General features: G+C 36.1%; 112 protein-coding genes, 1 tRNA gene and 1 other RNA gene (2 of these 114 only partly in view). 55 read left to right on the top strand and 59 right to left on the bottom strand.

All coding sequences use genetic code 11. The features are described from left to right. From FLUTA_RS17635 to FLUTA_RS17595, 10 genes are all read left to right on the top strand, one after another. Positions 1–2313, top strand: the 3' portion of a protein-coding gene (locus FLUTA_RS17635; protein WP_013688267.1) for a serine hydrolase domain-containing protein. 645 nt of this gene lie to the left of the window's left edge; 2313 of the gene's 2958 nt are visible here — the last part of the coding sequence; its start codon lies beyond the left edge, outside the window; it ends in the stop codon at positions 2311–2313. A gap of 11 nt (positions 2314–2324) precedes the next feature. Continuing rightward, a complete protein-coding gene (gene bshA / locus FLUTA_RS17630; protein WP_013688266.1) occupies positions 2325–3470 on the top strand; it encodes an N-acetyl-alpha-D-glucosaminyl L-malate synthase BshA in 1146 nt (381 codons plus the stop codon). Positions 3471–3894: 424 nt separating this feature from the next. Continuing rightward, complete coding sequence (locus FLUTA_RS17620; protein WP_013688265.1) at positions 3895–4368, top strand: hypothetical protein; 474 nt, start codon at positions 3895–3897, stop codon at positions 4366–4368. Between the two features lie 208 nt (positions 4369–4576). Continuing rightward, positions 4577–6295, top strand: a complete 1719-nt coding sequence (locus FLUTA_RS17615) for a phytoene desaturase family protein (RefSeq protein ID WP_013688264.1) — start codon at positions 4577–4579, stop codon at positions 6293–6295. A 45-nt stretch (positions 6296–6340) separates the two neighbouring features. Continuing rightward, on the top strand, positions 6341–6970 hold the full coding sequence (locus tag FLUTA_RS17610) for a Crp/Fnr family transcriptional regulator (protein ID WP_013688263.1): 630 nt from the start codon (positions 6341–6343) through the stop codon (positions 6968–6970). A 56-nt stretch (positions 6971–7026) separates the two neighbouring features. Further along, positions 7027–7233, top strand: a complete 207-nt coding sequence (locus tag FLUTA_RS21240; protein ID WP_013688262.1) for a YgaP family membrane protein — start codon at positions 7027–7029, stop codon at positions 7231–7233. After that, positions 7230–7421 carry a DUF6132 family protein gene (locus FLUTA_RS21235; protein ID WP_013688261.1) on the top strand — a complete coding sequence of 64 codons (192 nt, stop codon included), beginning with the start codon at positions 7230–7232 and terminating at the stop codon, positions 7419–7421. The genes FLUTA_RS21240 and FLUTA_RS21235 overlap by 4 nt, the downstream gene beginning before the upstream one ends. 19 nt (positions 7422–7440) lie before the next feature. After that, positions 7441–7758, top strand: coding sequence for a rhodanese-like domain-containing protein (locus tag FLUTA_RS17605; RefSeq protein WP_013688260.1), 318 nt, complete (start codon positions 7441–7443; stop codon positions 7756–7758). 84 nt (positions 7759–7842) lie between these two features. Next, on the top strand, positions 7843–8139 hold the full coding sequence (trxA, locus tag FLUTA_RS17600; RefSeq protein WP_013688259.1) for a thioredoxin: 297 nt from the start codon (positions 7843–7845) through the stop codon (positions 8137–8139). A gap of 27 nt (positions 8140–8166) precedes the next feature. After that, positions 8167–9066 (top strand): retropepsin-like aspartic protease, encoded by a 900-nt coding sequence (locus FLUTA_RS17595; RefSeq protein ID WP_013688258.1) that lies wholly within the window; start codon positions 8167–8169, stop codon positions 9064–9066. A gap of 52 nt (positions 9067–9118) precedes the next feature. Here the strand turns inward: FLUTA_RS17595 and FLUTA_RS17590 are convergent, their stop codons facing one another. Beyond that, positions 9119–9745, bottom strand: coding sequence for an NAD(P)H-dependent oxidoreductase (locus tag FLUTA_RS17590; protein ID WP_013688257.1), 627 nt, complete (start codon positions 9743–9745; stop codon positions 9119–9121). A gap of 175 nt (positions 9746–9920) precedes the next feature. Here FLUTA_RS17590 and FLUTA_RS17585 point away from each other — a divergent pair, with 175 nt between their 5' ends. Continuing rightward, a complete protein-coding gene (locus FLUTA_RS17585; RefSeq protein WP_013688256.1) occupies positions 9921–10496 on the top strand; it encodes a pentapeptide repeat-containing protein in 576 nt (191 codons plus the stop codon). A 464-nt stretch (positions 10497–10960) separates the two neighbouring features. On the opposite strand, the gene FLUTA_RS17580 is transcribed toward FLUTA_RS17585, so the two are convergent. Continuing rightward, positions 10961–11034, bottom strand: a tRNA-Met gene (locus FLUTA_RS17580). Positions 11035–11097: 63 nt separating this feature from the next. Continuing rightward, entirely contained in the window at positions 11098–11847 is a 750-nt protein-coding gene (locus FLUTA_RS17575) for a methyltransferase family protein (protein ID WP_013688255.1), read from the bottom strand. A gap of 64 nt (positions 11848–11911) precedes the next feature. On the opposite strand from FLUTA_RS17575, the gene FLUTA_RS17570 reads away from it, so the two are divergent. Beyond that, the gene (locus tag FLUTA_RS17570) at positions 11912–12301 is read left to right on the top strand and encodes an START-like domain-containing protein (RefSeq protein ID WP_013688254.1); all 390 of its coding nucleotides are present in this window, start codon (positions 11912–11914) and stop codon (positions 12299–12301) included. Between the two features lie 74 nt (positions 12302–12375). Here FLUTA_RS17570 and FLUTA_RS17565 read toward each other — a convergent pair whose 3' ends face one another. The 3 genes from FLUTA_RS17565 to FLUTA_RS17555 all read right to left on the bottom strand — a co-directional run bounded on the left by FLUTA_RS17565 (position 12376) and on the right by FLUTA_RS17555 (position 17399). Next, entirely contained in the window at positions 12376–14070 is a 1695-nt protein-coding gene (locus FLUTA_RS17565; protein WP_013688253.1) for a M3 family oligoendopeptidase, read from the bottom strand. A gap of 83 nt (positions 14071–14153) precedes the next feature. Then, complete coding sequence (locus FLUTA_RS17560; RefSeq protein WP_013688252.1) at positions 14154–14777, bottom strand: DUF5606 family protein; 624 nt, start codon at positions 14775–14777, stop codon at positions 14154–14156. 36 nt (positions 14778–14813) lie between these two features. Beyond that, positions 14814–17399, bottom strand: a complete 2586-nt coding sequence (locus FLUTA_RS17555; RefSeq protein WP_013688251.1) for a S8 family peptidase — start codon at positions 17397–17399, stop codon at positions 14814–14816. Positions 17400–17500: 101 nt separating this feature from the next. On the opposite strand from FLUTA_RS17555, the gene FLUTA_RS17550 reads away from it, so the two are divergent. The 3 genes from FLUTA_RS17550 to FLUTA_RS21010 all read left to right on the top strand — a co-directional run bounded on the left by FLUTA_RS17550 (position 17501) and on the right by FLUTA_RS21010 (position 20982). Further along, positions 17501–19075 carry a S8 family peptidase gene (locus tag FLUTA_RS17550; protein ID WP_013688250.1) on the top strand — a complete coding sequence of 525 codons (1575 nt, stop codon included), beginning with the start codon at positions 17501–17503 and terminating at the stop codon, positions 19073–19075. 61 nt (positions 19076–19136) lie between these two features. Continuing rightward, positions 19137–19622 (top strand): nuclear transport factor 2 family protein, encoded by a 486-nt coding sequence (locus FLUTA_RS17545; RefSeq protein ID WP_013688249.1) that lies wholly within the window; start codon positions 19137–19139, stop codon positions 19620–19622. Positions 19623–19767: 145 nt separating this feature from the next. Next, positions 19768–20982, top strand: coding sequence for a hypothetical protein (locus FLUTA_RS21010; protein WP_013688248.1), 1215 nt, complete (start codon positions 19768–19770; stop codon positions 20980–20982). 111 nt (positions 20983–21093) lie between these two features. Here FLUTA_RS21010 and yidC read toward each other — a convergent pair whose 3' ends face one another. From yidC to FLUTA_RS17525, 3 genes are all read right to left on the bottom strand, one after another. Next, complete coding sequence (gene yidC / locus FLUTA_RS17535) at positions 21094–23043, bottom strand: membrane protein insertase YidC (protein WP_013688247.1); 1950 nt, start codon at positions 23041–23043, stop codon at positions 21094–21096. A 420-nt stretch (positions 23044–23463) separates the two neighbouring features. After that, positions 23464–25074 (bottom strand): CTP synthase, encoded by a 1611-nt coding sequence (locus tag FLUTA_RS17530; RefSeq protein ID WP_013688246.1) that lies wholly within the window; start codon positions 25072–25074, stop codon positions 23464–23466. A 295-nt stretch (positions 25075–25369) separates the two neighbouring features. Continuing rightward, complete coding sequence (locus FLUTA_RS17525; protein ID WP_013688245.1) at positions 25370–26275, bottom strand: polymorphic toxin type 23 domain-containing protein; 906 nt, start codon at positions 26273–26275, stop codon at positions 25370–25372. 126 nt (positions 26276–26401) lie between these two features. On the opposite strand from FLUTA_RS17525, the gene FLUTA_RS17520 reads away from it, so the two are divergent. Both FLUTA_RS17520 and FLUTA_RS17515 read left to right on the top strand, forming a co-directional pair. Beyond that, complete coding sequence (locus tag FLUTA_RS17520) at positions 26402–27445, top strand: sensor histidine kinase (RefSeq protein WP_013688244.1); 1044 nt, start codon at positions 26402–26404, stop codon at positions 27443–27445. After that, positions 27442–28221 carry a LytR/AlgR family response regulator transcription factor gene (locus tag FLUTA_RS17515; RefSeq protein ID WP_013688243.1) on the top strand — a complete coding sequence of 260 codons (780 nt, stop codon included), beginning with the start codon at positions 27442–27444 and terminating at the stop codon, positions 28219–28221. Before FLUTA_RS17520 ends, FLUTA_RS17515 begins: the two co-directional genes overlap by 4 nt. A 106-nt stretch (positions 28222–28327) precedes the next feature. On the opposite strand, the gene FLUTA_RS17510 is transcribed toward FLUTA_RS17515, so the two are convergent. Beyond that, the gene (locus FLUTA_RS17510; protein ID WP_013688242.1) at positions 28328–29161 is read right to left on the bottom strand and encodes a CvfB family protein; all 834 of its coding nucleotides are present in this window, start codon (positions 29159–29161) and stop codon (positions 28328–28330) included. A 153-nt stretch (positions 29162–29314) separates the two neighbouring features. Here FLUTA_RS17510 and FLUTA_RS17505 point away from each other — a divergent pair, with 153 nt between their 5' ends. Then, positions 29315–29815 carry a DUF6265 family protein gene (locus tag FLUTA_RS17505; RefSeq protein WP_013688241.1) on the top strand — a complete coding sequence of 167 codons (501 nt, stop codon included), beginning with the start codon at positions 29315–29317 and terminating at the stop codon, positions 29813–29815. Between the two features lie 88 nt (positions 29816–29903). Here FLUTA_RS17505 and FLUTA_RS17500 read toward each other — a convergent pair whose 3' ends face one another. Next, on the bottom strand, positions 29904–30710 hold the full coding sequence (locus FLUTA_RS17500) for a universal stress protein (RefSeq protein WP_013688240.1): 807 nt from the start codon (positions 30708–30710) through the stop codon (positions 29904–29906). Between the two features lie 167 nt (positions 30711–30877). Between FLUTA_RS17500 and FLUTA_RS17495 the strand changes: the two genes are divergently transcribed. After that, positions 30878–32011 carry a metallophosphoesterase gene (locus tag FLUTA_RS17495; protein ID WP_013688239.1) on the top strand — a complete coding sequence of 378 codons (1134 nt, stop codon included), beginning with the start codon at positions 30878–30880 and terminating at the stop codon, positions 32009–32011. A gap of 74 nt (positions 32012–32085) precedes the next feature. Here FLUTA_RS17495 and FLUTA_RS17490 read toward each other — a convergent pair whose 3' ends face one another. The 12 genes from FLUTA_RS17490 to FLUTA_RS17440 all read right to left on the bottom strand — a co-directional run bounded on the left by FLUTA_RS17490 (position 32086) and on the right by FLUTA_RS17440 (position 43029). Further along, a complete protein-coding gene (locus FLUTA_RS17490) occupies positions 32086–32496 on the bottom strand; it encodes a hypothetical protein (RefSeq protein WP_043023918.1) in 411 nt (136 codons plus the stop codon). 70 nt (positions 32497–32566) lie between these two features. Beyond that, positions 32567–33259: a hypothetical protein gene (locus FLUTA_RS17485; RefSeq protein WP_013688237.1), complete on the bottom strand. Its 693-nt coding sequence runs from the start codon at positions 33257–33259 to the stop codon at positions 32567–32569. Positions 33260–33307: 48 nt separating this feature from the next. After that, on the bottom strand, positions 33308–34240 hold the full coding sequence (locus FLUTA_RS17480; protein ID WP_013688236.1) for a methyltransferase domain-containing protein: 933 nt from the start codon (positions 34238–34240) through the stop codon (positions 33308–33310). A 21-nt stretch (positions 34241–34261) separates the two neighbouring features. After that, a complete protein-coding gene (locus tag FLUTA_RS17475; protein ID WP_013688235.1) occupies positions 34262–36550 on the bottom strand; it encodes a M1 family metallopeptidase in 2289 nt (762 codons plus the stop codon). A gap of 2 nt (positions 36551–36552) precedes the next feature. Then, on the bottom strand, positions 36553–37053 hold the full coding sequence (locus FLUTA_RS17470) for a DUF6702 family protein (protein WP_013688234.1): 501 nt from the start codon (positions 37051–37053) through the stop codon (positions 36553–36555). 190 nt (positions 37054–37243) lie between these two features. After that, a complete protein-coding gene (fsa, locus tag FLUTA_RS17465) occupies positions 37244–37900 on the bottom strand; it encodes a fructose-6-phosphate aldolase (RefSeq protein ID WP_013688233.1) in 657 nt (218 codons plus the stop codon). 145 nt (positions 37901–38045) lie between these two features. Then, positions 38046–38143, bottom strand: an RNA gene (gene ffs, locus FLUTA_RS21075) — signal recognition particle sRNA small type. Between the two features lie 112 nt (positions 38144–38255). Further along, positions 38256–38750, bottom strand: a complete 495-nt coding sequence (locus FLUTA_RS17460; RefSeq protein ID WP_013688232.1) for a GNAT family N-acetyltransferase — start codon at positions 38748–38750, stop codon at positions 38256–38258. A gap of 83 nt (positions 38751–38833) precedes the next feature. Beyond that, positions 38834–40225 carry an OmpA family protein gene (locus FLUTA_RS21005; protein ID WP_013688231.1) on the bottom strand — a complete coding sequence of 464 codons (1392 nt, stop codon included), beginning with the start codon at positions 40223–40225 and terminating at the stop codon, positions 38834–38836. Positions 40226–40269: 44 nt separating this feature from the next. Continuing rightward, complete coding sequence (locus FLUTA_RS17450; RefSeq protein ID WP_013688230.1) at positions 40270–40683, bottom strand: hypothetical protein; 414 nt, start codon at positions 40681–40683, stop codon at positions 40270–40272. Next, the gene (gene rpe / locus FLUTA_RS17445; protein ID WP_013688229.1) at positions 40684–41334 is read right to left on the bottom strand and encodes a ribulose-phosphate 3-epimerase; all 651 of its coding nucleotides are present in this window, start codon (positions 41332–41334) and stop codon (positions 40684–40686) included. A gap of 87 nt (positions 41335–41421) precedes the next feature. Next, a complete protein-coding gene (locus FLUTA_RS17440; RefSeq protein WP_013688228.1) occupies positions 41422–43029 on the bottom strand; it encodes a L,D-transpeptidase family protein in 1608 nt (535 codons plus the stop codon). Positions 43030–43083: 54 nt separating this feature from the next. Here FLUTA_RS17440 and FLUTA_RS17435 point away from each other — a divergent pair, with 54 nt between their 5' ends. From FLUTA_RS17435 to FLUTA_RS17425, 3 genes are read left to right on the top strand one after another with little or no spacing between them, the layout of a single operon-like run. Then, complete coding sequence (locus FLUTA_RS17435; RefSeq protein WP_013688227.1) at positions 43084–43710, top strand: rhomboid family intramembrane serine protease; 627 nt, start codon at positions 43084–43086, stop codon at positions 43708–43710. Then, positions 43707–44561: an aminotransferase class IV gene (locus FLUTA_RS17430; RefSeq protein WP_013688226.1), complete on the top strand. Its 855-nt coding sequence runs from the start codon at positions 43707–43709 to the stop codon at positions 44559–44561. The genes FLUTA_RS17435 and FLUTA_RS17430 overlap by 4 nt, the downstream gene beginning before the upstream one ends. Further along, positions 44549–45259 carry a Dph6-related ATP pyrophosphatase gene (locus FLUTA_RS17425; protein ID WP_013688225.1) on the top strand — a complete coding sequence of 237 codons (711 nt, stop codon included), beginning with the start codon at positions 44549–44551 and terminating at the stop codon, positions 45257–45259. Before FLUTA_RS17430 ends, FLUTA_RS17425 begins: the two co-directional genes overlap by 13 nt. On the opposite strand, the gene FLUTA_RS17420 is transcribed toward FLUTA_RS17425, so the two are convergent. From FLUTA_RS17420 to FLUTA_RS17405, 4 genes are all read right to left on the bottom strand, one after another. Then, on the bottom strand, positions 45246–46388 hold the full coding sequence (locus tag FLUTA_RS17420) for an AI-2E family transporter (RefSeq protein WP_013688224.1): 1143 nt from the start codon (positions 46386–46388) through the stop codon (positions 45246–45248). The two genes, FLUTA_RS17425 and FLUTA_RS17420, sit on opposite strands and share 14 nt — an antisense overlap. 84 nt (positions 46389–46472) lie before the next feature. Further along, positions 46473–47021 (bottom strand): GNAT family N-acetyltransferase, encoded by a 549-nt coding sequence (locus tag FLUTA_RS17415; protein ID WP_013688223.1) that lies wholly within the window; start codon positions 47019–47021, stop codon positions 46473–46475. Between the two features lie 91 nt (positions 47022–47112). After that, positions 47113–47478, bottom strand: a complete 366-nt coding sequence (locus tag FLUTA_RS17410) for a hypothetical protein (RefSeq protein ID WP_013688222.1) — start codon at positions 47476–47478, stop codon at positions 47113–47115. A 44-nt stretch (positions 47479–47522) separates the two neighbouring features. After that, positions 47523–48224: a ceramidase domain-containing protein gene (locus FLUTA_RS17405; protein WP_013688221.1), complete on the bottom strand. Its 702-nt coding sequence runs from the start codon at positions 48222–48224 to the stop codon at positions 47523–47525. A 103-nt stretch (positions 48225–48327) separates the two neighbouring features. Here FLUTA_RS17405 and FLUTA_RS17400 point away from each other — a divergent pair, with 103 nt between their 5' ends. The 4 genes from FLUTA_RS17400 (at position 48328) to FLUTA_RS17385 (ending at position 51152) form a co-directional block, all read left to right on the top strand. After that, entirely contained in the window at positions 48328–48810 is a 483-nt protein-coding gene (locus tag FLUTA_RS17400; protein ID WP_013688220.1) for a hypothetical protein, read from the top strand. An 88-nt stretch (positions 48811–48898) separates the two neighbouring features. Further along, positions 48899–50095, top strand: coding sequence for a glycosyltransferase family 87 protein (locus FLUTA_RS17395; RefSeq protein WP_013688219.1), 1197 nt, complete (start codon positions 48899–48901; stop codon positions 50093–50095). 14 nt (positions 50096–50109) lie between these two features. Continuing rightward, positions 50110–50727: a hypothetical protein gene (locus tag FLUTA_RS17390; RefSeq protein WP_013688218.1), complete on the top strand. Its 618-nt coding sequence runs from the start codon at positions 50110–50112 to the stop codon at positions 50725–50727. 98 nt (positions 50728–50825) lie between these two features. Next, entirely contained in the window at positions 50826–51152 is a 327-nt protein-coding gene (locus FLUTA_RS17385) for a hypothetical protein (RefSeq protein WP_013688217.1), read from the top strand. 98 nt (positions 51153–51250) lie between these two features. Here FLUTA_RS17385 and FLUTA_RS17380 read toward each other — a convergent pair whose 3' ends face one another. Next, the gene (locus FLUTA_RS17380) at positions 51251–53056 is read right to left on the bottom strand and encodes a toxin-antitoxin system YwqK family antitoxin (RefSeq protein ID WP_013688216.1); all 1806 of its coding nucleotides are present in this window, start codon (positions 53054–53056) and stop codon (positions 51251–51253) included. Positions 53057–53170: 114 nt separating this feature from the next. On the opposite strand from FLUTA_RS17380, the gene FLUTA_RS17375 reads away from it, so the two are divergent. The 6 genes from FLUTA_RS17375 to FLUTA_RS17345 all read left to right on the top strand — a co-directional run bounded on the left by FLUTA_RS17375 (position 53171) and on the right by FLUTA_RS17345 (position 58371). Further along, positions 53171–53752, top strand: coding sequence for a hypothetical protein (locus FLUTA_RS17375; protein WP_013688215.1), 582 nt, complete (start codon positions 53171–53173; stop codon positions 53750–53752). Positions 53753–54215: 463 nt separating this feature from the next. After that, the gene (locus FLUTA_RS17365) at positions 54216–54728 is read left to right on the top strand and encodes a hypothetical protein (RefSeq protein ID WP_013688213.1); all 513 of its coding nucleotides are present in this window, start codon (positions 54216–54218) and stop codon (positions 54726–54728) included. A 209-nt stretch (positions 54729–54937) separates the two neighbouring features. Further along, entirely contained in the window at positions 54938–55210 is a 273-nt protein-coding gene (locus FLUTA_RS17360) for a zinc-dependent peptidase (protein ID WP_043023913.1), read from the top strand. Between the two features lie 127 nt (positions 55211–55337). Beyond that, positions 55338–55781: a hypothetical protein gene (locus tag FLUTA_RS17355; RefSeq protein ID WP_148235465.1), complete on the top strand. Its 444-nt coding sequence runs from the start codon at positions 55338–55340 to the stop codon at positions 55779–55781. Positions 55782–56046: 265 nt separating this feature from the next. Beyond that, complete coding sequence (locus tag FLUTA_RS17350; RefSeq protein ID WP_013688210.1) at positions 56047–56448, top strand: BlaI/MecI/CopY family transcriptional regulator; 402 nt, start codon at positions 56047–56049, stop codon at positions 56446–56448. A gap of 21 nt (positions 56449–56469) precedes the next feature. Continuing rightward, on the top strand, positions 56470–58371 hold the full coding sequence (locus FLUTA_RS17345) for a M56 family metallopeptidase (RefSeq protein ID WP_013688209.1): 1902 nt from the start codon (positions 56470–56472) through the stop codon (positions 58369–58371). Between the two features lie 145 nt (positions 58372–58516). Here the strand turns inward: FLUTA_RS17345 and FLUTA_RS17340 are convergent, their stop codons facing one another. Together FLUTA_RS17340 and FLUTA_RS17335 are read right to left on the bottom strand one after the other, a co-directional pair. After that, complete coding sequence (locus tag FLUTA_RS17340) at positions 58517–58972, bottom strand: SRPBCC family protein (RefSeq protein WP_013688208.1); 456 nt, start codon at positions 58970–58972, stop codon at positions 58517–58519. Positions 58973–59162: 190 nt separating this feature from the next. Next, positions 59163–60266, bottom strand: coding sequence for an OmpA family protein (locus FLUTA_RS17335; protein ID WP_013688207.1), 1104 nt, complete (start codon positions 60264–60266; stop codon positions 59163–59165). Between the two features lie 163 nt (positions 60267–60429). Here FLUTA_RS17335 and FLUTA_RS17330 point away from each other — a divergent pair, with 163 nt between their 5' ends. The 9 genes from FLUTA_RS17330 to FLUTA_RS17290 all read left to right on the top strand — a co-directional run bounded on the left by FLUTA_RS17330 (position 60430) and on the right by FLUTA_RS17290 (position 71573). Then, positions 60430–61734: a C45 family peptidase gene (locus FLUTA_RS17330; RefSeq protein ID WP_013688206.1), complete on the top strand. Its 1305-nt coding sequence runs from the start codon at positions 60430–60432 to the stop codon at positions 61732–61734. Between the two features lie 815 nt (positions 61735–62549). Continuing rightward, complete coding sequence (locus FLUTA_RS17325) at positions 62550–64208, top strand: NHL repeat-containing protein (RefSeq protein WP_013688205.1); 1659 nt, start codon at positions 62550–62552, stop codon at positions 64206–64208. Positions 64209–64397: 189 nt separating this feature from the next. Further along, on the top strand, positions 64398–64862 hold the full coding sequence (locus FLUTA_RS17320; RefSeq protein WP_013688204.1) for a DUF4268 domain-containing protein: 465 nt from the start codon (positions 64398–64400) through the stop codon (positions 64860–64862). Between the two features lie 24 nt (positions 64863–64886). Further along, on the top strand, positions 64887–65696 hold the full coding sequence (locus FLUTA_RS17315) for a T9SS-dependent choice-of-anchor J family protein (RefSeq protein ID WP_013688203.1): 810 nt from the start codon (positions 64887–64889) through the stop codon (positions 65694–65696). A 44-nt stretch (positions 65697–65740) separates the two neighbouring features. Then, complete coding sequence (locus FLUTA_RS17310) at positions 65741–67228, top strand: LptF/LptG family permease (protein WP_013688202.1); 1488 nt, start codon at positions 65741–65743, stop codon at positions 67226–67228. Continuing rightward, positions 67225–68388 (top strand): glycosyltransferase, encoded by a 1164-nt coding sequence (locus tag FLUTA_RS17305; RefSeq protein ID WP_013688201.1) that lies wholly within the window; start codon positions 67225–67227, stop codon positions 68386–68388. Before FLUTA_RS17310 ends, FLUTA_RS17305 begins: the two co-directional genes overlap by 4 nt. After that, entirely contained in the window at positions 68378–69562 is a 1185-nt protein-coding gene (locus tag FLUTA_RS17300; protein WP_013688200.1) for a glycosyltransferase, read from the top strand. Before FLUTA_RS17305 ends, FLUTA_RS17300 begins: the two co-directional genes overlap by 11 nt. A gap of 146 nt (positions 69563–69708) precedes the next feature. After that, positions 69709–70923 carry a bifunctional 3,4-dihydroxy-2-butanone-4-phosphate synthase/GTP cyclohydrolase II gene (locus FLUTA_RS17295; protein ID WP_013688199.1) on the top strand — a complete coding sequence of 405 codons (1215 nt, stop codon included), beginning with the start codon at positions 69709–69711 and terminating at the stop codon, positions 70921–70923. Then, entirely contained in the window at positions 70923–71573 is a 651-nt protein-coding gene (locus tag FLUTA_RS17290) for an ABC transporter ATP-binding protein (protein ID WP_013688198.1), read from the top strand. Before FLUTA_RS17295 ends, FLUTA_RS17290 begins: the two co-directional genes overlap by 1 nt. 1 nt (position 71574) lies before the next feature. Here FLUTA_RS17290 and FLUTA_RS17285 read toward each other — a convergent pair whose 3' ends face one another. Next, a complete protein-coding gene (locus FLUTA_RS17285; protein ID WP_013688197.1) occupies positions 71575–71802 on the bottom strand; it encodes a hypothetical protein in 228 nt (75 codons plus the stop codon). 76 nt (positions 71803–71878) lie between these two features. On the opposite strand from FLUTA_RS17285, the gene FLUTA_RS17280 reads away from it, so the two are divergent. The 5 genes from FLUTA_RS17280 (at position 71879) to trxB (ending at position 77773) form a co-directional block, all read left to right on the top strand. After that, positions 71879–72631 carry a TIGR02757 family protein gene (locus tag FLUTA_RS17280; RefSeq protein ID WP_013688196.1) on the top strand — a complete coding sequence of 251 codons (753 nt, stop codon included), beginning with the start codon at positions 71879–71881 and terminating at the stop codon, positions 72629–72631. Between the two features lie 210 nt (positions 72632–72841). After that, positions 72842–74893 carry a BatA domain-containing protein gene (locus tag FLUTA_RS17275; RefSeq protein WP_013688195.1) on the top strand — a complete coding sequence of 684 codons (2052 nt, stop codon included), beginning with the start codon at positions 72842–72844 and terminating at the stop codon, positions 74891–74893. A 3-nt stretch (positions 74894–74896) separates the two neighbouring features. Further along, entirely contained in the window at positions 74897–76171 is a 1275-nt protein-coding gene (locus FLUTA_RS17270) for a dihydroorotase (RefSeq protein ID WP_013688194.1), read from the top strand. After that, positions 76164–76721: a class I SAM-dependent methyltransferase gene (locus tag FLUTA_RS17265; protein ID WP_013688193.1), complete on the top strand. Its 558-nt coding sequence runs from the start codon at positions 76164–76166 to the stop codon at positions 76719–76721. Before FLUTA_RS17270 ends, FLUTA_RS17265 begins: the two co-directional genes overlap by 8 nt. A gap of 104 nt (positions 76722–76825) precedes the next feature. Next, positions 76826–77773 carry a thioredoxin-disulfide reductase gene (gene trxB, locus FLUTA_RS17260; RefSeq protein WP_013688192.1) on the top strand — a complete coding sequence of 316 codons (948 nt, stop codon included), beginning with the start codon at positions 76826–76828 and terminating at the stop codon, positions 77771–77773. A gap of 294 nt (positions 77774–78067) precedes the next feature. On the opposite strand, the gene FLUTA_RS17255 is transcribed toward trxB, so the two are convergent. Together FLUTA_RS17255 and FLUTA_RS17250 are read right to left on the bottom strand one after the other, a co-directional pair. Continuing rightward, entirely contained in the window at positions 78068–79147 is a 1080-nt protein-coding gene (locus tag FLUTA_RS17255) for a head GIN domain-containing protein (RefSeq protein WP_013688191.1), read from the bottom strand. Then, positions 79134–79667, bottom strand: coding sequence for an RNA polymerase sigma factor (locus FLUTA_RS17250; RefSeq protein WP_043023909.1), 534 nt, complete (start codon positions 79665–79667; stop codon positions 79134–79136). Before FLUTA_RS17250 ends, FLUTA_RS17255 begins: the two co-directional genes overlap by 14 nt. A gap of 863 nt (positions 79668–80530) precedes the next feature. Here FLUTA_RS17250 and FLUTA_RS17240 point away from each other — a divergent pair. Next, positions 80531–81307 (top strand): J domain-containing protein, encoded by a 777-nt coding sequence (locus tag FLUTA_RS17240; protein WP_013688188.1) that lies wholly within the window; start codon positions 80531–80533, stop codon positions 81305–81307. 100 nt (positions 81308–81407) lie between these two features. Here FLUTA_RS17240 and FLUTA_RS17235 read toward each other — a convergent pair whose 3' ends face one another. Together FLUTA_RS17235 and FLUTA_RS17230 are read right to left on the bottom strand one after the other, a co-directional pair. Next, entirely contained in the window at positions 81408–82088 is a 681-nt protein-coding gene (locus FLUTA_RS17235) for a hypothetical protein (RefSeq protein ID WP_013688187.1), read from the bottom strand. Positions 82089–82172: 84 nt separating this feature from the next. Then, positions 82173–82817: a protein-L-isoaspartate(D-aspartate) O-methyltransferase gene (locus FLUTA_RS17230; protein WP_013688186.1), complete on the bottom strand. Its 645-nt coding sequence runs from the start codon at positions 82815–82817 to the stop codon at positions 82173–82175. A gap of 99 nt (positions 82818–82916) precedes the next feature. Here FLUTA_RS17230 and FLUTA_RS17225 point away from each other — a divergent pair, with 99 nt between their 5' ends. The 3 genes from FLUTA_RS17225 to FLUTA_RS17215 all read left to right on the top strand — a co-directional run bounded on the left by FLUTA_RS17225 (position 82917) and on the right by FLUTA_RS17215 (position 87155). Beyond that, positions 82917–84563 carry an acyl-CoA carboxylase subunit beta gene (locus FLUTA_RS17225; RefSeq protein WP_013688185.1) on the top strand — a complete coding sequence of 549 codons (1647 nt, stop codon included), beginning with the start codon at positions 82917–82919 and terminating at the stop codon, positions 84561–84563. Positions 84564–84625: 62 nt separating this feature from the next. Further along, positions 84626–85090 carry a GNAT family N-acetyltransferase gene (locus FLUTA_RS17220; protein ID WP_013688184.1) on the top strand — a complete coding sequence of 155 codons (465 nt, stop codon included), beginning with the start codon at positions 84626–84628 and terminating at the stop codon, positions 85088–85090. Beyond that, a complete protein-coding gene (locus tag FLUTA_RS17215; protein WP_013688183.1) occupies positions 85083–87155 on the top strand; it encodes a M13 family metallopeptidase in 2073 nt (690 codons plus the stop codon). Before FLUTA_RS17220 ends, FLUTA_RS17215 begins: the two co-directional genes overlap by 8 nt. A gap of 288 nt (positions 87156–87443) precedes the next feature. Here FLUTA_RS17215 and FLUTA_RS21965 read toward each other — a convergent pair whose 3' ends face one another. Further along, positions 87444–87572, bottom strand: coding sequence for a hypothetical protein (locus tag FLUTA_RS21965; protein ID WP_280985160.1), 129 nt, complete (start codon positions 87570–87572; stop codon positions 87444–87446). Positions 87573–87819: 247 nt separating this feature from the next. On the opposite strand from FLUTA_RS21965, the gene FLUTA_RS17210 reads away from it, so the two are divergent. Next, positions 87820–88740: an SPFH domain-containing protein gene (locus tag FLUTA_RS17210; protein WP_013688181.1), complete on the top strand. Its 921-nt coding sequence runs from the start codon at positions 87820–87822 to the stop codon at positions 88738–88740. Positions 88741–88837: 97 nt separating this feature from the next. Here FLUTA_RS17210 and FLUTA_RS17205 read toward each other — a convergent pair whose 3' ends face one another. Together FLUTA_RS17205 and FLUTA_RS17200 are read right to left on the bottom strand one after the other, a co-directional pair. Next, on the bottom strand, positions 88838–90919 hold the full coding sequence (locus tag FLUTA_RS17205; RefSeq protein ID WP_013688180.1) for a vWA domain-containing protein: 2082 nt from the start codon (positions 90917–90919) through the stop codon (positions 88838–88840). A gap of 18 nt (positions 90920–90937) precedes the next feature. Further along, complete coding sequence (locus tag FLUTA_RS17200) at positions 90938–91921, bottom strand: DUF3078 domain-containing protein (protein ID WP_013688179.1); 984 nt, start codon at positions 91919–91921, stop codon at positions 90938–90940. A 130-nt stretch (positions 91922–92051) separates the two neighbouring features. On the opposite strand from FLUTA_RS17200, the gene FLUTA_RS17195 reads away from it, so the two are divergent. After that, positions 92052–93230, top strand: a complete 1179-nt coding sequence (locus tag FLUTA_RS17195; RefSeq protein ID WP_013688178.1) for an acetyl-CoA C-acyltransferase — start codon at positions 92052–92054, stop codon at positions 93228–93230. 156 nt (positions 93231–93386) lie between these two features. Here FLUTA_RS17195 and yajC read toward each other — a convergent pair whose 3' ends face one another. From yajC to FLUTA_RS17175, 4 genes are read right to left on the bottom strand one after another with little or no spacing between them, the layout of a single operon-like run. Further along, positions 93387–93650, bottom strand: coding sequence for a preprotein translocase subunit YajC (gene yajC, locus FLUTA_RS17190; protein WP_013688177.1), 264 nt, complete (start codon positions 93648–93650; stop codon positions 93387–93389). 21 nt (positions 93651–93671) lie between these two features. After that, a complete protein-coding gene (locus tag FLUTA_RS17185; RefSeq protein WP_013688176.1) occupies positions 93672–94067 on the bottom strand; it encodes a DUF1573 domain-containing protein in 396 nt (131 codons plus the stop codon). 4 nt (positions 94068–94071) lie between these two features. Further along, entirely contained in the window at positions 94072–95019 is a 948-nt protein-coding gene (locus FLUTA_RS17180) for a transcription antitermination protein NusB (protein ID WP_013688175.1), read from the bottom strand. A gap of 22 nt (positions 95020–95041) precedes the next feature. Continuing rightward, entirely contained in the window at positions 95042–96139 is a 1098-nt protein-coding gene (locus tag FLUTA_RS17175; RefSeq protein ID WP_013688174.1) for a Glu/Leu/Phe/Val dehydrogenase dimerization domain-containing protein, read from the bottom strand. Positions 96140–96233: 94 nt separating this feature from the next. On the opposite strand from FLUTA_RS17175, the gene FLUTA_RS17170 reads away from it, so the two are divergent. Then, a complete protein-coding gene (locus FLUTA_RS17170) occupies positions 96234–98015 on the top strand; it encodes an ABC transporter ATP-binding protein (RefSeq protein ID WP_013688173.1) in 1782 nt (593 codons plus the stop codon). Positions 98016–98096: 81 nt separating this feature from the next. Here FLUTA_RS17170 and FLUTA_RS17165 read toward each other — a convergent pair whose 3' ends face one another. After that, positions 98097–98822: a hypothetical protein gene (locus FLUTA_RS17165; protein ID WP_013688172.1), complete on the bottom strand. Its 726-nt coding sequence runs from the start codon at positions 98820–98822 to the stop codon at positions 98097–98099. 425 nt (positions 98823–99247) lie between these two features. Here FLUTA_RS17165 and mnmA point away from each other — a divergent pair, with 425 nt between their 5' ends. After that, positions 99248–100426, top strand: a complete 1179-nt coding sequence (gene mnmA, locus FLUTA_RS17155) for a tRNA 2-thiouridine(34) synthase MnmA (RefSeq protein WP_013688171.1) — start codon at positions 99248–99250, stop codon at positions 100424–100426. Here the strand turns inward: mnmA and FLUTA_RS17150 are convergent. The 14 genes from FLUTA_RS17150 to FLUTA_RS17085 form a co-directional block, all read right to left on the bottom strand. Continuing rightward, the gene (locus tag FLUTA_RS17150; RefSeq protein ID WP_013688170.1) at positions 100413–100796 is read right to left on the bottom strand and encodes a helix-turn-helix domain-containing protein; all 384 of its coding nucleotides are present in this window, start codon (positions 100794–100796) and stop codon (positions 100413–100415) included. The genes mnmA and FLUTA_RS17150 overlap by 14 nt on opposite strands. 122 nt (positions 100797–100918) lie before the next feature. Beyond that, positions 100919–101107, bottom strand: coding sequence for a hypothetical protein (locus tag FLUTA_RS21640; RefSeq protein ID WP_013688169.1), 189 nt, complete (start codon positions 101105–101107; stop codon positions 100919–100921). Positions 101108–101296: 189 nt separating this feature from the next. Beyond that, positions 101297–101917, bottom strand: coding sequence for a J domain-containing protein (locus tag FLUTA_RS21000; RefSeq protein ID WP_052301401.1), 621 nt, complete (start codon positions 101915–101917; stop codon positions 101297–101299). Between the two features lie 155 nt (positions 101918–102072). Continuing rightward, the gene (locus FLUTA_RS20995; protein ID WP_013688167.1) at positions 102073–102873 is read right to left on the bottom strand and encodes a J domain-containing protein; all 801 of its coding nucleotides are present in this window, start codon (positions 102871–102873) and stop codon (positions 102073–102075) included. Between the two features lies 1 nt (position 102874). After that, positions 102875–103675, bottom strand: coding sequence for a DnaJ domain-containing protein (locus tag FLUTA_RS17130; RefSeq protein ID WP_013688166.1), 801 nt, complete (start codon positions 103673–103675; stop codon positions 102875–102877). 10 nt (positions 103676–103685) lie between these two features. Continuing rightward, positions 103686–103898, bottom strand: a complete 213-nt coding sequence (locus FLUTA_RS17125) for a DUF3820 family protein (protein ID WP_013688165.1) — start codon at positions 103896–103898, stop codon at positions 103686–103688. A gap of 9 nt (positions 103899–103907) precedes the next feature. Then, positions 103908–105116, bottom strand: coding sequence for a sensor histidine kinase (locus FLUTA_RS17120; protein ID WP_013688164.1), 1209 nt, complete (start codon positions 105114–105116; stop codon positions 103908–103910). A 100-nt stretch (positions 105117–105216) separates the two neighbouring features. Then, entirely contained in the window at positions 105217–106671 is a 1455-nt protein-coding gene (locus FLUTA_RS17115) for an aminoacyl-histidine dipeptidase (protein WP_013688163.1), read from the bottom strand. A gap of 74 nt (positions 106672–106745) precedes the next feature. Further along, the gene (locus FLUTA_RS17110) at positions 106746–107009 is read right to left on the bottom strand and encodes a VF530 family protein (protein WP_013688162.1); all 264 of its coding nucleotides are present in this window, start codon (positions 107007–107009) and stop codon (positions 106746–106748) included. A 124-nt stretch (positions 107010–107133) separates the two neighbouring features. Continuing rightward, positions 107134–108816 carry an energy-dependent translational throttle protein EttA gene (ettA, locus tag FLUTA_RS17105; RefSeq protein ID WP_013688161.1) on the bottom strand — a complete coding sequence of 561 codons (1683 nt, stop codon included), beginning with the start codon at positions 108814–108816 and terminating at the stop codon, positions 107134–107136. A 129-nt stretch (positions 108817–108945) separates the two neighbouring features. Continuing rightward, positions 108946–109395 (bottom strand): hypothetical protein, encoded by a 450-nt coding sequence (locus FLUTA_RS17100; protein ID WP_013688160.1) that lies wholly within the window; start codon positions 109393–109395, stop codon positions 108946–108948. A gap of 15 nt (positions 109396–109410) precedes the next feature. Next, positions 109411–109875, bottom strand: a complete 465-nt coding sequence (locus FLUTA_RS17095; RefSeq protein WP_013688159.1) for a hypothetical protein — start codon at positions 109873–109875, stop codon at positions 109411–109413. A gap of 42 nt (positions 109876–109917) precedes the next feature. Next, complete coding sequence (locus FLUTA_RS17090) at positions 109918–110385, bottom strand: hypothetical protein (RefSeq protein ID WP_013688158.1); 468 nt, start codon at positions 110383–110385, stop codon at positions 109918–109920. A gap of 83 nt (positions 110386–110468) precedes the next feature. Further along, positions 110469–110873, bottom strand: a complete 405-nt coding sequence (locus tag FLUTA_RS17085; protein ID WP_013688157.1) for a hypothetical protein — start codon at positions 110871–110873, stop codon at positions 110469–110471. Positions 110874–111143: 270 nt separating this feature from the next. Between FLUTA_RS17085 and FLUTA_RS17080 the strand changes: the two genes are divergently transcribed. Continuing rightward, the gene (locus FLUTA_RS17080; RefSeq protein WP_013688156.1) at positions 111144–111764 is read left to right on the top strand and encodes a carboxypeptidase-like regulatory domain-containing protein; all 621 of its coding nucleotides are present in this window, start codon (positions 111144–111146) and stop codon (positions 111762–111764) included. Positions 111765–111826: 62 nt separating this feature from the next. On the opposite strand, the gene FLUTA_RS17075 is transcribed toward FLUTA_RS17080, so the two are convergent. Further along, positions 111827–113365 carry a DEAD/DEAH box helicase gene (locus FLUTA_RS17075; RefSeq protein ID WP_013688155.1) on the bottom strand — a complete coding sequence of 513 codons (1539 nt, stop codon included), beginning with the start codon at positions 113363–113365 and terminating at the stop codon, positions 111827–111829. Positions 113366–113736: 371 nt separating this feature from the next. Continuing rightward, on the bottom strand, positions 113737–115343 hold the 3' portion of the coding sequence (locus tag FLUTA_RS17070) for a TonB-dependent receptor domain-containing protein (protein WP_013688153.1). 817 nt of this gene lie beyond the right edge of the window; the window shows 1607 of its 2424 coding nt (coding positions 818–2424); its start codon lies beyond the right edge, outside the window; its stop codon occupies positions 113737–113739.

Raw genomic sequence — 115343 nt, 5'->3', positions numbered from 1 at the left:
GAAGACGCAGGTGTTATTTCTTGTGTGAAGCACTTTCCAGGACATGGAGATACAGACAAAGACTCGCACAAAGAACTTCCGACTGTTTCTCACAGTGTCAGTGAATTTGAAGCGAAGGATTTTCTGCCCTTTAAAAGTGGAATTGAAGCAGGAACACGTTCTGTAATGGTTGCCCATTTGAATGTTCCATCATTAGATCCGAGTGGAACTCCGAGTAGTTTATCGAAAGTTGTGATTGAAACATATTTACGGAAGAAATTAGGATTTAAAGGCTTGGTGATTTCAGATGCTTTAAATATGAAAGCGGTTTCGGATAAATACGGAAAATCGGAAGTGGTTGCAAAAGCATACATTGCTGGTTGCGATATTTTGTTGTTCCCTGAAAATGTAGAAGATGCAATCAAATTGATTCATAGTAAAGTTGAAAGCGGTGAATTGACCAAAGAAGTTATAAATGAACATTGCAAACGTGTTTTAAGAGCGAAATATCAAGCAATTGTTCACAAACCAATAGTGAAACGCAAAGATCCTGCTCCTGAACGCAGATTGATTATTAATCAGATTTATGAAAAAGCATTATTGTGCATCAAGAATGAAGCAGATAATTTACCGATTGATAAATTGGATAAAGAAATTATTCGCATTGCAATTGGAACACATACTTCCGCTTTTAGAGATCGTTTAAATGATTACGGTAAAATAACTCATTACAAGTATTTTACATCAGAAGAAGCTCTTCGAAGATTGAAAGAAATCAAGTTGAATCCAGAAGCAAATTACATTCTGGATTTTCATTCAGATGGTCAGCGTGCTCGGAACAATTACGGATTTGGAACTTGGAAAAAAGTACTTGATTTACTTCCTAAAGATGCCAATGCGACTGTTGTTCTTTTTGGAAACCCATTAGTCTTACAAGAAGAAACAGAGTTTCCAAGTTCTGTAAAATCCGTTTTGTGCGCATATGAAAATACAGCTGCAGCGCAAGAAAGAACGGCCCAAGCAATTATGGGAGCATTTGATGTGGAAGGAAAATTGGCGATGGATTTGAATGCCTACTGGAAAATAGGATTCGGAGTTCAAATCAAGAAAAACGGACGGTTGAAGTATTCGCAACCCGAAGAATTGGGGTTGAATCCAGCGAAATTGAGAGAAGTAGATGAGATTGTGGCAAAAGCGATTGAAGCCAAAGCCTTTCCAGGTTGTCAGATTGTTGTTGCTATTGATGGAAAGATTGTCATTCAAAAATCTTACGGAACAACCATCTATGAAAATGGCGACAGTATTACCAATGAACACATTTACGACATTGCTTCGATTACCAAAATTGCTGCTTCGACAACGGCTTTAATGCGTTTAAAAACATTGGGGAAGTTTGACGAGAAATCGGATCTGGACGAATTAGTTTCTGAATATGTCAAAGGAACACCTTATGCGAATTTAAAAGCCATTGATTTATTGACTCACCAAGCAGGATTAACCCCGTGGATTGCATTTTACAAACGAACCATGGAGAATGGAAACCTGGATTCGAGTATTTATGCCAAAATAGATAAAGGAGTTTACAATCGGGTTGTTGCAGATAATATTTGGATTCGAAACGACTATTGGAAAACGATGTTGAAGATTATTGTTGAAACGCCTTTAACTGGCAAAAAATCCTACGAATATTCCGACTTGAGTTATTACTTTTTTAATAAATACATTGAGCTTACTACCGGAATGGGAGAAGAAGAATTTGTGGATAAAGAGATTTATAAACCTTTGGGATTACAAAGAATGACCTATTTACCGTTGAAAAAGTTCTCCAAGAAACAAATCGTCCCAACAGAATTCGATAAAGATTTTCGAAAGCAATTGATTCACGGATACGTACATGACCCCGGCGCAGCCATGATGGGCGGGGTCGCAGGCCATGCAGGATTGTTTTCTAATGCAACAGATTTGGCAGCTTTGATGCAATTTTTATTGAATAAAGGTCAGATAGGAGACCAATCGATCATCAAAAAAGAAATTGTAGATCAGTTTACAGCGTGCCAATTTTGTCCTGGAAATAGAAGAGGAATTGGCTTCGATAAACCAACAGTAAGTATTAAAAATGGTCCAACATGTGATTTAGTTTCCCCATCAACTTTTGGGCATTCCGGATTTACAGGAACAATCACTTGGGCAGACCCAGAAAACAAGGTAAACTTCGTGTTTTTATCGAACCGAGTTTACCCCGACGCAGACAATTGGAAAATAACAAAGATGAGCGTGCGAACGGAGATTCAACGAGTAATCTACGAAGCACTTTTTGAAGCACGCCAAAAGTAACACAGACAAACATGAAAATCGGAATCGTACTTTATCCCACATTTGGCGGGAGTGGTGTAGTAGCCACAGAATTAGGCAAGGCCTTAGCCCAAAAAGGACATTTGGTCCATTTTATTACCTATTCGCAACCCGTTCGTTTGGGTAGTTTTCGCGAAAATATTTTTTATCACGAAGTACAACTTTCTGATTACCCACTTTTTGAATATCAACCTTACGAAACAGAATTAGCGAGTAAAGTGGTGGATGTTGTGAAATATGAAGGATTGGATTTATTGCACGTTCATTATGCTATTCCTCACGCTTCAGCTGCGTTTATGGCACAGCAAATTTTGAAAGCACAAGGAATCAATATTCCATTCATTACAACTCTACATGGAACAGATATCACCTTGGTTGGTAAAGATCCATCCTTTGAACCTGTAATTTCATTCTGTATCAATGCATCTGATGCTGTTACAGCAGTTTCAGAGAGCTTGATGAAAGACACTTACGCACACTTTGAAACAACACGTAAAATCCATGTGATTCCAAATTTCATTCAACCGAAAGCGGAATTGCCTGTGATTAATATGGAAAAACGCAGACATTATGCAAAAGACGATGAATTGATTCTCTGCCATATTTCGAATTTTCGTCCAGTGAAACGTATCGCTGATGTGGTTCGAATTTTCCAAAAAGTACAAGAGAAACTTCCAGCGAAATTGTTATTGGCTGGTGACGGTCCAGATCGTGCAATTGTAGAACGCTTAGCGCGAGATTTAGGAATTTGTCACAATATCATCTTTATTGGAAAAGTTCGTGAAACTGGCCCGATTTTAGAATTAAGCGACTTGTTTTTACTGCCATCAGAAACGGAAAGTTTTGGTTTAGCAGCTTTGGAAGCAATGGCAGAAGGAGTACCAGTTGTTTCGTCCAATACAGGTGGTATTCCTGAAGTGAATATTGATGGTTTTTCTGGATTCACATCTGATGTAGGTGATGTGGATTCGATGGCTGAGAATGCAATTCGTATTTTGAAAGATAAAGCAACGCATCAACTCTTCCGTAAAAACGCATTGGATCAAGCTAAGAAGTTTGAATTAACAGAAGTACTTCCGTTGTATGAAGAATTGTATGAATCAGTGCTGAAAGGGCATGGAGATGCGGTGAAGGTTTAATTTATCTAAGTCATTTTCGATACATCCCACAGATGTCGTTTGGAGTCCGCCCGCCTTAGCGGAACGGTTACCGAGAACGGCATGTGGGATACTCGAATTGAGTGCGAAAATATCAATTGACGGGAGTCCATTTTGGTATTTTTTGTTTTAACAGCAGAGAAGCAAAGAACGTAAAGGTTTCTTCAAAATCAAATGCTCCTTCCCGTTGATACTTTTTGTTAATTGTTCGGATTTCATTAGGGATTGTGGGATGTTTTAATATGTGTTGAGAAAGAGAAAACACTTGAATCATATACTGAACATGGGATAATCTTTGTTTTTTATTTTAAAATAAATATATTCGTCCTACACGAGTATATATTCAGTTAAATGAAGTGTTTAATTGAAAAAAATATCGTTTTTTGTTCACTGATTGAGAATTACTATGAAAGCAGCCATTGTTCTATTTTTTTTAGTCGCATCATCGGGTGCAATTTGTCAAACGAGAACAGAAACCACCGTTAAATTAAAATGGGAGGAACAAACGTTTTTCCACTTTTACACTTCTGAATACCATGTTTACGTGAGTAAACTCGAATTCCTAAATTTGGACAATGAGTTATTGTCAGGACTCTTTATTGAGTTCGCTCAAAGCAATGATTCGATGAATCTAAAGAATCCTTTTTCGACTTTTAAACCGAATCAACAAACCATTCTTTGGAATCAATTGATCAAATGCACAACGAATGGGCATTTACTAATTCAGCCCATTAACGAGGAAAAGAAATTAAAAAGCGTTGTGATTCTAGACGACAAAAGCTTTCCAGCAATTGGAGAGATTTGGGAATGCAGAGATTCTAAAACCAAGAAAATAATTTTCTCCCATAGTGTTGCAAGTACCGGTTCTCCTAGTTTTTAGGATGATTATTTCTTAGGATAAAATCTAGATATTAAGACCGGATTACGATGTTTAATTGCTTAAAAATCATCTTGTAATGAGCTTTTTTGAGAAGAACAGAAATGTACCGATCAATACAAGTAATGACAACAGCTTGTTGTTTTAAAACAAGCTGTTGTACTTCTCATTTCCCTATTTATTCCTAACTTGCGCGCTCTTAATTGAAACAATGAGAGGAATTGAACCTAAACAGCACTACGATGTTGTAATTATTGGTGGTGGCGTTAGTGGGTTGACCTCTGCAGCACTTTTTAGCAAAGCTGGAATTTCATGCTGCGTAATCGAAATGGACAACCGTCCAGGCGGTTATTTGGCCGGCTTTCGCCGACATGATTTTCGCTTCGACTCTGCCATTCACTGGTTAAATAATTGCGGACCGAATGGTTTAGTGACCAAAATTTTTAAGATCATTGGTGATGATTCCCCAAAATGTGAAGATCAAAAGAATATTCGTCGCTTTGTAAGTGATGAGTTCGATTACCTAGTCACCAATAATCCGGATGAGCTTAAGGAGCAATGGCTGAAAGAATTTCCGCATGAAAAGAAAGGGATTATTCGCTTTTTTCGAGACGCTAAACGTATTGGAAAGTCATTTGATAGCTATGCAAATTTGAGTAGAACCATGAATTCAATGAGTTGGTATGAATACCCGATTCATGGATTAAAAATGCTTCGTTTCGCTCTTCCTTTTATTCCACATATCCGTTTTACGGGCGAAAAGATGAAGAAAGGTTTAAGCCGTTATTTCACCGATGAAAAACTACACCGTGTATTTTGCTCAGAACCAGATGTATTATCCTGCTTAATCCCCATTTCTTGGGCTTATATCAAAGATTTTCAACTTCCGCCAGAAGGTGGGAGCCAAAGTTTTCCTGAATGGTTGACGCATACGATCGAAACAATGGGTGGGGAGATTTTTTTCAAATCTAAAGTCACAGAAGTTATAGTACAAGACAACGTCGCAAAAGGAGTAAGATTAGAGCACCGAGGAACAACTCACACTATTTCTAGTAAATATGTAGTTGCTGCTTGCGATGCCGAAACGTTGTTTGAGAAAATGCTTCCGAAAGAATCCATTCCAGCTAAAATGAAGGATGGATTGAAAGGTGCACCTTTGTATGCCTCAGCTTTGACAGTTGCTTTGGGGATTGATTGTCCGGCAGAAGAACTAGGGCTAGGTGAAGAAATTGTCTTCTTAGCTGATCCGACAGTTCCAAAAGAAGATTTGGGAAAAGGAGATCCTTACTTAAGTGGAATTCACATTTTGGCATCGACAGTACGAGATAAATCTCTTTCACTACCTGAACACGGAACAATTACACTGTTTATTCCTGCTTGGATGGATAACAACGATTATTGGGGATGTGTTGCTGACGAAAACGGAACATATTCTCGCGGAGATGAATATCAGAAATTGAAAGATAAGTACGCAGATATATTAATTGATCGTGTAGAAAAGGGATTGGTTCCAAACTTGCGCAAACATATTTTGTATTGCGATGTAGCAACACCAATTACACATTACCGCTACACTGGTAATAAAAACGGGACGATGATGGCTCAAAAACCAGGGAAAGAAAATTACCAAGGAAAAGTCGCATCTTACATCACTCCAGTAAAAAACTTATATCTAAGCGGACATTGGGCGGATTTAGGTGGCGGAATTCCAATTGCTATCAAATCATCTATCAATACAACCCTTTTAGTCCTTCAAAAGGAAGATAAAAAACGATTCAAATTACTTGCAAACTATATGGATGGTAAAATTGGAGTAGCAGAATTACGTGCTTCCGATTTATTGATACCTTATGATAATTCATGGGTGAAAGATCCAACTCCAGCGCAGAAAAAAGTAAAAAGGCGAGAAGAATCCGCAACTACTGAATAACATTATTCATGTAATTTAGAAATAATCGATAAGTAATGAAGTATCATGAATCCGCTTGATAAATTAAAGGACTTATTTGAAGAGGAACTTGTTGAAGAAATCAATGAAAAATCTCACGAAGTCAGGTTGAAAGAAGGAGATCTTCTATTAGATACAGGACAGATTGTGCGTGTAATTCCAATTGTGCTTTCTGGAACATTGAAAATTTCGCGAGTAGATGAAGAAGGGCATGAATTGTTTTTGTATTACATCCATCCGCATGAAAGTTGCGCAATGACTTTTACGTGTTGCATGGAAGAGTTTCCCAGTGAAATTAGAGCAGTAGCAGATGAAGATTCTATCATTCTGACTATTCCCATAACTGCAATGGATAAATGGATGATGAAATATGCTTCTTGGAAAAGCTTTATCATGAAAACCATTCATTCACGATTTAATGAGCTATTGATCATGATTGATCAAATTGCTTTTCAGCGATTGGACGAACGTCTTGTTCATTATTTGAAAGAAAAATCAAAATCTACTCATTCCACTGTTATTAACCTTTCTCACGAACAAATTGCGATTGATTTATCGAGTTCAAGGGAAGTTATTTCGCGTTTATTGAAACGTCTTGAAAAGGATAATAAAGTGGTATTATATCGCAACCAAATCAAATTATTAAGCAATTTGTGACTATTGTCACAGTATCTTACTTTTCATTGTCGCAATTTTGTAAAAAATAAGTGATCATGAATAGAAACATGTACTCAACGGATCGAATCATTCGCCTCATATTATCAATTATATTGGTTTCTCTTTATTTTTTTGGATACATATCAGGAATATTAGCGATAATTGCTCTAGTCGTCGTAATTATTTTCATGTTGACAAGTGTCATTGGTTTTTGCCCATTGTATAAGCTACTTGGAATAACCATCAAAAAGAAAAGCAAATGAAGTCATTTATCAAGAAATATCGCTTGGGGATTATTGGTGGAATTATCGGGGCGATTGGTGGTTATTTATACTATTATTTCGTTGGCTGCTCTTCGGGTTATTGTACAATAACATCAAAACCAATCAATAGCACACTGTATGGTTCTTTCATGGGGCTATTGCTGTTTAGTAGCTTTAAAATTAAGTAGGAATTAATCAAAAATAAAAATGATGCAAAGTTTAAAAAATCTATTCGGACTTGGTCCAAAAGTTGACTTCAATGAGTTAATGAGCCGCGGAGCTCAAATTATAGATGTACGCACACCTTCTGAATTTAATTCAGGACACATTCGCGGATCTGTTAATATTCCATTGTCTCTTATTCCACAGAATCTATCGAACATTCAAAAGAATAAACCAATCATTACTTGCTGTGCATCAGGTATGAGAAGTGCATCAGCTAAAAACATTCTGAAAGCAAAAGGTTTTAGTGAAGTACACAATGGAGGTGGCTGGTCGAGTCTTCAACAAAAGATTCAAAAATAATTGATTCTTGCTCTTAACAATTATTGCAAAACAGAATAAGAACTAACTAGTAGACGTTTTTTAACTTTGACACAAAATTAAGCAATGGCATCTTTTTCTGAAATAATAAACTCCGACAAACCAGTTTTGGTGGATTTCTTCGCCGAATGGTGTGGACCTTGTAAAACAATGAAACCCATTTTAGATGATTTGAAGGGGAAATTGGGAAATACCGCTTCTGTTTTGAAAGTCGATGTAGATAAAAATCCACATGCTGCTAGCAAGTATCAGATTAAAAGCATTCCAACGTTGATTCTTTTCAAAAAGGGTAAACCTGTTTGGAGACAATCGGGAGTAGTGCCAGCAAATCAGTTGGCACAAATAATCAAGCAGCATCAATAACTTTCCTCGTCTCTATTTTGGTTTAATATGAAAATTGCTTTTACAATTCTAATTGCAATATCTCATTTAGAAGCGTTGTCACAAACAAAATCTTGGGAAACTCCATTCCTGATTGAAAACAATGGCATCTATATTTATTGTAAAGTAAACGATATAGATAGTGTGCGCTTTCTGTTTGATACTGGTGCGGATGGTTCAGTAATCAATACCGATTCAAACAAACAAATCAAACTGAAAGTTGATGGAGAATCAATGAACGAAGGATCGAACGGTACTAACAAAGTCTCTCAGAGTAACAACAATTTAATTTCGTTTAGCGAGTTTGAACAAAAAAACGTATCATTTACACTCATTCCGTTTGGAACTACAGATTTCGACGGTGTTTTTGGGACAAATCTGATGAAAAACTATGTTATTGAAATCAATTACGATCGAAAAACACTGAAATTCACCGAACATGTAGCTTTCAATGCAGATTTGAGTAGTTATGATAAAATCAACATACATTTCGTAAACAACTATCCGACCATTTCGAGTACACTCGTCATTCAGGGAAAGAAAATTACCGGTTTTTTCGGGTTGGATACAGGTGCTAGTGATGCGCTTACGATTGCTTCTCCTTATGAACGGAAACACGATTTCAAACATAAAACAGATCAAATAGCAACAGCCACTTTTCAAGGGTCGGATGGATCATCTTATGAAATGGCCATTGTTCGAGCTCCAGAATTGAAAGTAGAGAAGAAATCATTCTATTCTATTCCAATGAATTTATCAACTGCGAAAGAAGGAATTGATGCAACAGAAAAGATGGCTGGTTTCTTTGGAAACAATTTCTTAAAACGGTTTAATACTGTTTTAGATTTGAAAAACGGGTTTATTTATTTGAAAGTCAACGAGAATCTGTACTTGCCTTTTTTTGAATAAAAAAAGAGCCTCCGATTGAATGAAGACTCTTGATTTTAGTTCGAAATTCAGTTTAGTTCAATGTAATTGTGAGTTCTTCTAAAGGAATTCTAACTTTTTTCGCGTATGCAAGCACATCAGCTGCTTCATCACGGTATCCTAAAGCCAAAGCTACAACAGATTGCAATCCTTTTTCTTTCAGTCCTAAGATTTCGTCAAAAGCTGCATTATCAAATCCTTCCATCGGAGTAGAATCTACTTTCAAGTTTGCAGCCGCAATAATTCCTGTGCCTAAAGCAATATACGTTTGTTTTGCGGTCCAAGTCTTAATGAAATCCTCTGGCATATTGATAAAACCAGACAGTTTGCCCTTGAAATCGGCTAAGTTTTCTTCTGGAATATTTCGTGTTCTCGCAACTAAGGAAATATACTCGTCTATATGAGCTTGAGAAACATGTGTATAAGCAGCGAAAATCAATAGATGTGAGGATTCTGAAATTTGCGGATTAAACGACGCGGCTTGTAATTTTTGCTTGATTTCAGGATTCGAAATGGAGATTACTCGATAGGGCTGTAATCCTGCCGATGTTGCTGTTAAGTTAATTGCTTCAAGGATTTCTTGTACTTTTTCGTCTGATACTTTTTCAGAAGTCATTCGTTTTACGGCGTAACGCCAGTTTAATGTGTCAATTAAATTCATCTTTTCTGTGTTTTCGACAAAGGTATAGCATATTAGTATAAAAAAGATACCAATATACTTTAGGATACTAGTTTCAATAAGGAAACTATTGATTCGTAATATTGCGAATTAGTAAATTAGTGAGTTAGTAAAATCGCTAACAACTCCGTAGATTTGTTTCAATTCAAAAAACAGAATGAGTAATAAACTTCACGAAGGCAAAACATTTAACAAAGTTAACTATGTCAATAAACAACTAATCAACAATGAATTTAGCGGTTGTCATTTTATTGATTGTGATTTTACAAAAAGCAATTTTAGCAGTATTGATTTTGTAGATTGTGAATTTGAATCTTGTATGTTTTCACTCACTGTTTTTAAACATTCAGGATTAAAGGATATTCACTTTAAGGATTGTAAAATAATAGGAGTGGACTTTAGTGCTTGCAATGAATTCCTTTTCTCTGTTAAATTCACGGATTGCAGTGTTGATTATGCGACTTTTCATTCGAAAAACATGAAGAAGACCATTTTTACAAATACTGTTTTAAAAGAAGTTGATTTTTCGGAATGTAATTTATCAGAATCCAAATTCGTGAATTGTGATTTGACTAGGACTATCTTTGAACGCACCAATTTAGATAAGGCAGACTTCAGTACAGCAGTTAATTTCGATATCAATCCGGAGCGAAATAGATTGAAGAAGACTATTTTTTCGTCCAATGGATTGATTGGCTTGCTAACGAAGTATGATTTGGTGATTAAGGAATGAACCGATTTTGTAGGTGGCTCTATATCGCATACCTACAAAATTGCTTAAACAAAAAAAGCTCAGTTTTTACTGAGCTTTTTGTAGCGAGACGGAGTCCCGACAGCTATCGGGATGAACTCCGGACCCCAGATTTCACACAAACAAAAAAAGCTCAGTAAAAACTGAGCTTTTGTAGCGAGACGGAGTCCCGATAGCTATCTGCAGCATAATCGTAACCCGTACAACCAGAAACAAAAACCATGTTTTCGACAACAACCGCTCTTGAAAAAGCCATTTAGATCTCAATTTAGAGGTGTTAGGGATATCCAATATTTTTTATTCCGATTAACGCAAATTTATGCTTAGTCCCCAGAATTTGGTCTTGATCCCTTTTGTAGCGAGACGGAGTCCCGATAGCTATCGGGATGAACTCCGGACTTCAACTTTACACAAACAAAAAAAGCTCAGTAAAAACTGAGCTTTTGTAGCGAGACGGAGAGTTGAACTCCGGACCTCAGGGTTATGAATCCTGCGCTCTAACCAACTGAGCTATCTCGCCATATATCCTTACAAATCCCTGAAAGGCGGCACAAAGATAGTTACTTTTTTATTTTATGCAAGACTATGAGCGGTCTTCTTCGAATAAAACTTTTGTCTTGTGTTTTAGTAACTTGAAAATCAAGCTAAACAATAATGCTCCAGCGATCCAATAAACATAACAAAGTGGACATGCAATCGTTTTTGTCATAAAATATTCACGTAATCCAGCTACGAAAATGAATCCCAAAGCGGTTGCAGAGATACCAGAATATTCACGTCGTAAAATTGTTTTCATCGAGAAAGAAATCTCTCCTTTGATGTAATTTTTTCTACTTGGCCAAAATGCAGGAACCGAATTCGACCAATTCACGTAGCTTTCACCAAATTTACGCTCTAAGAAACGCTCTTCAGCAAACATAATACGCTCGTAATAGATCCAAAACAGCAAGCTTACGATAACGATGAAATAAATATTGAATGTGAAACACACGATTCCAATCCACATAAAATAATTTCCTAAGTAGAGTGGGTGCCGCACAGTTGAATAAATACCTTTTGTATTCAAGGCTTCAGCAACTTGTTCTTGTGTATTTCTTCCAGAAGTATGTTTATTACTTGTTCCAATAGCTATCGCACGAATTACTTGTCCTAGTATAGACATGGCAATTGCTGCTCCTGTACAAATGTAGAACCAACGTTCGTTATCCATAATACACTGAACATCTGTAAAATAGATGACAGGAATAGCTAAAACGAATAAAATCACTGGAATTTGTCCTCTGTATTTGAAGAGCTTGTTTCCGTTTTTTTCAAATGAATGTACTAATGCCATGAAAAGAAATGTGTATATTTCGAAAATAATTTTTTCGGCGCGAAGTTAACAATATTAAACTACTATGACAAAAAAGGAACAATTCGAATTAGAATATGTATTAAGAACCTCTCCAAAGGTTTTGGATAAATTATTGTCTACTCCTGATGGATTGAGCGAATGGTTTGCTGAAGATGTTATTGTTAAGGATGATATGTATACTTTTCACTGGGATGGAAGTGAGGAACAAGCACGATTAATTTCTAAGAAAGCAGGTGAACATATTAAATGGCAATGGTTGAATGACGAAGAAGACGAATTAGAAACTTACTTTGAAATGAAATACACTATTGATCCTATGACCAAAGTGGTGATTCTTACTGTTTCAGATTTCGCTGAAAAAACGGAAAAAGATGAAATTGTACGCCTTTGGGAATCACAAATTGGTGATTTGAGAAGAGTAATTGGGGCATAAATAATAAAACGATTATAAAAAAACATAAAGGGTGGAAAATTTTCTACCCTTTATGTTTTTAAACCTATTTCATTCTAGTTCAATTCATTAATAGAATTAACTAAACCTTTACTTAAATCTTCCAAAGCAACCTGTGAAAAATCAAATTTCAATCCTGCTGTCTCGTAAATTTCAGGAATTGATTTAGAATACCCCAAAGAAAGCGCATTCTTATAATCTGTTAGTGCTTTTGCAGGATTCTTCTTATAGTTATTCCAAACTCCTAAAGCACCCAATTGAGCAATTCCGTATTCGATGTAATAGAAAGGAACTTCGAATAAGTGTAATTGTTTCTGCCAAGAACTTTCTAAGACAGCTTCATATCCGTTATAATCAACTAATCCGGTTCCAAAGCGTTTGCTTAGTTTCAACCATTCTTGTGTTCTTTCTTCAGTTGTGTGAGTTGGATGTGTATAAATCCAATGTTGGAATGCATCAATTTGAGCAATCCAAGGTAATACTTTTACCACCGACTCAATTTGCTCCAATTTAGCGCGTTTTAAATCATTTTCGTTCGTATAGAATTCACCCCAAAGTTCCATTGTCAGTAATTCCATAGACATAGAAGCCAATTCAGCCACTTCAGAAGGCAGGGATTTAAACCCTGTCAGCTCCAAATCACGACTCAAAAAGGAATGTACAGCATGTCCACCTTCATGAACCATGGTTGTTAAATCTCTCTGAGCTCCTGCTGCATTCATGAAAATGAACGGAATTCCAGATTCGTACAAAGGATAGTTGTATCCACCTGGAGCTTTCCCAGCTTTTGAATCTAAATCTAAAAAGCCACCAGTTTTCATTGTTTTCAAACAATCGCCGAAATATGAATCTAATTTTTGAAAAACTGCAATTGATTTGTCAAGTAATTCCTCTCCATTTTCAAAAGGTTTTAAAGGAGCCAATCCATCTGGGTCAACCTCAGTATCCCATGGCTTTAGCTTCGATTTTCCGAGTTTGTCAAGTTTTTTTAAACTGATTTGCTTTACAATCGGCACAATTAACGTTTCAATAGCATCGTGAAAAGCCAAACAATCTTCTACTGTATAATCGAATCGACCTAATGCTTTGAATTTATAATCGCGGTAATCGACGCAATCTGCATTCTTAGCGACCTTATTTCGCAATTGAATTAGTTGATTAAACAAATCATCCAATGCTTCACGATCTTCTAGTCGGCGACTTGTAATTAATTCATAAACCTCTTTACGAACAGTTTCATTCGGATCTTTCAAGAAATTGGCGGCTTGTGGCATCGTTAATTCCTTTCCTTCATAGGATATCATCTGTTTACCAGAAATTGCTCCGAATTGTTGACTCAGAGTACTTAATTCTGTTTCAAGTGAAATGTTCTCTTCTCGAAATAATTCCAATGCAGATTGAACGCCTCTGAAATAGATTGAATATGCTTTATCCGTAGCCAATTCTTTCACAAATGAAGAAGCCATCATTTTCTGATTCAAGGAATCTTCGAAAGGAGCAAGGTTTGGCTGTATTTCAGTTACAAAAAACTGATAAGACTCAGTTAGCTTCTCATCTAAAGTGTTAATCGTCATTTTAATATAACGCCAAGCCATATTTTCTTCCAAAACGGCTTCCAATTCACTTTTATCGAATAACCATTGTTTAAATGATTCTTTCGTAGAAATATCTCTATTTTGAAGGTCTAAGAGATAAGACTCTACAGATTTCCAACTTTCGCATGTGAAGTCGGGTGAAACAAATTTTCTCATACTACAAAAATAAAAAAAAGAGATAAAACAATGAGGGGACGCGATGCGTCGCGTCCCCTCATTTTATGAAATATTTTGGATAATTACTTACCTCTCGATGAACCTGTTTTAGGAGCTGCTACTTTTTTCGCTCCAGTCGCTTTGCCAGCAGATTTTACGGGGCCTTTCGCTGCTGGTGCTTTCACAGCTGCTTTAGGAGTTGCTGCTTTTTTCGCAGGAGCCTTTTTTACTGGAGTTTCTTCATCCGTCGAAGTTTCTTCACCTTTCTTAGCTGCTGCTTTTGCAGTTTTCTTTTCCTTAGGAGCTTCTTCAGCTACCTCTTCTTCAATGACCAATGCTCCAGCTTTGAACAATAGATTGTACCACTGGAAAATTTTCTTGATATCAGAAGCGTAAACTCTTTCTTGATCATAATTTGGAAGAACCTCCAATAAGTAAGCTTTCAACTTCGCTTGGTCTTCTTTATGTGAAATTGTTTCTTTCCCTTTTTCCTTTTCAAAAATAGAAACCAAAATTTCTTTCAATGGTTTATCATCATCGTAGGTGTAGATAGAAATGTCATCCAATGCAGAAATTCTGTCTGAAGCGTATGCTGGAACACGTTTTTTGTCTTCCAATGATTCTACAATGATGTTGTTTTTACCTTGAGCCAAAACTCTATACAGTCCTGATTTTCCTGAGATTGCAATGATACCTGTTAAATTCATTCGATTAATTTATATGTCCAAAAATACTGCTTCTTTTTAATTCTTCACAATTTTAACCTGAAAGTATTGAACATCGGTGTGAATAATTAAATAATATGTTCCGTTTTGAAGATCTGAAATAGAAATTTCCTGTGTATTATCAAAACTCGATTTCACCATTCTTCCTTGTAAATCAATTATTTGTAAATCACTTAATGGAATTACAGAGTTAATTATTACATTCCCATGAGTCGGATTCGGATAAACTTGAATTTGACTAATTAATTCTTCTAATCCCAAAGAAGGGTTGTATGGAAGAGAGAAAACTTCACATCCATCAATACTTGTTCGAGAAACTGTATAGAAAGAAGACGAAGGTAAAGTAATGGTATAACTTGAATTCGTAGCACCAGGAATTAAGATTCCATCTTTATACCATTGCAAACTGGGATAAGGACTCGTCGAAAGTAAAGTTCCATTCACAGATATAACTGGCGCGGGAGGAGCAGAAGCTGCTAATACATCTAAAGTATCCGAAAATGAAACACATCCATTTTGATCAAAGGCTTTGAAATAAACCTCCCCAGATGCTGTTAATGGAACTTTGTATGTAGTGTCACCATTCATCCATTCAATGGAATAATTTGGAATAGAAGCTGTTGAAACAGCACTATCACCTGGACAAAAGAATGCATCGGCAGTGATTGTATTGGTAAAGTTAGATTGCAGCAATAGATTTAATGCGTGAATTTTACCATAGCCATAAGCGTTATTCGGAATAACTCCTGTGTAAATATCCGTAAATGCAGTAGAATGAATTCCATCCAAGAAACTTTGATAATTCCCCTTACTGCATTTTTCTAAATAAAGAGCTGCTATACCAGCAACAACGGGGGATGCCATAGAAGTCCCTCCATTTCTAACATGCATGCCATTTTGACTTTTTGAAGCATTCCATCCTGGGTCATTCAAAATCCAAAATGGTCCTGCACTCAATGAAACATCTCCACATGCAACTACATCTGGTTTAGTATGCCCATATTTTGTGGGACCTTTTGAGGAGGCTGGAGTTAATTGCCCTATATTCGTGTAGTTCGGAGGATTTGGCAAGTAGTTATTACCATTCGCATCAACATGTCCCCAACGATTCCTGATATTCCCAACAGTAACCACTTTTGGTGAGCAGTTCCAGGAAGAAACAAGGGTTTGAAGAGAATCGGGTAGGTGATAGTGTTGAATTGGTGGGTAAATTGCGGAAGTTGGAAGCCCTGTAACTAACATGTTATTCAATGAAATAACTTCTGACCCACTCCAAGCATCATATTTCCCAGATCCTTTTGTTTTAAATGAATACAAATAGCTAGTAGAATCTACTTGTGTGAAATAGAATTCTAGATGTAAATTCGGACCAACAATTTCTGGATAAATCTCTAAAATAGCCACTCTGTTTGAACCATTCCACAAAGTGTCTTTAATCGTTGTACCAATACTTGCGTTTGCTGCTCGATAGATAGTCGTAGCTCTTTCTTGAAAGTCGCCAGATGATTTGTTAGCTCCCCAAGCATAGCTCCAAGTTGCGTCTCCTAAATCTGACCAGAGATCTAAATAAACGGTATTTGGACCAAGTTGACTTGCTGGATTTGGCTTCACCCAAACAAAAGAAGTGTCTGAATCAACATCGCCATGAACATGGTATTTGCCCCAAGAACCTGAATTTCCAGCAGCGCAAACAATGATTCGTCCATTTTTTTCATCCAATAAATTATCCATTAAAACGGCTGCAGGGTCTGTTCCGTCATGACTTCCCAAGTAAGAGCCAACCGATAAGTTAACGACGGCAGGCATACCTAGTTGTTCTGCCTTTTTAAAGACAAAATCACAAGCGTCGGCTACAGTAAGAGTCCAATTTGGCAGATTGAAATTTGTTTCAATGACGATGATATTAGCCTCTGGAGCCATTCCTGTTTCCTCTCCATTTGCTAATCCATTTGAAACCCCAGCTCCAGTAACCGATGTTCCATGCCCAGAAGATTCTTCAATACTTCCACAAGTACCTGCTTGGATTTCTGCTCCCGTCCACAATTGCCCATAACCGTAAGGCATAGGAGTGTTTGCCGCATTAGGCAGTGAATGATCCCAATAATAAAGCACTCGTGTATTTCCATTCGCATCCCTAAAATCTGGATGGTTATAATCCAATCCTTGATCGACAAAAGCGACAATCACATCTTTTCCTGTAAATGGTGTTTGTAATCCTCCTAATCCTTGGTGAACTGGTTTTACGAAATGTGTTACTAAGGTTGAATCATTGAGTGGTTTTGGCATCGAAAATTCTAAATAAAACGACTTGATCACTTTAGACTCCATTGCTTGCTTAATCCAAGTTGGATTTGTTTGAATATAGATCCAGTCTTTAGTAACCTGTTTTACTGAAATTTCTTTAATAGACAATAAAGCATCAAGGTTTCCAGAATTGGTTACAGCAAACGCCATGGATGTAGTTGGTTGGTCTGCTAGTAATTTTTTGAATCGAAAATTATCTGTTTGGGCAAAAGATTGCATTGAATTAATAAAAATTAACCCTACTATAAATAATATTTTATTTACTTTCACCGCTTGTTGTAGTAGTTTTCCTATGAACATTTTTTTTAACCTTTAATATAGAATACTCAAAATATCTTTCTGCAAATTAAGATATTTGTTTCAAAGGAATTGTATTCCTTCCAAAAAAAGAATTAATAGTCATGAAGAAAAGAATCCTCACATTATCATTAGCCCTGTTTTCTGTCGGTGTAATGAATTTTATTTACGGTCAAAAAACAGACGAAATAAAAAATTGGTATAATGGTGCTACACCAGGAATGAATACTGAAAAAGCTTATTCTTCTTTGAAAAAGCAACAATCAACAACTGTTATTGTAGCAGTTATTGACTCTGGAATTGATATCGAACACAAAGATCTTCAAGGGAAAATCTGGACAAATGAGAAAGAGATTCCTAATAATGGAATTGACGATGATAAAAATGGATATATTGATGATATTCACGGATGGAATTTTTTAGGAGCGCCAAACGGAGATAATCAAGATTATACACGTTTAGAGAAAACACGTATTTGTGCTGAATTACATCAGAAATTCAACGGGAAATCTGAGTCAGAAATTGCAGCTGCAGATAAAGCAGACTATGCAACATACAAAGAACTTTACAAAGCAATTGAAACTGAACGTAATGGAAATATCCAAGCATTGGAGCAGTATACTCAGTTGGGTGAAATGTTTCCAATGTTGAAAGCAAAATTGATTGAGAAATTAGGCCCAAACTTCACAGAAGATGATGTGAATGCTTGGAAAGTGACTACTCCTGAAGATATGCAGCTGAAGCAATTAGGTACTTATATTGCAAATGGTCAATTGTCAGAAGAAAGCATCAAAGAAGGTGTTGATCATTTTAACGGAAGCATTAACTACCAATTGAATATGGAGTACAATGACCGTCAGTTTATTGGCGATAATCCAGATGATTTCAATGATATCCATTATGGAAATAATGATGTTGAAGGGCCTGAAGCTTTGCATGGAACACATGTAGGAGGAATTATTGGTGCTGTTCGACACAACGAATTAGGTGGTGATGGAGTAGCTGAAAATGTGAAATTAATGTCTCTTCGTGCAGTTCCTAATGGAGATGAGCAAGATAAAGATATTGCATTAGCTATTCGATATGCTGCTGATAACGGGGCATCTGTTATTAATATGTCATTTGGAAAAGCATATTCAAAACATCCAAAAGAAGTGTATGAAGCAATGCTTTATGCTGAATCTAAAGGTGTTCTTTTGGTTCATGCTGCTGGAAATGATGGTGAAAACTTAGATGAGCATCCAAATTTCCCAACAAATGAGTATTCATTCCAAACGAAACCACTGGACATGTATATTTGTATTGGTGCTTCTACAAGAGATAAGAAAAAATTGGCAGCGAATTTCTCCAACTATAGTTCTCGCCAAGTAAATATATTCGCTCCAGGATTTGAGATTTACAATACAATTCCACAAAGTGATTACAAAATTTTGCAAGGAACGTCGATGGCTGCACCAATGGTTTCAGGAGTTGCCGCTTTGCTGAAATCTTATTTTCCTTCATTAACAATGAAAGAAATTAAAGACATTATGTTGGCTTCTGCAAAACAATACAAAGGAACAATGATTCCTTCCCCTGGAACAGATACACCAGTTGATTTTGGAAAACTTTCTACAACAGGTGGTGTTATTGATATCGCTGCAGCAGTAAAAATGTGCAAAGCGAAAGTGAAAAAATAAACTATTTATTGTCTATATTTAATACCGTCTAAGCTTTGCTCAGGCGGTATTTTTTTTGCTTATGAAAATGATTAAACTTATCCCCATTCTTTTTATTGGATTCTATCTTGTTTCCTCTGGAGTTACTAAGCCAAAACCAAGTGAAACAGAAACAATTGATCAATTAATTGATAATTGGCACAAAGCCGCCGCTGAAGCAAATTATACCAACTATTTCCAATTCATGTCGGATAATTTCATCTATTTGGGAACCGATCCCACAGAACGGTGGAATAAAGAAGAATTCGGAGCATTTTGTAAACCTTATTTTGATAAAGGAAAAGCGTGGGATTTTCGAAAAATCGAACGTCACATTGAAATCTCGAAAGATGGAAAATTTGCTTGGTTCGACGAAAAAATTGACACGTGGATGAAGGATTGTAGAGGAAGTGGCGTATTGATTAAAATTGGAAAAGAGTGGAAAATCGCTCAATACAATTTAGCCGTATTGGTAGAAAATGATAAAATTCAAGATTTTATTCGTTTGCGGAATGAATTGAAAGATTAGGTTTCTTTTCTTGAATAAAAATCTTTCTTTTTTAATTCGATTAATAACTATTTTTCATTTTAAGAGATCCTTGCATTAACTTTTTTTGGCGCGCTATCATTGATTCCTTGCATAGTTATTGGTAACTTATCTGAAAACCAATATCATGAAAAGATTATTTTTTTCGGGGTTGATTTTGATAACTGGGTTGTCATTCAACACATTCGCTCAAAGTTCTGATAGTACAGGCATGCCCGGGGATAATTTTGACCTGCAAGGTGCACTGGAATTATTCAAGCAATCTAAGAGTTTAGAAGATTTCGAGAAGAAACTAAATACAGAATCAAATGGAGTTAACAACCTTGATTTAGACGGTAATAATGCCATTGATTACATACGTGTAGTTGATAAAAAAGAGGGAGATAATCATGCCGTTTTACTTCAAATTCCTGTAAATAGTAAAGAATCTCAAGATGTCGCAGCAATTGTTATTGAAAAGCGCGGTAAATCAGAAGCTCAATTACAAATCATTGGAGATGAAACTCTTTATGGTGAAGAAATCCTTATGGAGCCAATTGATGAAAAAGAAACCAAGCAATCATTAGGTCCTTCTATTTTAATGACTCCAACCACCGTTATTTTCGTAAACGTTTGGGGCTGGCCTTGTGTTCAATATATGTATGACCCATTTTATGACCCGTGGTATTCGCCTTATTATTGGGATTACTATCCATCTTGGTGGAGACCTTGGAGACCTGTTTATTGGCACGTTTATTATCAAAGAGTTTATCGATATCATGGTTGGTGTCACTACACCAATGTATATCATGTTCCAAATGCGCATGTCATTTACAAATCTCACCGAACTAGAAGTGCGACAGTGAGAACAAGATATGCTCCGCAACAAGTATCTTACAAAGGAAGAAAGCTCAATAATCAAGTTGCAAATGGGGGAAGAATTGGAACTGAAAAACCAATTAGACCAGAAAATGGTTCTATTCAGGATAAAAGACCAGGTGGAAGAACGGAAGGATTGAAAACAGAGCCAACTCGTCCAAATAGAACTCCAATAACTGAACCAAAAACACGCGAACAAGCACCAAGACCTATAAACTCAAATAATAGGGGGACAATTAATAATGGTGGAAATTCAGGTGTTACACGCCCCATGGAACCAGTAAAAAGAAACCCAACCGTTCAACCGCAACAACAGCCAAATCAACGACAACCTGCGCCAGCGCAAAGGCAACCGATAAATAATCCTCAACGGGTTCAGCCAAAGCCAGAGCGTCAGAGTCAACCCGTTATTCGACAGAGTGCTCCTGTCAGAACTGCTCCAGCTTCCAGACCTTCCAACGGAGGAGGTAAACGAGGAAGATAGAGATGTCAATATCCCGATTTACGGGCTTAGTATAAATCAAAAAGACGAGATTGAATGTCTCGTCTTTTTGATATTAAATTGTGTCTGATCCATTTTTCGATGGATCAGCTGTTATTTTTTTTTGTTTTTCGCGTTTTCTTGTTGTTGGCGTTGTGCATCTTCCAATCGTTGCATAAAGCTCGATTTTTTCTTGGGAGCAGTAGCACCTTTCTTCGCTGAATTTGTTTGAGCTTCTGCCATTTTAGCCTTCAACTTCTCTTCATTTACAAAGAATTTCTTGATAACAAACATCAAGATAATTGTCATTAAAGTAGAGATGAAGTAATAATAACTCAAACCTGAAGAATAATTATTGAAGAAGAAAATCATCATGAAAGGGAACATGTACATAATGATTTTCATATTTGGCATACCTGGTTGTTGCTGTTGAGTCATGTTTGATGAATTCAAATGCGTATACAACAAAGTCGTTCCAGCCATCAATAATGTAAACAAAGAAACGTGGTTACCATATAGAGGAATATATGTTCCAAAGTCCCAAATGGAATCGAATGACGACAAATCTTCGGCCCAAAGGAATCCGCGTTGTCTCAAATCAAATGTTGCTGGGAAGAATCGGAAAACCGCTAAAAGAATCGGCATTTGGAATAGCATAGGAACACAACCAGCAAGGGGAGAAGCTCCAGACGCTCGGTAAAGCGCCATCATATCCATTTGTTTTTTCATCGCATCCTCTTTTTTCGGATACTTCGCATTGATGTCATCAATTTGCGGTTTCAAAATCTTCATTTTTGCAGAAGAAACAAACATTTTCCACTGAACAGGCATCAATACTAACTTCAAGATAATCGTCAGTAATAAAATAGCAAGACCTGCATTTATTCCTAAGTTCATGAAGAATGTAAATACGGGTTGTACAGCATATAAGTTGATCCAACGGAAAACACCCCAGCCTAAGTTTAGAATATCGTCATAGTCTTGATTGTAAGAAGCCAATACGTGGTAATCATTCGGTCCAAAATACCATGAGAAGCTAGCTTTACCATCCTTTACAGACTGCATTCCCAGATTCAATTTTGAACGGTATTTACGAATGTGTGTAAAGAATTCTTTAGAGCCTTCTTTGTAGTTGGTGGAAGTGAATTTAGTTCCTTTTACTTTAAAACCATTGTCTGCATTTAGAATAGAGGAGAAATAGCTTTGTTTGTAAGCCACCCATTTCATATCTGTTTCAGCGGTTTTATAGCTTTCAGCAACTTCACTGTTCCAGTCTAATTTTCCATCAGCAGATTCATAACAAATAGTAGAAACTTTGCGTTGTTCTGAAAGTAAACGCTCAGAGCGCAACATTTCCATTTGCCAATCCAACATTACTGAATTTGGTAAAACTTTCCCGTTTAAATCTTTCAATTGAATGGTGTATCCTAAATCATAACCACCTTTTAAATTGTATGTGTAAATGATTGAACCTTCAGCCACATCATGTCTGAAAACAACTTTGTGCTTTGATTTAGAAACAATTTCGAACTCTTTGTTTCCAGTTGCATATTTGTTTCCTGCAATATTGAAAATCAATTGATTTTTTTGGTCTCCGTCTTTAAACAAGTAAAGTGGTGTAATTTTACCATCATTCTTAGCGAAGTTCATGTAAGATTCGAACTCTTTCAATTGTACTGCTGAAACAACACCACCTTTTGTGGAAAAATCTACAATCAATTTTTCAGACTCCAAACGAACGATTTCACCTTTAGAGATAACCGTAGTAGGTACTTTTACACGAGGAACGATCGTTGTGTCACCTTTTGTAACCTGATTTACATAAACCAAACCACCTTTTTCATCTTTGATTTGATTTCCGTCCTTGTCTTTCTTAGCAACAAGTCTAGGCTTGTTTTTAGCCTCTTTATCAAGTGAATCTGCTTCTTTTTTTGCTTGAAGCGCTAATTCCTTTTGTTCTTTTTGCTTGGCTTGCACTTCCTTTTCGCTTGGTTGACTCATGTATGTGAACACTACCAATAAAGCGCCAATAAGTGTTAGACCAATTACTGTATTCCTATCCATTCCTACTTTGTTATTTTTAATTTATGTTCAATCCGTCGAGGTGAACCGTTAATTTATTTATGATAAGCCATCAGTAATACTCTTGACTGCATATCGTATGTCTTTCGTTAATAAGGCAATCGACAATGCTTCTGACTGCACTACCGCTTGTCTTTTATCAATAAGTCATTTGAAATTCTCATGACCGCACTGACGTTTGTCTTTTATCAATAAGCCATTTGAAATTCTCATGACCGCACTGACGTTTGTCTTTTATCAATAAGCCATTTGAAATTCTCATGACTGCACTGACGTTTGTCTTTTATCAATAAGCCATTTGAAATTCTCATGACTGCACTGACGTTTGTCTTTTATCAATAAGCCATTTGAAATTCTCATGACTGCACTGACGTTTGTCTTTTATCAATAAGCCCACTGGGCTTATTTCTTATGTTCAATTGCTGCTTTCACAAAAGCAACAAATAAAGGATGTGGATTATCCACCGTACTCTTGTATTCTGGGTGGTATTGCGCACCAACGAACCAAGGATGATCAGGGATTTCAATCACTTCAACCAATCCAGTTTCTGGATTTTTTCCTGTAGCAATCATTCCTGCTTTTTCAAAAGCTTCTAAATAGTCGTTATTGAATTCATAACGGTGACGGTGTCTTTCCTCGATAGACTCTGTATTGTAAGCTGAAGCCACTTGTGTATCTGGTCTTAACTGACATTTATACGACCCTAATCGCATAGTTCCTCCCATATTTGAGATGCTTTTTTGCTCTGCCATCATGGAAATTACTGGATATTTAGAATCTTCTGCGATTTCTGTTGTATGAGCATCTTCGTATTTCAGGACGTGGCGAGCAAATTCAATCACCGCACACTGCATACCTAAGCAGATTCCGAAGAATGGAACTTTGTTTTCACGTGCAAAACGTACCGCTTCAATCTTCCCGCTAATTCCTCTAGAACCAAATCCTGGAGCAACTAAGATTCCATCCAAACCACCTAATTCAGCTTCGATATTTTGTTTTGTCAATGATTCGGAATGAATCCATTTCACGTTTACGCGTGCTTCATTTGCAACACCCCCGTGAATAAATGCTTCTGAAATGGACTTGTACGAATCTTTCAATTCTACATATTTACCAACCAATCCAATATTTACTTCTTGAATTGGATTCTTTAAGCGAGTCAAAAACTCTTTCCATTTAGTAAGATCTGGAGAATTTTTAGAAGGTAGACCTAGTTTTTCTAGGGCAACTTTATCCAATTCTTCCGCTTGCATTAATAGAGGAACGTCATAAATTGATTCTGCATCACGAGATTCAATAACAGCATTCATGCTTACATTACAGAATTTCGCGATTTTCTTACGAATCGTTAAATCCAATTCATGCTCTGTTCTACAACATAAAATATCAGGCTGAACACCTAATTCCAATAATTGTTTCACCGAATGCTGTGTTGGTTTTGTCTTTAATTCACCTGCTGCAGATAAATAAGGAATCAATGTTAAGTGAATAACCAAGCAGTCACTTTCAAATTCCCACATCATTTGACGAACAGCTTCAACGAAAGGAAGTGATTCAATATCACCAACTGTTCCACCAATCTCAGTAATTACGATGTCAAATTTCCCAGTTTTCCCAAGAATTTGAATACGTTCTTTAATTTCATCTGTAATATGAGGAATGATCTGAACTGTCTTTCCAAGGTATTCACCTTTACGCTCTTTTTCAATCACATTTTGGTAGATTCTACCGGTTGTTACATTGTTTGCTTGAGATGTAGGAACGTTTAAGAAACGTTCGTAATGTCCTAAGTCCAAATCTGTTTCAGCTCCATCATCTGTAACGAAACATTCTCCATGCTCATACGGATTTAATGTTCCTGGATCAATGTTGATGTAAGGATCTAATTTTTGGATTGTCGTAGAGTAACCGCGTGCTTGAAGCAATTTTGCTAATGAAGCTGAGATAATTCCTTTACCTAAGGATGATGTTACCCCCCCGGTTACAAATACGTATTTTGTTGAATTGGACATATAAAAAAATTGTAACTACGGGGCGCAAAATTACATCAAATAAATGAATAAACACGAATGTTTGGATTGGTTTTTCAGAAATAATCGGTGAACGGTTCATTACGTCATTTATAGGTGTCAAAATCCTCGGTGGTTGGTTACTTAGTCTTTAAATGGAAAAGAGATAATTTGGTTTTAAGTGTTTTTAATCAATAGAAATGGTGAAAAATAAGTTAATAATCATCATGAAACTCTTTCAAACAAAGGGCTGTTCCTAATATCGCGAATTCGCAACCGAAGACGCAAATCAACTGAATCAATAGGGTAATCCATCGTTTAAAAATGTTTGAAAATAAAACCGTGGTTTTCTGACTTCTTTCTTTGTAAAAACGTTTTCGCCCTCTTCATTTAACCTCGGATAGTGAGGCGTATTCCGCTTCATTTTTTTAGGTAAAAGAACTAAATCATGACTGATTTTATTCTGAAAAACGTGTCTGATTTGTTCGCTATCCCATCCAATTCTTCCTCCAACAGTTTGAACTCCAACAAAACGATGTTTTATTTCTCCATAGAGAATTCCATGATTCAATTTCCCAAAAGGATTATTTGTTAAATCTCGAATTCCATTTGGAGCTCCTGGTCGTGGAGTTCTATCCCAAGTTGTATTTCCAGTTTCGCCCGTCCAGATAGCTAGTCCAATACTCGCTTTGTACAAGCTATCACGATAAGACACTATCAAACCTCCTGTTCGAAAACGGTCTTTTGCCTGTCCGCCAAATACATCGTTTTCCATCAAGATATCGAATCGTTGAATGCCTATATTCCATGCGCCTGAACGCTGAGCTGTACCAATCCGATCTAAATACCAATAATGTGCATAACCAATAGAATATTCCGATTTGGACTGATGTAAAGTTCCTTCCCAATCCATGTTTAATGGGTTATTTCCTTTGCCAAACATAACACCCCCACCTGCACTCAATCTGAGCTCTCCAAAATTGGAGCGATTCCCAAAGTTTGTCAGAAAATAACGAGTTGTTACTCCAGCGTTTAATTGTGTGAAATCATTCCCTAAATAGGAATCAAGTTTTAATCCGAGTGAATTTTGATGAGAACCAAAAGTGATTAACACGGTCGCTTTTATTCCTGCATTGGGTTTCCACCGATTTTGCCCAAATGCCAAAATAGGGAACAAGAAGAATAAAAATAAGAGGCGACTCATGAGAAACGAATTTACAATTTTCAGACCGAAAAATGCTGTCTTCACGAAATACTACCAATTAACAGGGATTCACTCCGTTTAATTTATACTGATTACTTTCACTAACTAATTCATTAAATTTGATTCATGTTTAAAGCACGAAAAACATATTGGCTAGCGCAAATAGGAGGATGGGCTTTACTTTCCATGCTTATTTTTTCCGCTTCTAAATTTTCCAATCAAAGCATCGATTTAGAGACGATTGGCATCTCAACGGCCTGTTTCTTTGTTTTCGGAATTGCATTGACTCATTTGATGCGTTACTTCTACATTGTAATGGGTTGGTTAAACTTGCGTCTATCGAATTTAATCTCACGAGTTTTAATCACTTCAATTGTGGTTGCTGCTTTAATGTCGATACTAAATATGCTTGTATCACATTTGGTTTCTTCTCCTAAAACCCCCTTTAAATTTTCTGTTGTTGAATTTTCATTAGACGTTGCTGGAACACTTATCTTCTTCATCCTTTGGAATAGTGTTTATTTTACATTCCATTTTTTTCAAAGATCCAGAGAACAGGAGGTCAGCAATCTTCAGTTAACGGCAAGCCACAATGAAATTGAGTTAAAGAATTTACGCTCTCAACTCAATCCACACTTCTTATTTAATTCGTTGAATTCGATTCGCGCATTGATTGATATTGAACCTTATCGAGCTCAAGAAAACATTACGAAACTCTCGAATTTATTACGTAAATCATTGATTATTGGAAGTGAACAATTGGTACCAATAGAAGAGGAGTTATCAATTGTTCAGGATTATTTGGATTTAGAGAAAGTACGATTCGAAGAACGCTTGGAAATTAGACAAGAACTTGATTCTAAAATTCTGAATTTTCTAATCCCACCATTTATTCTTCAAACCTTGGTAGAGAACGCATTAAAACATGGTGTTTCTCAGTTGATAGAAGGTGGAACAGTTTGGATAAGAGTTTCAAAAAATGGAGATACGATTCGACTTGAAGTAGAGAACAATGGGGTTTTGAAAACGACAAAAAAAGTATCGACAGGAATTGGAGTTGCAAATACATTGAGAAGACTGGAATTACAATACAAAGGAAAAGCTCAATTCGAATTGAAACAAAAGACATCAAATACTGTAATAGCAATTATTGAAATTAAAGAATCATGAGAACAATAATCATTGATGATGAAAGACTTGCACGTGAAGAGTTAAAGAAACTCTTGAAGGATTATCACGAAATTGAAATCATTGACGAAGCAAAAAACCCAGAAGAGGCAATCGAAAAAATCAAAGCTCTAAAGCCTGACTTAATCTTTTTGGATATTCAAATGCCTGGAATGACAGGTTTTGACATGCTCAAGAAATTGGATGAGATTCCGCAAGTAGTTTTTGTAACAGCTTTTGATGATTTTGCATTAAAAGCATTTGAAGTCAATGCACTGGATTATGTTCTAAAACCTGTTGATCCAGCGCGTTTGGATGAAACAGTAAAGAAGCTACTTAATAATTCGGAAGCGGATTTTCAATCAACTGCCAAAGCTCCCAAAACAGATCGATCATCTCGACCATTAACAATTTCCGATTCGATATTCATCAAAGACGGTGAAAAATGTTTTTACATTTCGTTGGATAAAGTACGTGTTTTTGAGAGTGATGGGAATTATGTAAAAGTTTATTTCGATAAAAGTAGACCATTGATTTTAAGATCGTTAAATAGTCTAGAGGAACGTCTAGAGCCACAACATTTCTTTCGAGCTAATCGAAAATTCATCATCAATTTAAACTGGATTCAAAAGGTGGAAAACTGGTTTAATGGTGGATTGCAAGTAGAGTTGAAACCAGTAATTATCAAAACCGCAAACGGAGAAGAAATTCGCGAAGGAGAGAAAATAGAAATTTCTAGACGTCAAGCGATTAAATTTAAAGAGTTATTCTCTATTTAAATATTGTCCTTCTCGATACATTCTGCCCTGTCAATTCTAGTTTTTCGATAAAATCGGGTAAGTATCGAGAATAAGGAGCAGAATACTCGAAGAGACAATACTTGAATCAATTCTCAATCAGCGTGATTCCATTCTCGTGAAGACTAATCAAACGTTGCTTGTAAAGATTTCCTATCACTTGTTTGAATACTTTCTTCGACCAGCCAGTTCTGTATTGAATTTCTTCGGGATCAGATTTATCCGTCAAGTCTAAAAATCCACCGTTATTCTCAAGCATTGTAAGCAATTTTTGAGCATGGGTATCGATTTTATCGTAACCAGCTCGCTCTAGTACAATGTCTAATTTGCCATCAGGTCTAACGGTTTTGACAAAACCTCTCAAGGTTTCCCCCATTCTTACACGGCGGTGTAATTCATTTTTAAAGATCAATCCTTGAAAGCGGTTGTTGACTAATACTTTGAGCCCAAGATCCGTAAATTCCCAAACCATTATATCCACTTCGTCATCTGCCTGCAATTCATCCTTCACAGTTTCCATATACATTCCAATACGAGATGTGCCGACCAAACGCTCAGTTGCTTCATCAATGTACATGTAAATGAAGTAATGTTTTCCTTCTTCCAAAGGCTTCGGTTGTTCACGATAGGGAATGAGTAAATGTTTTTCTACTCCCCATTCTGCAAAAGCACCGTATTGATTGACTTCTGCAATTTTTAAGAATGCGAATTGATTAACAAGTACTTTAGGGGTTAATGTTGTTGCGATAATTCGACCTTCAGAATCCTTGTATAAGAACACATTAACCATGTCGTCAATCTGAAAATCCGGGTCAATATATTTTGTCGGCAACAATACATCATTACCATCTTCATCGACCAAATACGCTCCAGGACTCGTAAAACGATCCAAGCGTAATTCATTATAAACTCCTAATTCCACAGAGCAAAGGTAGTTATTTAAGAATTGAGAATTTAAAATGTAAAAATTTAAAAGGAAATTATTATGTTATAAACTGATTAATTTTCTCGTCATTAACTAAAGATTCACCGTGTTATTAGATTTATTTGCATTTTTATATTCAAATTTTGATCTATGAAACGGAATATTCTATTCAGTTTATTTATAATTTCGATAGCTGTATCTTCTTGTAATAGCGAAGAGCCGAGACTTCAAAAAGAGATAGAAGAGAAAATTAGTCTCGAAAAGGCTGATTGGCTTCTGGGGAGCTGGGAGGATGCATCTGAAGAAGGTAGGTTGTCTGAAACCTGGGTGAAGTCTAGTAATAATTCTTATAAAGCGGAAACTTACTTAGTGTATGGTACCGATACTGTTTTTCGTGAATATTCACGAATAAACAAGGCTGGTAAAACACTTCATTGTATCATTACTATTCCAGATCAAAACAATGCAAAGCCCGTTGTTTTTAAATTAAGTAAACAGGAGGATGACCTTTTGGTGTTTGAAAATCAGCAGCATGATTTTCCTCAGGTAATCACCTATACACATAAAGGAGATTCCGTAATTGCAGAGATTTCAGGGATGCAAAAAGGAGAGTTCGCTAAAGATCGTTTCGCTATGGTGAAAGTGAAGTAACTAAAAATGGAAAACATAATTTCTCACTATTACTTCAGTATAATCATTTTATTTAAATCTTAAAAAGTTCAATTAATCTTCAAATGCTTTAGAAATATAAATTCCCAGCTTGTTTTGCTGCGATAATCATACAAGGAAGCTTCAAGTCATTCGTAATTAAAGATTGAGCAAAATTATCGAACTGCGGAAGTAAGCTTTCAGAATGATAAGCTATAGCAATCAAATCAATATTTTTCTCAGCTACATATTTAATCACCTTTTTAGAGTATCCACCTCCAGAAGGAAGGAGATTCACTTCACATTTCGTAGATTTTTCATCGTATTTATTGCGAATTAGAAGCACTCTATTTTTTGTTTGCTGAGACAATCCTTCGTCCGAGTGTTTTTCTCCAATTACGTGAACAGTTGCGCCAAAGATATTGGCTAAATCTCCAGCCGAACTTACAATTTGTAAGCTTTCTTTGGTTAAATCGATTGGAACTACAATATTTTTAATTTCTTGATGCTTTGTTTCTTTTTGTACAATGATGAAAGGTACATCACAACTTGTAATAACTTTCATGGCGAAACTCCCTGTTAATTTTTGAAAGCCTTTTGCCCCATGAGTTCCCATCAAAATTAACTGCGCGTGCTCTCTATTTGCAATTTTACTAATATCAGTAAAAATATCCCCAACCGCTACAAGTACGAACATTTCCACACTCTCTGGAATAACTTTTGCTTTAATGATGTCCCATAATTTTGCTTCAACACCAGCAATTTTTGCTTTGTTATCCACTAAATTTAAAAGCATAATATCTGTTCGAACATGTCTCCCAAGGAACAAAGCATAATCTAAAGCTGTATTTCCAACTTCAGTTAAATCGTGTGGAACTATGTATAAATTTCGACTCATAGCGATTATTTTTCACCAAAATAGGAAAAAACTTGTTAGCATGAGTGCATTAATTTTTAACATTTCAATGTTGATTGATTATTTCGGCTTTTTTAACGAACATTGGCACCGGTATTAAGTTGTTATTAACTGTGTAGTATACTTTTACGGTATATTAATACAGCAACATGTTTGGTCTTGTTTTCCTTCTTTTATTAGTCTCTCAGGCTACATTTTCTTATTCGCTTTTTGAAACTCAAAATCCCATTTTATTGATTCTTGGGATTTTGCAATTGATTTTATTTTTTGGTGCTGTAATTATCACCATGAAGAGCTTTCGTCAAAGTAGAACGGCAGATTACCGAAAAGGATTCAATGCTTTTGGTGTCATGATTGCAACTGGAGTACCAACTCTGGGATTCTTTTTATTTGGACTTATTTACATCATCACTGGTTTTGTGTTTATCGAATACCTTGGTTTTGGTATCGCGCTTTCGTTGTTTTTTGCCATTCTAGTTGGAATTATTTGGGGAAGATGGAATTGGAAAACACATACTATCGAAATTCCGTTCGAAAATCTTCCTGCTGATTTAGATGGATTAAGAATCGTTCAAATCAGTGATATTCACGTGGGAAGTTTCTTCAACAAGTACGATAAAGTAGAAAAAGCAATTCAACAAATCAATCAATTAGAAGCTGATTTTGTATTCTTCACTGGTGATTTAGTCAACAATATTGCAGAAGAAATGCTTGGATGGGAACCTGTTTTCTCAAAAATTCAAGCAAAAGAAGGGAAATATAGTATTTTGGGGAATCACGATTACGGAGATTATGTTCCGTGGGAAAAGGAAGAAACCAAAAATGCCAATCTAGCGAAGCTAATTGCAATTCACAAAGAAATTGGATTTACTCCACTATTGAATGAATCAATCGAATTAAAGCCTGGATTTTGGCTTCTTGGAGTTGAAAACTGGGGTAAACCTCCTTTTAGACAAAGCGGAGAGCTTGAAAAAACATTGGGAAAAGTACCACTTAATTCCTTCAAATTATTGCTTTCGCACGATCCAAGTCATTTTGATGAAGAAGTAATTAAAACGGGTGTCGATTTGACTTTATCTGGTCACACACATGGGATGCAATTCGGAATTGAACGTTTTGGAATTAAATGGAGCCCCGTTTCGTTGCGTTATAAAAAATGGGCTGGATTGTACCAAACAGGAAAGCAGTTTTTATACGTGAATCGTGGATTTGGATATTTGGGATTTCCAGGTAGAGTAGGAATTTATCCAGAGATTACTGAGATTGTTTTGAGGAGGAAATAAAACGCGATTTATCGTTCAAAATTTATAAATCAGATCTTTAAAATTCATTCATTCAAAGTGGAATTCATGATATTCTAATACCCAATTTCAGCAAATAAATCAACTAATTTTTGCCGTGGTTCAGCATTCAGTGTTCCCAATTTCATTTTTAAAAACCCAGGTAATTCGGGCGAAGGCTTTACAACCAATTTATCAGACTCGATATTTAAAACACCTACCATTTTGCCATTTTTGAGGAAAGCCACCTGTATATCAGGCTTGGAAGTTATTTCCGACCAATTAAATGAGGTTGGATCATTCACAATGGATAAAAAACGTGCTGTTTGCTCGTGATTGAATCGTTTCTTCAATGCAATCTTCCCATTAGAAACAGTTACTTCATCAAAAGTAGCCATCGGGTAGAGGCGATTTATTTTAGTTCCGTCTTTTTTAAGCTCAGCTAACAACTTTTTAGAGTCTTCTTTATGTAGCCCTGTTTTAGTCATTATCTTATCTTTCAGCTCTTTATCTGAGTACAATAATTAAATTATGAAGTTTCAAACAATTGATTTTTTTTCAATTACGCAGATAGTTCCCGTCCTCATCTGGAATTTCTTCAGGATGAGAATACCACGAATCAGGAGCTCTTCTAAAAAAGGTTCGGATAATCCGCTCTTTTTTGTCATCTGCAGTGCATCTAACCTCAATTTCTATTTTGTGATTTTCTTTCAATTTCTTTATCTGAATCTGAACTTCGGACGTTAGTTCGTTCCCATTACCTGAATACTCTTTATTCCCAATTTTCACTTTCCAATCTAAGATTCTATATTCGTAATTCTCATTAATTGGATAAAAATTTGATTTTAAAAATAATCGAGTCTCTTTCCAATAAACAAATCCTTCTGGATCTGTAGCTCCAAAATATAATCCAGGATCTGGTAATGGAATATTGTAAAATTCTATTTCTGAAATCAATACTGTATCTTGATTTGAAGTATTATAAATCTCAATAAAGGTCCTCAAATTATTCGACGGAAGAACGATGAAATTATGAGGAGGTAATAAATTTCCCAATGAATCCATGTTGGTTATCTTTTCGCAATTACAATTCAAATAATATGGCTCATCCATTTTAGAAAACCCGATCTTAATCAGATTAGGAACACGAGCATATAAAAAATTGTGTGATGAGTTTGAAACAACAACTATTGAGTCTTGAGAAAAAAGATTCCATGAAAACAAAAAGAATAAGATTAAAGTGATTTTCATGTAGATTCAGAAAAATTTATTTATTGTTTCTGTTTTATGATAGTCTTTTCAAAACACAATCCCATTCTCTTTTTTATATTCCGAATAATCAGTCAATAGATGAGCTGCTAAAATGGAATTATCTTTCAACAAACACGGAATTCCATCCAAAATTGGATAAGTTAAAAAACTTTCTTTTGAATATAAGAAAGAATCGCTTAGTTTGGTTAATTCTGTCAAAGTAATGGGACATCTTAAGCTTGGTTCATTGGATTCAGAACTGAGTTTCTCAATAACAATTAATCCTGTTGGATTTAAAGGATTGATAGAATGATCAAAAAGACGGTGTTCAATGACTTTATATCCTAATTCCAAAGCAGTAGCATGTAATTTAGTCACGTATCCGTGTTCTTTCATACGGTCTTGAGCTTCAGGGGAAGCAAATTCAAAGGATGGCTCCAATAAAATCAGATATTTACCAGTAATTCTATACAATTCCTCCAAGGCTTCTTTTTCCTTTCCACCATTTGGTTCGATAGAATGAGAAGTGTAAACAACATCAATTGAATTATCACACAACGGAATTTCAAATAAATTGGCCGTAAACAAGGAAATATTCTTCACGTTGAAATCAGCTAAAAACTCTTTTGCAAATTTCAAGCGCGACCAAGAAATATCAAAACCTAGGATGTTTTTTGGCTGTTGTTTTAATTGACGAACTACATTATTCAAGGTTGTAGCTTCTCCAACTCCAGCTTCCATAATCGAATTGAAACTACCCAAATTATCAACAATTGAAGCTAAAGAACAGGAATAGATTGTTCTAAATTCTGGATTTTCTAAAAATGCTTTGGTATAAGAACCAGCTTGAAAATCATAACTAATTAGAATCTCTTCAATTGTATTTTGTTCGTTTGGTTTCTTTCCTTTCAGGTATTTTATGATGTTTTCTCCTTTAGAATAAATCTCTTTGATCTTTGCTAATTGTTTGAATTTTTCCATTTGTAATTCTAAAAAGTCTTGTTAGTTTCCACTCTCCAAACGCTTCTGACGTTGCATCGGGTTCTCATTTCCTTGTTTTTGTTGGAACAATTGAAAACGAGTTGGTTTTGAAGTCGGAGGGAAGGCATTGTTATTTACATCACAATCTGCAGTTTCCAAGAAAGGATCTAATTGAAAGGAAACGACTGGTTTATCAAAAATTAAGACTTTCGTTACCGTAATATCATCCATTTTCCAAATCTCTGCTGGAATATTAATCACTTTTGTAGAACCATCTTCAAAAGTCGCTTGAATAATCAATGGAGTAACTAAACCGCCTTTATTTGTGAATGAAAGCTCATAAAATTGCTTTTTAGATTCCAAAATTTTCTTCTGTTCTGGAGTCAGTTTAGACTGAAGCTCTTCATATTCCTTTTTATCCAAACGATCGACTTGATAGATGTCTCTTTTCGCGTAAAAATCGTCAATTAAAGTATCTCGTTCATTCACCGTTTGTTTGATGGATTCTTTGTTACGAGCATCACCAATAAACTGTGGCCTTGAGTCAGCCGCTTTTTTATTTTCTGCCTTTTCAATTTCTGGATTATTCGAGTTTAACTCAAAATTCTTTACATAATCTAAAGAAATGTCTACGTACTCAGTGGAGTAGAACCAACCTCTCCAAAACCAATCCAAATCAACTCCAGATGCATCTTCCATCGTACGGAAGAAATCAGCAGGAGTAGGATGTTTGAATTTCCAGCGTTCACAATACGTTTTGAATGCAAAATCGAATAATTCACGTCCCATGATTGTTTCTCGGAGAATATTCAAGGCTGTTGCAGGTTTTCCATAAGCATTGTTTCCAAATTGCCAAATGGATTCCGAATTTGTCATGATGGGAGAAATGAATTTTTGATCCCCCCGCATATAGTCTGTAATCATTGCTGCTGGACCTCTTCTGGAAGGATATCCGCGTTCCCACTCTTGTTCTGTCAAGTATTGCACGAATGTGTTCAATCCTTCATCCATCCAAGACCACTGGCGTTCATCCGAATTAATAATCATTGGGAAAAAGTTGTGCCCAACTTCGTGAATAATCACTCCCCACATTCCGTATTTTGTTTGCTCCGAATAAGTTCCGTCTTCATTTGGTCTTCCGCCATTGAAACAAATCATCGGGTATTCCATCCCGATTTGATTGGAGTGAACGGATATTGCAACAGGGTACGTATAATCAATCGTATATTTCGAATACGTTTGAATTGTATGTGCCACCAATTTTGTAGAATAACGTTCCCAAAGTGGATTTCCTTCTTTCGGGTAGAAAGACATACACAAAATGTTTTTCCCTTTTACCACTGTATTCTGAGCATCCCACATGAATTTACGAGAAGTGGCAAAAGCAAAGTCGCGCACATTTTTCGCTTTATATGTCCAAGTCTTTGTTCCTGTAGCTTTATTTTTCTCTGCATTTTCAGCTTCTGCTTGTGTGACAATTAAGATTGGAGTATTGGAAATTTTCGCTTTATCCATTCGTGATCTTTGTTCAGCAGTCATAACTGAAGCTCCATTTTGTAATTCACCAGTTCCGGCTACAATATGATCGGAAGGAACTGTAATCGAAACCTCGTAATCTCCAAAAGGAAGCGTGAACTCTCCTTTTCCTAAGAATTGTTTATTTTGCCAGCCTTCAACGTCATTATAAACACACATTCTTGGAAAAAACTGTGCAATCGTATATAAATAATTATCCTCTTTCTCAAAGTATTCATAGCCTGATCTTCCGCCAAATTTCATACGATCATTGATGTTATACCACCATTTTATTTTGAAAGAAATGCTTTGTTTTGGACCAAGTGGCTTCGCAGGATCAATTCGCATCATTGTTTTGTTGATTGCGTAACGCATTTTCTCGCCATTTACTGTTGCAACCATCTCAATGTTAAATCCACCTTCAAAAGTCATTAATTTACGCTCTACATCTTTGATTGATTCGAAATCTTCCATTTTCTCAACTGCAATCAGTTTACTATCAGAATCAGCCTTGAAAATATTCTGATCCAATTGCAACCACAGATACTCCAAAACATCTGGCGAATTATTCGTGTAAGTAATCACTTCTTCTCCTCGAATGATTTGTTTGGTATCATCCAAGGTCAAATTCATTTTGTAATCTGCCTTTTGCTGATAATAATTATGCCCAGGAGCTCCAGCAGCTGTTCTGTATTCATTTGGAGTTGGAAGTTCAATATCCAACTGAGCAAATTTAGTTTGTGCTGATGCACTTAAAGCTGAACATACAACTAAGAATGACAACGTTTTTTTCATAATTACAGGGTTATGCTCTCTGTCCGTTTAGTAGGCAGAAATACAGCTGTTTGTTTTTGGTTATTTCGAATGAATGTGATCTTATTTTGTTGATTGGGGAAAGTCTCCATCAGCAAATCGAACTTAAAATCAATGGATCGTTTGGGTACAACAGTAGTACTCTCAAGATAAACATAAAGCAAGCCAGTTGGCATGACATCAAATCCGATTACTTTCAAGGAAACAGAAGAATCTCCAGTAGTAATTTCGAATCCTTTGGAAAGATGTGATTCCAATTGCTTTTTGAAATCAGTATTCCCATTTTGGTTTTCAATGTGTTTATCCAAGACAATCCCAGATTTTTTCATATCTACTTCCAGATCATGGGCTGTTACTTCGAGAGTAATCTCCAGTTTTTTACTCGTAGCATTGTATTCTACCTCTGCAAAAGCAAAGTAAAACTCATGCGCATTCGCAGAAAGTCCAACGAAAAAAAAAGTAAATACTGCAAGAAGTTCCTTCATAAATAGATTATTATTACAAAAATAACAGAATGCTGAGAGAAGACAACCAATTTTGGATTAAAGGAAGAATTATTCGGTTGAAGGTTGGAATTAATCGGATAAAGGATTGATTTTACGAATTACACCATAGGAAAGTGATGTAAATTAAACAGAAGGTACGCGAAGCATCGCGTACCTTCTGTTCGCAATATTATTGATTTCCCTTCGCGTGATCTGCGAGGAATTGAGCCAAACCTGTATCTGTCAAAGGGTGTTTTGCTAGTGCTAAAATCGCACTCAATGGTCCCGTCATTACATCTGAACCGATTTCTGCACACTGAATAATATGCATCGGATGACGCACTGAAGCGGCAAGAATTTCTGTTTCAAATCCGTAATTATCAAAAATGATACGAATTTGCTGAATCAAATCCATTCCATTTGTTGAAATATCATCTAATCGACCAACAAATGGAGAAACATAACTAGCTCCTGCTTTTGCTGCCAATAAAGCTTGACCTGCACTAAAAATAAGGGTGCAATTTGTTTTAATTCCTTTGGATGAAAAATATTTAATCGCTTTAATTCCTTCTGGAATCATAGGGATTTTTACTACAATATTTTTATGTAATTCAGACAAAGCTTCTCCTTCGCGAATCATTCCCTCAAAATCAGTTGCAATGACTTCTGCACTTACGGGCCCGTCTACAATTTTGCAGATTTCTACGTAGTGTTTCAAAATATTATTTTGACCTGTGATTCCTTCTTTAGCCATCAAAGTAGGATTGGTAGTGACACCATCCAAGATTCCTAAATCATTTGCTTCACGAATATCGTTGAGGTTTGCAGTATCGATGAAAAATTTCATGTTTGTTTTATTTTGATACAAAAATAAACCCATTTAGTAAGAGAAGGATAGATTAGCGAAGGAAGTTTTACACAACTGATTTTTTGTGTAATTCCGCAATATTACGTCAAGCTCAAAAACAGGAAAGAAAAATGATAAAAAAAAGAGGGGTAAGCTACTCTTATCGCACCGCTACAACCTCATACCTTTGCTACGTTCCCGTCCTGGAGGATTAAGAGGGAGCTGGTCGTAAAAGACTTACCCCAGCGCAAAAGTAGTCATTTATTAGAGAACGGAAAGTGGAAAATTGATGATTTTTTCTAAAATCGCATTTAAATAGATATAAACAAATCACTATCAGACACTTACCTTCATATTAATTCTTATAATTAAAGGTCAATATTCCATCTGCATGTTTTTCCGTCAGAACAAAAGAATTCCGATTCAACAAGGCAATCGCTTTCTCGTTTTCAGAGCTTGTAATCGCAATCACCTGATTCAGTTTCATGTAATTGATTCCAAATTCGGCAGCTAAAAGCAGGGAAGGAAACATGAACCCTTTACCTCTAAATTCTTCTTTCAGAATACATCCTAACTCTCCGATTCCATCTTTAAATCCGCGGTAATAACCTACAAACCCTACTGGCTGATGAGTTACACGGTCTTCAATCACCCAATTCACAGTATCTCTATCCAAATAATTTTGATGAATTCTTTCCATAATTCGGATTCCTTCTTTCAACGATTCAGCTACTTTTCCATCGTAAGTGAGAATTTCGAGCAGATTGGGGACGTCTGCTTGCTTTGTTTCCCGCAGAAAAACTTGTTCTGATTGTAATTCGGGGAAAACGGAGAAAGGAGGAAGATTCATATTAGCGGGTTTCTAAATGATAGTGTTTAAAGAAAAATAAAAGACGCATAAATATCTAAAGTTGACTCCTTAAAAATACAGATTTATTCTAATTCGCGTCTTTTTGCCTTTTTCCAACTTAGTTTGTTCTTTTTGAATAAGTAAAGTTGTTTGACCTTCGCTTTTGGATGCCCATTTTTCAGTTTTATTTTCAACTTCTTTGCTTTATTCTTCTCCAGATAATATTTGTTATTCTTGATGTAACACAACTCAAAACCATCCTGATAAACCGTTCCATACCAGGTATTTAATCCTCTTCTTTCAAGTGGCAGGAATAAGTCGAAATCAGGATGATAATAACCCATTTTATCGATATCTTTCAGTTTTACTTTTAACTCAATTTCTCCTTTAGGAGGGACAATATTGTAATCTGAAGTGTAGATAATCGCAAAATTGGGCGACACAGAGTCCCGATTGGTAAACTCTTTTCGAATTTTCTGAGAAGCATCCTGATACAGGTACCACTCTTTGTTAACCTCAAAATAACTGACAACTTTTTTCACTTCAATAGGTAAAGGAAGTGTATCATTAGATAGTTTCTCAGGCTTTTTATCTCTATCATAGGTGAAAAAGGATTTTCCTAATAGAGATTCTTCAGGTAAAATTAATCCAAGTGGTGGAAATCGGACATCGAGATTAACGCATCCCGCTCTTGTGCAAAAGCGTACTGTTTTTTGTATCGAATCGCGGCATAACGAATCATTTAAAAGTCTCCAGTTATCATTTCCAGGCTGGGCAATTAGTTCAAATAATTCCACACGATTATCCCAACGCACAGCAGGCATTTGAATGCAAGTTTCTATCTTCTTCAGCTCATCAGCTGAAAGAGAAGAGCAAGTATCAATATCAAACAAAACCATTCCGTAAGTCACTAAACGTTCTCCTTTCTCTGTAATCAGATCAATCCCATTGGCATTTGCTTCACTTTCGGTTTGCAGGTATTTCATCTTCGGTTTCAAAGCACAAATCCCGCAATTTCCAAATGAAGAAAGATCTCTTTTTATAATCACCCCATCAGGCGATTTGAATACCACATCATTTCCTTCCATGGGAGTGAGGTAAATATCTACCCGACGTTGAAAAGCTGCATTTTTACTCTGATTACTGGAATTGAAATCTTCGCCTTCATTGAATGTCCGGATTTCTTTTGGAGCAATTTGTTTGGATTTCAAATATGCTAAAACCGCATCAATCCTGCTTTGAGAAAGTTTTCGGTTATAATCCAATGTATTTGAGGTGTCTGTGTAGCCGTAAACTTCAAGGATGAAGTCAGTTCCATTCATGGATTTCACCAAACTATCAACCATCATTTGTCCTCCCGACTTTAATTCAGATTTGTTGAGGTCGAAAAATACGCTACTTGCTTTGCAAAAGTCCTGAGCATTTGAATGAAAAGTGCTGATTAGCACAAATACAAAAGGAATTAGTTTATTCATGCTGACAGATGTCTTTTTTTTGAAAAGGTAAACACTTTTCAATTTTATTCTACACGAATCAATGTTTCATCGAATTGTTCCAATTCATGTTGGGCCAGCAACAACTTCAATTGACCAATATATTGCGCATTTTCATGCAGCGATTTGAATAGAAGAGGAGTAAGCCATTCCACATTATCCTGAAGTCCTTGGTTGAACTGCAAGAAAACAGTCATCCATTGCTTGTAATTTTCGCGCTCCAATGATTCCCAATGCATTTCAGGGAGAACATCATTCAAATCAGATTCGATTTCCAAATCTAAAATTTCACAAACTGCAATATGTTGTGAATTAATCAATTGTGAAACAGCAACTTTCAAATCCCATGGAATATCTCGATCATCTTTCATTAAATGAGAGATCCAACTCAAATTTAACTGATGAACATATGAAAATCGTTGCTGAAAAAAATCGAGCATTTACAGTTGTTTCAAAGAAGAAATGGTAGCTGTTGGATTAGGGCTATTGAAGACAAAACTACCCGCAACCAAAGCCTGAGCACCTGCATCAACCAATAATTTCCCGGTTTCTAAATTCACTCCGCCATCTACTTCAATGATTGCCTTTGATCCTGTTTTTTCAATCAAAGCTTTTGTTTGCTTTACTTTTTCGATTGCTTGATGAATGAACTTTTGTCCACCGAATCCTGGATTTACAGACATGATCAGAACTAAGTCCAAATCAGCAATTACATTTTCCAAAACCGAAACGGGTGTGTGTGGATTCAATGCAACTCCAGCTTTCATTCCTGCTTCATGAATTGCTCCAATTGTTCGGTGTAAATGCGTACAGGCTTCATAGTGAACTGTCAAAATATCTACTCCAGCTTTCGCGAATTCAGCAATAAATTGATCTGGATTCACAATCATAATGTGACAATCAATGGTCTTTTTCGCCACCTTTTTCAAAGCAGAAATAATAGGAAATCCAAAAGAAATATTGGGAACAAATACGCCATCCATCACATCTACATGAAACCAATCAGCCTCACTTTGATTAATCAATTCGAAATCGCGTTCTAGGTTTCCAAAATCGCATGAGAGTATAGAAGGAGCAATGATAACAGACATATTTTTTAATTTTCCACAAAAGTACTAAATCCTTTTTTGTAAATTATCTAAAAGAGTTCCTCTTGATAATTGTGACATTGACAATTACTAATTCACCTTCTGGTAAACCTTCATCATCTTCAAGTATTTCTCATCGCGATCATACACATCTGGATAAAAAAGCAATCGGCCTTTTCCGTTTGTAGTAACCGTGATATAATCTACTTGCAATTGAATGGGCTTGTGTAAATGAATGGTAAAATGTTCCTTACGAGCAATTAGTGTATCCAAGGAATCGCGGGTCATTTTTTGCCTATCATCTCTTGTTAAAATGAAACGCGCCAATGAATCTGGCAGTTCGCAACGCATACATCCATGAGAATATGCACGAATATCTTTGTTGAAAAATCCTTTCGATGGTGTATCGTGGATGTAAACTCCGAATTTATTGTTGAATTCAAATTTCACCAATCCCAAGGCATTGTCGGAACCAGGTTCTTGGCGAACTCGGAATGGGAAATTTTTCTCCTTATAACGTTTCCAATTGATTGTAGTTGGATCTACTTCAGTTTCCCCACGATATACCTTGTAATTGTTCTTTGCTGCATAATTTGAATTGTTTTGGATCGCTGGCAAAAACTCTTTACTTGCAATAGTATGCGGTTGTGTCCAATAAGGCAATGAAATGATTGCTCTCAATTTAGAACTTAACTCCGGTGTTTGGTTTTCTGGTTTGCCAACAACTACTCTGTGTTCTGAGAGTAAAGAATCATTGTAAAAAAGGCGCAATTTGTATTCAGGAATATTTACCCACAAATAACGATCTGGAAATGGAGCTCTCCAACGCCATCTTTCCATGGATAATATGGCACGGTGACATTTAAAACGAACTGATTCATTCAAGGATTTCCGTGTATAAATTCCAATTACTCCATCTGCTTTTAGTCCATTATCGGCTTGAAAACGGCTCATAGCATCCCAAAATGACTCGTCATCATTCTTTTTAGGATCCAAATATCCTTTGTCGATCAACGATTCTTTCGATAACTCTACACAACGTAATGAATCTTCAACAAGGGCTGGAATTTCAAAGTGAATATTGGAAAGTGTTTTTTTAGAAGCAAATTGATACAAACCAATTGCCAAATATCGATACTCGCGGCGTTTTGGTCCCATATTAGCAAGCCAAGTTCCCCATTTTTTGACCGTGTCCATTTGAGCAACACTCTTAGATAATGATTTTACATCAATGGAAACGATTGGGCGGTAATTATTGATTGAAGTATCTAAAAATCCAACCTTTAAGTCTTGTTGCAACTGAGCTAGTCGAGCGGTTAATATAAACTCTTGAACAATGGAAGTATTGGTTAATGAGTCTTGCTTAAATTTAAACGGACGGTTATCTGGAAGCCCAAGAGCACAAGGGAATTTGAGTAATTCTTTCCAATTTTCGCCCTTTTTCACCAACATGGAATCATTTGCCCAAACAGGTTTGAAATCACGTGATTTGTAAAACACATAAACAGAATCGACAATTCCTTTTGGAAAATCTAATTTTGTTAATAAATCGGATTCAACGGCCAACGAAATTCTCTTTTTCAACGAAACTTTTTGGTCAAAAATGGGATCTGATTTGTCAATGTCTGCAGAACATCTAATGAATGTAAAAGTGAGTGCAAGTGGAAGAAAAAGTAATAGAAGTCTGCTAAATTTCATAAAGGATCAAAAAATAATGAGCAATTTTACTGCAAGATACTTATTTCCTCAAATATGGAGCCTCAAATTTATTCAACATACATTCTTCTTGGAATCATGATAGTGATGTCACTTACGGCATTTAATAACCGTGATTTCATGGAGAAATACCTATTTAGCCCCTATTTGGTGAAGCACGAGAGAGAATCTTATCGATTTATCACACATGCTTTTTTACATGGAGATTTCGGTCATTTATTGTTCAATGGAATTACTGTTTTTTTCTTTGGTACAGCCTTCGAAAGTAAGTTGATTGAATTTTATGGACTTAGAATTGGGGAAGTTGTTTTTTGGGGATTTGTAATTATTTCAATGTTTGCCTCCAGTTCTGTTTCATATTTCCGCCACAAAGACAATCCAAACTACAGATCGTTGGGGCTTTCTGGAGTTGCTTCGGCGATTCTTTTTGCAATGATTATGTTGGAGCCAGAAATGAAAATCGGATTCATGTTCATTCCTGTGCCAATTCCAGCTTGGGTTTTCGGGCCAATTTATTTAGCCTTTGAAATTTATTCAGACCGTAATCGAAAAACAAATATTGCACACGATGCGCATATATCCGGTGCGATTTTCGGTATTATTTTCATTTTAATTACTAATATTGAACAAGTGATTTCGGCATTTCAAAACCTTCTCCAATGAGCGACCAAGAATTATTCGTAAACAACAACGGTAAAATCATCAGTAATACAGGACATTCCATTGCAGCTGGAAACAGAGGATACACTTATGGCGATGGACTTTTTGAGAGCATGCGCGTCATGAACGGGAAAGTTCTAAACCTTGGACATCACTTCTCACGCTTAACAGAGGGCGCGAAAATTCTAAAAATGCGTTTACCTGCTTTTTACACGACCGAATTTTTCCAACAGCAAATTGAAGAGCTTATTCAAATGTGTAAAATTTCTGAAGGAGCAAGAATAAGGCTTTCAATTGATCGTTTAGGTGGAGGAACTTATCTTCCTGATACCAATGAAGTTAGTTACTTTATTGAAATCTATCCTATTGAGCAGAATTTGTTCGGATTGAATGCGAAAGGATTGGAAGTTGATTTGTATCAAGATATCAAGAAAACGAAGAATATCCTTTCCAATTTTAAAACAAAAAATGGACTTCTATACGTCTTAGCTGCTATCTCAGCAAAAGAAAAAGGATTGGACGATATGTTGATAACCAATGACAATGGTCAGATTCTAGAAAGTTCACATAGCAATATTTTCGTCGTTAGCAATGGAGTTCTTTACACTCCAAGTCTTTCAGACGGTTGCTTGGCGGGAACAATGCGCATGCAAGTAATCAACTTGGCATTGAAAAACGGATTAAAAGTTTACGAATGTCCGATTTTACCATCTAATTTATTGGTGGCAGATGAAGTATTCTTAACCAATGCAGTGCGTGGAATTACGTGGATTGGAGGTTACCGAACGAAACGGTATTTCAATACAACTGCGCGTAAAATTGTAACGTTCTTGAATGAAGAATGGGACGTTTAATTCCTGCATATTTCAATTGGAGTGGAGGAAAGGACAGCACATTAGCCTTATATAAGGCACTTCAATCAAATACTTTTGATATTCGTTATTTGCTCACAACTTTAAATCAAGAAGCGGATCGAATTTCCATGCATGGAGTTCGCAGTGAATTATTGCAAGCACAGGCGGGATCAATCGGAATACCAACAAAAACAGTTCATTTACCAACTAGTTCTGACATGTCGGCTTATGAAGCTGTTATGAATCAGGCAATCACTGAATTGAAAGCTGAAGGAATTTCCGACTGTCTTTTTGGAGACATTTTCTTGGAGGATTTACGCATGTATCGGGAACAAAAACTCAAAGAAGTGGGCATTTCGGCATATTTTCCGATATGGAAAAGAGACACCAAAGAGCTCATTCATGAATTCATTGATTTGGGATTCAAAACAATTGTTGTTTGTGTCGATTCATCCAAACTAGGAGAGGAGTTTGTAGGTCGAGTGATTGACAAAGAGTTTATATCCGATTTACCTTCAACGGTAGATCCATGTGGAGAAAATGGGGAGTTCCACACCTTTGTATTTGATGGGCCCATCTTTGAAAATCCAATTCTTTTCGAAAAAGGAGAAATCGTTTACAAAACCTACGAAGCCAAAACAACTGAAAAAGAAACTATCGAATATGGATTTTGGTTTCAGGACCTTATTCCGATTTAGGTTTTTCTTCTGGATTAGGGTTTTTAATTTGTTCCTTCACAATTTGCTTGGTTACCTTTTTCTTTTTCGTCCAGAATAAGGCTTTCGGTATTTCATCACCTAATAGAAACCCATAAGGTTCTAGGCTTGGGACTGCATCAAAAACAACTTTTAAAATTGCCGTAATTGGTATGGCTAAAAACATCCCTGAAACTCCAGCTAGCGCTCCACCAACAATCACTGATAAAATAGACGCTAGCGCATTAATTCTAACTTTGGAGCCAACAATACGTGGCAATAATATATTGTTGTCAATCAGTTGAACCACACCAATAACAGCGACCATTCCTAAAACAGATTGTTGAATATCTGGATTATTCGAGAGTGAGATCAAGCAACTTAGAAAGTTAGCAACAAGTATTCCAACGTAAGGAATCAAATTCAACAGTGCGACCAAAAGTCCTAAGAAAAGGGAGTATTTCACCCCAATGAGCCACAATCCCAATGTTGTCAATGCAGCCACAATTGCAATTTCAAGTAACAATCCTAAAATATACATGCGAATAATGACTTTGATATCATTGACAATAATTTGCATTCTTTCGGAACTTTTTGCTGAAACTAATCTCATTAAAAACCCCAATAAAAGCTCTCGATAAAATAAAAACAGGAACAAGTAAAGTGGAACTAAAATAAAGTTTACCAAAGCTCCGGTTAGTGTTCCAAAACTTTCCATGGAAACCAAACTTCCACCTTTCATTAAATTCTCCTTAACAATCTTTTCCTGCTTTAAGTTTGAAATACCAAAAGTATGATTGATCCAATCTCCTATGTCATGAATGACCTTCATCATGTTCTTCTCTAATTTTGGAAGATCACTGAAGAAATCTTTCAGTTGAAGTCCAAGCAAAAACAATACTCCTGCAAAAATGACAATCGCTATGGCAACCGTAATAATAACAGATAGAATTTTCGGAAATCGCCATTTTTTCTGTAAAAACGAGTCGATTGGTCGGATTAAAACACCAAAGATAAAAGCTAAAATAACAGGGAAGAGGATATCACTTCCTAAAAAAACAATTACACCAATGACTACTAGGAGTAGGATATTGAAAATGCGTTTCTGATAATTAACTTGAGCGTTTTCCATAAAATAAAACTTGATTTTCTTAAATATAACAAGATTATCAGATTAAGGTTCTTAATTAAATTTAAAACAAGAAAATCGAACTCCTCATTTCAGGGACAAATGCATCGTAATTTCATCGTGATAGCGATTATTTTGCTTAAACATATTAGGCATTCGGCCATTCTCTACAAACCCCAATTTCTTATAAAGTGCTATGCCAGCTTCATTCTCCGCATAAACTTGTAAAAATAAGAGTTCCAATTCTGAATGATTTCTTGCCCAATCAATAGCGGATTGAAGAATAATCGTTCCCAAACCACAATTTTGCCATTCTAAATGCATTCCCATTCCAAAAACAGCGGTATGTCGCATAATTTGGCGTTGGTTTCCGTCTAAGTTTATATTTGCAATGATCTGTCCTTCAAATTCAGCAACTAAGAATAAGGAATTACTGCGATCCACATAGTTTTTCAAGATTAACTCTTCTTCAGGCAAAGTTGGATTAAATTCTCCTTCAACTAGCGGAACGAATTCTGAATCGTACACAAATCCATGAACAAATTCAATGATTTTAGTGGCATCAGCAATTTCAACAGCTCGAATCAAAACAATTCGTCCATCTTTCAATGTCTTGTGTATTGGAAGAAATTTCATTTCAATCTTTTATTTGGAGAATTATCTACTTAAAATAGAAAGTCCACCTTAGAAATCTAAAGTGGACTTTCATCTAATATTAGATTCTAAATTATTTAACCAGTCTAAGCGAATTGCATTTACCCTGTGACATTTGGAAAACACCTTCCCAAATTAAACTGTCTACCTGATTGTAAACCTTGTATGAATGTGTTTTATTTTCTCTTTTGAACATTCCTGGATCAACAAAAACAAAATTTCCTGAACCACATCCTGGATCCTTTATAAAGTGATCAGATGCATCAACGGTATTTAATAAATTACCGTCTACATACATACTAATCTCAGTAATTCCATATGCAACTAAATCATCTGCAGTGTCTTCATCGTACCAAAAAGATTGAGTTCCAGAAAACTTTTCTTTTGTACAAGACATCGCAGAAATCACACAAAAAGACAGGATAATTAGTTTTTTCATAGTTCAAAAGTTTATGCAAATTAAATAAAAAGTCGGCAGAAACACTATTTTTTCTTGATTATTTCCGTTTTTAACACCGCATTTTTAATCAAATAATCACCTAAAAAATATGCGCCAAATGCTGTTGAGACATGCCATAGCCAATGTGTTCCCCAGGGCATAAATGATACATAGAGCTTTTCATCTAAAAATCGAAATAGAAGTGCAAGGACAAAGAACAATAGTGCAACGAGAAATTTAGTGGCATTTTGAAACGCCGTACGTCTCAAAAACAAATAACATGGGAGCAATAACATCCATCCACGGAAAAAGTAACTAGCTGAAATCCGATCTTGACCTTCTAAAAAAAATCCTGAAAGAATCGTTAACCCCCCAAAAATCAATAAAATCCAAACTAAATAAATTTTTTGAGGAAGAACCTTGAGCCACATCCAAATACTAATTCCTAGTACCAACACAATAATTGGAAGTGCATCCATCAACAATAACAAGTAAGAAGCTCTGAATGCATGAAAAAAAGTACTTCCCAATCCTCCTAAAACGAGCAAAGGACAACAAAACCAAATGATAAACTTGTATTCAGAGTAGTGTCCCCGAAGTTGCCATAGAAAAATCAATGCCGGAACTAAAAATGTAAGCGAAGACCATGCATTCCAAGGTTCTACAATGAGTAGTGAAAGATCTTTCGTCTCTCTATAAATAGGACCGTTGTCGATAATCTGAAGTGTTTCTGAAAGTAAATCCATTATAAAAAGTAATTCTTGGAATAAATTTAAGATGAAAATTGGGCGATTTCACTTAAAAAAGATAGTTTAACGCCATAAAACTAGCTTTTGACAGACTTTTAGCATGAAAAATAATTCAGCCTTCTTTACGCTTGTTTGTTTTGGGATTATTCTTATCTCCATGTTTCTTCCGTTTTATGAAGGATTTAGACCACAAATGAATTTTTCAAAAGACTCTTTTTTCATTGTAGAAATCTATCAATCAACCGAATTCAGAGCGCGAATGATTGTATTCAATGGTTTTGGCTCTTTGTTTGCTCTTACAAATTTGGGATTAGCTGTTTTATTAGTATTTGCTCGCTTTTACTTTCCGAAATCTTTCGCAACGGCTATTTCCACCGCTTTCATATTTGGAGTTTCATTAGTAGCATTGATTTATGGTACTTCAGAAGGACATGGGTATCCGCTACCAGATTCAATGTTGTTAGGGTTTTATTTACTACTCATCGCCCAAGTAGTCTTGATTACTCAATCTTTTACGAAAGCGATTAGTGCTCCCCCAAAAGAAAAAAGGGCAAACTTAGATTCCGACATATTGGATTTTTAAGTTCTTCTCGATTACTTTGATTTATATTATCCCAAATTTTGCCTCTATCTCTGAGCATTCCTTATTTTTACATGCATTAAAGTAAGGTATGGAGTACACAAAAAGCTGGAGTAGAATAACACGATCTGAATGGATATTCACCTTATTTCTGGTCGCTTTTTGCACGTTGTTTGCTTTTGTCGAATGGAACAACGGTCGCTTATGGACAAGTGATTTTCAGGTCTATTACGAAGCTACACGTGATTTCTTTGCAGGAAACAATCCGTATCAACACAATTACGGACTTGATACCGGGTTCTTCAAGTACACACCATTTACCTTATACTTATTTGCTCCTCAAACCGCAGTTTCATTTGGAGTAGGTCAGTGTATTCACCTTATTTTACTGGCATTTTCATTGATTTATTCCTTCTTGAATATCCGTACATTGTTGGAGAGATTTCCCGTTATGGGAAGTCGAAAAATTCCATCTGGAATGCTGTATTTGGCTTTTGCTTGCGTAGCGATTCATATCACGCGGGAACTTCACTTGGGGAATGTCAATTTGTTGCTATTACTTTTCTTTAATCTTGGTTTAAAGGCAGTGCTTCAGAAAAAAAACCTTCCAGTTGCTATTTGGTGGAGTTTGATGGTTGTTTTGAAACCCATTATGATCTTCGTCTTATTGCCACTCGTATTCACAAAACAATGGAAATCTATCGCACTCATGGCTGGATTTGGAATCTTATTTTTCCTTTTCCCAGCAATTCATGTTGGATTTAAAGCGAATTGGACTCTTTGGCAAGACTGGTTCAAAGCAATTTCTGCTCATGGGGAATACTTAACAAGTAATAATTCAATTGCAACTTTGGTGAAAATTCATACTGGATTCTCAGCAGCTTGGATTACTCCGTTGATTTGTCTATTGACACTCATTTTACTTTTAATAAACGATGTATTCCGATTCAAAAAGTCGGAAACAGAAGTTCTCTTTGTTTGGACTGCAATTTTCTCTGCATTCATCCCGAATTTTTTCACCACAGATACAGAACACTTTTTGCTATCGTTGCCCTTAATTTGGTTACTTTTTGCGGCACTTCTAAATCACGGAAAATGGTTCCATTGGATTGGATTTGGTTTGGGGATGCTGTTGTTTTCATTCAATTCCCCTGAATTATTGGGAGACTTCTCCGATTTTGTTTCAGACAATGGCCTGCTTGGAATAGGGAATTGCGTATTTATCATTACTTTTTTAACTATTCCAAGAAACAGACAGCCTGTAATTGGTAGCGAAACAGGAATATAACGAATTAGAAAATCATGACATTTGAAAAAGAATTCAAAGAAGCTTTATTGAATTTACCTGTCAAGGAGAAAGATAAGTTGTTTCTACGTTTATTGAAACGAGACATTTCACTCGCCAAAAAACTTTATTTTGAATTGGTAAGCACGCAAACTGCTGAAGAACTTCGTGAGGAATTAGAAGTAGTGATTGTGAATCGTTTAGAAAGAATTTCGAGTTATTCAAAATCAATCGGCGAACTCCAGATGCAAATTCGTTATCTGAGCGGAGCAATCACTTCACATGTGAAAACAACAAATGATAAGCTTGGAGAAATTAGCTTAAATTTATTATTGCTCAATAATTCGATCGAAAAAAAAGGCGCAATCATTCGAAATTTAAACGATAAAAAGACATTGAAGTTTATCAGTTATCTGATTACGAAAATTTTCAAAACATTGATTCTCATTCAAGGAACCCATGAAGATTATCGCGCAGATTTCAGATCCGATTTGGAAAAGTTGGGAGAATTAATCGAAGCCCATGAAATTTTAAAAAATGCTGCTGTGCAATACAAACTAGATTTAGAGTGGCTCCTTTCAGGAGAGATCCCAGACGATATTAAACAGCGTCAGAAGGCTGGAATGAAGAGCTAGGAAGATTTTTCACATTCTTTAACAATCAAATAATTGTACATGCTGTAACAAATCGAGAGTGAGTTGGTCTTACGGGAAACCAATTCAATCTTCGTATTATGAAAGCAACAATCTTAGTTATCACACTCTTCTTAACCACTTTTACATCCGCATTTGCTGGGCATGGCGACAATAGTTTAGATCGTATTATACACCGTAAAATTTCTTATCCAGAATCACTTCGAGAAAAAGGAGTTGAAGCAAGTGTTTACGTTAAAGTGCGAATTCTAGCAGAGAATAAATTGGAAATCCTTCAAATAGCTTCAGATTCTGAGGAAATGAAAGCAATAATCGAAAAACAAGTGCAGCAGATCAAGATTAAAGTACCCCAAAGTTTGGTCGGAAACACGTTCAACTACACATTCAAATTTCAGGTTCAGAAGTAAACTGAAGGCATTCTAACCATCAAATCAAGAAAACGGTGAAAGCCGTTTTTTTTGTTTTAGATTTTTCGGAAATTAAAAGAAGTAAAATAGTAACCAATTCAAGGATTTCGTAGAGTACGCTTTACAGAAGATTTTTCTTCCTTCGTAAGCTGATAGCTTTCCATTAACTTTCCAAATTCTGACTCCGAAAAATAAGGATTGAACCCTTTCTTGTATAAAAGCTCAAATAGTTGACGTGATTCCAGTCGAATCATTTTGGCTTCATCGGAACTATAATTCTTTTTAAAGTCACGCTCAGTGATTCGAATAGCCTCCAATTCCTCCATGTAACCCATAAAATCCTTTTTGGAAATGCTGGAGATATGTTTCAATTTCAACGCAGCCTGGTATTCCTTTTCCGTCAGCATGATACTCCGAAAACGATGAATACTATCTTTGTAAGATTCAAATATCAATTGCTCTATAGTCGTAAAATTGGGATAATCCAGCACATTCCGTTTGGAATCCACGGAATACAACTTACCGGTTTTGCTCCATATCACTTTCCGGGTAGTAGAGGTAGAGTTAATCCCGTCATATAACTGATAAAGTGAATCCTTTTGAAATACGATCTTCATCTCGTCGCGATAGCTCAAAGCATTCAGCCTGGTAAGTGAAGTTCTAACAACTGTAATATTACCGGATTCGCTTACGTCCAGGTATTCTAAAGAACCCGCATTAGCAGTGCCCAGATAATAATACCGACCGGGTTTAAGTTTTTTAAGGTAGCGGATCGCAAACAATTCCTTTGAATAAGAAGTATCGATCTCACCATCGGGACGAGTGATGTATGTTGTTCCGTAATAATCTGTAAATGCTCCTTTTTGAATCACATCATTGATCGAATCATTTGAACTACTTACTTTTTTAGGTATATAATTCACACTCGTAATCCGGTAAAAAACCTGCTTATTTCGAAGGTAGTCATAAGTCAAACGGATTTTTTTATTCATTCCATATTCATCCTCTGAAAACACCTCTTTTTTTGATTTGAACAATTCATTGCCAGATTCATCAAACCGGAAATGATAATAATCACCAGCCTCAGCAGCAGTGATGGAATCTTTCAGTTTTCCATTTGGGTAATATTCCAATCGGTAAGAAGGGAAAGTTTTCGCACGAAGGAAGCCATTTTTTTCGTAAATAATCACTTCTTTCGGACGATCGAAAGTCAGGTATTCGAAATCCTGTGTTCGATAAACTACATCATCCATCAATAAAAGCTGGATATTGCCAACCGTATATTCCGCCAATTGAGCGTTTTTTAAGCTGCAGACCCCATGAAAAAGAGTATCTATTACGGAACCCTTGCTCAAAAGAAAATACCAGCGGTGAATTTCAGGAGCCTTATTGGATTTTAAAAAAATAGTGTCAAATTTTCCTATCCATTGATCCTGTTTAAAGGGGAAAAGCTCCTTGTACAGAAATACATGCTCTTTTTTAGCGCCGGCAAAAAAAGGTCCTGCTTTAAACTCTTCCTCACCCATACTATTAGTCCTGGTTTCATAACCTGTTTGAATATCATTGGTATAATACCTCTTCAGCGTTAGCACTCCGAAATAGTTGATTACTTCGCCATCCAGAAGACCATTTTTATAATTCCGGATCGTTTCTATTTTTCCGTTTGCATCAAATTCTTTATACACTCCCTCGAACACTTTCTTTTTATGAAAACCAGAAGCAATAATACGATTTCCCAAGTATTTGACATAAGTACCATCCGAGATATAAACTTCTCGCTCTTCTTCCTTTGTTTCTATTACTTCAGTTCTTGGCGCTTCAATCACTTCGTATTCCACCTGAGCGAAAAGAGGAAGGGAGGCAAAGAAGAATATAAAGTGAAGGAGAAAGGATGTTTTTTTCATAGGTCTAAAGATAATTACTTTGCAGAAAGGTTAAGTTACACTTGTTTTTCAATGCCAAAATTTCTTCTTCCAAGAAAACCAATTATATTTACTTCCAAATTTAATTTTCATCCTATGAAACTACATGTAGCTACTTTTTTAATCCTCGCAGTAAGCTTGTTTTCTTGTAAAAAGAAAGAAATGACCCAAGGTGGAAGTTCAGGTTTGGCATACCGTTCCAGTTATGAATATCCACATGAGATTAGACCTGTAGTTTTTATGGACCGAATAGTCTTGGAAGGAGCTGATCCTTACATTGAAATGATGGGTCAGGTAGCGAAGTCTGCCAATGAAACAACTGACGACGGAAAACCAGTTAAATTTAATGAAATTCAAATTTCTAATATCAAAGCAAGTACAGCTGTTGTAAATATTGTAACGCAAGGATCGTTTATGCAAGATCATTTAACGAATTCAAAAATTGTGTTTAAAGACATGAATACGGAAACAACGATTGCGACATTCAGTAACTGTAGTAGTACTAAAATCACTTACACTATTTCCACTGAAGATTTGACTCAAGTCTTCAAGAATGTTTCTGCAGGATCATTTTACATTGACTTTGATTTCGACAGCAATTCAGTTCCCGATAATATTAAAGTTTATTACGATATGTTCTTTAATTACGATTATACCATGAAGCAGTATAAGAAATAATTACGAATATTTATCCATCTAATTAATTGATATTCAGTATTTTTAAGATAATGAAAAGTATGTTTATTGTCTTGATTTTAATGATTCTCTTATCCTTTTTCTTAAGAATCGTTTGTGCTTGTGATTTGTTTTTTGGTACAAACATACTTTCTGGATTGGGGATTGAAAATGTTCCAGAAGGAAGTCTGCAACAAGCTGTATTCATGTATGGACCAAGCGTATTAAATATACTCGTGATTAGTATCTATTACTGGATTTTCCGAAAAGATAAAATTCGGTACAAATCAAATTTATTTGTCTTTTTTCTTTTTCTAGCGTCTCTCGATTTGATGTTAAGCATTTTTCTGTTCTTAATGAGTGATTTTTCGGTCGGGTTCTGATATTTCGATATTTACCTGACATGATCCCGTTTGCAATTTGAAAATCTAATACTTACATTCGGATCCTAAATTGTTGCCGACACATGAAACTATTCATTCATTTATTCCTAATCACAATTCTTTTCACACTTACGAATTGCGAAAACAGTTCTCAAGACACTAATTCCAGTAATCAGATCGAAAAAAAATCTCCAGCGTCTGAAATAGAAAAAAGTCCTGAAGAACTAAGAGCAGAATTGAAAGCATCTGAAGAAAATTCCCCCTTAGAATATCTGTCATGTGAAGATGTGAAAATGAGTGAGCAAACAATCCAAACAAGAAGCGAGGGACTTTTTCGAGATGCGGAATATGAACCTGATGGGGCAATTTTTACTGGAAACATACATAATAAGGCTACATTAGGACAGTTTAAAGACGCGAAAATAAAAATCCTTTTTTACTCCAGAACGAATTCACTGATTGAAGAAAAAACGTATACCATTTACGAATACCTAGAGCCCAATTCATCCATTAGCTTTTCTTTCAAAATTGAATCATACCCTCAAGCTTATTCAACTTTTCAGGTTCAGTTAATTAGTGCGAAGGTGGCAGAATAAGAGCCTTGGAGAGACTAATCTTATCGATTTTTTTTAATGTGAAAATTATTAATCTATATTTTGTTTTTTCCATTTTAAGAATTTAATAAAAGTAAACATGAAAAAATCAATAATGGCAGTAGTAGTTTTCCTAACTACAATCAGTTTTTCAGACCGATAAGATCAGAATACAAAAAACAGCTCTATTACTTAGTAATAATAAAAAAATCATGAAGGAAATCGACATCAATCCTTGGTTGCAGATTATCCATACTAAAATGAAAGCTATGCATACTGGGAATTCCAGTATCCGCGAATACGGATCGACCAATCATGCCGAGTTTTTGGCAGTAGTCACTGAATTCTTTTTCGAAAGTCCGGAAAAAATGAAACTGGAACACCCGGAGCTTTATCAAAAGCTGGATGAGTTTTACAATCCAAAAAGAAGATCGAAAAATCCGCCGAAAGATCCGCGAGAGGTGAAATCGGCTTTGATGAATTGAGAAAATTCTGGCAGGAGAGGAGACACTGTTTTATTTCATTTCAAAAGGGCGAAAAAGTTTTATTGTTTCCTTATATTTCCAACTCCATTCAGAAACATGGGATTAGAATCCCTATCAAATACATAAGATGATGCTAAAACCAACGATAACCTTCATTCTTCTACTGAGCGCTATGTTTTTCACTTCGTGTGATTCGAATTTCTTTCATGTTCAAATTCAGAACAATAGTTCAGACACTCTTCATGTAAATTACATCTTATTGGAACATGATGATAGTCTTCGTTTTGATGGTGGCCCTGGTGTTGGACCCACCGGTCATGGTCGATTTGAGGAAAAATATGACAGCATAACTAAAGTGCATTCTTTTGTGATTGCCCCGGGCAGACTATGTTATCTTGTCAATACAATGAACGAAGATCTTGATCGGATTTCTGATTTCGTATTGTTTAAGCGTTTGGAAATCATTAAAGGATCTGACACTGTTATCTTGGCTAAAAATAGAGGGACTTCCGCAATTTTCACAAAGATCGTAGAAAGTCATAAAGTAAATTGGACTTTAGTTGTTGATTAAAATGTCCTGTCATGGATTTGCGATAGGTTGACAGTGCAGCTGTTCTTCCAAAAATAAGCTCAGAAGCTACATTGAACGATATTGAAAGCACCTGCTTCAAAGTTTTATTGTTCCCAATTACCTCCATATAAATATTACTTCTGAAGCAGAATCATCCTTGTTATTCGGCAGATTAATCAGCAGCACAGAAGAACAAAAGCGCTCTTTTTTTTGTTAAAACAAACCTATCACTTGTTTCGTACGAAAAATTTCCTACCTTTGAAAAATGAAAGCAAATAACTCTGGAAATAATTCGCAATCGGAACCGACAAAATCAGAATTGGAGATTTTGCAGGTTCTTTGGAAAAACGGTCCTTCAACTGTTCGTTTCGTAAATGATTATCTGAACGAACAGAAACGTGCCGTACAATATACTTCCACATTGAAGCTCATGCAAATCATGACTGAGAAAGAAATGTTATTGCGGGACGCATCGAGTATGAAGCACATTTACAGCCCAGCAATCGAAGAAAATCAGACGAAAACTGTTTTATTGGACAAGTTCATCGATACAATGTTCAACGGTTCAAGTACCAACCTCATGATGCAGTTGTTAGGCAACAAAAAAACTTCACCGGAAGAATTGGATGCAATTCGCGCTATGTTGGACCAACTGGACAAGAAATAAAAACCTTTTAAACTCGATACTATGAATTTTTTAGTGAACGACTCAATTATCAAAGCAGTCAGCTGGACAATCATCCATTCGCTTTGGCTGGGACTCGCAGCGGCCTTACTGGCAGGACTTACACTTTTGCTTACAAAAAAAGCAACGTCGGCAATACGGTACAATTTGCTCGCAGGATTGAGTATTGTATTTTTAGTGACAATCGGTTTCATTTTCTACAATGAATTCGAAACGCAAACATTCGTTTTACAAGCGGATAAATTGGTGAAAAGTAATTTTAAAACAGAACATCTTGTTTCATTTTCTGGAGCAGTAACCACTGAAGAGGCGAGTACTCCTCTTTCACTAATCTCCACATTCATAAGTAAGTTTGGTTCATGGATCGTTTTCAGTTGGTTTGTCGTTTTCATGTTCAAATGCATCCGAATGACGGGCGATTTACGGCAAGTTTACCGTGCACGAAATTATCAAACGATTGCTCCACCAGAAATGTGGCGGAAACGCGTATCAGAACTTCAAGTTTCACTCCGCATCAAACGCAATGTTCAATTATTGGAATCCAAATTAGTGACGATTCCATCGGTAACAGGATTTTTCAAACCAGTTGTTCTGGTACCAGTCGGATTATTGAACAATATCCCCCAAGACCAGGTAGAGGCTATTTTGCTGCACGAGCTTGCACACATTCGTCGGAGTGATTATGCCGTTAACCTCATGCAAACATTCATTGAAATCTTATTTTTCTTTAATCCTGGTATTTTGTGGATTTCCTCCTTGTTGAAAGACGAACGTGAAAATTGCTGCGATGATTTAGCAATCAGTGTGACAAACAATAAAAAGGAATTTGTAAATGCCCTGATTTCCTTCCAGGAATACAACATGAATACACAGCGGTTCGCCCTGCAATTCGGTGATCAGAAAATGAAGCTAGCAGACCGCGCAAAACGGATTCTTTTCAACAGTAACAAGATGCTCAGCGTTCGGGAAAAGTACTTTCTGTCGGCTTGTGTCGCGATGAGTGTGGTTCTATTTCTAGTTGTTTTGAACGTGAATTCTTCATCTGCACAAGAAATTAAATTGCCTGCATCGGATGCCCTGAGTAACGAAAAATACAATCCGAAGGATATTCCAGAAGGAACTGCAATCCGGTATGTGGATGAGGCAAAAAACAAGAAATCATACGTATACATTTTTAAGAAAGATGGGGTTCTGTATCAGATTCCGGAGAATCTGGAAAATTTGAAGGTCGACGGTGAACTGATTACCAGAAAAAACCGTGAGAAGTACCTTCCTCAAATCAAGCAGTTGATTAACGGGTATGAAGCCGCCATTGCTTCTTCAGAAATTGATGGATATACAGCTGGTGATTATCCAGAAGTTGATCTCACAGAAGAGCAACGCATCATTGATGAAGCATCCAAAATCATAAACTCACACTCGGCAATCATTGACAAGCATTCAGCAGTTATTGATAAACATGTAGCAGTTATTGACAAGCAGGTGAAGATACTCGAAGCCGAAACTCAAAAAAAAGACGGGAAGATTAACTGGAAAAAACACGATGACGCACAGCGCCGTATCGAAGAAGAACAGGCTAAGATTCAGGTGGAATCAGATAAAATCGATATCGAAGCACGAAAAATTGACGAGCAGTCACGCAAAATCGATGAACAATCGCGCAAGATTGATGCAAAATTGAAACAGCAGGAAAAAGAGATGAGATTAGCTCCTGACAAAGACATCACCCAAATTGTTATCGATGATCTAAAAAAAGCAGGTTACAAGGGCGAAATTCACTCCTTCGAATTGAATGAGAAAATCTTAATAATTAACGGAAAAACACAATCTGAATCACTTTTCAGAGAAGTGAAAAAACACATCAAACCGGGCATGCGCATCTTACACAACATTGATGTGCATTAAAGAATGTCTTAAGTACAGTTTAGACATCAGTTAGTTAAAGATGAAGTAAAGTAGATCGCTAGCGCGAACACCTTACTTGTAAACAAAGCTCCGATCGTAACATGTCGGAGCTTTGTTGTTATATCGAAAAACAGTCAGTAAACTACTACTCACAAATCTTCTTCAATTCATCCAAGGCTTTCGGCCAGGTCTCGTCGAAATAGGAAGCGTACTCATCCACCGTATCTACTTCAGCTGTTACACGCGTTCCGTTGGCAGTAGCCTCAAACCGATAATTTTCATGAGCTCCTTTCCAACTGTCTACTTTTTCACCTTCCGTTATTTCTACGCCGTTTTCCATAATTCCACAGTGCTCGATGGACACATATTTTCCCGGATCATTTTCTGCAATTCGGGCAACCATTCCTCCCTTGCTGCCATCTTCAGATATCCCGATGAACAAGATCTTGTCGCCAGTGTTCCAGCCACCTTCCCAGGTAGAAGTAGGGTTAAAAGTGGCACACCATTGCTCGTAAGTACGCTTGTCACTGAGACCGAGCATTAAATCGTAAACGCGTTCAGGGGAAGCTGATATTTCTTGGGTATAACTGAGTTTTTTCATGTAGAATTCGTTGTTAATGATCTAAGATAAGGAAGTTTTGTGTTGGAAACAAGATGGGGAAGAGAAAGAAAATTAAAAAAAATGTTTGGATCAACTTACTACCAAAACGTACCCACTAAAAGTCACGCGGGCTTAAAATTCTTAAAAAATAGAATAGGGGAGTTCTTCTATCTAAAAAGTGGAAAACCTCTTATTTTATGATTGAAATTTCAACACGTCGATTCTTTTTTCGACCTTCTTCCGTTTCATTCGAATCTAACGGGATTTCATCTCCTTTTCCTTCAATGACGATCTTGTTTTTGTTTATTCCTTTTGCAACCAGGTATTGTTTGATGGCATTTGCCCTTTCTAATGAAAGCATCTTGTTATCTCCCTTATTTCCAACATTATCTGTATGGCCAGTTACCAAAAGTGTCTGGTTCGGATACTTTTCAACGTGGCGAATAAAATTCTCCAGTTCGGGGTATTCATTGGGTAATAGAATGGATTTTCCAGATTCAAATTGAAGGTTATGCAAAACATATACATCTCCTACTGTTAAATTTATTGATGTATCAACAGTGTTTGCTTTTTCATGAATACTATCTTGAACAGGTGGCTTTTTGTTCTCTTCCAAACCAATAAAAATGTCGTCAACATAATAATGAGCATATTTGAAAGCACCGTTAATTTCCCCATGTATCTCGCCCTTATCTTTATACACAAAAGAACCAAAAGTCATGAACTTCTCTGTACCATTTGCAGTGTAAGTGGTGGAAAGCTCTATCCAATCTTTTTTGTGGCTGAAATCACCCGTAAATTTTATTTCAGGCGCAACCTGTAAATTTTCATTTTCAGGAATCGAAAATGAGCCCTTAGAAAATAAGATGTTAAATTCACTTACAGTGCTTAACCATCCTTTATCAGCACAGCTGATATACAATTTAACAGTATACTTTTCTCCCTTTATTAAGGAAGACTTTAATTCAGTTTGGAGGTATTCACGAAAATTTTTGGCAATGCATAATCCTACATATGCTTGTCCGGAATGTGGATTTTGTTCACCGAAGTGGTTCTTTTGTGTTCCTGCTTTTTTCGTAGAACATTGCTGATGATAGTATTCTCCCTTTCCAACATCATTTGGAATTACCCAAGAAATCATGCAGTCTTTGGCTTGCGCAACATCAGTGGGAAGTTTTTTGAATAATTCAAAGCCTGAGTTTGAAATTAAATTAGTTGTTTGAGCAAATATATAGTCAGAGCTGAAAAAAGAAAGCAAAGTCAAAATGAGTAGATAGGATTTGGATTTATTCATCGTTTTTCAGGTGTAATGTTTATCAAAGTTAACCTTTTAGTCGATAATCTAATTTGTCTCGTACTGTTACAATAGCTGGGGTATTTTGCTATGAATTGTTACTATTGAAAATTAATGAATTGTAAGTGATAGTATCAATGAACGCTATCAATTCGAAAAAGCCATGGAAACTGGAACACAACGAACACTCTTTTTAAGAGTTATCTTATTGACCTTTATGTTACTTGTTGTTTTTCAAAACGGATATACGTGTAGCGGGTACAAAGTCACTATTGGGAATAAAACCCTGTTTGGCAGCAACGAAGATGCATGGAGGGTAACTCCACATATTTGGTTTGAAAATGCAAGAGGAAAAGGTGAGTATGGAGCAGCATTTACGGGCTCACGATATGACGGAGAAAACGGGTATGCGCCACAATCTGGAATGAATGAAATGGGAGTTGTTTTTGAAAGACTTTCTTCACACCACCCACAGTCTAAAGGTTTTCCAAATAGAAAAGCGATAACCAATCCGACAAAATACTTAAAAGACATCCTTCACTCTTGCAAAACAGTAGAAGAAGTTCAGAAATACATCAGCAAATATGACCACAGCTATTTCATTGAAGATATCTTTATCTACGTGGATAAATCTGGTAAATACCTTATTGTGGAACCTTACACCTTGACCATTGGAAACGACCCAACATACGTCATCTCCAATTTTTGTCCTTCGATAACATCAAAAAAAGATGCAAATCAGTTGGAAAGATACAGAAATGGAGTTTCCTTTTTGAAAAATAACATTGACACTACGCTTGAATTTTGTAAGGCTTTATCAGATACCATGCACGTATGTCGAGAAAAGATCGGCGACGGAACATTGCTGACTTCCATTTGGGATTTGAATAAGGGAACAGTGAACCTGTATTTCTATCACCAATACAAAACTACCGTTCAATTCAACTTAAAAGAAGAATTGGGCAAAGGAGATCATCTAATTGCTATTGAACCTTTGTTTCCTTCGAACAGTGAATTCGAAAAATTGCGCAACTACAAAACCCCTAAAAACAGTGCGTTAATCGCTGTGTTCTTAATTGCTTCCGCAGGCTTATTTTTATTCTCCTCCATCTACTTTCTAATCATGTATTTCAGAAGAAAACAGAATGGTAAACATCAGTACATCCACCTATTGATGTTCATTCTAGGGCTAATCCTGTTCTGTTATATGGTTGTGCTATGTGTTGGTAGTGTTAATCGTTTTTATTTTCCAGCGCCATACAAAGACCCAGCAAGTGTTTTTGTCAGTTTAACCGCGTACATTCCTTCTCTGCTATTAGTTCTAATTGTACCATTTTGGGTCGTTAATAGGAGGCTTTTCAAAGAGCAGCATTGGAATCTATTTTCCAGATGGTTATTCACATTAAACAATCTTGTTTATACTATTCTAATCGGGCTTTTTGTTTATTGGGGATTTTATGATGATTAGTCAATTCCACATTTTAAAATAACCAAATTCCACAATTTAAATTAACCACCACACACAAGAAAGAAGAAAATCTTCGAAGATTATTTCAAAAACCAAAATGTCGTATAATTAATATTATGTTAAATAGCTTAACGATCCTCATTTGACATTTATTGTGCAAGTCCTTTATTTCTTTTGAATACTCTTCTACAACTTCGTCTTTTATTCCCCTCATATCTCTTCTCTCTGAGAATCGTCTAGAATTTTTTATTTGGGAATTTGTGCGAATTATTCAATTCTACAGAATTCTATTTATTAGATAAACTGTCAAACAATCTCTCTCTGAGAATCGCTTAAAAAATGATCACTTGAGAATCTATCAGATCCATTGAAAATTTGGATCAAAATAAACTCGTGAGAATTGTCTAAAATCTAATCTTCGAACCATTGATCCAATGAAACCAATCCAGAAACCTCTAAAAAGTTATTCACGAGAATTGCTTAGAATCATTTTATTGAGAAATATTTCAGGATATGTCATTTATAAGTGTTGCAATCGATTAGAGTTTCCTTCTATGTGAGAACTAAACCTCGAAAGAATATTCGAAATAACAAATCCGATTTACAAAACGCTCAAAAATTGAGTGATTCACGAATTATGTTAAATAGAATAATTCTCCTCCTAACAACAAAGAATAATTGAGAACCTTACAAAAAAAACGACGATTAACAGCCTATTCCATTGATAAATCAATCAAAAAAAAGGAGTTTTTCATGAAACTTTTCCACTAAAACAGGAGTCTTACTTCCAAACCCAATTACTAAATACTATATATATGAAGAAAATTCTACTCGCGGTTTTGATCAGTTCGCCTGTTTTCACAATGAATGCGTCTGCACAATACCTTGATTCTACGTTTAATACCAACGGTTACCTCCCCTATCTTGGCAGCAATTCTAATAGTCAAGGAAATCTGGGATCTGGTCAGGCTTCTGCAATCCAGTCTGATGGGAAGATTGTTACCGTTCTTGGTAGAGATAACAATTCAAACGACCTGTTCATGTACATTTATCGCTATTTGTCGGATGGAATGCCTGATCCCGCTTTTGGAATTGGTGGCTCATCAAAAATCTTCTGCGGAACACGAAGCACCGGTTTTGATGTCGAAATCCAATCAGATCAAAAGATTGTATTAATTGGTGAATCAGAATATTGTACTAACGGAATCTGTGGCGCAAAACAATTCGTGATGATGCGTTTGAAAACAAATGGCGATTTAGACTCTACTTTCGGAACAAACGGCCATATTTTGACTTCTGATGTTTTCGGGAGCAATGGAACGTTTTCTATTCCCAAAAGCTTACATATTCTTCCAAATGGAAAGTTTATGGTTGGTGGACGTGGTCCGAGTGGAAAACCCGTAATTGTCCGTCTAAATTCGAATGGTTTTCCAGATAACACGTATGGAACAAATGGCGTTTTTAGCTTTTTGAATATTTCACGAGCACAATTTGTGAATATGGCAATCGGGGCGAACGGAGAAGCTTACGGATTGTTGATTACCGACACTTGGAATCAAACAGCAATGTCTTACGATTCTGCTAATTACACAGACAATGCGGTGTTTAAACTCACTCCAACCGGAACACTTGACCAAAGTTTTGGAATAAACGGCATTTTTGAATTCGGGACAGATAATACTGATACCCCACTTTCTATTGTATTAGCCAGCTCAGGGAAATTATTGGTTGCAGGTTATAACATGCCTGTAAACAATTATTACGTTTATTCATACGGTCGAGCAAACAGAGGATTTGTGGCTTTTGTCAATGCAAATGGAACGTTGGACATGAGTATTCCAAACGGATTCTCGAACTTCGATTTTGTGCAAGACAGTGCGACGTTCTTTAATAAAATCATCGAAAAAAGTCCGAATGAATTTTTAATCTGTGGTTTTACTACGGATTATGTTAGCGGAAACTTCCAAAACAAAGGATTGATTGTCAGTATGAATGCGCAGGGGCAGTTAAATACTGCATTCAACGGAAACGGCTACATGATTTTCGATCATGGAATGGTAGGAACTTCTGGTTGGAATGGGAAATTGGCCAATTTCATGGACGTAGACATTACAACTAATAACAAGATTTTATTGACAGGATATCGAAATCCAACTGCCGGAGCAACAAAAGGAAGTATTTATATACTACAGCTGACTTACGGACCTACGAGCAATTTAGCTGTCGAGGAACTTTCCAATGAAGCTGATTTTTCAGCTTATCCGAATCCAGTGAGCAATGGTCGTTTTATGGTTGCGATGGAGCAAACTGCAAGCATGCAATTGGTAGCCTTGGATGGAAGAATCCTATATCAAGGTGAGGTTTCTGAAGGAATTTCACAAATCACCTTCGATTCGGACTACAAAGGAGTTGCCATATTGAAAGTAGAGACTAAAGAAGGAAAAGTGGGAACACGCAAGATGCTTTTTGAATAAGAATTAACTACAAATATCCTTTTTTAACCGCAGAGACGCGGAGAACGCCAAGTTTATTCAAATCCCCTTGCGCTCTTTGCTTCTTTGCGGTTATTTTTTTTGAAATATTCGTTACATGTTGTTAAATCAAAAAACCTGAATTTCCATTCCTCGAATACAACTGTATATTTGCATCAAAGTTTTTAATACATGTATTCCAAAGAAGAAGCAAAGCAACTCAAAGCCGATTTCTGGAACCAGTTTAAGGTTCATATGCAGAAAGTGCGCTCTTCCAATGGACGAAGAATGAACTGGTTGGCTTATCCTACTGAAGTGAAGGATATCTATGTTCGAGTGGATGTGGATGGAAAAGGCGCTCGTTTTACCTTCGATATCCAAGGGAAAGATGAAGGTGTGCGTGCAATCTTATGGGAACAACTTACGGAGTTGAAAATTGTCTTAGAAGAAGAAATGGGAACAGAAGGTGTTTGGATTGAAAATGCCAGTACTTCAGTTGTTTCCGACTTTAATCGGATTATTTGGGAACGAAGGGATTTGAATTTTTACAGGAAAGAAGATCATCCTGAAATAATAAACTTTTTATCTGAGCGTTTGATTCATTTTGATGCGTTTTACCAAGAATTTAAGGATATCTTGATAAATCTAGCATCGTAGCTAAAGTCTTTGTATTTTTGTCTTATGTTAAAACAAATTGCCTTTTTTACAAGCGTTTTAATTTCAGCGCTTTCAGTTCATGCACAAACGACCATTTTGGACGAGGATTTCCAACAAGGAATTCCAGCAAATTGGACAGTTATAAAAGCAGACTCTTACATTGAACAAAACTCACAATACGCTCCAGGATGGATTGCTATTCCTGATCCCAATAATTTATCAGATACCGTTGCAGCAGCTACTTCTTATTTTACAGTTGCAGGAAAAGCAAGTCGCTGGTTGATTTCTCCAGCAATTACGATCGGAACTTTTGGGAATTACTTAAAATGGAGAGCGAAATCGTTTGATCCTAGTTACCCAGATACGTATCAAGTACTTGTATCAAAAACGGATACGCAAATTGCTAGCTTTACAGATACTATTTCACGTGTGGAATTTGAATTGGAAGATTGGACAAATCATGAAGTGAATTTAACTGCACAAGGTTATGTGAACGTTGAAACTATTTACCTTGCTTTTAAAATCGAAACTACTGGCGGATTCAATTTGTTCTTAGACAGCATCAACTTCCGAAAAGATGATCCATTAACGGTGAATGAGCAATTCATACAAGCTGATGTGGCAATTTATCCAAATCCAACAACTGATTTGATTTCGTTTTCTACAAGTGCCGTATTGGATGAAATTTCAATTTATAACACCGCTGGAAATTTGATTTACACACAAGCATCCGATTTACCCATTTCGATGCAAACCATGAATCAAGGACTTTACTTGGTTCGTATTCGAACAAACACAGGACAACTTATCACGAAACGAATTCAGAAAATATAAGGGTTTCATCTGAATTATCCATTCGCTAACAAACTGGTTATACTTTGAAGAAACTCACTGTTTTTAGCATTAAATCTTTCGGAGGTCCTTTCGTAGTGACTTTCTTTATTTCTATGGTAATGCTTATCATGCAATTTACCTGGGTTTATATTGATGATTTAATGGGAAAAGGCTTAGGTGTTGCAGTGATTATCGAATTGATGTTTTATGTTTCAGCTGGATTAATTCCACTTGCTTTGCCTCTCGCTATTTTGCTCAGTTCGATAATGACCTTAGGAAATTTGGCTGAAAACAACGAATTAACAGCTCTAAAATCATCTGGATTATCCTTGTTTCGAATTCTCAGACCATTAACACAAACTGTAATTGTCATTGCAACTGCTACATTTTTCTTCGCCAATTATGTCATTCCCGTAGCCAATTTGAAATGGCACACAATCATCTACGATATCCAAGAAACAAAGGTTGGGATGTTACTCACACCGGGTTCTTATACAAAGGAAATTGAAGGGTATGCAATTAAAATAAAATCAGGCAAAGACAATACATTTAAAGGAATTACAATCCATGATTATACGAATCCAAATGTGCTTAAAACAGTAAAAGCGGATTCTGGAATTGTTTATAAAGGAGATGATGGCAAATATCTATTGTTTCATTTAAGTAATGGAATTATCCACGAAGAATTGCAAGCTCAAGCTCCAGTTTTCACAGAACAAGGACAATCTTTTCATCCTGGGGGAGACTTTAGACCAAGTAGAACAACTCAATTCAAAGCTGCAACTTACAAAATGGAATTGGTTGGTTTCGATCTCAATAAATCGAAGGAAGAGCTTTTTAAAAATGATTATGAAATGCTGAATGTGTTTCAAATTAGCGCAGCAAAAGATTCCTTGCAAAGACGATTGGATAAGATGACGACTGATTTTGCAAAAGTCAGCATCAATAAACACCCCTTCAATCAGTCTATTGGGTATGAAAACTTACGAAAAGTTGCTCCTCAAAATCGAGATGAAACGAAACAAATCGAACAACTTCAAGCAATTCCTGAAAAAGTGATTAAGCTTTCAGATCTCACCAAAGAAGAACGAATTACCGCAATAAACAACGCATTGGTAAGTGCTCGGAGCAGTGAAAAAGAAGCCGTTGATCAAGAGGGAATGTTGGATATGTTGAATACGAATTATGATCTTTATCAAATTGAGTTTCACCGTAAATTTGCCCTTTCGGGAGCAATTATTGTGCTCTTTTTTGTTGGAGCTCCTCTAGGTGCCATTATCCGAAAAGGCGGATTTGGTGCACCTGTTGTCATTGCAGCGCTATTATTCATGGTGTACTTTGTATTGTTCAGTGTCGGACAAAATTTAGCCACTTCAAATGATAAAATACTTTCTCCGTTTTGGGGAATGTGGCTGCCAACAGCTGTGTTGATTCCTATTGCTGCTATTTTAATGATTGCTGCAGCGAATGATTTTGGCGTTTTTGACAAGAAATTGTGGCGGTATATTTTAACCTTTGGCAGAAGAAGATGAAAATTCTATACATCGCTCCAAAGCCACCTGCTCCAATTGTTGATGGAGGCTGTTTTGCCATGTTAGAATGCCTGAAGGGTTTGGCGCAATTTGCTGAAGTCGATGGAATCATTTTAGAAACACACAAACATCCTTACACGGAAGAATCGGCAAAAATCCTTCGCTCTTATTTAAAAAAGGAAACGATCATTCACTTGAAAACGGAGATTAATCCAACGGATGCAATCCTTCATTTTGTTCGTCGTAAGAATTATAACTTAGCCCGTTTTCAATCAGATAAACTCAAACACGAATTAAGTAAATCACTTGCTGAAGACTACGATTACATTGTTTGCGACAGTTTATTTGCCGCAGCACAATTGAATCAGTTCGATTTCAACGATCTTCCTCCAATCATCATTCGATCGCACAACATTGAATCCGAAATATGGAAACAGCAAGCCAATTCAGAAACATCGGTTTTGAAGCGGTTTTACTTGCGGAAATTAGAATCTACCTTGCGAAAAGAAGAACAAGAAATCCTCGAAAAGGCAGCTGTAATTTGGTCCATTTCAGAAGAAGATCAACAATGGATTGAAACCAATTTAAAGTATCGAAAAGCCATTCTTCTTCCAGTTTCTATTGCTCCTCCAACCTACTCTGCGGATTACACACAAAACGGATTCTTTCATCTCGGTTCCATGAATTGGAGACCAAATCAAGAGGCTGTATCGTTTTTAGTCGAAAAGGTATGGAAAAATGAAGCCATTTCGCAGTTCAATTTGCGAATTGCAGGATCGAAAAGTGAACAATATTCACATTTCAATACAGACTTCATCAAAGTAGTAGGTTGGGTAAATGATAGCAATTCATTCATGGCACAATCAGGCACACTGGTCTCTCCTATTCAATCTGGAAGTGGAATTCGAATAAAATTACTCGAAGCAATGGCGCTTGGCGTTCCTTGTATTACAACTAAATTAGGAGCTGCTGGAATTGACATAGAGCAATCCGGAATTCAGATAGCTGATTCACCAGAATCATTTATCAAACAAATCCTTCACTTTCACCAAAATCAAGATTTCCGACAAAAAGTTGGCGAACAATCGCGCAATTATATTTCAAAAGTTCATAGTTTTGAAACCTGTAACGCACTAATGAAAAGTACCTTTGGAATCTAAAGAAGATATCATATTCATCGTTTCAAGATTCCCTTATCCGCTTGAAAAAGGAGATAAACTAAGGGCTTTTTATCAATTGAAAGAGCTTTCTAAATCATTTCATGTAACGCTTATTTGCACAACAGATATTTCTGTTTCAGCAGAAAACTTAGCAATCGTCAATCAATTTTGTAAGCACGTTCATATTTTCAATCTCAAAAAATCGGGACTTCTCATACAACTCCTAGCTTCGCTTTTTGATTCGAAGCCTTTACAGGTGCATTATTTCTATCGGAAATCGATTCACAAACAAATTACGGCGATTATTGAGAAAACCAATCCGAAACACATTTACTGTCAGTTGATTCGGGTTACGGAATACGCGAAAAATCAGCACATCATTCCAAAAACACTCGATTACATGGATGCGCTTTCCAAAGGAATGGAGCGAAGAATCCAAACAGAATTCTGGTACAAAAAGTGGTTTTACAGATTAGAAAGCAAGCGACTAAAGCACTATGAACGACGCATTTTTGATTATTTCGAGCACAAAACAATCATTTCAGAACAAGACAGAAAACTGATCTATCACCCTGAAAATCAAAAAATAGAAGTTGTTCCAAATGGAATCGATCAGTCATTCTTCGAAACCTTGTCTGTAGTCAAGGATTACGATATCGTCTTCACAGGTAACTTTTCGTACGCTCCAAATATCGAAGCTGCTCTCTACTTAGCAGAAGAAATTCTACCACGCTTGAAGCAGAAAGGGATTTCGTGTAAACTGCTCCTTTCTGGCGCAAATCCAGTGAAACGAGTTTTAGATCTCCAATCGGAATCCATTACCGTTTCTGGCTGGGTAGACGATATTCGCATCAGTTATCAGCGTGCTCGATTATTCGTAGCGCCACTTTTCATTGGTACTGGACTGCAAAACAAATTGTTAGAAGCAATGGCGAGTGAACTTCCGTGTATCACGACTCCTTTAGCGAACAATGCTTTGGGTGGAATAAACAACGAAACAATTCTCTTAGCTGAAAACAGTGATTTATTCGTGGAAACTATCATAAAAGGATTAAATCCAGAAAACAGTTACTCCAATATCGCTAAGAATGGGAAAGAATACATTCAACAGCATTTTTCATGGGAAACACAGACTTCCCGATTGATTGAAATTATCCACTCAACTGTTAAATAATACTCAAAAATCAATTCATTTATTATCCAAGTTCCCTCATTTTCATAAATCGATTTTGCATTCCCACCCTTTGCCTTTAAAAATGTTAAATAGATTAGCGGTATTGCAGAATTCGAAGTAAATTTGTGGTACTTTATAAAATAGGTATGTCAGGAAAGTTAAATACAATCGAAGAAGCGATTGAAGATATAAAAGCGGGAAAAGTTATTATTGTTGTTGATGATGAAGATCGTGAAAATGAAGGAGATTTTATAGCCGCTGCTGAAATGGTTACTCCCGAAATGATCAATTTCATGGCCACTCATGGACGCGGATTAATCTGTACTCCCTTAACAGAATCAAGATGTAACGAATTGGAATTAAATCTAATGGTTACAAACAACACGGTACTTCACGAAACACAATTTACAGTTTCAGTTGATTTAATTGGACATGGTTGTACAACAGGTATTTCCGTATTCGACCGCGCTAAAACAATCAAAGCCTTGGTTTCAGAAGATACAAAACCAGAAGATTTAGGTCGTCCTGGACATATTTTCCCACTTCGCGCGAAGAAAGGCGGAGTTTTGCAACGCACAGGTCACACAGAAGCTGCAGTAGATTTGGCGCGAATGGCTGGATTTAAACCTGCTGGAATTTTAGTAGAGATTTTAAACGAAGATGGATCGATGTCACGTCTTCCAGAATTATTCGAAATCGCTAAGAAATTTGATTTAAAACTCATTTCTATTGCTGATTTGATTGCTTACCGCATGAAGCACGAATCATTGATTACGAGAGAAGTTGAGGTTGAAATGCCTACTGAACATGGAGATTTTAAATTAATTGCTTTCTCGGTGAATTCAAACGGACAAGAACACTTAGCCTTGGTTAAAGGAACTTGGGAGCCTAAAGAACCTGTATTGGTGCGCATGCACTCTTCTTGTTTGACAGGTGATATTTTTGGTTCTTGTCGTTGCGATTGCGGACCTCAATTACAACATTCCATGAAAATGATTCAAGAAGAAGGTAAAGGAGTAATCGTTTATTTGAATCAAGAAGGCCGTGGAATTGGTTTGTTGAACAAATTGAAAGCTTACAAATTACAAGAAGAAGGTTTCGATACTGTTGAAGCAAACTTGAAATTGGGCTTTCAAGCAGATGAAAGAGAATACGGAATCGGCGCTCAAATCTTACACGAATTAGGTGTTTCTAAAATGCGTTTGATGTCGAATAATCCTAAAAAACGTACTGGTTTAGTAGGATACGGATTGGAAATCATTGAAAATGTAGCCATTGAAGTTGGTCGCAATAAACACAATGAAAAATACTTGCAAACAAAAGTTGACAAGATGGGACATTCTCTAAAAATGGGTAAATAATGCTTGTTGCAAAGGGAATCCGAAAGAAATACGGTCAACTAGATGTATTGAAAGGGATTGATTTGGAAATTAAATCCGGAGAAATTGTTTCAATCGTTGGCTCTTCTGGAGCTGGGAAGACTACCCTACTCCAGATTCTTGGAACTTTGGACAAGCCTGATTCTGGAGAATTAACACTCAATGGAATTAATCCTTTCACGTTGAATTCCAGAGGATTGGCAGAATTCAGAAACCAGAAAATTGGATTTATTTTTCAATTCCATCAATTATTACCTGAATTCACCGCTTTGGAAAATGTATTGATGCCCGCTCTAATTGGTGGAAAAGCATTGAATGAATCCAAGGTCCGTGCGAAACATCTTCTACAAAAGCTTGGACTTCAGGATCGTGAAAATCATCAGCCCTCTGCCCTTTCGGGCGGAGAACAACAGCGCGTTGCAGTTGCAAGAGCTTTGATGAACGAACCAGATATCATTTTTGCAGATGAACCATCTGGGAACTTGGATTCAAAAAACGCCGCCGAATTGCATCAGTTGTTTTTTGACTTGCGCGACGAATTTGGACAAACATTTGTCATTGTGACCCACAACAATCAATTAGCTGAAATGGCTGATCGAATGATTGTGATGTCAGACGGATCATTGAAATAACTTATTTCAATTTACAATCCCCAGCAAATGCTTGTGCATTGTTATCAATAACTTTACAAGAATCTTCTTGCTTATCTCGCGGCAAGGATGTTAAATCGTAATGAGTTCGATCACCACTGTAAAATTTGCAATAACAATTCCCTTTTTCCTTTTTTCTGCATGATGTCGTAGAAAACAATCCCACTGACACAGCGGTGAAAATCACCAATAAATACACTATTGTTTTCATAATTACTCATTTTTATAACTAGTAATTTAGTATTAAAAACAAACTAGAAAACACATTTTATACTTTTTTTAGAAACATGGACCAATTACAACTTATTGATTATCTGAATAAAAAGGTGCTTGAATACAATCGCCTTGACTTCATACAGACCGACCCTATTCAGATTCCGAAGCAATTTAGTCAAAAGGAAGATATTGAAATTAGTGCTTTTTTAATTTCAACTTTAGCATGGGGAAACCGCACTGCAATCATCAAAAGTGGTCAACGTTTACTTGAAATCATGGATTTTAAGCCTTACGAATACGTATTAAACTACGAAGAACAAAATCATTCCTTTGTTCACCGAACCTTTAGTAAAGATGATTTAAATGCTTTTTTCGTCTCTTTGCAACGCATATACAAACAAGGAGGATTGGAGCAAGCATTCAAAACACATCCAGAAATACCAGGTATTCAAGGCAGAATCATCTCATTTAGGAATGCGTTTACACAAGAACCTTTTCCAGACAGAACTCAAAAACACATCGCTAATCCACTAAAAGGCTCATCAGCTAAAAGAATCAACATGTTTTTGCGCTGGATGGTTCGAAAAGACCTTCATGGAGTTGATTTTGGAATTTGGGACAGTATTCCCATGTCTGAATTACACCTTCCACTCGATGTACACACCGGAAATGTAGCTAGAAAGCTAGGAATTCTCACACGCACTCAAAACGATTGGAAAAGTGTTGCAGAAATCCAAGAACAATTGGTTCAATTCGACCCGAATGATCCCTGCAAATATGATTTTGCGTTATTTGGATTGGGAGCTTTTGAGGGAGTGAAATAGTCTGAAAATAGTTCAAGTCGTTCTCGATATATCCCGCAAATGTCAGTTCAAGTGTCCGACATTTCAGTCGGGCGTATAGAGAACAACATGCGGGATACTCGAATTGAATTACTTGGTTAACTTGTTAAACTCCGCTAAATTGTTCAAAAAATTGGGAAAACTCTTGCAATTCGCAATTCGCAATTCGCAATTCATAATTACCTTAGCGGTATGAAATGGGTTTATCCTGAATTTTTATTTGCCCTACTAGTTTTGGTTATACCAATACTCATTCACCTTTTCCATTTTCGCAAGTACAAAACCATTTATTTCTCGAGCATTGCGTTTGTTAAATCTGTTGAACAACAGCAGAAAAATCCACGTAAAATCAAGCACCTTTTGGTGTTAATTGCACGAATGCTTGCCTTCACCTGTTTGGTTATTGCCTTTGCTCAGCCTTACTTTCCGCATTCTGATAGTTCCAAAAAAGACATTCAGTTGATTGGAGTTTATGTGGACAATTCATTCTCCATGTCTCGAATTGGAACTCAGGGAGAATTATTGGCTCAAGCAAAAGAATTAGCAAGTTCAATCATTGATAAAGCTCCTAGGAATACGCAGTACGTTCTTTTTACCAATGAATTGAGCGGTAATGAGAAGCAGACGCTTACTCAAGTGAAGTTTGTGGATCAAGTTGCTAAAATCAACTATTCCCCCATCTACCGTTCAAAAGAAGAAGTTCTTTCCTTTTGGAATCAATGGATTGAAGATGCGCAAAAAGAAGGAAACATCAAATCGAAACCAAATCTAATATATTTATCTGATTTTCAGAAAAATAAACAGTCTAATTTAATCAAAAAATTCAAATCAATTCCAAGTATTTCTCCTATTCGTTTAACTCCTCAAAACAAAGGGAATTTATTTGTTGATAGCATATGGTTCGAAACGCCTATTCAAAAATTAGGATCTGCTCAAACGCTTTCTATCCGAGTAGTGAATACAGGAAATGAACCCATCGAATCTGCCGTTGTAAGTGTTCAAATTGGAAAAATGAAGCGGGATTTGTTTGCCGAGATTCCATCCAATGGTTCCGACACCGTTCAACTCAATTACTTCAACCAAGAAGCTGGAATTTCAAAGGGAATTGTTTCAATCAATGACAAACAAATGAATCAAGATGATTCGTTCTACTTCAATTACGAAGTAAAGAAAAGTCAATCGGTGCTCATCGTCAATGGCGAAGATGCTGTTGAAAACGTTGGAATTGTATACGGATTGGATGATTTTTACAAAATAAAGGAAGTATCGACCAATCAGGCTTCTTCCGAAGATTTAGAGAAAATCGATTTAATCGTTCTCAACGGATTGAACCAAATTCCGAGTAATCTAACGACTGAATTAGCCAATTACCAAGACGAAAAAGAATCGATTTTATTAATTCCAGGAACGAATATCTCTCCAACTGGCTGGAATGCCTTACTAGAAAAACTGGAATTACCTGTAATTAACGGAACGCAAACAATTGGATTAGCTGTTCAAAAGCTGAATCTAAAAGATCCATTTTTCCATGGTATTTTTGAAGGAAAACCTGAGAATATATCCATTCCTGCTGCTGCAAAAGCATATCGGTTGATGCCTAATTCCAAAACGCTTTCTGCGGATTTAATCAATTACCAAAACGGAACTCCTTTCTTCGTAAAAAGTACTGGAAAAGGGAATGCTTACCTCTTTTCTACTTCGTTGAAACAAGAATTCAGTACGTTTACAAGTAATCAACTCTTTTCAACCTTGCTTTTACATGTTGGAAATTTGAGCCAGCGCCAAAATCCTTATTTTCTTGTCATTGGCTCGGATGGAAGCTATCCTTTGAAGAATACATCCTCTAGTGAAAATCCAGTTCATTTGATCAACAAGCAAGTGGACTACATTCCTATTCTATTCTTAAAAAATAAACGTCAAACCATTTCAGTACAAGGATTAGAAGCAATTCGATTCTTAGAAGCGGGGAATTACAACATCCTTCAAGACGGAAAATCGCTGGGCACTGTTTCTATGAATTATAACCGATTAGAATCTCAAACAGCTGAATCTACTCAAGAAGAAATAAAAAAAGACTTCGAACAAGCTGGAATTCATGTCAATAACTTACAAGATGGCAGTAATTGGAATAGTGCTTCACTATTAGAAATCGGTGAGAATTATGACATTTGGCTTTGGTTTGTTTTCTTTGCAGGAATATTCGTCCTGTGCGAAATGGCTTTACTAATTTTCTACAAGAAATAAGATATGAAATTACTCATTCGACAAGTAACGGTAATCGATAAAAGTTCTAAATGGAATGGAAAGAAAGTGGACATTTATTTAGAAGATGGAAAAGTTCAGGAAATTGCTCCTACCATTACAAAATCTTGTGAATTAGAGATTCAAGAAGAGAACCTTCACATTTCAAAAGGATGGATCGATTTAAAGGCGCATTTTGCGGATCCTGGAGAGGAACACAAATCAACCATTCAAAGTGGTTTAGACGCAGCGGCTTATGGCGGATTTACACATGTAGCAGTTCTTCCATCCACTTCACCCGTTTTAGATAATAAAACAAGTGTAGAATATGTATTGAGAAGAAGTGAAAATGCCGTAACATCCTTACATCCAATTGGTTGTATTACTAAAAAGAATGAAGGAACAGCTCTTGCAGAAATGTATGATATGTTTCAATCGGGAGTTCGCTTGTTTTCAGATGATTTAGTTCCAGTAAATGGCGGAATCATGTACAGAGCTCTTCTCTACTCCAAAAATTTTGATGGAATTGTAGTTGGTTTTTCTCACGACAAATCAATCTCTGGCGGAGGAATGGTGAATGAAGGCGAAGCGTCTACAAAAACCGGATTAAAAGCAGACCCCACAATCAGTGAAATTATTCAATTAGAGCGTAATATTCGCTTGTTAGAATATACCGAAGGTAATTTTCATGCAACAGGAATTTCTTGTGCAGAATCGATCGAATTGGTTCGAAATGCGAAGAAAAAAGGATTAAACATTACGGCGGATGTTCATGCGCAGCATTTGATTTACAATGAAACTGCCGTATTAGATTTCGATGTTAATTTTAAATTAATGCCACCATTAAGAACAGAAGAAGATCGAATTGCACTTTGGAAAGGTTTAAAAGATGGTACAATTGATTGTATTGTTTCAGATCACAGACCAAATGATAGTGAAGAAACAGATTTAGAGTTTGACCACGCCAACTTCGGAAATACAACCCTACAAACACTTTTCGGTGAATTAGGTGCAAATTCAGAGTTCGATTTGGAATTAGTCATTCATGCACTATCCGAAAAAGGACGCCAATTGCTATCCTTGGATACCTCACCAATTGAAGAGCAAAAAATAGCCGACCTTTCGCTATTTATCCCAAATAAATCGTGGGTTTTTACAAAGGAAGATTTAGTTATACCGTGCACAAACACGCCAGCTTTGAATAAAGAATTAAGTGGTTTTGTTTATGGAATTATCAATAATGGTAAATTCGCACTGAAAGAAACAAGAGAAAATGTCTGATAAACGTTCATTTTTACGTAATTTTTGGAAAGAGCGTAAAATGGTTGGAGCAATGGCTCCTAGTTCAAAATATTTAGCAAAAAAAATGTTGGAGAAAATTGATTTCTCAACAGCTAAGGTCATTGTAGAACTTGGACCTGGAACTGGAGTTTTTACCCGAAAAATCCTTGCGAATTTAAGTCCCGATGGGATTCTATTGGTCTTTGAACTAAACGATAGTTTCATGAATATGCTTCGAAAAGAATTCAGTGATCCGCGTGTTATTTTGATTCACGACTCTGCTGAGAAAATTGGAGAATACTTAGAAAAGTATGGCTATTCTCAAGCAGACGCAGTGATATCTTCACTTCCGTTGGCTAATTTCCCTTCGGATTTAAAAAACCGAATTCTAACTGAAAGTCACCGAGTAATGCACCAAGATGCAGTTTATGTCCAGTTTCAATATTCCCTGAATGCTAAAAAGGCCATCAAACAATTCTACAAGCAAGTAGAGATTTCATTTACTCCAGCCAACTTTCCTCCTGCTTTTGTCTATTATTGTAAAAAATAAACTTGGATTCCTACCAAAAACAATCACATTTTGAGGAATCCTTTCCAAAGCAAGAAAATCCTATTTTTGTATAGATTCAAACTGAAAAAAACGAACAAACAAACATGAGCGCTGAAAAAATTAAATGCTTAATTATAGGATCTGGCCCAGCTGGATATACTGCTGCAATTTACGCGGCAAGAGCTGAAATGAAACCTGTTATGTATCAAGGTATGCAGCCAGGTGGACAATTAACAACGACCAATGAGGTTGAGAATTTTCCAGGATATCCTGACGGAGTTACTGGACCTGAAATGATGATTCAATTGGAAGCTCAGGCTAAGCGTTTTGAAACAGATGTTCGTTTTGGTTTTATTACAAAAGTGGATTTTACAGGACCTATTCACAAATGTTGGACAGAAGATGGGCATGAAATTCATGCTGAAACGGTTATTATTTCTACAGGTGCTGCTGCAAAATATTTAGGATTACCTTCAGAGCAACACTACCTTTCAATTGGTGGTGGAGTTTCTGCTTGTGCAGTTTGTGATGGATTCTTCTACCGGGGACAGGAAACTGTGATCGTTGGAGCTGGAGATTCAGCTTGTGAAGAAGCTCATTACCTATCTAAATTATGTAAGAAGGTAACTATGTTGGTTCGTACGGATAAATTCCGTGCTTCTAAAATCATGGCTGACCGTGTTCGCAATACACCAAATATCGAAATTCTTCACAGTACAGAAACTGTTGAGGTTTTGGGAGATGGAAATGGCGTTACAGGTGTGAAAGTAAAAAACAACGTTTCAGGAGAAGAAAAAGAAATTCCAGCAACTGGCTTCTTCGTTGCAATTGGTCACAAACCTAATACAGACATTTTCAAAGATTACATCAACCTGGATGAAACAGGATACATCAAATACGAAAAACCAGGGACTTCATTGACAAATGTACCTGGAGTATTCGTTGCAGGTGATGCCGCAGATAAAAATTACCGTCAAGCGATTACTGCAGCTGGAACAGGTTGTATGGCCGCTTTAGATGCAGAACGTTATTTAGCGAGCTTGGAGCACTAAACCGTCTTACTGTCATTTCTAGTATCTCGCATGTTGTTCTCGATACATCCGACTGAAATGTCGGACACTCGAACTGACATTTGCGAGATGTATCGAGAAAGACAGCAAATTCATATTAAAACAAAAAGCCCGCGATCTCCATCACGGGCTTTTTTGAAACAACCTTTTGTCTATCCTCCCAATTTTAGCGTTAACGCTTGTCATTGCTCGTCTTCAACAGCTATGCTGTCTCTTCTCTCTTTAATTTACCTAAGCTACTTTGCTTTGTTCACTTATGTTACCTAACTCCTTAAACTATCTCTTCTTTGCTGATGCAGCTCCAGAAGTATTAATATCTACATGGATAGATTTAGATCCCGAATCTACTTTATAGGTTGTTTCACTAGCCCCTGAACCATCCACTTTCAGATCTCCAGATACCCACAAATCAGCTTGTCCCGCTCCGCTATTATCTACCTTGGCATTTTTGACAGATAAAGTGGATAGATTAGCTTGGGAAGCACCAGAAACATCTAAGTCAAGATCCTCACATATTCCTGAAACATCTACATTACTTGCGCCAGAAAAATCTCCTTTCAATTTACTTGCCTTAATCTTCAAATTAACATCACTCGCACCATCTGCTTGCAAAGTCAGAGTGCTCAATGTTAATTCATTCATACCTACCACATTTGTAGCTCCGCTTGTATGCAATTCATTCAAATCCTGTACACTTACTTTCACAACAAGTTTTTCTTTACATTCTTTTTTATTTGGTGTATTTTTCAAATACAGAGTTCCATTCTTAATCTCAACCTGAACAAGGTTTTTAGCACTTTCAGGCTCTATTTGCACCCCGCAAGATTTGCCTTGAGACAACTCAACGTGCAATGCTCCAGAAACATGAATTTTTGTAAAAGATTCAGTTGTTTGGGATGTTATTAATTTGATTTCTTTCGATTCGACTGAAAATTCTACAGATTTTAAAGGAAGATTCAAATCTTCTGCTTCAAATACTCCATTTTCCTTTTGAAAAGGTTGAGTCTGATACTCTTTCTCTGGTTTGTTTTCGGCAATGCTCGCTAGTGGAAATTCCTGTTTGTTTTTTGTGTCAGGAGAGCTTTTTTCCACTACTTGTTTTTGTTTTTCGATGGAGGCTTGAGGCTTGTTCAATAACAAAACTGTACTTACTGTAACTCCTCCTGTAATAGTTAATAATGTTGCCCACATAATCAATGGTTTTTTAATGAGTATTAATTTTAATGTCGCTAAGAGTCCAACTGTTGCAGCAGTAGCCACCGCAGCATCAATCCATTGATCTACTTCGGAAACGGAAGTCTGAGCCGATTCATTCCGAATCTCATCAAACAAACCATTCAGTTTATCTTCTGTCATAACTCATATTTTTTTGTTCTACATCCATTTCCTCGGTCATCAATTCCAAGAGTTTCTTTCTACTTCTAACCAATCTTTGTTTCACAGCATCTTCTGAAGACTGTTGTAATTCTGCTATTTCTTTGATTGAAAATCCAGATATTTCAAAGAGAATAATACTTTCCTTTTGCAAATCAGGTAACCTAGAAATTGCTTCGTATAATAAATTAATTTCTAACAACTTATCTGTTCGATCACTTTCCAGCGAATAATTATATGCTTGCAAATGGTCGGATAATCGTTCTGTACTCCTTTTTCGGTTTTCATTTGCTAACAATCGGATGGCGATTCCGAAGAGAAAATGTAAAAACGCTTCATCCTTTTTCAGAGATTCAAATCGTTCGTAGGCGACCACCAACGCATCATGCATCAAATCCTTGAAATTGAAATTTCCATACGCTCTCGCTTTGCAGAATTTTTCAAACCTGACATGTACAGGTTCGTATAAATCCATAAAACGTTTCTTTTTCGCGGTCGCCATGCTGCTAAATTGGTCTCTTATAAAGTTAGTGTAACGAGATTCGAAAAAGTGACATTAGAATGTAACTTTTTTTCTAAGAAGTGTAAAATAAGGTCAATAAGCTTGTTTACAAACATCAATTATCCAGTAATTGAGTGTTGCGTATTCCGCTTCTATTTAAATCTAATACATTCAGCATTCGTTTAAATTCCCGGTAATAGAAAAACCAGATAAGAGAAATCGTTAAAAAACAGCAATCAGTTACCACTATCGAAATATGGGAATAGTAGACTGCTCCTGAAACCAGCTCAGGTATATCTACATAAAAAGTCAGAAACGGTATTATAATGAATATATAAATAACTAAAAGGATCATCAAAATCCAGATAGCCACAATCTTCCGATCAGATCTCAGGCTATTCATTCCAGAAAAAGTAAAGAGTTGTTTATTCAATTTTCGCTTGAGTATATAAAAAAGGAAAAGATTTACTAAAGGCAAAAAGGATACTAAGACAATTAAAAGATGATATCCTCTTCCTATTCGATGCTTTTTTACAAAACGGTTCAGGGCAAGGACGAAAATGATCTCTAGGATATAAATCAATCCATAAATCAGAAAGTGAAATTTCCCCGTGTAATTTGCGAATCGAATGAGAAAAAACCATTCTTCGTTACCAAAATAAAAGGTCCAATCCCAAATTCCTTTCAGGAAATTCATGAGCATAAATAAAACAGACATTATCAAAAGAATGATTGTGGCTACTCTCAAATATTTCAGGTTTTCTGTTTTTTCCATCAGGATGCAAAAATAGAATTTCCCATCACTTGTTTGTCAATTGTTACTTTGTATAAAGGATTGAATTATAATTTCTAAATTAGGTCAAATGCAACTGTTACAAACTTCTTTTGACGCGGCTACAAAACTGCCAAACTGGCTGGTAATCCTATTATTTGGCGTTCCTTTTGTTGGTGGATTAACCTTCTACATTTTTAAAACAAGACATGCTCGCTCATGGCGGAAAGGAATCTTCCCTCAAAGTCTAAAACCAACCGAAGACAACTACCTGGAAGCATACTTGGCATTAGGAGCGAAACTATTCTTGATAAACTACCAAGAGTCAAAGGAAAAGGTGCAATTCATCAATCAATACTTTAACCGCTATTTCACAAAAGCGAACTACAACTTTGGCGATTCACTCCTGTTTTCATTAAAATATCCCATTCGCACCAAAACAATTACGGATTGGATGAAAATTCACTTGCAAGATGAAGGAAGTCGTTCACAAATCATCTATTTCTTAGCTGGATTGGCTCTAATCAATGGAAGAATGAATTCATCTGAATTGAATTTCTTAAAACAAATCAATCAAGAATTAGAATTAAGCCCAGATAATCTCACAAAGATCCTTGCCATTTATGCCGCTTATGCAAATCATCAAAAAGAAAATACTGTTAAAAAATCAGTAACAAAAACAACTTATGCGCATGAAATTCTAGGAATTCCGAAAGAAGCAACATTGGAACAAATTAAAAAAGCCTATCGAAAATTGGTCAAAATACACCATCCTGATCATTTTGCGACTGGAACTGAATCACAGCAAAAGATGGCTGCTGAGAAGTTTGTGGAGATTCAGAATGCGTATGAAAGCCTGATTGGATAATTATCAATTATAAATGATGAATGCAAAAATAAATTCTGCCAAAAGAAAGCTAACTTTTGAATTTTGCCTTTTGAATTGAAAATGTAAGATTCAAAAATTTTTAATCATCCTCTACTTTTTTCTTTCCGATAAAATAGGTTACACCAATTGCTAATTCCATTTCCAAGCCGTAAAACCCTTCTTTTCGGAATGCTGGATTAAAATTCCTTTTATCCAGAGAAAACCAAACTGGAAAGCGTACTCCGTAATAAAAGGTCAATTTTTGTCGCTGACGTAGTGTGTGATAAATTTCAGGGCTAATTCCAGTAACAAGATGATTTTTAATGTGCTTTATTGGAATAATACTATCATTAATCATTCCTGAATACAAATAAGTTCCAGTGTTATTCGAAATTCCAATACGTGCATTCAGATTAATCCGTACTCCATGGATAGCTCCAAATTCATGAAAAAAACCTGTATTTAATGTTATCATCAATGCCTTGGAAGTAGTTCTCGAACCTTGAACAACATACTTTTCTCCAGAACGATCAAATGAAGGATCTACACTTCTAATAGCCGTATAAATAGGTGTTTCTGACTTATCTTGAAAAATTTCTCCTCGTCTTTTAGTGACCCAAACCAAACCCGCACCGACTATGAATTTTGAATAAATTACTTTTTGATAATGTGTACCAACAGATAAGCCATCAAAACGGCTAAAAAATTCCAAACCGATACGTTGCTGAGAAAAGCAAGAAAAAGTGATTAAAAACAAAAGAATAAAAAACAGTTTACTCATAATTTTAAAAACGAATCAAACCAAATCTTATTTTAATTGAAAATGGATAATCAATAAGACTAGATGTATTTAAAAACTTTTCAATTATCTGACCGTTTTCTCAAGCATCGGCACAAAACTAAAGTTCCCAAACACCTCTTCTTTATATTCTGTGTCTGATATCTTTGTAATTCGGTGCATTTCCTGAGAATCTAAATCCCCCACAGGAATCACCATCATTCCTCCTACCTTCAATTGTTTTACCAATTTTTCAGGAATAAAAGGCGCCCCACAAGTCACTAAAATTTTATCAAAAGGTGCATACGTTTCTTTCCCTTCATATCCATCCCCAAAAAACAATTTGGGTGTAAATCGGAAATGATCAATAATACCTTTCGCCTTGATATGTAGTTCTTTTTGTCGTTCGATTGAAAACACTTTCATCCCCATCGAGCACAAAATACAGGTCTGAAAACCAGAGCCCGTTCCAATTTCCAAGATTTTCTCTCCTCTTTTTAATTCTAAAATTGACGTTTGAAAAGCTACAGTATATGGATGCGAGATTGTTTGACCAGCTCCAATTTGAAAAGCCACATTGGAATATGCTTGTTGTTCAAATACTAAATCCAAAAAGAAATGCCTCGGAATAGCCTCAAATGCTGTTAGCACGCGTTCATCTGTTATTCCTTTTTGGCGCAATTGATCAATCAACTGCTTTCTCATTCCTTTGTGCTTGTAAGTATCTTGCATATAACAAAAGTAATTTAGAAATCACTCATTGTTTCGGTTTATTCAAGAAAGTTTCTACAGTGAATTGTGTATATTTGGAACGCTAATAAACGAAAAAACATGGCAATTGATTCAAAAGAATTGGAATTCAATAAGAACGACGATGAAATGAGGCTGAAAATCTCCCGAATGGAAGGAGAATTGGCTTCGGTAATGAAAGGCGGAGGTGAAAAACGCATTGCAGCTCTTCATGAAAAAGGAAAAATGACTGCTCGTGAGCGAATCGACATGCTACTTGATACGAATACCCCACGCTTCGAGGTAGGTGCTTTTGCTGGAATGGGAATGTACAAAGAACACGGTGGTTGCCCCGCTGGTGGGGTTGTGATGGTCATTGGTAAAGTTTCTGGAAAACAATGTATTGTTGTTGCAAATGATGCCACAGTGAAGGCTGGTGCTTGGTTTCCAATAACAGGAAAGAAAAACCTACGTGCGCAGGAAATTGCCATGGAAAACAAACTTCCAATCATTTATTTGGTGGATTCAGCAGGTGTTTACCTTCCTATGCAAGATGAAATTTTCCCAGATAAAGAGCATTTCGGACGCATTTTCCGCAACAACGCAGTGATGAGCTCCATGGGAATTACACAAATTGCGGCAGTTATGGGAAGTTGTGTTGCTGGTGGAGCTTACCTTCCGATTATGTCTGACGAATCCTTGATTGTTGATAAAACGGGAACTATTTTCTTGGCAGGATCTTACTTGGTGAAAGCTGCAATTGGTGAAAACATCGACAATGAAACATTGGGTGGAGCGACAACTCACACCGAGATTTCTGGAGTTTGTGATTACAAAGTAGCGAATGACGAAGAGTGTTTGATGACGATTCGCAAAATGATGGGTCAAATTGGAGATTCAGAATCAGCAGGGTTTAATCGCATTGAATCAGTTGCTCCAAAACATGAAGCGAAAAAAGTATACGGTATTCTACCTTTCGAAAGATCAAAGCCTTATAACGTTCACGATATTTTAGATTGTATTTTTGACGAAGGCAGTTTAACAGAATATAAAAGCGATTACGGAAAAACGATTGTTTGTGCTTATGCACGCTTAGATGGTTGGAGTGTTGGTATTGTTGCCAATCAGCGCGAATTATCTAAAAATGCGAAAGGTGAAATGCAATTTGGTGGTGTGATTTACAATGATTCTGCAGATAAAGCAGCGCGTTTCATCATGAATTGCAATCAAAAGAATATTCCATTGATCTTCTTCCAAGATGTTTCTGGTTTCATGGTTGGTTCTAAATCAGAACATGCTGGAATCATTAAAGATGGAGCAAAAATGGTGAATGCTATGGCAAATTCGGTTGTTCCTAAATTTACTGTCGTAGTTGGAAACTCTTATGGAGCAGGAAATTATGCAATGTGTGGAAAAGCGTATGATCCAAGATTGATTGTAGGCTGGCCAACTGCTGAAGTTGCTGTAATGAGTGGAGCTGCTGCTGCAAAGACCTTATTACAAATCGAAGTTGCTTCCTTGAAAGCTCGTGGTGAAGAAGAAATTACGCCAGAAAGAGAAGCAGAACTTTACAACAAAATTAAATCACGTTACGACGAACAAATTTCTCCTTATTATGCCGCTTCGCGTTTGTGGTTAGATGCAATCATAGATCCTGCAAAGACAAGAGAATTCTTATCAATCGGAATTGAAATGGCAAGCCATAAAAGAGCTGAAAAGCCTTACAATGTTGGAGTGATACAAACATAATTATCAATTATCAATGTCAAAAATTATCAAGCTTGATAATTAACCAATTAACAATTAAAAATATGCATTTAGATTGGCAATTTAAACCTTATAAAGAACTCACACTGAATGAGTTCCACGACATTATCGCATTGAGATTGAATGCTTTTGTAGTGGAACAAAACTGTACTTATCTCGATTTAGATGGGAAAGATAAGAAAGCGTATCACCTCCTATTGCGCGATGGTAAAGGCGATGTGATAGCAACTGCGCGTATTTTACATCCAGGGATATCTTACCCTGAAGTGGCAATTGGCCGAGTTGTACTTACTTCAGAATGCAGAGGAAGTGGTGTTGGAATGGAATTAATGGAGCGTTGTGTGAAATTCGTTCACGAAGAGTTTGGACTTGTTCCAATCCGTATTTCAGCCCAAAAACACTTGGAGAAATTCTATAATAAATCTGGATTCGTTTCAACGGGTAAAGAATACTACGAAGACGAAATTCCACACGTTGAAATGCTTTTAATTCCTGAAAATAATGGTTAATAAAATTCTTCCACTGGCAGTTGTTGCTTTATCGATTACAGCGTGTCAGCCAAAAACAGTTGTTGAAGCCCCTTCGAAAACTGCCTCTTCTACTCCTGAAGTAGCTCTAAAACCAATGACTATTGATATTTCTTACATGGATTTATCGGTGAAACCGCAAGATGATTTCTTTCAGTTTGCAAATGGAACTTGGTGTAAAAACAATCCTGTTCCAAATAGTGAATCGCGCTGGGGAAGCTTCAATGAGTTAGATAAGCGAAACAAAGAAACGCTGAAACAAATTTTAGAGACTTCAGCAAATTCGAAAAGCAAGACTGCTGGAAATCAGGAACAATTATTGGGTGATTATTACACTTCTTACACTAATATGCCTGTTAGAAATGCCGCTGGTGTGAAGCCATTAACAGATCGTTTGAATAAAATTTCCGAGATCAAATCGAAAGATGAAATTGTGGATGCAGTTGCAAAACAGCACCAATTGTATATTGGATCACTTTTTGGGATTTATGTTGGTCAGGATTTGAAAAATGTAGATGCAAATAAAATTTACATGAGTCAATCTGGAATTGGATTGCCAAACAGAGATTACTATTTCCAAGAAAACAAACAAGCCATTCGTGATGGCTACATTTTGCATATTCAAAAATCCTTTCAATTATTAGGTGAATCGGAAGCAAGTGCAAAAACAAAAGCGAGCGACATTTTCAATTTCGAGAAAGAATTAGCGAGTGCAATGATGACCCCATCTGAATCTCGTTTACCAGAAAAAACTTACAACATGATGTCTTTGGATCAAGTTGTGAAATTGATGCCGAAATTCGATTTTGAATCTTACTTATCAAAAATTGGATCAGAAAGCTTTGATTCATTGATAGTTGAGCAACCTGAATTCATCAAAAAAGTGAACACAATGATGGAGAAAGTTTCCCTTCAATCTTGGACCAATTACTTGTCTTGGTGTACAATCAATACCTATGCGGGAACGTTGAATGAGACTTGGGTAAAACACAATTTTGATTTTTACGGTGGTGTATTAAGTGGTACAACTGTCATGAAACCAATCGACGATCGTTGTATTGAAGAACTTACAGGAAACGCCTTATCTGAATTACTTGGAAAAGCATTTGTAGAAAAAAACTTCTCTGAAAGTGCTAAAAAAAGAGTTAACACAATGGTAGATAATCTATTGATAAGCTTTAGATCGCGGATACAAGGATTAGACTGGATGTCTGACGACACAAAAAAAGAGGCTTTAACAAAATTAAATGCCATTGGACGAAAATTAGGCTTCCCAGATGAATGGAAAAGCTACAATGGATTAGTCATTAGTCCATCAGATTATGTCACTAATGTTGAAAATTGCCGCACTTTCTCTTACAAGGAAAACCTAGCGAAACTTCACAAACCAGTAAATCGCAAGGAATGGGAAATGCCAGCTCACCTAGTGAACGCATATTACCATCCTCTTTTAAATGAAATCGCCTTCCCTGCTGGAATTATGCAACCTCCATTTTTCGATGAAAATGCGGAAGATGCTGTAAATTATGGAAGAATCGGAATGGTAATTGGTCATGAATTCACACACGGATTTGACGATAACGGATCTAAATTTGCTGCAGACGGAAGCTACAATGATTGGTGGAAAGACGCTGACAAAGAAAAGTTTGTTTCTAGAACAGAAATCTTAGGAAAAACATTCGGTTCATTCTGTCCGATTACAGACAATTGTGTAAATCCAGAGTTGACAATGGGAGAAAATATTGCTGATTTAGGTGGATTAACAATGGCTTATTATGCTTACACCATGACAGATGATTTCAAGAAAAACGTCATCATTGATGGATATACTCCAGCTCAGCGTTTTTTCATTTCGTATGCTCAATTGTGGAAAATCAATTACACCGAAGCAGAATTGAAAAAGCGAATTGCAACAGATTCGCATTCTCCAGGAATGTATCGTGTGAATGGACCATTAATGAATTGCCCTGAGTTTTTTGCAGCATTCAATGTGAAACCAGGAGATAAAATGAGAAATCCAGACGAAAAGGTCGCTAAGATTTGGTAGTCTAAAACGCGAAATAATGAAAAGCATCATTCAGAAATGGATGGTGCTTTTTTGTTTCCCACGGACGAGCACGTAGGAACACAGAAGTTTACCTGGTCAGTATGATGTACAATATTTGTGGACACTTACTTTAAAAATATTTTCACGTCCGTGTCTCGATACATCCCGCAAATGTCAGTTCGAGTGTCCGACATTTCAGTCGGACGTATCGAGAACAACATGCGGAACACTCGACAGGACAGAAAATCTGATTCAAAAAAAAAAGCCTCACTTAAGAGGCTCTCTTTATTAGTTTAAATTCAAAAGCACTTTTTTGCGCTTTAATTTTTTCACTTCCAATGATTTGCTGAAATTCAGAATCTGACTGATTACAGCTGCGGATGGATTCGCAATCTCAGTAACTTCCTGTGTTTGCATGTTTGTCAAGTATTTGTTTACCATAGGCTTATTAAAGGGCGTTTTTTATTCTAACGCTTTTCTTTCTAGTTTATTTTATAACAGAGAAAAACTTTTTTCGAAAAATTTAAAACAGTTGGCAAATCTGTTCACAATGTCAAATCAAAAAGTAAATTAGTAAAATTACTAACAGCAGTTCTCATATTTATTTACCACTTTTCAATTTTTACTTTTCAATTATAAGTATGTTTGTTTCAAATCACTTTTTATGGTAGTAGAAATTAAATACATTTTAATGGGAGTTGCTTTACTCCTACTCATTTTCAGTTTTGTAACTGTTCAACAAGGAACAATTGCGGTCGTAACGATGTTCGGTAAATACCGAAGAATCATGAAACCAGGATTAAACCTGCGCATTCCATTTTTTGAAAAATTAAACACCCGTGTTTCTATTCAAAATCGCGCTATTGAGATGGAATTTCAGGCAATTACGCAAGATCAAGCAAATGTTTATTTCAAAGCGATGTTGGTTTATTCTGTATTGGACGCAAATGAAGAAACAATCAAAAACGTTGCCTTCAAATTTGTGAATCAGCAAAACTTTATTCAAGCATTGATTCGTACGATTGAAGGTTCGGTTCGTGGATTTGTAGCGACAAAAAAACAAGCGGAAATTTTATTGTTGCGCGGTGAAATTGTTGCGGATGTGAAAGAAAGCTTGGACCATACTTTGGAAACTTGGGGATTCCACTTAATTGATTTACAATTAAATGACATTACGTTTGATGCCGAAATTACTACATCTATGGCGAAAGTGGTTGCTTCAAACAACTTGAAAGCTGCTGCGGAGAATGAAGGTCAGGCATTATTGATTACTAAAACAAAAGCTGCTGAGGCGGAAGGAAATGCCATTAAGATTTCTGCTCAAGCTGAAAAAGAAGCTGCCCAGTTAAAAGGTCAAGGAATTGCCTTATTCCGCGAAGAAGTTGCGCAAGGTATGACTGAAGCCGCAGAGAAAATGAAAGCTGCAGATTTGGATACTTCGCTGATTTTATTCTCCATGTGGACAGAAGCAGTGAAAGAATTTGCTGAAAAAGGAACTGGAAATGTCATCTTCCTAGATGGGTCTGTTGAAGGAATGGAAAAAACACTCAAACAGATGATGGCAACGAATACATTGAAGAAGTAATTTATCTTCTATTATAACAAAAAGGTCTTTCAAATGAAAGACCTTTTTTATGGAGTGAAAAGTTCAATTTTTAAACACTTTGAACTTTTAAACTTGTTTAATAACTTCCCCACCACCTTCTGAGGAACCACTCTGCTGAAAGCAATGCAACAATCAATGCGAAAATCCATTTCCAATCGATTAATTCCTGATAGCCTGTATCTTCGTATTGAATCGTCGTGATATCTCCACGAGTCTTGATTTCTTGAATCAATTTTTTGTACTGATTCAGTGCTTTGTATGAACCATTCGACTGAACAGCCAACTGATTCAAAGTAGAAAAATTTGAACGCGTATCCTGTGATTCTAAAGAGATTTCACTTACTGCAAAAGTTCCTGATTTGGAATATTTCTTTCCTTTATTGTCTGCAACAATCTTCCAATCATAAGTTCCAAATTCCAATTGACCAATGTTTAGCTGGTAAAAATTAGCCGTTGGAGAAAATAATTGCTTAAATGCTTTACCTCCTTTTTTGGTTACTGTCATTTCAATAGAAGGAGTCGTTATTAGCTCCATCGATTCATTATAAAATTCAGCTTTAAAGATCAGATCTTCAATCGTATTAAATCTTTTAGGCAAAGTAACTCTTAAAGGCTCTCTATTTTGTTTTACAGAAATATACTGTGTCAGTTTTTGAACAAATTCTTCAAATCCAACAGTTGTTTTCTTCTGCATGTATTCTTTCATCTTCCAGCGCCACAAACCTTCCCCGAGAATGAATCCGATTTTTGATTTTTGAGTTTGAGAAACTGCAATCAATGGATCATTTTTGGAAATGCTTCCCACTCGTTGATTTAAAACGACTACACTATTTGACGGAAGTTTATACGTTCCAAATTTGGTTCTCAAAGGAGACAAAACAGGAACAATTGAAGTGAAATCATTCGACAAACCAAAGGAATTAAATCCTTCAGCCAAAGATGGATACACATCCTCTGTCTGATTTCCATTTGGAGCCTTTATTGAAAGTCCGTAAGTCTGAAGTAAACTAGTAGTTACATTTGGTCCTAAAATCATTAAAATAGGAATTCCCTTCTCTTGCAATTGCTTGAACAAATTCGCATTCGTTCTCAATCCATTTTCGTACCATACCACAAAATCTGGCAATTTGTTCGTTAACGAATAATTTTGAATGAGTTCAGATGTGATTACAGCTTCCTGATCCAATTCAAAAACGGAACGCAATGCAGAAACGTCAGGATGCGGAGCGCTCGCCAATAACAAGACATTACTTTTCGAATCAATCACTTCTACAAAACACGTTTGTTGATTGTTTTCACCAGTAAATTCTCCCTTCACACGCTCAACCGAAACCGTAAAACGCTGGTAACCTTTATTCTTCGCCAAAACAGTGAATAAAAACTCCTTTTGATCAGTCGTTGCATTCGTTACAACCGCTTTTTGTGACTGAACAACTTTGCCATTTTGAAGTAAATTCACTTGATAAGAACCCAATGGAACTCGTTGAAAATCGATTAAAGCTTGGATTGGAAATTCATTATTTAGAAATGCAATTTCATTCGAATTAATGGAACGAACAGCAATATCTCTTTTAATGGTTGTATCTCCTACTCCAAGTGAAAAAACAGGTGTTAACTCAATCCGTTCTGCTTCATACATTGGGTGAACTCCTTGGTTGTAATTTCCATCTGAGATCAACACAATTGCACCAATATTGCGATTGAAAAAACGATCTTTGATATGCTTGAATCCTGCTGCTAGATTACTCGATTTTTCCGTAAATGAAAGTTTCTCTAAATCTTTCACTTCGCTACCAACAGTCAATTCCAAATACTCATATCCATCCCCCAATGATTTTGGAAGCTCGTTTCTAAAAGCGGTAATCTCATTCTTTACTTCCAAACTGTCTTTGTAATTCAGCAACGAAGACGAAGAGTCCACCATTGTTATAACCAAGGGCTTTTCAGGGCGATAAGTTATCGTTTCCCACACCAATCCTAACAAAAGTAATCCAAGAAGAAAAAGGCTCAACGTTCTTAACGAAAAGAGAATGCGTAGCTGCTTCTTTTCCCAAATAGATTTTTGATCTGTTTTGAAATAATAATAAAATGAGAATCCTACAGCAATTACCGAAATAGGAAGCAACCACCATAATGAATGATCGGAAAAGTAATTCATGCAACGAAAATACGCTTTTTACTTTTTCGTATTCGTTAAAGTGTATGAAATTCCTAAACCTAAAACAGATTTAAACTGTGTTCGTGGTCCTGTTCTACCTTTTGAGTCGCGAATATCGATGTCATCATCATAAATCAAGTTCCATTGCAAAGAAGCCTGAAACCATTTATTCACCTTAAATGTGAAGATATTCTCAAAATTAACATCAATATTTTGTGGATTATCTGCGTAATTGCTAAACAACTCTAAACGCGTTTTCATTTCAATATTTTTGAAAAGCTCTTTTTGGAAACGCAATCTGAAATAAGCTCCAATTTCATTTCTAAAACGCAAACCTCTTTTCAATACATTTCCAACCGTATCCAATTCAGCAGCTCTAACACCAAAAGCACCTGCATCGGCTAATCTACCATCATTTACAAAAGTCATTTTGGAAGCAATTGGAGATAAATAAACATTGAAATAATCTACAGGAGCATATTCAATACCCAAAGAGAAATTAGCATATCCTGGAGCCATAAATCGGGAAATTGGAATGGAATCATTTGGAAAACTAAATCCATCTAAGAATTGCGTTCTAAATCCTCCAATTGCAGTTAAAAACCAGTGTTGCTTGAATTCATATCCAATAGAAGTTGCTAAATCTATTCGGTCATCTGTTTTTTGAAGTCCTTGTACTTTTCCAAGAGAATCAGTGTAATACATTCCTCCAAGTGCCAATTTCACATCATTAGACCATTTAATTCTACGTTTTTGATAAATCGCCGTGAAATCTACAAAGCCTAATACAGCTACGTTATTTCTACCACCTGCAGCCCAATTTACAAACGCTGTTTGCGATCCAGAAAGACCAAACAAACTATTGACTGTCCAATATTTTGGCATTAATGAATCATGAAGTGCATCTAGTTTTTTTAAATCGTCACGTAGCTTTTCAGGGTCAACTTGAGAAAATGCCATCGAACTAATAAATAGCACTAAAAATGAAAGAGTGATTTTCATAAGTATTGGTTTTAATTTCTACAAAAATAGTTAAAACCATAAATTAACAGAAAATTGACCCTTAGAATATTTTTATCGAGAAATAAAAGAAGAAAATTGAGTAAATTCGTCATCGAAATTAAAAATTGCTATGTCGAAAGAAGTATACATTATTGCCGCGGTTCGTACCCCAATGGGATCGTTTATGGGAGGTTTATCATCTATCCCTGCTACTCAATTAGGATCAGTTGCTATTAAAGGCGCATTGGACAAATCTGGAGTAAATCCAAGTTTAATTGATGAAGTATTTATGGGGAATGTTCTCCAAGCTGGTGTGGGACAAGCTCCTGCACGTCAAGCAGCTTTAGGAGCAGGTTTACCAAACACCGTTCCTTGTACAACTGTAAACAAAGTTTGCGCTTCAGGAATGAAAGCAATTATGTTAGGTGCACAAACAATCTTGGCTGGCGATAATGAAATTATCGTTGCTGGTGGAATGGAAAACATGAGTCAGGCTCCACATTATTTGGACGGAAGAAACGGTATGAAATTCGGAAACATCTCGATGTTGGATGGAATCACTAAAGACGGTTTATTGGATGTTTACAGTAAAGTTCCAATGGGAACATGTGCTGAATTAACAGCTAAAAAATATGAGTTCACGCGTGAGGATCAAGATAATTTTGCAATTACTTCTTACAAACGTGCAGCAGCAGCTTGGGAAACAGGTAAATTCAAAGACGAAATCGTTGGAGTTTCTGTTCCACAACGCAAAGGAGATCCAATTCTTGTAATTGAAGACGAAGAATACAAAAATGTATTTTTAGATAAAATCCCTTCCCTGAAACCAGCGTTCGATAAAGAAGGGACGATTACAGCGGCAAATGCTTCTACATTAAACGATGGTGCTTCTGCATTGATCCTTGCTTCCAAAGAAGCAGTTGAAAAACACGGATTGAAACCAATTGCAAAAATCGTAAGTTATGCAGACGCTGCTCACGAACCAGAGTTTTTCACTACTGCACCTTCAAAAGCAGTTCCGAAAGCATTAGCAAAAGCAGGTTTGACTACAGATAATGTAGATTTCTGGGAATTGAACCAAGCATTTTCTGTTGTTGGATTAGCAAATACAAAAATCCTAGGATTGGATTCTGCAAAAGTGGATGTAAACGGCGGAGCTGTTGCTTTGGGTCACCCACTTGGAAGTTCAGGATCTCGTATCATCGTAACATTGATTCATGTTTTGAAACAAAACGGAGGAAAGATTGGTGGTGCAGGAATCTGTAATGGAGGCGGTGGCGCTTCGGCTATGATTATTGAGAATATCTAAGATAACAGATATATAACTGAATGAATGCCATTCCTTTTTGGGGTGGCATTTTTTTTGAACCACTTTACAAAAAAATCAAATTGTGTAAAAATAAAGAAGGGACGCAATGCGTTGCGTCCCCTACCAATTGTTTTACACAATTTGATTTTTTTTGAATTAAGCTGGTACTCCTAAAGTTTCAGCAACTGCAGTAGAAATTGCAGATTTTTCAAAACGCAATTTAGTACCTTCTGCACTAATCAAGATTGTTGTATCTGTAATTTCAAGGATTTTACCGTGGATTCCACCAATTGTAACCACTTTATCACCTTGCTTTAAATTCTCACGAAAAGATTTAAGCTCTTTTTGTTTTTTCTGTTGTGGGCGGATTAAAAAGAAATAAAACACCACTAACATTGCTACGAGCATTAAAATTTGCATAACTCTATTTTTTATTTTTAATTACTTGATTACTGTTGCCTGAATAACCACTTTGGTTCTTGCTGGCGTTGTGTTGGATAAAATAGTTACACCTTTTGTAACTAATCCCGCAGACAAAGCTTCTGTATTCACATTCGCTTTTACAAACCCTTTTTCTCCTGGGGGAATAGGATCTTTACTCCAGTCTGAAATAGTACAAGAACATGACGGAGTTACATCTGAGAGCACCAATGGATACTCTCCAGTATTCTCCACTACAAAATTTGCTTGAATCACTTCACCTCTCGCAACTTTCCCTGCATTGTAGACAGGCTGAATTTTCATAGTGGTTTTGTAACCAACAACTTCTGATGGCGAATCAGAACCACACGCTGACAATAATGATAAGGCTAAGCCTAAAAAAAGTATTCTTTTCATAACATTAATCCATTAAACCTCTTCCGAGTTTAGAAATTTTTCCATCTTTTACTAATCTATCAACGGCTTTATCTAAGATACCGTTGATAAAACCGTGACTTTTTGGCGTAGAATAAAACTTCGAAATTTCAATATACTCGTTCAAAGTTACCTTTTTCGGAATATTATTGAACACCTGAAGCTCTGTAATTGCCATTTTCAAAAGGAGAATGTCCATTTTTGCAATGCGCTCCAATTCCCAATTGTCTGTCAATTCATCAATCAATAATAGATTTTCTGAATCCATAGAAATTGTTTTACGAAGCAAACCACGTAAAAACTCTTGTTCATCCTCTTTGTCTTTGTACAAAGGCATCACAACAAACTTCTGACCTTCTTCCATTGCTTTGATCGATTTGATAGTCATTTGACAAGCCAAATCAATATCATCCAACCAATGAATGCTTTTCTCTTCAAAGAAATTATAAAGCAAAGGCGAATTGGCAATCTCTGTTTTAAACAAATCAATCATGAAGTTTTTATCCGCTTCAAAATTGGTATCTTCATTATTCATGTGAGCGAAATAAGTTTCGCCTTCCTTCATCTGAATAAAAATCTTGCGGAACATTTCGTGGTTTTCGTCACCAATCCAATTCGCTGATCGATCTTCAGATGCTTCACGCAAGGAATAACTATCCTGTAAGGTTTGGATAACCAAAGAATCCACAAACTTTCTGTTTGGATTCAAATCTTCCTCCGTAGGACGAATTTTCTTCTTACTCTCTTCTATTCGATGCAAAGAAATCTCTTTCAACTCACCAAATGACAAAAGCATATAAAGGTATAAATCGTAAATACGATCTACAGCATTCATCAGCTCGTTTTCAGTCTTCTTTATGCTTTCCTCGTCTCCTTGAAAATATGCGTAAAGAGCTTGTAATACTTTAATTCTTAAATGTCTTCTATTCAGCATTATAGACTAATCTCCATCCTTTTTATAATGGTAATTTTACTTTACCAATTGATTCAATACGTTCTTCAGCAATTTTGTTTGCAATCTGATACGTTGGAACACCTTCAGCACTTGAACGAGAAACAATGTTTCCAATTGTTGTGTAAATTTCTTCTGCTTTAGCCATCGACCACTCAGCTGATAATCCAGCAACTTCCGAATAACAATTGATTACACCACCTGCATTCAACGCGAAATCTGGAGCGTAAATCATTCCTTTATCTTTCACTAATTGACCATGTACTTTCTCATTCGCCAATTGGTTGTTTGCGGCACCAGCAATAATCGAACACTTCAAACGATTGATTGTATCGTCATTGATTGTTGCACCTAAAGCACATGGAGCATAAATATCCATCGGTACATCGTAAATATCATTCAATCCAACCACTTTTACTCCGTATTGATTGGAAACTCTTTTCAATGTTTCTTCGTGAATATCTGTAATTGTTACATCAGCACCTTCAGCAACCAAATGCTTCACCAAGTATTCACCTACGTGACCAACACCTTGAACAGCTACTTTTTTCCCTGCCAATGAATCAGATCCAAATTGCTGACTAGCACAAGCTTTCATTCCCATGTAAACACCATAAGCAGTTACAGGAGAAGGATCACCACTTTTTCCAGGTAAACCAACTACGTGATTTGTTTCCATAGAAACCCAAACCATATCTACAGGAGAAATACCCACATCTTCTGCAGTAATGTACTTTCCAGCCAATGAGTTTACAAACTTTCCAAAACGACGGAATAAAGCTTCTGATTTCATGGAGCGCGAATCACCAATAATCACAGCTTTTCCTCCACCCAAGTTCAATCCTGAGATCGAATTTTTGTATGTCATACCTCTAGAAAGACGCAATACGTCGTTCAGAGCCTCCATTTCATTGTTGTACATCCACATGCGAGTTCCTCCCAAAGCAGGTCCAAGAACGGTGTTATGTACAGCAATAATTGCTTTCAAACCAGTTGCAGTATCGTTACAGAATAACAATTGCTCGTGGTTATACATACTCATTTGAGAAATAACGGGGTTTTCAGCCAGATTTAAATCTTTGACTTCTTTTACTTCAAACATACGCGACTTTTAATCTTTTATTTCAATGCGAATGGCTAATTTTGTAATTCGAACAAAATCGCATTAGCGCTCGCAAAAATAGGAAATTTATCGAATGAAGTCTCTAAGCTATTTAAACAAATATTTCTTCAAATACCGTTGGCGTTTGCTACTTGGTATCCTCTTTATCGTAATTAACAACTACTTCGCTGCGAAAATTCCTGTTATGGTCGGCGAATCCATTGATATTCTAAAAGGAGAAAAAGAATCTACTTTGGGTCAAAGCCTATTTTGGACAGCAATTAGCCTTGCTGGACTCATCATACTTTTTAACATAATTAAGGGATTTTTCTTATTTCTGACCCGTCAAACACTCATTGTGATGTCGCGCTACATTGAATTCGATTTGAAAAATGAGATTTTTGAGAAATACCAACAACTAGATTACAGCTTCTATAAAAGACAATCTACCGGAGATTTAATGAATCGTATTTCGGAGGATGTTTCTCAAGTGCGTCAATACCTTGGACCAGGAATTATGTACACGGTAAATTTGATTGCTCTCTTCCCTTTCAACTTATATCAAATGTTGAAGATCAATACAGAATTGGCTCTTTACGCTCTGGCTCCTCTTCCGGTTATGGCAGTTCTTATTTATCTGGTATCCAACAGAATGAATCGATTAAGTAAAGAAGTTCAACAAGAACAATCACGTTTAAGTACTTTGGCACAAGAAAGTTTTTCAGGAATTCGAGTAATTAAGGCTTACATTCAAGAAAAGCACGCTCGGAAGAATTTTGAAACAAGTTCGAATTCTTATTTGCACAAAACCATGAAATTGGTTCGTACAAATGCCTTATTCATGCCAACCATATCCCTTCTCATTGGAACAAGTACCCTGCTAACCATCTATATGGGTGGCCTCATTATTTTCGGTAAGACAAGTAATTTGAAACCTGGAGAAATTCTCACCTTTATTCTAATCATCTACAATTTAACATGGCCATTTGCAAGTATTGGTTGGGTTACAAGTATTAATCAACGCGCAGCAGCTTCACAGGAACGAATCAATGAATTCTTGAAAACAGAACCTGCGATTAAAAATCCTTCAAAAGAGCCGATTGAACCATTTCAAGAAATCGTATTCAAAGACACCTCTTTTAAATACAGAGAGGATCTTCCGAATGTATTATCGAATATTAATTTCAAATTAAAACCAGGCGAAACACTTGGTATTATTGGAAAAACAGGCTCTGGAAAATCAACTTTATTACAATTGATTGTTCGCCAGTTGGATCCAACTTCAGGAGAGATTCTTTATAATTCAGAAAAACTGTCAGCTATTAACTTAAGCGAATTCCGAAAAAACAGTGCAATTGTTCCTCAGGATGTATTTCTTTTTTCAGATACAATCTACAACAACATCGCTTTTGGAGTATTGGAAGATGAAGAAGTCTCTGAAGAACGCATTGTAGAAGCTGCCAAAAACGCACACGTACTGCACAATGTCGAAGCATTTTCAGATAAATTCGAAACATTACTAGGAGAACGTGGAGTCAATCTTTCTGGTGGACAAAAACAACGTGTAAGCATTGCACGCGCATTGATTCGAAAGCCTCAAATTTTACTTCTAGACGATTGTTTATCGGCAGTTGATACCGAAACAGAAGAGATTATACTTGGAAATTTAAAACGTTTAAACCAAGAACATCAAACAACATCAGTGATTGTAAGTCATCGAATTTCAAGTCTTCGCAACGCGAATTACATCCTAGTTCTGGAAGATGGAAAAATTGTAGAAGAAGGAAAACCAGAAAATTTATTGCGAAAAGCTGGATTATACCGTGAATTGTACGATAAGCAATTGATGGAAGAACCGAATGTTTTTGAAGACTAAGAACAAGAATTAGAAATTATCAATTCCAGAATTATCAAGAAATTGAATTATTCAGATATTCTTGATAATTGATCATTACTTTTATTTCTGATATTCTCCCTCTTTCTCTGGATGAATTAACAGGTAATGCTCCAATTTATCTTTCATAAAAGTAATTAATTCAATATCTGTAGCTGACTTTAGGAAGTTTTCATCAATTGCCATAAAATGAATGAAATCAATAAAATCATCTGGTTTTAATTTGATAATATCATACGAAACATACAATTTAAGCAACTCTTGAACAATCTCTTCCTGAGAATCCCTGTATTCCATTTCAGCAATTAAAGCTTTTGTTTTCTCTCTCTTGGAAAACCGCTGATACAAAGCCGTAATAGGACTTTGAATAACCTCTAACCCATTAATTGTTCGGGTTTCCCTCAAAGCTAAATCAGCACGTTCTTCTTTGATTTGCTGCAATGACTTTAAGGGCTTAATAACTACTTCATCAATTTCTCTTGCTTTCCTTTCAACAATTGCATGCACTTCAAACTGACACGAAGAATCACCTACAACACGGAATCCAAAACGATTGTATCCTTTCACCGAAAGAACAATCGAATCGTTATTCCCAACATAAACACCAAAAGAACCATTTGGCTGACCAAAAACTCCTTCACCAGTTGATGTATTGACAACCATCAAATTCAAAAATGAAAATCTATTCAAAGTATCCTCGACTTTCCCTTTTAACCAAACCTTGTTGCATGTTTGAGAAAAAGCGGTCGATGTTGCTATAAACGCTATAACGAGAACAATCAGCTTCATGTAGCGAAAATATGACTTTTTTTCAGGGTTTTGGTTCCGTTAACGATTATTTAGAGTTTAAAATGGTTCAATAGTTCAATAGTTCAATAGTTCAATAGTTCAATAGTTCAATAGTTCAATAGTTCAATAGTTCAATAGTTCAATAGTTCAATAGTTCAATAGTTCAATAGTTCAATAGTTCAATAGTTCAATAGTTCAATAGTTCAATTAAAACCTTTTTAATTTATTTAATCTTTTGAACCTCTTGAACACTTTTGAACTTTTTTGAACAACTGGAAACAAAATCAAGTTCCACACACCCAGTTTCAGAGTTATTTTGCTTTAGATACAAATGTATCAATAAATAATTCACTTTTGTAACTGTTAATTTATTGAAAGAAATTGAAATTCCCAATTCGCTTTTCAAAAGTTCGTAAATTTGCACCATGAAAAGAGTAGTTGTTGGTTTGTCTGGTGGTGTAGATTCAAGTGTTACAGCACATTTACTTCAACAAGAAGGATATGAGGTTATTGGACTTTTCATGCGCAATTGGCATGATGAAACTGTTACGCTATCAAACGATTGTCCCTGGATAGACGACAGTAATGATGCGCTCTTAATCGCCGAACAGCTCGGAATTCCATTTCAAGTACTCGACTTAAGCAAAGAATACAAAGAACGCATCGTAGACTACATGTTCGCAGAATACGAAGCTGGAAGAACTCCAAACCCAGACGTTCTATGTAACCGAGAAATCAAGTTTGACGTGTTTTTAAAAGCAGCTATGGAACTCGGCGCAGATTTCGTCGCTACGGGACATTATTGCCGAAAAATAACAACAGAAGACGGGATTCACCACCTATTAACTGGATTGGATCCAAACAAAGACCAATCTTACTTTCTTTGCCAGCTATCTCAAGACCAATTATCAAAAGCCCTTTTTCCTATTGGAAACCTTCAAAAATCAGAAGTGAGAGCGATTGCGAAAGAAATCGGACTTGTAACCGCAGACAAAAAAGATTCTCAAGGATTGTGCTTTGTAGGAAAAATATCTTTACCTGAATTTCTCCAACAAAAACTTGAAGTAAAATACGGTAAAATAATAGAAATAAATGAATTAGATAATCAATTTTTAAATTACTCAACCATTCCAGTTAACCTAAATAACGTTATTGAGCTAAGCAAAGAATTCATCTACTCACCCGATATGGGAATTGAAGTTGAAAAACACATTGGAGCTCATTATTACACGATTGGTCAACGAAAAGGATTGAATATCGGAGGGCGACCAAACCCTTCATTCGTCATCGGAATTGACACAACCACAAATACCGTTTATTCCGGTCAGAAAGACGAACATCCAGGACTAAACAAATGGGCTTTAAAAATCGAAACATCCGAAATGCACTGGATCAACCCAACATTCGAGATGAATATAGGAGATTCGAAAGAGTTTGATATTCGAATCAGATACCGCCAATCCTTTCAAAAAGGAACTTTAACACGTTTACAAGATGGATTTTACATTCTTTTCAATCAAAAACAACGCGGAATTACTCCAGGTCAATTTGCCGCATTCTATAACGAAGACGAATTAATAGGTTCAGGAATCATTTCTCACTAGGCAAAAACACATCAAACGTAAAATCTTCGTAGAAAATAATTGTTTTAACAATCCTTTTCTCAGTTACAACAGCCAACAAGGAAGAATCAACAGATGATTGCTTAGAAAGCGATTGAGTTAAAGAAACAACATCTTGCGCAGTAAATAAATCATTCGAATCAGACTTTGACTGCCTACCTGTAAAAAGCCATTCAGCCGAAACACGTGGAAACGCCTGCAATAACTTCTCAACAAAATCAAAACTTGGCTTATTTCGTCCACTTAACACATGACTTACATTTGAACGCTGAACCCCAATTCTATCTGCAAAAGAACCCGCATTTAGTTTGTGCGAATCCATTATCATACGTAAACGATCTTTAATCTCCATGTTACAAATGTACAATACAAAAACTACAATTCTAAATTTACAAATATTCACATTTGTAACAAAACGGAATAAAAAAAGGGAATTCGCCAAAACGAATTCCCTTAAAAATATCTTTTAATCTATCAATTCGAGCTGTAATTAAAGAAAAGCATGCTATTATGAACCTGTGGCATATCTGGTCCAAATGTAACCAAATCCATTAATTGAGCAACCTCAATAATACTCAAGTTGCTATTTCTTCCCATTGCTTTGTGGCGCTCCAATTTGTTTTTTGCCAAGCTAATTGCGTTATTAATCATTGTGCTTTCCATATTATATAAAACTTAAATACGATCCTGTTTTGACCCATTTACGCCACAGTTCTATATTAGGTTACATATTCAATCAAAAAAAAGCAAAATAAATAAAAAAAGATTTAATTGACCATTTTAAATAACCATCATATTTAAATGAAAATCAATTGATTACACCTAAAATACATTTGTGATTTTAACTTCAAATTAATTGGAAGAAAGCTCTTCATAAGCGTCTTGAATCTCCAAAAAACGCTGAGCAAACTCACCCCTCTCCTGCTCCGACAGATCCAGATTTCTATCAGGATGATATTTTTTCACTAATCGGCGATAACTTTTCTTGATATCATCTTCTGTGGCATTGGTATTCAAATCTAAGATTGCAAGCGCCATTCGCTTTCTAGTTCCTGAATTCGCAATCTCATGAAGTCTGGACTCACCAGAAGATTGTCCAAAAATTCGTTTGCGGCTTTCGATTACTCGTTTTTCAATATACATCGATTGAACACCAATCAATTCCCCTAAGCGAACTAAAGCCGTGAATTCGCGATCAATCAATTCACCATCTACAAAAACTAAATCAATTAAAAAATCAATTAACTCTGCCCGCTCCTGAGATCCGGGCATTTTTTGAACTACCCAATTCGCAACACTTCTGACATGAATAGATGTCTCCTCAACCAACTCTAATTCGTTCACTATTACAAGCGATTCTATATTGAACTTTTTATTGATATAAACAACTATAAAAGACTGTTTTTCAATTGATTTAATTGAATTTTTTCGGATTACCCAAACAGCAAGTAATAGGTAGATTTGAAAAACCATTCTCTCTGTTTTCTTTCCAGAAGGTGGCTGAAAACTTCTCTTAAGAATAAGTTCCGAACTTATCTTGCGTTGTTTTATATCCGAGCGATACCTTATCAAAAGCAGCATTGTCAGTAAACAAAATACAATCAACGATATGAAAATTAGCACATTCATCAAGCATTCATTAACGTATCATAAGCCTCTTGTACTTCTTGAAACTTCTTAGCTAACTCTTTCTTCTCACCTGATTCCAAATGAGGATGACTATCCGGATGATACTTCTTCACCATTTTGCGGTAGGCCGTTTTAATTTCTTGAGACGAGGCATCTTTTGTAAGTTCCAACACCTCATAATAAGAATGATAACTAAATACAGATGGCTTAATCGATTCTTTATTTTGATGCCTATCGAAGATTTGACTTTGAATGTGATCAGGAACATCCTGTATTCTAATGGTGAATTTTTGAATGATGAAAAGCAAATATTCCCTTTCCTTGTCTATTAATTGATTATCCAACAAAGCAATTTCCGACAGGAATAAAAAAGTCTCTAGCTTTTGAAAATCCGAAATATGTTTGTTACACCACTCCATCAGTTCCATCACCGGAATTTTACTATCCAGAAACACATCCATAATTTCCTCTACATCTAACTCTCTCGAAGAATATTTTTTTTGCGAAAACTGCTTCATTTTATGCAGTTTATTCATCAACAAATACCGATCTCTCTTGACCATTGCTACAGCCAAAACAATCTGAACTTCTTTCAATGAAAAATCGGAATAAGAAATAGGAAAACTCTTCCCTAGCCAATGAACAATCTTATGCTTCTGCTTATATCTCAGGTAAAAAAAGTAAGTCCCAAATAAAATCACCGGTATCAAAAGCAAAAAAACGACCACTAAGGGATTTAGCTCATCCTTTTTGACACCCCCATAATTAGAGACGTATGAAAGTAAAAAACTCAATATCATATCACGAATTTACAATGAATTCATAAGCCGTTTGAACCTCTCTAAATTTTTCACTCATATGTTTCTGAATTTCAGGAGATTCATTCACAAAACGATCCGGATGCGTCAATTTTACCAATCTTCTGTAAGCAGCTTTCACTTCATCGATAGAAGCCGTTTTCTCTAGCCCTAAAATTTTGTAGAAGAAATCTAACTTGGAATAACTTGATTCATTTGTATATATTCTCTCGTTCTTTCGCGTTAGTTTTTCTGCATAAATCGGTTCAAAATCTATGAGTTCCAAATTCATTTTAGTCATTAAAACCAATAGATGACGTTGTTCATCATCATTGATTCCACCATCGTAAGCAGCAATTCCAGCTAAAAAATTGATCAATTTAATTTTCCACTCTTTTGATAAATACTTATTTGACCAAGAGGCTAAAGAATCAATTTTCACAACATGTCTCATTGAATAATTATAAGACGCAGCAGCATTATAATAAATATCTTCGAAATTTGCTTTTAAATACTTGTCTATAAATGAAAACTTGAGGTAATGACTATCCATATCTCTTCTAACAATTGCACCAGAAGCTGCAATGAATAGTTCTAAGATGTTTTTTTGAGTTGGTTTAAAGTTTTTTGGAATCATTCCTTTATCCCAAGACCTGCGATCTCTTGTTGAAATATGCCTGTAAACCAGGTAAATAAATGCCCCGCCAAAAATTACAGCAACAATAACTCCACACCAAAATCGTTCTTCAGGCGACATTCTTACCGCCCCACCAAAGCGCGAAATAAAATATATTAATTGCAACATCTATTTGAAATCATTTAGGCATTAAAGGATAAATCAAATGTTCCAGGCCATTCAATTTGATTTCATACATCAATTCGAGTTGTTGCCCTAATTTTCCAGCTGGAAATCCATTTTGCTTGAACCAAACTAAGTAGTTTTCAGGTAAATGAATCAAAAATCGGTCTTTGTATTTTCCAAATGGCATTTTAGCTTTTGCTAACGAAACTAATTGATGTTCATCCATACAGTGAATTTAGCTCAAATTCGCCAAATGAAACACATAAAACGTTCCTAAATCTGTCTTTGTCAGTTCTAATTCACCTTCCATTTGTTCTGTCATAGCTTGAATAATCTCCGTACCAAAAGCCGAAGTTGACCCCTCAATCCACTTTCCGTTATCATTATATTCTAGTAAAAATTGATTGGATTTTTCATCTTCAATTCGACTTAATACAATTGAAATCTTTGGATAATCTTGATTTCGAAAGGCATGTTTGAGGGAATTCAAGAGTAATTCATTCATCAATAGCGCAAGCGGAACAATGCTCTTAGATTTCATATCTTCCAATTCTACTTCAATAGAAAATTGAGGATGTTTATCAACAGAATAGTTCGTCAGCAAACTGTTAATTAGAGATTTAAAATATTTTTCCAAATCAAATTTCGACAACGATCCAGATTGATACATTTTCTCATGAATAATTGCCATTGCATTTATTCGATCGATCGCTTCTTGGTAAGAACCACTATCCTTTTCCGTCATATTATTCGCTTGAAGCCGCAGCAAACTAGTAATTATCTGGAGATTATTCTTTACACGGTGATGAATTTCACGAAGCATTACCTCCATCTCCGAATTTTGTTTTGAAATTACCTTATTTTGATCAGTAAGTATCTGATTATTCTCTTCGAGATTAATTCTTGAAAATGAAGTTGTCCGAACATACAAATTTAAAATGTAAGCAATTGCGAATCCAACGATAGAATATTCCAGAATAAAAGTAGTTACATCATTTCCAGAAAACGACTCAACCGCAACAATATTACGTTCATGAATGTTAATCAGATAGTAAAACAACACCATGAAATGAGCAATCAAAATCGAAATTCCCCATTTCTTTCCAAGAATAAAGAAAGTAAACATAATATTTACAATCATCCACATGGGAGTGAGATAATGGGTCGCTTTTAAAAACAAGAACGATCCGGAGACAATTCCCAAGGTCAGAATAGAGCAAACCGCACCTACTAAACGGTAGTTTTTAGTAATATATAAAACAAACAACCCCAATATACACATGCCTACAGCTATGAAATTGGGCATCGCACTAAAATGCTCGTTGGAAAAATTAACGATTGTAACAATGGACATTAACCCTGCAAAAAAGTAGAGTAAATGCAATACAAGACGGAATTTACTTTTTTCGTGAAATTCCAACCAGTTCGTGTTCAGTTTGTCCATTATTTAAATTTCGAGAACAAATTAAACATCTTTTTTTGGAAATCTTTTAAATTCAAAACAATGGAACAAAAAAATGACGTCCAAAAGACATCATTTTTAATTATTTCATAGGAATTTGCTGTAGAATATCTAGTAAAAAGCCCCAAAATTTCTGCACAGATGAAATTTGAACACATTCATCTGGAGAATGCGCTCCGCGAATATTCGGTCCGAATGAAATCATATCCATTCCTGGAAAGTGTTTTCCTAAGATTCCACATTCTAATCCAGCATGACAAGCCTTAATTTGAGGTTCTGCATTGAATTTTTCACGATACAAATTCGCCATTACTTTCAAAATAGCTGAATCTGCATTCGGCTCCCAACCAGGGTATTCACCATTTTGAACCACTTCCACCCCTGCGCTTTCAAAGGCAGCACGAATCGAATTGGCAATATCTGTTTTAGAAGACTCAACAGAACTTCTCTGCAAAGATTGCGTGGTGAAGAAATCATCTCCAACGGTCACTTTTGCCAAACTAGAGGATGTTTCAACCAAAGTAGAAATAGCAGGACTCATTCGATAAACTCCATTTTGAACAGCGTAAATAGAATTTACAATTCGTTTAAAATCAGAATCTTTCACAACTCGACTTAAATCTCCAGTTTCAAATACTGTCCAATTTGCATCTTTCTCAATCGATTGGAATTCAGCTGTTATTTGAGCGATAATTTCTTCTGTAGCTTGATGAAACTTTGTTTTATCGTTATCTGAAATAGCTACAAGTGCTGTACTTTCTCTTGGGATTGCATTTCTCAAGCTTCCGCCATTCAAGGTACATAATCTCAAATCCATTTTTGAACTCACATGTAGCAACAACCGATTCATCCATTTATTGGCATTTCCTCTCCCTAAATGAATATCCATTCCTGAATGTCCTCCCAACAATCCTCTTAATTTGATTTCGAAACAAACAAAATTACTCGGAAGATCTTCGTAGGTTATTGGAGTTGACGTATTTGTATCGATTCCACCTGCACAACCAATAGACAATTCATCATCGTCTTCTGTATCTAAATTCAATAAAATAGTTCCAGAAATATTCGAAGCATCTACTTGTAAAGCCCCAGTCATTCCAGTTTCTTCATCAATTGTAAACAAGGCTTCAATTGCTGGATGAGGAATGTCGGTAGATTTCAAAATTGCCATGATTGTTGCAACACCTATTCCGTTGTCTGCACCAAGCGTTGTTCCATTTGCACGAACCCAATCTCCATCAACCAACATTTCAATTCCTTGTTCATCAAAATCAAAAATAGTATCTGAATTTTTCTGGTGAACCATATCCAAATGCGACTGCATGACAATCGTTTGTCTGTTCTCCATTCCAGCAGTTGCCGGTTTTTTGATAATCACATTTCCAATATGATCTTGAATTGTTTTCAATCCTAAAGACTTACCAAACCGCATCATAAATGCAATAACACGCTCTTCTTTTTTCGATGGTCTTGGAACTGCATTCAAATCTGCAAAATGATTCCACAATGCTTTCGGTTCTAAATCTCTTACTTCCATGCTTCTAATTATGAATGCAGAATGTAGAATGTAGAGAGAATCCCTCTTAATTCTGCATTCTTAATTTTAAATTTCTATTCGCTATTACGAATATTTACTATTCTGTTAATGTATAATTCTTCGACTTTCGTCCGCGCCCAAGGGGTTTTACGCAAAAAGGTCAAACTCGACTTGATACTTGGATTACTAATAAAACAATTAATCGGAATCAGTTTTCCCAAACGTTCAAACCCAAATTCTTCTACCAATTCAGTTACTATTGTTTCTAATTTTACTCCATGCAGTGGATCCATATTCAATGAAGAATGATGAATTAAGAATGCAGAGAAATCTCCCATAATTCTGCATTCCTAATTCTAAATTTTAATTATTCTCACACAATTTTTCTATTCTTGACTTCTAATTCTGACTACAGAGAGAATCATTTCTCATAATTCTGTATTCTTAATTCTACATTTCTAATTACCCTATTTTACGATATTTAATTCTCTTCGGTGCCGCATCCCCCAAACGTTTGCGCTTGTTCTCTTCATATTCCGAATAAGATCCTTCAAACCAAACGACTTGAGAATCGCCTTCGAAAGCTAAAATATGCGTACAAATGCGATCTAAAAACCAACGGTCGTGGGAAATAACCACAGCACAGCCCGCAAAACTTTCAATTCCTTCTTCCAACGCACGCAATGTATTCACATCGATGTCATTGGTCGGCTCATCGAGCAACAATACGTTTGCTTCTGTCATTAAAGTCATTGCTAAATGCAACCGATTCCTTTCACCACCGGAAAGCACTCCTACCTTCTTGCTCTGATCAGAACCAGCGAAATTGAATTTGGACAAATAAGCACGTGCATTGAATTTTTGATTTCCAATCTCAATGAATTCATTTCCACCACCAATCACTTCGAAAACAGTTTTTTCGGGAGAAATATCTTTATGTGTTTGATCTACGTAACCAATCTTCACCGTTTCACCAATCGAAAACGTTCCTTTATCGGCTTGTAATTCATTCATAATCATTTTGAAAATTGTTGTTTTTCCCGCACCATTTGGCCCGATAATTCCAACAATTCCTGCAGGAGGCAATCTGAAGTTCAAGTCATCATACAACATTTTATCTCCGAAAGCTTTCATAACATGTTCCGCATCAATAACATTGTTTCCTAAACGAGGACCATTTGGAATTGGAATTTCCAAATTCACTTCTTTATCCTTCATTTCTTCCGACATCATTTTATCGTAGTTCTGAATACGCGCTTTGTTCTTTGCATGTCGCCCTTTTGGATTCATACGCACCCATTCCAACTCGCGAGCAAGCATTTTCTGACGTTTCGACTCTGTTTTTTCTTCTCCTTTTAAGCGTTCTCCTTTTTGTTCCAACCAAGAAGAATAATTTCCTTTCCAAGGAATTCCCTCTCCACGATCCAATTCCAAAATCCAACCTGCAACATTATCCAAGAAATAGCGGTCGTGCGTAACTGCAATAACAGTTCCTTTGTATTGTTGTAAATGTTGCTCTAACCAATCGATAGACTCAGCATCCAAGTGATTGGTAGGCTCATCCAACAATAAAATATCTGGACTTTTCAATAACAAACGACACAAGGCCACACGTCTTTTCTCTCCTCCAGATAATGTTTCAATTAATTGATCATCTGGCGGACAACGCAAAGCATCCATTGCACGTTCCAATTTATTATCCAATTCCCATGCATCTACCGCATCGATTTTATCTTGAACAACTCCTTGTCGAGCAATTAATTTATCCATTTTATCTGGATCATTCAACACATCTTCATCCATAAATGACGCATTGATTTCTTCGTATTCTTTTAGAATGTCTACAATTTCTTGCGCACCTTCCATAACAACCTCTTTCACTGTTTTCTTTGGGTCTAAATCCGGTTCTTGCGGTAAATAGCCAACCGAATATCCTGGAGAAAAAACCACATCACCTTGAAACGATTTATCTAAACCAGCAATGATCTTCATTACGGTAGATTTACCAGAACCATTCAAACCGATGATTCCGATTTTTGCACCATAGAAAAATGAGAGGTAAATGTTTTTAATGATTTGCTTTCCTTGTGGGGTTACTTTCGAAACTCCAACCATGGAAAATATGATTTTTTTATCGTCTGACATATTGATTTTTTAAGGAAAACAAAGATAACATTCTCTTTGAAAAAGTAGATGTATTCTACTTGTATAAAGCCAAAAAGAGTCCTGAAAACGTATCGTCAGGACTCTTTTATTAAATAATCCGATCTAATCTTAAAACATTCTACTCAATCCAGACCCCATACTTGCACCGATAAAAATCAATAAAATATACAATCCCAAAAACACAATAGTAAATATGCCAGAGAATTTAAAGAATGATTTCAAATTTTCAACTCCGTAATCAAACTCTCCTTGTTTATTCGAGTTTAAACCTTTAGTAATTGATCCTGCAAAACGCACCATGTAAAGAGCAGGAAAAATCATCACCACTGTCATCGCAACATAGAAAAATGCTAAGCCAATTAATGGGGCGAATCCGGTTGAAAGAGCTGTAACTAGTGAAATTAAAGCCACAACCCCAGTTAAGCCAGTGAAAATGAATCCCACAATTGCAAGGAATCGTGCCCATTTTCCTGCGGTCAATAAATTTTGTTTGATTGAATTGTTGATTTTTAATTTATCGGTATCCAATTCAATGTTTTGGTCTAAAGTATCTAACATAATATTCTATTTTTATTAATCTAATAAATCTGTGTTGGTTGAAAATCTAATTCCATCAGCCTTTGGTAGGGTTTTCAACATGCTTTTGTATCGAGCCATTTTAACCCAAAAAATAATACCGATAACAATAAAGCCTAATATTGCCAAGATATTTAATATAGGAACAATAAAACAGCAAATTAAAATAGGAAGAACAATTCCGAGCGATTTCCCATAATCTCCTGGCTGTGGATTATTCCGAGAGTCAAATTCACGTCTCAAACTTTCTGAGATTAATGGATATAACTTAAACGGATAAATTACGGCGCCGTAAAAAGGAATGAATAGCATCCAAACAAATCCCGGATGTACCTGTCGATTTTTAGGGTCTACCTGCTTTAACAAGTCCATCAGATTTTTAACGTAAAGTACACTTGATGCGATACTAGCTCCAATAATTAGAAGATAGAGAAAAAAGATCATGATTATGAGTCCTGCCATAAGTAAAATAGTTTTAAATTATTGAGGGAACTAAAGTAGAAATTAAAAATCTATCGAGACCTGTTTCTGAGTTAATTTCTTCATTTCAAGTGCATACATAATTAGAAAGGCAATGGGAAAACAGTTCATCAACAAGCCGAAAAACATGTAAGATCCAAATACACCCGACATCCCAACAATTGAATAAATCGAATAAATGATGGGGGGAATTTGTCCGATACAATAAATCCAAAATCCCCAGCGCTTTAGTAGAAACATAAAAATAGCTCCGAGCGCACAGCAAAAAGGAAAAACAAACGAATTGAAGAAGAACCAAGTATTTGCGGAAGTTGAAGTATTTGAAAATGCTCTTTGCAGATTAGAATTAGACAAGGAAAAAAGCAAAATCATTAAATAAGTACCGCAAGCAACCCAAGTTAGAATGCATAAAACTGTCAGCAAGAGTGAACGCTTATTTCTTACAACTACTCCTAAACTATCTACTGATTCTTCTGTTTTCCAATTTTCCATTAGGTAATGTTATGATGAGAAAATTAATCAAAAAAAAAGGTTCTGAATAAATTCAGAACCTTTTTTTGAAAACATATTGAATATTAGTTCATTCTCAATTCTTCCATTTGTTTTTGGAATTCACCACCTTTAGCGTTAGCAGCATCTACAGCTTTACCAACACCTAAGTGCATAGTTACTGTCCAGATAAGTGCTACGATACCGATTACTAAACCAGCGATAGCCAAACCTTTTTTACCACCTGTTTTACCTAACTTCATCATACCCATTGCTGACATGATTACAGCTGCTAAACACAAAACGATCCAGAAATAACCTAAGCCCATTCCTGATTTTTGTCCCATACCTGCAGCTAAAACTGCTGCCGCTGTGATGATAGCATAAACTAACCATCCAAACATGAATCCAACTAATGCAAGGATAAACCCTGTTACTGCTAAACCTTTACCTTGTGGTTTTGTTGTTGTTGTGTCTAAATTTTCTGACATAATTATAAATTTTTGAGTTACGGCACGAAAATAATATCTTTATTGTTAGATTCAACCCCATTGTTAAAAAAAGTGAATTTTTTTTTATTGAACTGTTTTAGTTAACAAGTCTTTTTTCCGTGCTATACATCAGTATTTCAAGGATTAATGGCAACTAAATAAGCAATAATTGAATTTTAAAAAAAATGTTGTTAACAATTGAACCACACATTTGGATGTTGAATTTAAATACAAATAGCGCTATTTTTGTTTTATTTATAAAAATTGGTAATGAAAAAAATAATATTCTTATTCGCAATCTTGACAATTATATCTGGAAATGGATGTAAAAAGAAGAATCTAACTTATAAAATCAATGGAACGGTTATAGATTCATCGCTCAACACACCGCTTTCAAATGCAGAAATTACAATTTCAACCACTTCAATTTCAAATCCTGCTGAAGAAGTAAAAGCGACACTGACAACAGACGCTAATGGCTATTTTGAATATGAACTCCAAAGAGAAAAAATTCAAAATGTCCGTATATCCGTTAATAAAATGAATTACTTTTCAGACGGCACCCTAACAACATTAGACAACCTTTCTTTAGATAATGACAATGTATTCAATTATAATGTCTACGCTAAAAGCTGGGTTCGACTTCATTTTGTGAGCGATGGAACAAAAGATTTGAAATATTATAAATTAACAGGAAAAAATAACTGCGAAGAATGTTGTCCAACTGGTGAAATGCACATGGTTAACGCAGTGGATAGCTCTGTCATTTGTATCAATAATGGAAATAGCCCCTACAAAATTTATTATGAAGTTGTTGGAGGATCAAATCACGGAGAAATGGAAGTTATCACTGCTCCATTCCAAACGACTGAAATATTAATCAACTATTAAATTACAAATACAAGAAAAATATCTCGAAAAGTTAAATTCTATTATCCAAATTGGATTCAGAACTAAGCTCTTCCCTCTTCTTCCAATTGTTCAATCTCGTCAAACTTCATGCGAATTTCCTGACGTAGTTGACGATTGTAAGTTTCCATCAAATACTTAAAGTAGTTTGGAGTGCTTTTGGCAATACATTTGGTATACAATTTCAAACGGTGTTCGATGTGATCTTGCAAAGCATCAACTGTCTGAATAGCATCATCCAAATCTTTTATTTTCCGAATGACACCTTCGCAGTGATTTGCTAACGATAAATCAACCGCCAACTTTCCTTTCTCACCTTTTTCCAAACACTCATAGTACACATCGCGAATACTGAACTCCTCTAGAAAGCTTGTATCAACCAACTGTTCCATGTGACGCGGAAACTCGAATTCAACTTCAAACTCTAAGTCATCGTCTTCACTCAAGCGAGATTCCAGAAAACGATCTGGGAACTTGAATGCATCTTGCCAATTGATATAATCTTGCCACAACCCGAAACGTCTCACGTTGTTTCCTAAATCAATTAACTTAAACTTTGATTTATTAGGCAGACGACGAGAGCCACGTCCAATCATTTGGTGATATAAAGTCAATGAGCGAGTAGCACGATTCAAAATAATCGTTTCTACCGTTGGCTCATCAAATCCAGTTGTCAAAATCCCTACAGAAGTTAAGATTGCATCTTTAGTGGTTTTAAACCAATGTAAAACATCTTTTCTGTCTTTATCTGAGAATGTGGAATCTAAGTGACGAATTTTGTATCCTCTTTTCTTAAATGTTTCTTCCACACGCAAAGAAGTTTCAATTCCAGAGTTGAAAATCAACGTTTTATCTCCAACAGCCACTTCTTCGTAAGCAAACAAGAGTTTTTCCTGCATGAAGTAATTTCCATAAACTGTTTCAGAAGAACTTACGGTAAAATCTCCGTTTGTTCCAATTTTCAGTCCATGTAAATTCACATCGTAAGTAAATGTCTCTGCATCCGATAAATAGCCTCCTTGAATTAAAGACGCTATGCTTTCTCCAACCAACAACTTATTGTAATGATCGTTGAGTGGCAAAGCTTTATTAGAGCTCAGTGGCGTTGCAGTTACCCCCAAAATATTCGCTCCAGAGTAATACTGAAAAATCTTTCTGAAACTGTTGTAATGCGCCTCATCGACAATCACCAAACCAACACCGTCAACAAAATTCTCATTTTCCTGCAAACGGTTATTCAGTGTTTCAACCATTGCGATATAACACGGATGATGCTCTTCGTCTATCAAACTCTTCACATCACTGGAAATAACTTTATTGGAAATTCCGAGTGCATTCAATTGTTTGGAGGTTTGAACAGATAATTCAATGCGATGAGTTAGAATCAATACCTTTTTTTGGTAACGTTCAATATAACTCTTTGCGACTTCAGAAAATATCACCGTTTTTCCACCGCCAGTAGGCAATTGAAACAACAAATTGTAGTCTGAACCGTTTTTATCCAGTTCGTCAATAATGGCATTTACAGTTTTCTCCTGAAATGGATATAATTTCTTTGCTTGAAACAGCTCTTCGTCGATCATTTACTAAAAAAAGGGGTTACAAAAGTACGGTTCTTTTAAGGATTTCCCAACACGCAATCAGAATATTCTCATTATTTTATATAAATATCTCATTATTTGGCATCTACAAAAACTCAATCAGTCTTTAAACGTGATTTTCATGGAATTATTGGTAGATACACTAAAATCAATCATTGGAACGTTTTAATAAATAGCTATTGGTCTGGCATATTAATTGTTTAACTTAAAAAAAAACAACAGTCATGAACACAAAGAACAGCAAAAACAAAAAAGGAAACGCTTCAAAAAGTTTTGATAGAGCGTTGCTACACTTGGGAATCCATTATCCAGTTCAAGCTATCACAGTCAAAAAGGCTTAGAGGCATCTTTAATTAGAAATCAAATCCACCACCACCATTTTCAGGTGTTTTCTTTTCTTCTTTTAGATTTGTTTTCCCGAATCGATAGCGAACACTTAAAATCAATCGTCGGGTTTCCCATTTAAACTCGGTTGACTGATAAACGGATGGTTGATCCACTTGGAAACTAAATCCTTGCGTATTGAAAATATCAGTTACTCTCAATCCAATTCCCCATTTTCCATCAAACAATGATTTGTCTGCAGAAAAATCAACAGAACCTCTTGGCTGCATCGTTCCTTGAGCGGTAACTGAAGGAGCACTGTATCTGAAATTCACTTGCAGAGTCAGTGTTTTCTTCAATAAATCAAGTGTTGAACTAAATTTCATTCCAAAAACAAATCCTTCTCTATTCCAATTTGTCGTTGTATTGTCATCCGTATATTTGATGTAATTTCCATTGAAAGAAATCATGTTTCTCCAAATTGGAAAAGGTTTGTACTGCAAAATAACCTCTCCTCCAGAATTGACAGAATTATCGATATTCGCATAAGTTCCTCTGGAAGTTCCATCTTCATAGAATACCTTCACCCTCTGAATAACACTAGATGTATAGCGTTGATACAGGGAAAAAGCAAGGACAACTTGTTTTGAATTATACTCCAATCCCAAATCGATTGAATGAATGTTTTCTGGTTTTAATGCTGGGTTTCCACTGCGCAAATTATACGGATCGGCATAAGACGTGAATGGATTTAAATTATCAAAATTAGGTCTGTTAATTCGTTTGCTATATCCCAAAGACAGTTCTGTTGATTTAGACACCGAATAGCGAATTGTAGCTGATGGGAACAAGTTAAAGTATTCATTGCGAAAACTTTCATTTTTCGAAACCAAATTGGGAGCTTGAATACTGTATTCGAAGCGAAGTCCAGCTTGGTATTTGAATTTTTTATACTGCCCAGCAATAATTCCGTAAGCAGAGTAAATACTTTCCAAGTACTTGTAATTAAAGATTGCAGAGGTATCAGGCATGTAAACCCCGGTTGAATCTTTCGACTCATAATTCGAATTCAAAATCATATTTCGTTGAATCATTTTTAAGCCACTTTCAACTCTGAATTTTGATTTAAAAGCTCGCACAAAATCCAATGAAACTGTGGTGAAATCATTTGAATTATTGCTAAATAAATGTTGATCAATAGCTGCAGAATCTGATGGAATAGTAAATGTTTGCTGATAAAATCCTTCGTCTGTTCCATTTGAAAGTGATTCATAAACATTGACATCTAAGGAACCTTTATCATCCTTAAAATTCCATTTATAACCCAATGAAAAATCAATGTTTTTACTCAAAGTCGGATCGCTAGTAACTCGATTCCATTGTGCTGAAGTATCTGCAAAATTATCGTTTCTTATATTGTTTTGATTTCCAGTTCTTCTTCTATCAGCAGCATTTCCAGAAATACTCCACGACAATGTATTTCGATCCTTTAGGTAAATATCCATTCCAACTCTGGCAGTGTGCGTAATATTAATATCACCGCCAACTCTTCGCTGAATCAAACTTAGCGTTGTATCACCTTTGAATTGATTTAACTCTGAATAATTGTTCCGGTAACCATCTTTGTATGAAAATG

This window comes from Fluviicola taffensis DSM 16823, from assembly GCF_000194605.1.
Classification (GTDB): domain Bacteria; phylum Bacteroidota; class Bacteroidia; order Flavobacteriales_D; family Crocinitomicaceae; genus Fluviicola; species Fluviicola taffensis.
Note: the sequence above shows the minus strand (reverse complement) of the source record. Positions and strands in the feature narration are given on the sequence as shown.

Excerpts from the sequence above, each read along its gene's own strand:
- bshA (WP_013688266.1), top strand. The coding sequence starts at position 2,325 with ATGAAAATCGGAATCGTACTTTATCCCACATTTGGCGGGAGTGGTGTA.
- FLUTA_RS17620 (WP_013688265.1), top strand. The coding sequence starts at position 3,895 with ATGAAAGCAGCCATTGTTCTATTTTTTTTAGTCGCATCATCGGGTGCA.
- FLUTA_RS17615 (WP_013688264.1), top strand. The coding sequence starts at position 4,577 with ATGAGAGGAATTGAACCTAAACAGCACTACGATGTTGTAATTATTGGT.
- FLUTA_RS17610 (WP_013688263.1), top strand. The coding sequence starts at position 6,341 with ATGAATCCGCTTGATAAATTAAAGGACTTATTTGAAGAGGAACTTGTT.
- FLUTA_RS21240 (WP_013688262.1), top strand. The coding sequence starts at position 7,027 with ATGAATAGAAACATGTACTCAACGGATCGAATCATTCGCCTCATATTA.
- FLUTA_RS21235 (WP_013688261.1), top strand. The coding sequence starts at position 7,230 with ATGAAGTCATTTATCAAGAAATATCGCTTGGGGATTATTGGTGGAATT.
- FLUTA_RS17605 (WP_013688260.1), top strand. The coding sequence starts at position 7,441 with ATGATGCAAAGTTTAAAAAATCTATTCGGACTTGGTCCAAAAGTTGAC.
- trxA (WP_013688259.1), top strand. The coding sequence starts at position 7,843 with ATGGCATCTTTTTCTGAAATAATAAACTCCGACAAACCAGTTTTGGTG.
- FLUTA_RS17595 (WP_013688258.1), top strand. The coding sequence starts at position 8,167 with ATGAAAATTGCTTTTACAATTCTAATTGCAATATCTCATTTAGAAGCG.
- FLUTA_RS17590 (WP_013688257.1), bottom strand. The coding sequence starts at position 9,745 with ATGAATTTAATTGACACATTAAACTGGCGTTACGCCGTAAAACGAATG.
- FLUTA_RS17585 (WP_013688256.1), top strand. The coding sequence starts at position 9,921 with ATGAGTAATAAACTTCACGAAGGCAAAACATTTAACAAAGTTAACTAT.
- FLUTA_RS17575 (WP_013688255.1), bottom strand. The coding sequence starts at position 11,847 with ATGGCATTAGTACATTCATTTGAAAAAAACGGAAACAAGCTCTTCAAA.
- FLUTA_RS17570 (WP_013688254.1), top strand. The coding sequence starts at position 11,912 with ATGACAAAAAAGGAACAATTCGAATTAGAATATGTATTAAGAACCTCT.
- FLUTA_RS17565 (WP_013688253.1), bottom strand. The coding sequence starts at position 14,070 with ATGAGAAAATTTGTTTCACCCGACTTCACATGCGAAAGTTGGAAATCT.
- FLUTA_RS17560 (WP_013688252.1), bottom strand. The coding sequence starts at position 14,777 with ATGAATTTAACAGGTATCATTGCAATCTCAGGAAAATCAGGACTGTAT.
- FLUTA_RS17555 (WP_013688251.1), bottom strand. The coding sequence starts at position 17,399 with ATGTTCATAGGAAAACTACTACAACAAGCGGTGAAAGTAAATAAAATA.
- FLUTA_RS17550 (WP_013688250.1), top strand. The coding sequence starts at position 17,501 with ATGAAGAAAAGAATCCTCACATTATCATTAGCCCTGTTTTCTGTCGGT.
- FLUTA_RS17545 (WP_013688249.1), top strand. The coding sequence starts at position 19,137 with ATGAAAATGATTAAACTTATCCCCATTCTTTTTATTGGATTCTATCTT.
- FLUTA_RS21010 (WP_013688248.1), top strand. The coding sequence starts at position 19,768 with ATGAAAAGATTATTTTTTTCGGGGTTGATTTTGATAACTGGGTTGTCA.
- yidC (WP_013688247.1), bottom strand. The coding sequence starts at position 23,043 with ATGGATAGGAATACAGTAATTGGTCTAACACTTATTGGCGCTTTATTG.
- FLUTA_RS17530 (WP_013688246.1), bottom strand. The coding sequence starts at position 25,074 with ATGTCCAATTCAACAAAATACGTATTTGTAACCGGGGGGGTAACATCA.
- FLUTA_RS17525 (WP_013688245.1), bottom strand. The coding sequence starts at position 26,275 with ATGAGTCGCCTCTTATTTTTATTCTTCTTGTTCCCTATTTTGGCATTT.
- FLUTA_RS17520 (WP_013688244.1), top strand. The coding sequence starts at position 26,402 with ATGTTTAAAGCACGAAAAACATATTGGCTAGCGCAAATAGGAGGATGG.
- FLUTA_RS17515 (WP_013688243.1), top strand. The coding sequence starts at position 27,442 with ATGAGAACAATAATCATTGATGATGAAAGACTTGCACGTGAAGAGTTA.
- FLUTA_RS17505 (WP_013688241.1), top strand. The coding sequence starts at position 29,315 with ATGAAACGGAATATTCTATTCAGTTTATTTATAATTTCGATAGCTGTA.
- FLUTA_RS17500 (WP_013688240.1), bottom strand. The coding sequence starts at position 30,710 with ATGAGTCGAAATTTATACATAGTTCCACACGATTTAACTGAAGTTGGA.
- FLUTA_RS17495 (WP_013688239.1), top strand. The coding sequence starts at position 30,878 with ATGTTTGGTCTTGTTTTCCTTCTTTTATTAGTCTCTCAGGCTACATTT.
- FLUTA_RS17490 (WP_043023918.1), bottom strand. The coding sequence starts at position 32,496 with ATGACTAAAACAGGGCTACATAAAGAAGACTCTAAAAAGTTGTTAGCT.
- FLUTA_RS17485 (WP_013688237.1), bottom strand. The coding sequence starts at position 33,259 with ATGAAAATCACTTTAATCTTATTCTTTTTGTTTTCATGGAATCTTTTT.
- FLUTA_RS17480 (WP_013688236.1), bottom strand. The coding sequence starts at position 34,240 with ATGGAAAAATTCAAACAATTAGCAAAGATCAAAGAGATTTATTCTAAA.
- FLUTA_RS17475 (WP_013688235.1), bottom strand. The coding sequence starts at position 36,550 with ATGAAAAAAACGTTGTCATTCTTAGTTGTATGTTCAGCTTTAAGTGCA.
- FLUTA_RS17470 (WP_013688234.1), bottom strand. The coding sequence starts at position 37,053 with ATGAAGGAACTTCTTGCAGTATTTACTTTTTTTTTCGTTGGACTTTCT.
- fsa (WP_013688233.1), bottom strand. The coding sequence starts at position 37,900 with ATGAAATTTTTCATCGATACTGCAAACCTCAACGATATTCGTGAAGCA.
- FLUTA_RS17460 (WP_013688232.1), bottom strand. The coding sequence starts at position 38,750 with ATGAATCTTCCTCCTTTCTCCGTTTTCCCCGAATTACAATCAGAACAA.
- FLUTA_RS21005 (WP_013688231.1), bottom strand. The coding sequence starts at position 40,225 with ATGAATAAACTAATTCCTTTTGTATTTGTGCTAATCAGCACTTTTCAT.
- FLUTA_RS17450 (WP_013688230.1), bottom strand. The coding sequence starts at position 40,683 with ATGCTCGATTTTTTTCAGCAACGATTTTCATATGTTCATCAGTTAAAT.
- rpe (WP_013688229.1), bottom strand. The coding sequence starts at position 41,334 with ATGTCTGTTATCATTGCTCCTTCTATACTCTCATGCGATTTTGGAAAC.
- FLUTA_RS17440 (WP_013688228.1), bottom strand. The coding sequence starts at position 43,029 with ATGAAATTTAGCAGACTTCTATTACTTTTTCTTCCACTTGCACTCACT.
- FLUTA_RS17435 (WP_013688227.1), top strand. The coding sequence starts at position 43,084 with ATGGAGCCTCAAATTTATTCAACATACATTCTTCTTGGAATCATGATA.
- FLUTA_RS17430 (WP_013688226.1), top strand. The coding sequence starts at position 43,707 with ATGAGCGACCAAGAATTATTCGTAAACAACAACGGTAAAATCATCAGT.
- FLUTA_RS17425 (WP_013688225.1), top strand. The coding sequence starts at position 44,549 with ATGGGACGTTTAATTCCTGCATATTTCAATTGGAGTGGAGGAAAGGAC.
- FLUTA_RS17420 (WP_013688224.1), bottom strand. The coding sequence starts at position 46,388 with ATGGAAAACGCTCAAGTTAATTATCAGAAACGCATTTTCAATATCCTA.
- FLUTA_RS17415 (WP_013688223.1), bottom strand. The coding sequence starts at position 47,021 with ATGAAATTTCTTCCAATACACAAGACATTGAAAGATGGACGAATTGTT.
- FLUTA_RS17410 (WP_013688222.1), bottom strand. The coding sequence starts at position 47,478 with ATGAAAAAACTAATTATCCTGTCTTTTTGTGTGATTTCTGCGATGTCT.
- FLUTA_RS17405 (WP_013688221.1), bottom strand. The coding sequence starts at position 48,224 with ATGGATTTACTTTCAGAAACACTTCAGATTATCGACAACGGTCCTATT.
- FLUTA_RS17400 (WP_013688220.1), top strand. The coding sequence starts at position 48,328 with ATGAAAAATAATTCAGCCTTCTTTACGCTTGTTTGTTTTGGGATTATT.
- FLUTA_RS17395 (WP_013688219.1), top strand. The coding sequence starts at position 48,899 with ATGGAGTACACAAAAAGCTGGAGTAGAATAACACGATCTGAATGGATA.
- FLUTA_RS17390 (WP_013688218.1), top strand. The coding sequence starts at position 50,110 with ATGACATTTGAAAAAGAATTCAAAGAAGCTTTATTGAATTTACCTGTC.
- FLUTA_RS17385 (WP_013688217.1), top strand. The coding sequence starts at position 50,826 with ATGAAAGCAACAATCTTAGTTATCACACTCTTCTTAACCACTTTTACA.
- FLUTA_RS17380 (WP_013688216.1), bottom strand. The coding sequence starts at position 53,056 with ATGAAAAAAACATCCTTTCTCCTTCACTTTATATTCTTCTTTGCCTCC.
- FLUTA_RS17375 (WP_013688215.1), top strand. The coding sequence starts at position 53,171 with ATGAAACTACATGTAGCTACTTTTTTAATCCTCGCAGTAAGCTTGTTT.
- FLUTA_RS17365 (WP_013688213.1), top strand. The coding sequence starts at position 54,216 with ATGAAACTATTCATTCATTTATTCCTAATCACAATTCTTTTCACACTT.
- FLUTA_RS17360 (WP_043023913.1), top strand. The coding sequence starts at position 54,938 with ATGAAGGAAATCGACATCAATCCTTGGTTGCAGATTATCCATACTAAA.
- FLUTA_RS17355 (WP_148235465.1), top strand. The coding sequence starts at position 55,338 with ATGATGCTAAAACCAACGATAACCTTCATTCTTCTACTGAGCGCTATG.
- FLUTA_RS17350 (WP_013688210.1), top strand. The coding sequence starts at position 56,047 with ATGAAAGCAAATAACTCTGGAAATAATTCGCAATCGGAACCGACAAAA.
- FLUTA_RS17345 (WP_013688209.1), top strand. The coding sequence starts at position 56,470 with ATGAATTTTTTAGTGAACGACTCAATTATCAAAGCAGTCAGCTGGACA.
- FLUTA_RS17340 (WP_013688208.1), bottom strand. The coding sequence starts at position 58,972 with ATGAAAAAACTCAGTTATACCCAAGAAATATCAGCTTCCCCTGAACGC.
- FLUTA_RS17335 (WP_013688207.1), bottom strand. The coding sequence starts at position 60,266 with ATGAATAAATCCAAATCCTATCTACTCATTTTGACTTTGCTTTCTTTT.
- FLUTA_RS17330 (WP_013688206.1), top strand. The coding sequence starts at position 60,430 with ATGGAAACTGGAACACAACGAACACTCTTTTTAAGAGTTATCTTATTG.
- FLUTA_RS17325 (WP_013688205.1), top strand. The coding sequence starts at position 62,550 with ATGAAGAAAATTCTACTCGCGGTTTTGATCAGTTCGCCTGTTTTCACA.
- FLUTA_RS17320 (WP_013688204.1), top strand. The coding sequence starts at position 64,398 with ATGTATTCCAAAGAAGAAGCAAAGCAACTCAAAGCCGATTTCTGGAAC.
- FLUTA_RS17315 (WP_013688203.1), top strand. The coding sequence starts at position 64,887 with ATGTTAAAACAAATTGCCTTTTTTACAAGCGTTTTAATTTCAGCGCTT.
- FLUTA_RS17305 (WP_013688201.1), top strand. The coding sequence starts at position 67,225 with ATGAAAATTCTATACATCGCTCCAAAGCCACCTGCTCCAATTGTTGAT.
- FLUTA_RS17295 (WP_013688199.1), top strand. The coding sequence starts at position 69,709 with ATGTCAGGAAAGTTAAATACAATCGAAGAAGCGATTGAAGATATAAAA.
- FLUTA_RS17290 (WP_013688198.1), top strand. The coding sequence starts at position 70,923 with ATGCTTGTTGCAAAGGGAATCCGAAAGAAATACGGTCAACTAGATGTA.
- FLUTA_RS17285 (WP_013688197.1), bottom strand. The coding sequence starts at position 71,802 with ATGAAAACAATAGTGTATTTATTGGTGATTTTCACCGCTGTGTCAGTG.
- FLUTA_RS17280 (WP_013688196.1), top strand. The coding sequence starts at position 71,879 with ATGGACCAATTACAACTTATTGATTATCTGAATAAAAAGGTGCTTGAA.
- FLUTA_RS17275 (WP_013688195.1), top strand. The coding sequence starts at position 72,842 with ATGAAATGGGTTTATCCTGAATTTTTATTTGCCCTACTAGTTTTGGTT.
- FLUTA_RS17270 (WP_013688194.1), top strand. The coding sequence starts at position 74,897 with ATGAAATTACTCATTCGACAAGTAACGGTAATCGATAAAAGTTCTAAA.
- FLUTA_RS17265 (WP_013688193.1), top strand. The coding sequence starts at position 76,164 with ATGTCTGATAAACGTTCATTTTTACGTAATTTTTGGAAAGAGCGTAAA.
- trxB (WP_013688192.1), top strand. The coding sequence starts at position 76,826 with ATGAGCGCTGAAAAAATTAAATGCTTAATTATAGGATCTGGCCCAGCT.
- FLUTA_RS17255 (WP_013688191.1), bottom strand. The coding sequence starts at position 79,147 with ATGACAGAAGATAAACTGAATGGTTTGTTTGATGAGATTCGGAATGAA.
- FLUTA_RS17250 (WP_043023909.1), bottom strand. The coding sequence starts at position 79,667 with ATGGCGACCGCGAAAAAGAAACGTTTTATGGATTTATACGAACCTGTA.
- FLUTA_RS17240 (WP_013688188.1), top strand. The coding sequence starts at position 80,531 with ATGCAACTGTTACAAACTTCTTTTGACGCGGCTACAAAACTGCCAAAC.
- FLUTA_RS17235 (WP_013688187.1), bottom strand. The coding sequence starts at position 82,088 with ATGAGTAAACTGTTTTTTATTCTTTTGTTTTTAATCACTTTTTCTTGC.
- FLUTA_RS17230 (WP_013688186.1), bottom strand. The coding sequence starts at position 82,817 with ATGCAAGATACTTACAAGCACAAAGGAATGAGAAAGCAGTTGATTGAT.
- FLUTA_RS17225 (WP_013688185.1), top strand. The coding sequence starts at position 82,917 with ATGGCAATTGATTCAAAAGAATTGGAATTCAATAAGAACGACGATGAA.
- FLUTA_RS17220 (WP_013688184.1), top strand. The coding sequence starts at position 84,626 with ATGCATTTAGATTGGCAATTTAAACCTTATAAAGAACTCACACTGAAT.
- FLUTA_RS17215 (WP_013688183.1), top strand. The coding sequence starts at position 85,083 with ATGGTTAATAAAATTCTTCCACTGGCAGTTGTTGCTTTATCGATTACA.
- FLUTA_RS21965 (WP_280985160.1), bottom strand. The coding sequence starts at position 87,572 with ATGCAAACACAGGAAGTTACTGAGATTGCGAATCCATCCGCAGCTGTA.
- FLUTA_RS17210 (WP_013688181.1), top strand. The coding sequence starts at position 87,820 with ATGGTAGTAGAAATTAAATACATTTTAATGGGAGTTGCTTTACTCCTA.
- FLUTA_RS17205 (WP_013688180.1), bottom strand. The coding sequence starts at position 90,919 with ATGAATTACTTTTCCGATCATTCATTATGGTGGTTGCTTCCTATTTCG.
- FLUTA_RS17200 (WP_013688179.1), bottom strand. The coding sequence starts at position 91,921 with ATGAAAATCACTCTTTCATTTTTAGTGCTATTTATTAGTTCGATGGCA.
- FLUTA_RS17195 (WP_013688178.1), top strand. The coding sequence starts at position 92,052 with ATGTCGAAAGAAGTATACATTATTGCCGCGGTTCGTACCCCAATGGGA.
- yajC (WP_013688177.1), bottom strand. The coding sequence starts at position 93,650 with ATGCAAATTTTAATGCTCGTAGCAATGTTAGTGGTGTTTTATTTCTTT.
- FLUTA_RS17185 (WP_013688176.1), bottom strand. The coding sequence starts at position 94,067 with ATGAAAAGAATACTTTTTTTAGGCTTAGCCTTATCATTATTGTCAGCG.
- FLUTA_RS17180 (WP_013688175.1), bottom strand. The coding sequence starts at position 95,019 with ATGCTGAATAGAAGACATTTAAGAATTAAAGTATTACAAGCTCTTTAC.
- FLUTA_RS17175 (WP_013688174.1), bottom strand. The coding sequence starts at position 96,139 with ATGTTTGAAGTAAAAGAAGTCAAAGATTTAAATCTGGCTGAAAACCCC.
- FLUTA_RS17170 (WP_013688173.1), top strand. The coding sequence starts at position 96,234 with ATGAAGTCTCTAAGCTATTTAAACAAATATTTCTTCAAATACCGTTGG.
- FLUTA_RS17165 (WP_013688172.1), bottom strand. The coding sequence starts at position 98,822 with ATGAAGCTGATTGTTCTCGTTATAGCGTTTATAGCAACATCGACCGCT.
- mnmA (WP_013688171.1), top strand. The coding sequence starts at position 99,248 with ATGAAAAGAGTAGTTGTTGGTTTGTCTGGTGGTGTAGATTCAAGTGTT.
- FLUTA_RS17150 (WP_013688170.1), bottom strand. The coding sequence starts at position 100,796 with ATGGAGATTAAAGATCGTTTACGTATGATAATGGATTCGCACAAACTA.
- FLUTA_RS21640 (WP_013688169.1), bottom strand. The coding sequence starts at position 101,107 with ATGGAAAGCACAATGATTAATAACGCAATTAGCTTGGCAAAAAACAAA.
- FLUTA_RS21000 (WP_052301401.1), bottom strand. The coding sequence starts at position 101,917 with ATGGTTTTTCAAATCTACCTATTACTTGCTGTTTGGGTAATCCGAAAA.
- FLUTA_RS20995 (WP_013688167.1), bottom strand. The coding sequence starts at position 102,873 with ATGATATTGAGTTTTTTACTTTCATACGTCTCTAATTATGGGGGTGTC.
- FLUTA_RS17130 (WP_013688166.1), bottom strand. The coding sequence starts at position 103,675 with ATGTTGCAATTAATATATTTTATTTCGCGCTTTGGTGGGGCGGTAAGA.
- FLUTA_RS17125 (WP_013688165.1), bottom strand. The coding sequence starts at position 103,898 with ATGGATGAACATCAATTAGTTTCGTTAGCAAAAGCTAAAATGCCATTT.
- FLUTA_RS17120 (WP_013688164.1), bottom strand. The coding sequence starts at position 105,116 with ATGGACAAACTGAACACGAACTGGTTGGAATTTCACGAAAAAAGTAAA.
- FLUTA_RS17115 (WP_013688163.1), bottom strand. The coding sequence starts at position 106,671 with ATGGAAGTAAGAGATTTAGAACCGAAAGCATTGTGGAATCATTTTGCA.
- FLUTA_RS17110 (WP_013688162.1), bottom strand. The coding sequence starts at position 107,009 with ATGGGAGATTTCTCTGCATTCTTAATTCATCATTCTTCATTGAATATG.
- ettA (WP_013688161.1), bottom strand. The coding sequence starts at position 108,816 with ATGTCAGACGATAAAAAAATCATATTTTCCATGGTTGGAGTTTCGAAA.
- FLUTA_RS17100 (WP_013688160.1), bottom strand. The coding sequence starts at position 109,395 with ATGTTAGATACTTTAGACCAAAACATTGAATTGGATACCGATAAATTA.
- FLUTA_RS17095 (WP_013688159.1), bottom strand. The coding sequence starts at position 109,875 with ATGGCAGGACTCATAATCATGATCTTTTTTCTCTATCTTCTAATTATT.
- FLUTA_RS17090 (WP_013688158.1), bottom strand. The coding sequence starts at position 110,385 with ATGGAAAATTGGAAAACAGAAGAATCAGTAGATAGTTTAGGAGTAGTT.
- FLUTA_RS17085 (WP_013688157.1), bottom strand. The coding sequence starts at position 110,873 with ATGTCAGAAAATTTAGACACAACAACAACAAAACCACAAGGTAAAGGT.
- FLUTA_RS17080 (WP_013688156.1), top strand. The coding sequence starts at position 111,144 with ATGAAAAAAATAATATTCTTATTCGCAATCTTGACAATTATATCTGGA.
- FLUTA_RS17075 (WP_013688155.1), bottom strand. The coding sequence starts at position 113,365 with ATGATCGACGAAGAGCTGTTTCAAGCAAAGAAATTATATCCATTTCAG.